At 37.0% G+C, this 115,343-nt stretch carries 102 protein-coding genes, 1 tRNA gene, 1 pseudogene and 1 CRISPR repeat array (2 of these 105 running past the window's edge); of the genes and pseudogenes, 38 read left to right on the plus strand and 66 right to left on the minus strand.

All coding sequences use genetic code 11. The features are described from left to right. The 5 genes from FHR28_RS11395 to FHR28_RS11415 all read right to left on the minus strand — a co-directional run. A protein-coding gene (locus FHR28_RS11395) for a dihydroorotase (protein ID WP_056510562.1) crosses the window boundary here: on the minus strand, positions 1-721 show its 5' portion. It extends 515 nt beyond the left edge of the window; 721 of the gene's 1,236 nt are visible here — the first part of the coding sequence; the start codon lies at positions 719-721; the stop codon falls past the left edge of the window. A 16-nt stretch (positions 722-737) separates the two neighbouring features. Next, a complete protein-coding gene (locus tag FHR28_RS11400) occupies positions 738-1,754 on the minus strand; it encodes an aspartate carbamoyltransferase catalytic subunit (protein WP_004721095.1) in 1,017 nt (338 codons plus the stop codon). Between the two features lie 94 nt (positions 1,755-1,848). Further along, the gene (locus tag FHR28_RS11405; RefSeq protein ID WP_166782611.1) at positions 1,849-2,442 is read right to left on the minus strand and encodes a hypothetical protein; all 594 of its coding nucleotides are present in this window, start codon (positions 2,440-2,442) and stop codon (positions 1,849-1,851) included. Positions 2,443-2,554: 112 nt separating this feature from the next. Then, positions 2,555-2,914, minus strand: a complete 360-nt coding sequence (locus tag FHR28_RS11410) for a hypothetical protein (protein ID WP_004721102.1) — start codon at positions 2,912-2,914, stop codon at positions 2,555-2,557. 787 nt (positions 2,915-3,701) lie between these two features. Further along, complete coding sequence (locus FHR28_RS11415; protein WP_166782612.1) at positions 3,702-4,313, minus strand: LysE family translocator; 612 nt, start codon at positions 4,311-4,313, stop codon at positions 3,702-3,704. Between the two features lie 189 nt (positions 4,314-4,502). Between FHR28_RS11415 and rlmKL the strand changes: the two genes are divergently transcribed. Next, the gene (gene rlmKL, locus FHR28_RS11420) at positions 4,503-6,707 is read left to right on the plus strand and encodes a bifunctional 23S rRNA (guanine(2069)-N(7))-methyltransferase RlmK/23S rRNA (guanine(2445)-N(2))-methyltransferase RlmL (protein ID WP_004721106.1); all 2,205 of its coding nucleotides are present in this window, start codon (positions 4,503-4,505) and stop codon (positions 6,705-6,707) included. Positions 6,708-6,725: 18 nt separating this feature from the next. On the opposite strand, the gene FHR28_RS11425 is transcribed toward rlmKL, so the two are convergent. After that, complete coding sequence (locus FHR28_RS11425) at positions 6,726-7,190, minus strand: hypothetical protein (RefSeq protein WP_004721109.1); 465 nt, start codon at positions 7,188-7,190, stop codon at positions 6,726-6,728. A 525-nt stretch (positions 7,191-7,715) separates the two neighbouring features. Next, positions 7,716-10,295: an ATP-dependent chaperone ClpB gene (gene clpB, locus FHR28_RS11430; protein ID WP_166782613.1), complete on the minus strand. Its 2,580-nt coding sequence runs from the start codon at positions 10,293-10,295 to the stop codon at positions 7,716-7,718. Positions 10,296-10,561: 266 nt separating this feature from the next. On the opposite strand from clpB, the gene FHR28_RS11435 reads away from it, so the two are divergent. Then, positions 10,562-11,707, plus strand: a complete 1,146-nt coding sequence (locus FHR28_RS11435) for a hypothetical protein (RefSeq protein WP_166782614.1) — start codon at positions 10,562-10,564, stop codon at positions 11,705-11,707. Positions 11,708-11,767: 60 nt separating this feature from the next. Here FHR28_RS11435 and epsC read toward each other — a convergent pair whose 3' ends face one another. Further along, positions 11,768-12,676: a serine O-acetyltransferase EpsC gene (epsC, locus tag FHR28_RS11440; protein ID WP_004820985.1), complete on the minus strand. Its 909-nt coding sequence runs from the start codon at positions 12,674-12,676 to the stop codon at positions 11,768-11,770. Positions 12,677-13,282: 606 nt separating this feature from the next. Between epsC and FHR28_RS11445 the strand changes: the two genes are divergently transcribed. The 3 genes from FHR28_RS11445 (at position 13,283) to FHR28_RS11455 (ending at position 16,857) form a co-directional block, all read left to right on the plus strand. Further along, the gene (locus FHR28_RS11445; protein ID WP_004721117.1) at positions 13,283-13,771 is read left to right on the plus strand and encodes a rhodanese-like domain-containing protein; all 489 of its coding nucleotides are present in this window, start codon (positions 13,283-13,285) and stop codon (positions 13,769-13,771) included. Positions 13,772-13,982: 211 nt separating this feature from the next. Further along, positions 13,983-14,915, plus strand: coding sequence for a family 2A encapsulin nanocompartment shell protein (locus FHR28_RS11450; RefSeq protein ID WP_004721119.1), 933 nt, complete (start codon positions 13,983-13,985; stop codon positions 14,913-14,915). Beyond that, the gene (locus tag FHR28_RS11455; protein WP_166782615.1) at positions 14,890-16,857 is read left to right on the plus strand and encodes a family 2A encapsulin nanocompartment cargo protein cysteine desulfurase; all 1,968 of its coding nucleotides are present in this window, start codon (positions 14,890-14,892) and stop codon (positions 16,855-16,857) included. Before FHR28_RS11450 ends, FHR28_RS11455 begins: the two co-directional genes overlap by 26 nt. Positions 16,858-17,183: 326 nt before the next feature. On the opposite strand, the gene FHR28_RS11460 is transcribed toward FHR28_RS11455, so the two are convergent. From FHR28_RS11460 to FHR28_RS11475, 4 genes are read right to left on the minus strand one after another with little or no spacing between them, the layout of a single operon-like run. Continuing rightward, complete coding sequence (locus FHR28_RS11460) at positions 17,184-17,651, minus strand: hypothetical protein (protein WP_166782616.1); 468 nt, start codon at positions 17,649-17,651, stop codon at positions 17,184-17,186. Between the two features lies 1 nt (position 17,652). Next, entirely contained in the window at positions 17,653-18,267 is a 615-nt protein-coding gene (locus tag FHR28_RS11465; RefSeq protein ID WP_166782617.1) for a hypothetical protein, read from the minus strand. A gap of 3 nt (positions 18,268-18,270) precedes the next feature. Beyond that, positions 18,271-18,822, minus strand: a complete 552-nt coding sequence (locus tag FHR28_RS11470) for a PAAR domain-containing protein (RefSeq protein WP_166782618.1) — start codon at positions 18,820-18,822, stop codon at positions 18,271-18,273. Next, positions 18,815-19,258: a PAAR domain-containing protein gene (locus FHR28_RS11475; protein WP_166782619.1), complete on the minus strand. Its 444-nt coding sequence runs from the start codon at positions 19,256-19,258 to the stop codon at positions 18,815-18,817. Before FHR28_RS11475 ends, FHR28_RS11470 begins: the two co-directional genes overlap by 8 nt. Before the next feature lie 297 nt (positions 19,259-19,555). Between FHR28_RS11475 and FHR28_RS11480 the strand changes: the two genes are divergently transcribed. After that, on the plus strand, positions 19,556-20,359 hold the full coding sequence (locus FHR28_RS11480) for a peptidoglycan DD-metalloendopeptidase family protein (protein WP_374759583.1): 804 nt from the start codon (positions 19,556-19,558) through the stop codon (positions 20,357-20,359). A gap of 184 nt (positions 20,360-20,543) precedes the next feature. Here the strand turns inward: FHR28_RS11480 and FHR28_RS11485 are convergent, their stop codons facing one another. Next, positions 20,544-20,966 carry an OsmC family protein gene (locus FHR28_RS11485; protein WP_004721138.1) on the minus strand — a complete coding sequence of 141 codons (423 nt, stop codon included), beginning with the start codon at positions 20,964-20,966 and terminating at the stop codon, positions 20,544-20,546. A gap of 151 nt (positions 20,967-21,117) precedes the next feature. Here FHR28_RS11485 and crp point away from each other — a divergent pair, with 151 nt between their 5' ends. Both crp and FHR28_RS11495 read left to right on the plus strand, forming a co-directional pair. Continuing rightward, a complete protein-coding gene (gene crp / locus FHR28_RS11490) occupies positions 21,118-21,828 on the plus strand; it encodes a cAMP-activated global transcriptional regulator CRP (protein ID WP_004721139.1) in 711 nt (236 codons plus the stop codon). Between the two features lie 329 nt (positions 21,829-22,157). Then, entirely contained in the window at positions 22,158-23,207 is a 1,050-nt protein-coding gene (locus FHR28_RS11495) for an NADP(H)-dependent aldo-keto reductase (protein ID WP_166782620.1), read from the plus strand. A 94-nt stretch (positions 23,208-23,301) separates the two neighbouring features. Here the strand turns inward: FHR28_RS11495 and FHR28_RS11500 are convergent, their stop codons facing one another. From FHR28_RS11500 to FHR28_RS11520, 5 genes are all read right to left on the minus strand, one after another. Next, positions 23,302-24,087 (minus strand): M48 family metallopeptidase, encoded by a 786-nt coding sequence (locus FHR28_RS11500; protein WP_004721143.1) that lies wholly within the window; start codon positions 24,085-24,087, stop codon positions 23,302-23,304. Positions 24,088-24,198: 111 nt separating this feature from the next. Beyond that, positions 24,199-24,504, minus strand: coding sequence for a hypothetical protein (locus FHR28_RS11505; RefSeq protein ID WP_056510530.1), 306 nt, complete (start codon positions 24,502-24,504; stop codon positions 24,199-24,201). A gap of 140 nt (positions 24,505-24,644) precedes the next feature. Next, positions 24,645-25,436: a M48 family metallopeptidase gene (locus FHR28_RS11510; protein ID WP_004820958.1), complete on the minus strand. Its 792-nt coding sequence runs from the start codon at positions 25,434-25,436 to the stop codon at positions 24,645-24,647. Between the two features lie 180 nt (positions 25,437-25,616). Then, positions 25,617-26,936, minus strand: coding sequence for an adenylosuccinate synthase (locus FHR28_RS11515; protein WP_004721148.1), 1,320 nt, complete (start codon positions 26,934-26,936; stop codon positions 25,617-25,619). 70 nt (positions 26,937-27,006) lie between these two features. Continuing rightward, on the minus strand, positions 27,007-28,173 hold the full coding sequence (locus tag FHR28_RS11520; protein WP_166782621.1) for an ATP phosphoribosyltransferase regulatory subunit: 1,167 nt from the start codon (positions 28,171-28,173) through the stop codon (positions 27,007-27,009). 316 nt (positions 28,174-28,489) lie between these two features. Between FHR28_RS11520 and FHR28_RS11525 the strand changes: the two genes are divergently transcribed. After that, positions 28,490-28,999, plus strand: a complete 510-nt coding sequence (locus FHR28_RS11525) for a hypothetical protein (protein ID WP_056510525.1) — start codon at positions 28,490-28,492, stop codon at positions 28,997-28,999. A gap of 71 nt (positions 29,000-29,070) precedes the next feature. Here the strand turns inward: FHR28_RS11525 and FHR28_RS11530 are convergent, their stop codons facing one another. After that, positions 29,071-29,613 carry a cysteine hydrolase family protein gene (locus tag FHR28_RS11530; RefSeq protein ID WP_004721153.1) on the minus strand — a complete coding sequence of 181 codons (543 nt, stop codon included), beginning with the start codon at positions 29,611-29,613 and terminating at the stop codon, positions 29,071-29,073. Between the two features lie 124 nt (positions 29,614-29,737). Between FHR28_RS11530 and FHR28_RS11535 the strand changes: the two genes are divergently transcribed. Both FHR28_RS11535 and FHR28_RS11540 read left to right on the plus strand, forming a co-directional pair. Continuing rightward, a complete protein-coding gene (locus tag FHR28_RS11535; RefSeq protein ID WP_056510521.1) occupies positions 29,738-30,148 on the plus strand; it encodes an Lrp/AsnC family transcriptional regulator in 411 nt (136 codons plus the stop codon). 36 nt (positions 30,149-30,184) lie between these two features. Then, positions 30,185-30,769: an RNA 2'-phosphotransferase gene (locus tag FHR28_RS11540; protein ID WP_105712858.1), complete on the plus strand. Its 585-nt coding sequence runs from the start codon at positions 30,185-30,187 to the stop codon at positions 30,767-30,769. On the opposite strand, the gene FHR28_RS11545 is transcribed toward FHR28_RS11540, so the two are convergent. Then, positions 30,755-31,216 (minus strand): Lrp/AsnC family transcriptional regulator, encoded by a 462-nt coding sequence (locus FHR28_RS11545; protein WP_016539073.1) that lies wholly within the window; start codon positions 31,214-31,216, stop codon positions 30,755-30,757. The genes FHR28_RS11540 and FHR28_RS11545 overlap by 15 nt on opposite strands. Before the next feature lie 151 nt (positions 31,217-31,367). On the opposite strand from FHR28_RS11545, the gene FHR28_RS11550 reads away from it, so the two are divergent. Next, positions 31,368-32,111: an AzlC family ABC transporter permease gene (locus FHR28_RS11550; protein ID WP_166782622.1), complete on the plus strand. Its 744-nt coding sequence runs from the start codon at positions 31,368-31,370 to the stop codon at positions 32,109-32,111. After that, positions 32,108-32,407 (plus strand): AzlD family protein, encoded by a 300-nt coding sequence (locus FHR28_RS11555; RefSeq protein ID WP_004721162.1) that lies wholly within the window; start codon positions 32,108-32,110, stop codon positions 32,405-32,407. The genes FHR28_RS11550 and FHR28_RS11555 overlap by 4 nt, the downstream gene beginning before the upstream one ends. A gap of 50 nt (positions 32,408-32,457) precedes the next feature. Here FHR28_RS11555 and FHR28_RS11560 read toward each other — a convergent pair whose 3' ends face one another. Continuing rightward, complete coding sequence (locus FHR28_RS11560; RefSeq protein WP_056510516.1) at positions 32,458-32,754, minus strand: hypothetical protein; 297 nt, start codon at positions 32,752-32,754, stop codon at positions 32,458-32,460. Between the two features lie 83 nt (positions 32,755-32,837). Further along, positions 32,838-33,860 (minus strand): type I glyceraldehyde-3-phosphate dehydrogenase, encoded by a 1,023-nt coding sequence (locus tag FHR28_RS11565; protein ID WP_056510515.1) that lies wholly within the window; start codon positions 33,858-33,860, stop codon positions 32,838-32,840. A gap of 193 nt (positions 33,861-34,053) precedes the next feature. Between FHR28_RS11565 and FHR28_RS11570 the strand changes: the two genes are divergently transcribed. From FHR28_RS11570 to csrA, 5 genes are all read left to right on the plus strand, one after another. Then, a complete protein-coding gene (locus FHR28_RS11570; RefSeq protein WP_228722058.1) occupies positions 34,054-34,800 on the plus strand; it encodes a hypothetical protein in 747 nt (248 codons plus the stop codon). A 29-nt stretch (positions 34,801-34,829) separates the two neighbouring features. After that, positions 34,830-35,606, plus strand: coding sequence for a hypothetical protein (locus tag FHR28_RS11575; RefSeq protein WP_166782624.1), 777 nt, complete (start codon positions 34,830-34,832; stop codon positions 35,604-35,606). Positions 35,607-35,849: 243 nt separating this feature from the next. Next, positions 35,850-38,543: an alanine--tRNA ligase gene (gene alaS, locus FHR28_RS11580; protein ID WP_259189940.1), complete on the plus strand. Its 2,694-nt coding sequence runs from the start codon at positions 35,850-35,852 to the stop codon at positions 38,541-38,543. A 63-nt stretch (positions 38,544-38,606) separates the two neighbouring features. After that, entirely contained in the window at positions 38,607-39,887 is a 1,281-nt protein-coding gene (locus FHR28_RS11585) for an aspartate kinase (RefSeq protein WP_004721171.1), read from the plus strand. A 243-nt stretch (positions 39,888-40,130) separates the two neighbouring features. Further along, entirely contained in the window at positions 40,131-40,382 is a 252-nt protein-coding gene (csrA, locus tag FHR28_RS11590) for a carbon storage regulator CsrA (RefSeq protein WP_004721174.1), read from the plus strand. Between the two features lie 79 nt (positions 40,383-40,461). Here the strand turns inward: csrA and rnhB are convergent, their stop codons facing one another. Both rnhB and FHR28_RS11600 read right to left on the minus strand, forming a co-directional pair. Beyond that, positions 40,462-41,031: a ribonuclease HII gene (gene rnhB, locus FHR28_RS11595; protein WP_166782625.1), complete on the minus strand. Its 570-nt coding sequence runs from the start codon at positions 41,029-41,031 to the stop codon at positions 40,462-40,464. 249 nt (positions 41,032-41,280) lie between these two features. Beyond that, positions 41,281-41,658 carry a hypothetical protein gene (locus FHR28_RS11600; RefSeq protein ID WP_166782626.1) on the minus strand — a complete coding sequence of 126 codons (378 nt, stop codon included), beginning with the start codon at positions 41,656-41,658 and terminating at the stop codon, positions 41,281-41,283. A 224-nt stretch (positions 41,659-41,882) separates the two neighbouring features. Here FHR28_RS11600 and FHR28_RS11605 point away from each other — a divergent pair, with 224 nt between their 5' ends. Further along, a complete protein-coding gene (locus tag FHR28_RS11605) occupies positions 41,883-42,434 on the plus strand; it encodes a cytochrome b (protein ID WP_004721181.1) in 552 nt (183 codons plus the stop codon). 103 nt (positions 42,435-42,537) lie between these two features. On the opposite strand, the gene FHR28_RS11610 is transcribed toward FHR28_RS11605, so the two are convergent. The 7 genes from FHR28_RS11610 to FHR28_RS11645 form a co-directional block, all read right to left on the minus strand. Further along, positions 42,538-42,894: a hypothetical protein gene (locus FHR28_RS11610; protein WP_151957887.1), complete on the minus strand. Its 357-nt coding sequence runs from the start codon at positions 42,892-42,894 to the stop codon at positions 42,538-42,540. Between the two features lie 70 nt (positions 42,895-42,964). After that, the gene (locus tag FHR28_RS11615; RefSeq protein WP_151957886.1) at positions 42,965-43,966 is read right to left on the minus strand and encodes an adenosine deaminase; all 1,002 of its coding nucleotides are present in this window, start codon (positions 43,964-43,966) and stop codon (positions 42,965-42,967) included. A gap of 121 nt (positions 43,967-44,087) precedes the next feature. Next, positions 44,088-45,407 carry an NCS2 family permease gene (locus FHR28_RS11620; RefSeq protein WP_004721188.1) on the minus strand — a complete coding sequence of 440 codons (1,320 nt, stop codon included), beginning with the start codon at positions 45,405-45,407 and terminating at the stop codon, positions 44,088-44,090. Between the two features lie 881 nt (positions 45,408-46,288). Continuing rightward, positions 46,289-47,686, minus strand: a complete 1,398-nt coding sequence (locus tag FHR28_RS11630) for an efflux transporter outer membrane subunit (protein ID WP_166782628.1) — start codon at positions 47,684-47,686, stop codon at positions 46,289-46,291. Between the two features lie 18 nt (positions 47,687-47,704). Next, on the minus strand, positions 47,705-50,800 hold the full coding sequence (locus FHR28_RS11635) for an efflux RND transporter permease subunit (RefSeq protein WP_166782629.1): 3,096 nt from the start codon (positions 50,798-50,800) through the stop codon (positions 47,705-47,707). Further along, complete coding sequence (locus FHR28_RS11640; protein WP_166782630.1) at positions 50,797-53,910, minus strand: multidrug efflux RND transporter permease subunit; 3,114 nt, start codon at positions 53,908-53,910, stop codon at positions 50,797-50,799. The genes FHR28_RS11635 and FHR28_RS11640 overlap by 4 nt, the downstream gene beginning before the upstream one ends. Positions 53,911-53,913: 3 nt before the next feature. Beyond that, on the minus strand, positions 53,914-55,122 hold the full coding sequence (locus tag FHR28_RS11645) for an efflux RND transporter periplasmic adaptor subunit (RefSeq protein WP_166782631.1): 1,209 nt from the start codon (positions 55,120-55,122) through the stop codon (positions 53,914-53,916). A 254-nt stretch (positions 55,123-55,376) separates the two neighbouring features. Here FHR28_RS11645 and FHR28_RS11650 point away from each other — a divergent pair, with 254 nt between their 5' ends. Both FHR28_RS11650 and FHR28_RS21915 read left to right on the plus strand, forming a co-directional pair. Further along, positions 55,377-55,898 carry an RNA polymerase sigma factor gene (locus FHR28_RS11650; protein WP_004721201.1) on the plus strand — a complete coding sequence of 174 codons (522 nt, stop codon included), beginning with the start codon at positions 55,377-55,379 and terminating at the stop codon, positions 55,896-55,898. A gap of 264 nt (positions 55,899-56,162) precedes the next feature. After that, complete coding sequence (locus FHR28_RS21915; protein ID WP_228722059.1) at positions 56,163-58,397, plus strand: TonB-dependent siderophore receptor; 2,235 nt, start codon at positions 56,163-56,165, stop codon at positions 58,395-58,397. A 178-nt stretch (positions 58,398-58,575) separates the two neighbouring features. Continuing rightward, a CRISPR array of direct repeats spans positions 58,576-59,564; the repeat unit is 28 nt; unit sequence TTTCTAAGCTGCCTATATGGCAGTGAAC. Between the two features lie 307 nt (positions 59,565-59,871). On the opposite strand, the gene FHR28_RS11660 is transcribed toward FHR28_RS21915, so the two are convergent. From FHR28_RS11660 to FHR28_RS11670, 3 genes are all read right to left on the minus strand, one after another. Then, complete coding sequence (locus tag FHR28_RS11660; protein WP_004721205.1) at positions 59,872-61,929, minus strand: TonB-dependent receptor domain-containing protein; 2,058 nt, start codon at positions 61,927-61,929, stop codon at positions 59,872-59,874. Between the two features lie 513 nt (positions 61,930-62,442). Beyond that, entirely contained in the window at positions 62,443-62,622 is a 180-nt protein-coding gene (locus tag FHR28_RS11665) for a ribbon-helix-helix protein, CopG family (protein WP_004721206.1), read from the minus strand. Between the two features lie 261 nt (positions 62,623-62,883). After that, complete coding sequence (locus FHR28_RS11670) at positions 62,884-63,240, minus strand: hypothetical protein (protein WP_004721210.1); 357 nt, start codon at positions 63,238-63,240, stop codon at positions 62,884-62,886. Positions 63,241-64,371: 1,131 nt separating this feature from the next. Between FHR28_RS11670 and FHR28_RS11675 the strand changes: the two genes are divergently transcribed. Next, positions 64,372-64,923, plus strand: a complete 552-nt coding sequence (locus FHR28_RS11675; protein WP_004721211.1) for a DUF2799 domain-containing protein — start codon at positions 64,372-64,374, stop codon at positions 64,921-64,923. A gap of 234 nt (positions 64,924-65,157) precedes the next feature. Here the strand turns inward: FHR28_RS11675 and FHR28_RS11680 are convergent, their stop codons facing one another. The 4 genes from FHR28_RS11680 to FHR28_RS11695 all read right to left on the minus strand — a co-directional run bounded on the left by FHR28_RS11680 (position 65,158) and on the right by FHR28_RS11695 (position 67,338). Beyond that, positions 65,158-65,565, minus strand: a complete 408-nt coding sequence (locus tag FHR28_RS11680; RefSeq protein WP_166782632.1) for a hypothetical protein — start codon at positions 65,563-65,565, stop codon at positions 65,158-65,160. A gap of 81 nt (positions 65,566-65,646) precedes the next feature. Next, positions 65,647-65,850 carry a hypothetical protein gene (locus FHR28_RS11685; RefSeq protein ID WP_166782633.1) on the minus strand — a complete coding sequence of 68 codons (204 nt, stop codon included), beginning with the start codon at positions 65,848-65,850 and terminating at the stop codon, positions 65,647-65,649. 357 nt (positions 65,851-66,207) lie between these two features. After that, positions 66,208-66,468 (minus strand): hypothetical protein, encoded by a 261-nt coding sequence (locus FHR28_RS11690; RefSeq protein WP_166782634.1) that lies wholly within the window; start codon positions 66,466-66,468, stop codon positions 66,208-66,210. 636 nt (positions 66,469-67,104) lie between these two features. Further along, on the minus strand, positions 67,105-67,338 hold the full coding sequence (locus FHR28_RS11695) for a hypothetical protein (RefSeq protein WP_166782635.1): 234 nt from the start codon (positions 67,336-67,338) through the stop codon (positions 67,105-67,107). Positions 67,339-68,211: 873 nt separating this feature from the next. Between FHR28_RS11695 and FHR28_RS11700 the strand changes: the two genes are divergently transcribed. Next, entirely contained in the window at positions 68,212-69,090 is an 879-nt protein-coding gene (locus tag FHR28_RS11700) for an ATP-grasp fold amidoligase family protein (RefSeq protein ID WP_166782636.1), read from the plus strand. 124 nt (positions 69,091-69,214) lie between these two features. Here FHR28_RS11700 and FHR28_RS11705 read toward each other — a convergent pair whose 3' ends face one another. From FHR28_RS11705 to FHR28_RS11730, 6 genes are all read right to left on the minus strand, one after another. Beyond that, positions 69,215-69,472, minus strand: a complete 258-nt coding sequence (locus FHR28_RS11705) for a hypothetical protein (RefSeq protein ID WP_166782637.1) — start codon at positions 69,470-69,472, stop codon at positions 69,215-69,217. Between the two features lie 1,261 nt (positions 69,473-70,733). Next, positions 70,734-71,345, minus strand: coding sequence for an NAD(P)-dependent oxidoreductase (locus FHR28_RS11710; RefSeq protein WP_166782638.1), 612 nt, complete (start codon positions 71,343-71,345; stop codon positions 70,734-70,736). Between the two features lie 590 nt (positions 71,346-71,935). Further along, entirely contained in the window at positions 71,936-72,136 is a 201-nt protein-coding gene (locus FHR28_RS11715) for a hypothetical protein (protein ID WP_166782639.1), read from the minus strand. 23 nt (positions 72,137-72,159) lie between these two features. After that, positions 72,160-72,429 carry a hypothetical protein gene (locus tag FHR28_RS11720; protein WP_004721225.1) on the minus strand — a complete coding sequence of 90 codons (270 nt, stop codon included), beginning with the start codon at positions 72,427-72,429 and terminating at the stop codon, positions 72,160-72,162. A 101-nt stretch (positions 72,430-72,530) separates the two neighbouring features. Further along, the gene (locus FHR28_RS11725) at positions 72,531-72,689 is read right to left on the minus strand and encodes a DUF1328 domain-containing protein (protein ID WP_166782640.1); all 159 of its coding nucleotides are present in this window, start codon (positions 72,687-72,689) and stop codon (positions 72,531-72,533) included. Positions 72,690-72,874: 185 nt separating this feature from the next. Then, positions 72,875-73,219, minus strand: a complete 345-nt coding sequence (locus FHR28_RS11730) for a hypothetical protein (RefSeq protein ID WP_166782641.1) — start codon at positions 73,217-73,219, stop codon at positions 72,875-72,877. A 567-nt stretch (positions 73,220-73,786) separates the two neighbouring features. On the opposite strand from FHR28_RS11730, the gene FHR28_RS11735 reads away from it, so the two are divergent. Continuing rightward, positions 73,787-74,236 carry a BLUF domain-containing protein gene (locus FHR28_RS11735; RefSeq protein WP_166782642.1) on the plus strand — a complete coding sequence of 150 codons (450 nt, stop codon included), beginning with the start codon at positions 73,787-73,789 and terminating at the stop codon, positions 74,234-74,236. A 39-nt stretch (positions 74,237-74,275) separates the two neighbouring features. Then, on the plus strand, positions 74,276-74,743 hold the full coding sequence (locus tag FHR28_RS11740) for a BLUF domain-containing protein (protein ID WP_166782643.1): 468 nt from the start codon (positions 74,276-74,278) through the stop codon (positions 74,741-74,743). Between the two features lie 1,131 nt (positions 74,744-75,874). Here FHR28_RS11740 and FHR28_RS11750 read toward each other — a convergent pair. From FHR28_RS11750 to efp, 12 genes and pseudogenes are all read right to left on the minus strand, one after another. Beyond that, complete coding sequence (locus tag FHR28_RS11750; RefSeq protein WP_216076332.1) at positions 75,875-77,971, minus strand: C39 family peptidase; 2,097 nt, start codon at positions 77,969-77,971, stop codon at positions 75,875-75,877. A 55-nt stretch (positions 77,972-78,026) separates the two neighbouring features. Further along, positions 78,027-78,185 (minus strand): hypothetical protein, encoded by a 159-nt coding sequence (locus tag FHR28_RS11755; protein ID WP_166782644.1) that lies wholly within the window; start codon positions 78,183-78,185, stop codon positions 78,027-78,029. Between the two features lie 69 nt (positions 78,186-78,254). After that, a pseudogene (locus FHR28_RS11760) lies at positions 78,255-79,384 on the minus strand (IS3 family transposase). A gap of 111 nt (positions 79,385-79,495) precedes the next feature. After that, on the minus strand, positions 79,496-80,011 hold the full coding sequence (locus FHR28_RS11770; RefSeq protein WP_228722060.1) for a hypothetical protein: 516 nt from the start codon (positions 80,009-80,011) through the stop codon (positions 79,496-79,498). A gap of 219 nt (positions 80,012-80,230) precedes the next feature. After that, positions 80,231-80,307, minus strand: a tRNA-Val gene (locus FHR28_RS11775). 44 nt (positions 80,308-80,351) lie between these two features. Then, positions 80,352-82,367, minus strand: coding sequence for a transglutaminaseTgpA domain-containing protein (locus FHR28_RS11780; RefSeq protein WP_166782646.1), 2,016 nt, complete (start codon positions 82,365-82,367; stop codon positions 80,352-80,354). A gap of 9 nt (positions 82,368-82,376) precedes the next feature. Further along, the gene (locus FHR28_RS11785) at positions 82,377-83,285 is read right to left on the minus strand and encodes a DUF58 domain-containing protein (RefSeq protein WP_166782647.1); all 909 of its coding nucleotides are present in this window, start codon (positions 83,283-83,285) and stop codon (positions 82,377-82,379) included. A 12-nt stretch (positions 83,286-83,297) separates the two neighbouring features. Next, complete coding sequence (locus tag FHR28_RS11790; protein ID WP_166782648.1) at positions 83,298-84,257, minus strand: AAA family ATPase; 960 nt, start codon at positions 84,255-84,257, stop codon at positions 83,298-83,300. A gap of 140 nt (positions 84,258-84,397) precedes the next feature. Further along, complete coding sequence (locus FHR28_RS11795) at positions 84,398-85,423, minus strand: 2-dehydropantoate 2-reductase (protein ID WP_166782649.1); 1,026 nt, start codon at positions 85,421-85,423, stop codon at positions 84,398-84,400. A 196-nt stretch (positions 85,424-85,619) separates the two neighbouring features. Next, a complete protein-coding gene (locus FHR28_RS11800) occupies positions 85,620-85,922 on the minus strand; it encodes a YbdD/YjiX family protein (RefSeq protein ID WP_004721243.1) in 303 nt (100 codons plus the stop codon). 32 nt (positions 85,923-85,954) lie between these two features. Beyond that, on the minus strand, positions 85,955-88,054 hold the full coding sequence (locus FHR28_RS11805; protein WP_216076333.1) for a carbon starvation CstA family protein: 2,100 nt from the start codon (positions 88,052-88,054) through the stop codon (positions 85,955-85,957). A gap of 399 nt (positions 88,055-88,453) precedes the next feature. Next, entirely contained in the window at positions 88,454-89,023 is a 570-nt protein-coding gene (efp, locus tag FHR28_RS11810) for an elongation factor P (protein WP_004721246.1), read from the minus strand. A gap of 340 nt (positions 89,024-89,363) precedes the next feature. Between efp and epmB the strand changes: the two genes are divergently transcribed. Genes epmB through FHR28_RS11825 form a run of 3 tightly spaced genes read left to right on the plus strand, consistent with a single transcriptional unit; the run spans position 89,364 to position 94,365 of the window. Then, positions 89,364-90,380, plus strand: a complete 1,017-nt coding sequence (epmB, locus tag FHR28_RS11815; protein WP_004721248.1) for an EF-P beta-lysylation protein EpmB — start codon at positions 89,364-89,366, stop codon at positions 90,378-90,380. Positions 90,381-90,394: 14 nt separating this feature from the next. Continuing rightward, on the plus strand, positions 90,395-92,146 hold the full coding sequence (locus FHR28_RS11820; RefSeq protein WP_034612070.1) for a hypothetical protein: 1,752 nt from the start codon (positions 90,395-90,397) through the stop codon (positions 92,144-92,146). Further along, a complete protein-coding gene (locus tag FHR28_RS11825) occupies positions 92,128-94,365 on the plus strand; it encodes an EAL domain-containing protein (RefSeq protein ID WP_166782650.1) in 2,238 nt (745 codons plus the stop codon). Before FHR28_RS11820 ends, FHR28_RS11825 begins: the two co-directional genes overlap by 19 nt. A gap of 146 nt (positions 94,366-94,511) precedes the next feature. Here the strand turns inward: FHR28_RS11825 and rpmE are convergent, their stop codons facing one another. From rpmE to FHR28_RS11845, 4 genes are all read right to left on the minus strand, one after another. Then, the gene (gene rpmE, locus FHR28_RS11830) at positions 94,512-94,736 is read right to left on the minus strand and encodes a 50S ribosomal protein L31 (protein ID WP_004721254.1); all 225 of its coding nucleotides are present in this window, start codon (positions 94,734-94,736) and stop codon (positions 94,512-94,514) included. Positions 94,737-94,963: 227 nt separating this feature from the next. Beyond that, a complete protein-coding gene (locus FHR28_RS11835; protein ID WP_166782651.1) occupies positions 94,964-95,944 on the minus strand; it encodes a bile acid:sodium symporter family protein in 981 nt (326 codons plus the stop codon). A 327-nt stretch (positions 95,945-96,271) separates the two neighbouring features. After that, positions 96,272-96,673 carry a lactoylglutathione lyase gene (gene gloA / locus FHR28_RS11840; RefSeq protein WP_056512413.1) on the minus strand — a complete coding sequence of 134 codons (402 nt, stop codon included), beginning with the start codon at positions 96,671-96,673 and terminating at the stop codon, positions 96,272-96,274. Positions 96,674-96,962: 289 nt separating this feature from the next. Further along, positions 96,963-99,158 (minus strand): AmpG family muropeptide MFS transporter, encoded by a 2,196-nt coding sequence (locus FHR28_RS11845; protein WP_166782652.1) that lies wholly within the window; start codon positions 99,156-99,158, stop codon positions 96,963-96,965. Positions 99,159-99,339: 181 nt separating this feature from the next. Here FHR28_RS11845 and FHR28_RS11850 point away from each other — a divergent pair, with 181 nt between their 5' ends. Continuing rightward, positions 99,340-101,979, plus strand: coding sequence for a Lon protease family protein (locus FHR28_RS11850; protein ID WP_166782653.1), 2,640 nt, complete (start codon positions 99,340-99,342; stop codon positions 101,977-101,979). Between the two features lie 227 nt (positions 101,980-102,206). On the opposite strand, the gene grxD is transcribed toward FHR28_RS11850, so the two are convergent. Continuing rightward, a complete protein-coding gene (gene grxD, locus FHR28_RS11855; protein WP_004721264.1) occupies positions 102,207-102,548 on the minus strand; it encodes a Grx4 family monothiol glutaredoxin in 342 nt (113 codons plus the stop codon). A 165-nt stretch (positions 102,549-102,713) separates the two neighbouring features. Here grxD and FHR28_RS11860 point away from each other — a divergent pair, with 165 nt between their 5' ends. Further along, positions 102,714-103,925 (plus strand): aspartate aminotransferase family protein, encoded by a 1,212-nt coding sequence (locus FHR28_RS11860; RefSeq protein WP_004721267.1) that lies wholly within the window; start codon positions 102,714-102,716, stop codon positions 103,923-103,925. Between the two features lie 137 nt (positions 103,926-104,062). On the opposite strand, the gene FHR28_RS11865 is transcribed toward FHR28_RS11860, so the two are convergent. The 3 genes from FHR28_RS11865 to surE form a co-directional block, all read right to left on the minus strand. Then, positions 104,063-104,995 carry a LysR family transcriptional regulator gene (locus FHR28_RS11865; RefSeq protein WP_004721269.1) on the minus strand — a complete coding sequence of 311 codons (933 nt, stop codon included), beginning with the start codon at positions 104,993-104,995 and terminating at the stop codon, positions 104,063-104,065. Between the two features lie 95 nt (positions 104,996-105,090). After that, entirely contained in the window at positions 105,091-105,927 is an 837-nt protein-coding gene (locus FHR28_RS11870; RefSeq protein ID WP_004820715.1) for a peptidoglycan DD-metalloendopeptidase family protein, read from the minus strand. Between the two features lie 106 nt (positions 105,928-106,033). Further along, a complete protein-coding gene (gene surE, locus FHR28_RS11875) occupies positions 106,034-106,819 on the minus strand; it encodes a 5'/3'-nucleotidase SurE (RefSeq protein ID WP_151957069.1) in 786 nt (261 codons plus the stop codon). Positions 106,820-106,935: 116 nt separating this feature from the next. Between surE and FHR28_RS11880 the strand changes: the two genes are divergently transcribed. The 4 genes from FHR28_RS11880 (at position 106,936) to FHR28_RS11895 (ending at position 109,824) form a co-directional block, all read left to right on the plus strand. Further along, complete coding sequence (locus tag FHR28_RS11880; RefSeq protein ID WP_004721272.1) at positions 106,936-107,301, plus strand: MCR_0457 family protein; 366 nt, start codon at positions 106,936-106,938, stop codon at positions 107,299-107,301. 182 nt (positions 107,302-107,483) lie between these two features. After that, complete coding sequence (locus FHR28_RS11885) at positions 107,484-107,858, plus strand: MCR_0457 family protein (RefSeq protein WP_004721274.1); 375 nt, start codon at positions 107,484-107,486, stop codon at positions 107,856-107,858. 141 nt (positions 107,859-107,999) lie between these two features. After that, a complete protein-coding gene (gene dacC / locus FHR28_RS11890; RefSeq protein WP_056512427.1) occupies positions 108,000-109,148 on the plus strand; it encodes a D-alanyl-D-alanine carboxypeptidase PBP5/6 in 1,149 nt (382 codons plus the stop codon). A 133-nt stretch (positions 109,149-109,281) separates the two neighbouring features. Next, positions 109,282-109,824: a gamma carbonic anhydrase family protein gene (locus FHR28_RS11895; RefSeq protein ID WP_004721277.1), complete on the plus strand. Its 543-nt coding sequence runs from the start codon at positions 109,282-109,284 to the stop codon at positions 109,822-109,824. A gap of 121 nt (positions 109,825-109,945) precedes the next feature. Here FHR28_RS11895 and FHR28_RS11900 read toward each other — a convergent pair whose 3' ends face one another. Both FHR28_RS11900 and FHR28_RS11905 read right to left on the minus strand, forming a co-directional pair. After that, entirely contained in the window at positions 109,946-110,428 is a 483-nt protein-coding gene (locus tag FHR28_RS11900; RefSeq protein ID WP_004721281.1) for a hypothetical protein, read from the minus strand. Positions 110,429-110,441: 13 nt separating this feature from the next. Further along, complete coding sequence (locus FHR28_RS11905; protein WP_004721283.1) at positions 110,442-111,488, minus strand: linear amide C-N hydrolase; 1,047 nt, start codon at positions 111,486-111,488, stop codon at positions 110,442-110,444. A 738-nt stretch (positions 111,489-112,226) separates the two neighbouring features. On the opposite strand from FHR28_RS11905, the gene FHR28_RS11910 reads away from it, so the two are divergent. The 4 genes in view from FHR28_RS11910 to purB are tightly spaced (at most 56 nt apart) and all read left to right on the plus strand, a layout consistent with a single transcriptional unit that may run on beyond the window. After that, on the plus strand, positions 112,227-112,712 hold the full coding sequence (locus FHR28_RS11910; protein WP_056512437.1) for an NUDIX hydrolase: 486 nt from the start codon (positions 112,227-112,229) through the stop codon (positions 112,710-112,712). 4 nt (positions 112,713-112,716) lie between these two features. Continuing rightward, the gene (gene mnmA, locus FHR28_RS11915) at positions 112,717-113,853 is read left to right on the plus strand and encodes a tRNA 2-thiouridine(34) synthase MnmA (RefSeq protein ID WP_034613669.1); all 1,137 of its coding nucleotides are present in this window, start codon (positions 112,717-112,719) and stop codon (positions 113,851-113,853) included. Between the two features lie 30 nt (positions 113,854-113,883). Next, the gene (gene hflD, locus FHR28_RS11920; RefSeq protein WP_166782654.1) at positions 113,884-114,615 is read left to right on the plus strand and encodes a high frequency lysogenization protein HflD; all 732 of its coding nucleotides are present in this window, start codon (positions 113,884-113,886) and stop codon (positions 114,613-114,615) included. Between the two features lie 56 nt (positions 114,616-114,671). Next, a protein-coding gene (gene purB, locus FHR28_RS11925; protein WP_166782655.1) for an adenylosuccinate lyase crosses the window boundary here: on the plus strand, positions 114,672-115,343 show its beginning. It continues 717 nt past the right edge of the window; the window shows 672 of its 1,389 coding nt (coding positions 1-672); the start codon lies at positions 114,672-114,674; the stop codon falls past the right edge of the window.

The raw sequence follows: 115,343 nt of genomic DNA on the forward strand, positions 1-115,343 counted from the left end.
TAATCAACTCTACAGATGCACCACTTGAAAGCAAACCAAAGTGCGCTTTGACGCTTGTCGCTTCAATCATCAATAGGTATTTCGCAATAGCAATTGTTTCAGCCAGTGCTGGAATCATCGGTAAACCTTGGCGTGAGGCAATAAACCCCTCATGTACACAACCGTCTTTTGCAATCTGGTGCTCTTCTGGATAAAACACCACGGTCATGTCTAAACCAGCCGCATATTCCAAGGTACGCAGAACCACATCATCATCTTTAAAAGTAGCATAGGCGTTTGAAACGGCAGTACAACCACCTTTTTTTAAACCTGCCATATTTGCGGGTTGTTTACCATTTAAACCTTGGGTTTGCGCACCAATCACTTGTAAATGAATACCACCATCTAACATGGCTTTTTCTACAAGTCCATGAATCAAAGCACCATTGTCTTGCACGATTGGCTTTGAATCAGGTGGGGTAAATACATGCAAAATACCATTTTCACGTGCCGCTTTACCTTCTGACTTCAAGGTACCATGCTGTTGCTGACCTGGCTCACGTAATCGTGCACACAAATCAACCATAGTCGGTATCAACCATTTTCCTTGTCCATCAATGGTATCCACGACATTGGCAGATGATTCGACTATTTTTCCATGTTCAACATAAACCGTTTGTACAGTGTCAATTTTTTTGATTGGGTCTAAGACACGTACATTTTCAATTTTTACACTACTCATGACTTTATCCTTAACCTTAAACTGCAATTGCTTCTAACAAACCTTTCTCTTGCAACTGACCTTGCATTGCCAAAGCCAAAACAGCCATTCGCACTGCAATACCATTGGTCACTTGATGCAAAATTACCGACTGCGCACCATCAGCAATACTAGAATCAATCTCTACACCGCGGTTCATAGGTCCCGGATGCATAACAATACAATCAGGTTTAGCCATGGCAAGCCGATCTTTATTTAAACCATACATTTTGTAAAATTCAGCTTGTGACGACAAAGCTGGTGAATCAATACGTTCATTTTGAATACGTAGAGTAATGATCACATCACAGTCTTTAATGCCTTCATCCATTTTATTGAACAAGCGAACGCCTTCACCATATTCATCAAAACCACACGGAAGCAAAGTATTTGGTGCAATTACACGGATATCTTTACAACCTAAAGTCTGTAACGCTGCGATATCTGAACGTGCCACACGCGAATGCTTAATATCACCAATAATCGCCAGACTAATGTCTTCAAAATTCTTTTTCGTTTCACGGCGAATGGTTAACATATCTAACATTGCTTGAGTTGGATGAGCATGACGCCCATCTCCAGCATTGATGATTGCAACATGCGGACAAACTGTTTCAGCAATAAAATGCGCTGCGCCTGATGAAGAGTGGCGCACAACAAAAATATCTGCTGCCATCGCTTCGAGGTTCCATAGCGTATCGCGCAATGTTTCCCCTTTTGAAGTACTTGATCGTGCAATATCAATATTCAATACATTTGCAGATAAGCGTTTTGCAGCCGCTTCAAAAGTAGTTCGTGTACGTGTCGAATTTTCAAAGAATAAGTTCATCACTGTACGACCTTCTAAAAGTGGTGTCGTTATCAGTTGATTTTGATCATTTATAAAGGAATGGGCTGTATCTAGAATTTTGGTGAGGGTTGCTTTAGAAAGACCTTCGATGGTCAGGAAATGCTTTAAGTTTCCGTCATTATTGAGTTGAATCTGACTCGGTGTATGCAATGCCGCCAAGTGCATGAGAGATTCCTTAGAGGTTAAGTTAACGTATTATACAGATTTTCTTTTTCTTTGGCAGTTGAAGTTTTGGACAAATAGTCATAAAAGTCAGCGATCAAATTTTAAATTTGATCTGCTTTAAGTCTGCAAGTTTGAGCGTTAAGTTCATCAATTTTTCTCGAAGTTGCTGAATCATATTGAGGTAGTCAATATCTGATTGATCTTTTAACAGCTCAATATAAGCATCTAGTCTCAGCAAGGCTTGATTACGCCATTTAAGTAATTCTGCTATGGGATGGTACTTTTGTGAATCAAAATCATGCAATAGATATTCCGATATTTGTATATTGGTTAATGTCACATCATATTCTTTTACACGTTTTAAGCACTTTAAGGTATCTTCTAAACGAAAGCGGATCTCGTGTTCACAAAGAAATTTTAAATGTGGAAAATCCTTTTGAGCAGCAAAATATTGTGCCAATGGCAGAGTAAAATCCTCATAAGGATACCAACGCCCATGTGCACAGGAGATTAATTCTTTATATTTTTTCTGTTCAACCCACAGTTTAAACACAACAGTCTTTGCTTGATGATAATGACTTAATCGCAGCTCAGTTTGTTGTGCCGACTCATCAGCCGTACCCACGTAAATCATTTGGTTGTTTTTTAAATATTTGCTAATTTCTGCATTGAATTTCGTATAACTCAAGTGATTGTCTCACAACTTATCCTCAGCTTAAAAATACTATAAATGAGTTTTAATTTTAATCACACTATATCAATTAAGCTCTAGCGCTGTAGCTAGAGCTTATTGCCCCCACTTATCTCAATGCACCAATATAGTGATGTGAAACTTGTGCTCGATAAATTTCTTCTTCTGTTGCACCAGAAACATATGCGTCCTCGCTTTGTTCAACTTGCGTTGTCGTTACTGTATTCACAGAGGAAGCTGGTTGTTCCTGTTCTAATAAATGCTGTAAGCGCAAGGCATGACGATTTAATTCTGGATCTTGAGTCGCCAATGACATATCAATCACATACTGTGCATAGCTTTTATTATCCACTAAATACATCACATCAATCACACGTCCTGTCACACGTCTTAATCGCGTTAAGATTAATGCCCCGATGGAAAACGCATCTGCATGTGCAATAAATCTGCTGTTGTTAATATCTTGCATAGAAATCCCCGTATTTATTAATTCATTAAAATTCAATTAAATTTCTGAGCCAATACGGTGGATAATCAAGCAAATTATGTACCAAAATCACACTATAAAATGAATTAATAATGTATACACATTATTCTCTATTTAAAAGTTTACCGACTAGAACTCGCCCCACACATTGAGGACCTTTAAATAGATCTAGAAATTACCCCGTATGCACTTTGCGCTCATCATGAACTATATTCAACCTGTCAAAAAACTCAGAAACAAGAATATAATTTCTCTTAATCAATATTTTAAATTAAATCAATTACATGAGAAAAATAAATTGTTTAATTCTAAAAATCTTGCAATGCCACACCTTATATTCAAAGTTTAAATAGCTTTGCGTAGGCGATGCCTCACTTTTCAGAGATGAAAAGTGACAAAAATCTTCCGTCGTGCGAGGGGTACGTCCTATACCCCCGCCCAACGGCGACATCCCTGTCGCCTCACGATAAGATCACCATCTATGATTCAAAAGTACAAAAATGAATTGATAACCAAGAGTTTCTAAAAGTTCATACAAAAACATAAGCTTCATTTATGATCAATGACTTGATGCAAATCAGTAATACTTCAAATATTTCAGAGCTTTGCTCAATGTTTCGATTTTTTTGCTTTTTAGTCATTTGACCTAGCCTATCAACTAAAGCATCATGATTATCAGCGACACTATTCTGTTCAATACATCAGTGCAATTGTAAAAATAAATCCATGTTTAAGCCTTACATTGAATGTAAGAAAGTTAAATCAAATTTTAATGATAAAAATAACGCCAACACATTTCCAATGAAATCAAAATTAATAACACACCCATCACGATATTAAAAAGACGTGCTCGATTTCCTGTATTTAAAAAGCTTGCTAACTTTTCACCAGCAATCCCCCACAGCAATAAAGATAGATAACAGACGACAAAATAAATCACTACAAAAACCAATAAAACAGCATGGATATGCCCCGTTGAAAATAGCCCTGTACCCGCCACTGCGGCAATCCATGCTTTGGGATTTAGCCATTGCATCAACGCACCCTGTATAAAGGTTGGTATTTTTGCTTCATTATGGGGTTGACTTGAGATCACGGTCCCTTTTGCACGTAGAATATTGAGCCCAATCCACAACAATAAAACTGTACCTAAAATCGTGATCACATCAAGAAGTACAGGATTGATCACAATCATTTGATACAAACCAAAACAGACTGATGCCAATAACAAGGTAAAACCAATGGTCGCCCCTGAAATAAATGCAAAAGTTGCTTTTACACCATAATTCATACTGCTGGTTAAAATGGTCAAATTCACAGGTCCTGGTGAAATCGACATAGACAGCGAAAAAATAAACATTGAAACAATAAGACTGAGCATTTTTTAAATTCGATATTTGATCTTATCTACATATTGATATTTGAATATATTTCAAGCAAAAAACCCAAATTTTTAACTGAATTTAGTACTTTTTATAAAATTTCGGACTTAAAAGGCCATTCTATAAGTTTTCGTCATTAAAATACGCTAAAATACGCGATTGCTTTTTTAATGTCTTTGGAAATATTCATGAATTCGAAACCACGTCTTTCTACATATTGGGTTACCTGTGCAGATGGACTAGAAACCTTACTGCAAGAAGAAATTCAAGGTTTAGGGATTCAAGATATTGAAAAATTTCCTGGACGTTTAATCTTTAAAGGCAAACTCGAAGATGCATACCGTGTTTGTATGTGGTCACGTTTGGCTTCTCGTGTACTGACACCGATTCATGTTCATGAACTTGAATTTACCCATGACGCACGTGACGTTGCAGAAGAACTTTATGAAGGTGCGATCAATTTTGATTGGTCACTTATTTTTGCACCACAAAGTACTTTCGCAATTCGTCTTCACGTAGAACGTGATATTAAAGTCAATACACAGTTTGCGACTTTACGTGTTAAAGATGGTGTGGTTGATTCTTTCATGGAAGCTGTCGGTAAACGTCCAAGTATCGACATTAAACAGCCTGAAATTACCCTGTATGTGCTTGCTGGAAAAACTGAACACACCTATTGTTTAGATTTATCTGGAGATTCTTTACATAAGCGTGGCTATCGTCGTTTTATGACAGATGCGCCGATTAAAGAAAACCTAGCCGCCGCTATCCTACAAAAAGCACAGCTTAAACAACGTAATCCAGAAATTATTCTTGACCCAATGTGTGGTTCAGGAACCTTTATTATTGAATCATTGATGATCCTAACTGATCGTGCACCTGGTTTAGTGCGCCGTTTCGGCTTTAATGGCTGGAATGGACATGATCATGAGTTATGGATGTCGATTAAAGCTGAAGCAGCTGAACGTCATAAAGTTGCCTTAGAACAACCTTTACCTAAATTCTATGCCTATGATGCAGATTGGGAAGCAGTAAAAGCAACCAAACAAAATATTATTGCTGCTGGATTTGAGCAACAACTGGATCAAATTCAAATTGAAGAGCGTACTTTAGCAGATTGGCCTGATTTCCAAGCAGAAGGCAAAACTTCATTTATAGTCACCAACCCACCCTATGGTGAGCGTTTAGGGGAAAAAGCCTCTAACCGAGCTTTATATCTGGGTCTGTCAGCACTTCTACAAAAGAATTTCCCGAATCAGCATGCTGCCGTTATCGCAGCGGCTGTTGAACAAGCTGATGTATTGGCATTTAACAATCCACAAATCTTACGTTTAATGAATGGTAAATTGCCAATTTATATTCGTTTTGGTGATATTAAGCCTGCAGCAGTGGTTAAACCTTTCCTTGCAGATTGGCAACCTCAACAATTTGAAAAAATCGAAGGTGCGGAAGACTTTACCAATCGTTTGCAAAAAAATATGCAAGCTTTAAAGAAATGGGCTGTAAAAGAAGATATTTATTGTTTACGTCTCTATGATGCAGATTTACCAGACTTTAATGTCGCTGTAGATTTGTATGGTGATCGTTTACATGTTCAAGAATATGCACCACCAAAAACCATTGACCCAGAAAAAGCCAAAAAACGTTTTAACCTCGCTTTGGCTTCAATCCGTGCCGTAACAGGTTTAGGTCGTGATGCGATCTTTATCAAAACCCGTGCCCGTCAAGAAGGTAAAACCCAGTACGCAAAACAAAGTACTGCATCTAAACGTTTTATCGTACAAGAAGGTAAAGCCAAAATTTTAATCAACTTGACTGATTATTTGGATACTGGATTATTCCTAGATCACCGTCAAATGCGTCTACGTATTGCAGCTGAAGCTAAAGGAAAACATTTCCTGAACCTGTATAGTTATACCTCTACAGCAAGTCTACACGCTGCTTTAGGGGGTGCTGCAAGTACGACAAGTGTTGACTTATCCAATACTTATCTAAATTGGTCTAAAGAAAACTTTGTCTTGAATGGCTTAACAGTTGATCATCCAGATGAACAGCATCAATTCTTCTCAAGTGATTGTTTTGAATGGTTAAAAGAAGGTCATGAACAATATGACATGATTTTTATTGACCCACCAACCTTCTCAAACTCAAAGAAATTCTACGGTACTTTTGACGTGCAACGTGACCATATTTCTTTACTTAAACGTGCAATGAATCGTCTAACCACAGAGGGAACGTTGTATTTCTCAAATAACTATCGTGGTTTTGAGATGGACGAAGAAATCGATGCAATGTTTGATGTACAAGAGATCACCAATGAAACAATTGGCTTAGATTTCAAACGTAATCAAAAAATCCATAGAGCATGGAAAATTAAACACTTCCCTGTTTAATCATACTAGACCTCGGGCTTATTTATAAGCCACGGGGTCAATTTCGTGTCCTATATAAAGTGTAACGCGATCTTGGGTTGTAATTCGGACATCATGGCGTTGATATGGATTATAACCAACCTCAATTATTCTATATTTTTCAAGTGGTTTTAAATATTTATCCCCAGGTTGATTTGGATCTGGATCTTTTTTCTGCCACTCGAAATCAGTTAATACAGTAGAATAAATTTCATCTTTTTTAGCATCGTCCGACCTTTCCTGAGCAACTTGTTTATGCAGGTTATTTTGCTCTTCGACAGGTTGTTGTGCATTTTCCTTTACAGCTTTAATAATAATGGGTGACAGTTTAACCACACCTACAGATTGCGCTGCAAGATCTTGATCATCTAATTTATCTGCCAATGCCTCTATCGAACTAAATGCCATCAAGAGAAAACCGAGTATTTTTAAATAATCAGATTTGTCCTTATCTTTGATCATCATGATCAACTTTTCCTTTCTTATTATTCCTCATTGAAAAAACTATCAATTTTTGACCGTTTTTTCAATAAATTCATGAAAAACCCGATAATAGGTAAAACCTAAATAAACACGCATAAATATCTGATGATTAAAATAATATGATGAAGAGCCAAGGCTATGCCGATTGCTTCTTCTAGATGGTTTATAGATCTATGCATCCCTATAGCTCTGGATGCTTGATTGGGGAATCAAACAGGCTTTAAACCTTTGCATCAATTCTGTGATGTGTAGTGTTTTCCCTATTATGCGGAAAGTCTTAATGTGGCATTCTGCTGTTCAATCAACCTCAATTACCCTTCACAAGTGCTATCCATCAATATTACTTCCCCCTTGCACCAATGCTTACACGTATGTAGAACGCTAAAAGTCCTCAAGCTTGCAATGCCATACCTTATATTCAAAATAACACGCAAAAATATAAATGCTTATCCAATAAAAAAGCCAACCACCTTGCGGTAGTTGGCTTCGGTTATACTGTTGGATAAATTAACTTAATTTTAATTTACCAAAATCAAGTTGACCATTTTCAGCACTGATTAAGATGGTATCACCTGCTGTAAATTGACCGGCAAGGATTTGCTGAGCCAATGGATTTTCAACCTGTTGTTGAATTGCACGTTTAAGTGGACGCGCACCATATACAGGATCAAAACCAGCATCAATCAGAATATCAAAGGCCTGATCATCGACTTTCAATCCAATGTCTCGTTCAGATAAACGTGAACGTAAACGATCCAATTGAATATCCGCAATGCCACGAATTTGTGATTTTTTCAACGAGTGGAACACCACCAATTCATCGATACGGTTAATAAACTCAGGACGGAAATGTTGTGATACGGCATTCATCACCGTTAAACGAACATCTTCATCACTCGCACCTTCACCGAGTTCACGTACATCACTTGAACCTAAGTTCGATGTCATCACAATCACGGTATTTTTAAAGTCAATCAAACGACCTTGTGAGTCAGTTAATCGACCATCATCCAACACTTGTAATAAGATGTTGAATACATCTGGATGGGCTTTTTCAACTTCATCAAATAACACCACACTATACGGTTTGCGGCGGACTGCTTCAGTTAAAACACCACCTTCTTCATAACCCACATAACCCGGAGGCGCACCCACCAAGCGGCTCACCGAATGCTTTTCCATAAACTCTGACATGTCGATACGAATAATCGCATCATCACTATCAAATAAGAAGTTACCTAAAGCCTTGGTTAACTCAGTTTTACCCACCCCTGTTGGTCCAAGGAATAAGAACGAACCACTTGGACGATTAGGATCAGATAAGCCCGCACGTGAACGACGAACTGCATTTGAGACAGCAACCACAGCTTCATCTTGCCCAACCACACGGTTATGTAAGAAATCTTCCATATGAAGCAATTTCTCACGCTCGCCTTGTAGCATTTTTGACACAGGAATACCGGTTGCAGCACTGACCACTTCTGCAATTTCATTTTCAGTCACTTTGGTACGAATCAGTTTCGGTTCTTCATTGACTTCCGCAACCTCTTCTTCATTCAAACGTTTTTGCAACTCTGGAATCACGCCATATTGCAAACGACTTGCTTCTGCCAAATCACCTTCACGTTGCGCTTTTTCAAATGCAGTACGTGCTTTATCAAGTTCGATTTGCGCCTGATTTGTACCATCGACTAGACGCTTTTCTGCAATCCAAATTTCTTCCAAATCACTATATTCTTTTTCAACATCTGCAATTTGTTTTTCCAAATGCTCAACTTCAGCTTTACTGACTGAATCTGCATCTTTTTTCACCGCTTCCAATTGCATTTTTAATTGGATTAAACGGCGGTCTAAACGGTCAAGTGGCTCAGGTTTTGAGTCAATTTCCATTTTGATACGTGACGCTGCTTCATCAATCAAATCAATCGCCTTATCTGGCAATTGACGGTCTGTAATATAGCGATGTGACATTTTCGCAGCAGCTATAATGGCAGAATCGAGAATTTGCACACCATGATGCGTTGCATATTTGTCTTTTAGACCACGTAAAATTGCAATGGTGTCTTCAACACTTGGTTCATCCACCAGAACTTTTTGGAAACGACGTTCCAAAGCTGCATCTTTTTCAATAAATTGACGATACTCATCCAGAGTTGTTGCACCCACACAACGTAATTCACCACGTGCCAATGCAGGTTTTAACATATTACCTGCATCCATCGCACCATCACCTTTACCCGCACCGACAAGCGTATGTAGCTCATCAATAAACAGGATGATCTCACCATCAAATTTAGCCAGATCTTTGAGTACTGCTTTTAAACGTTCTTCAAACTCACCACGGTATTTTGCACCAGCCAGCAACGAGCCTAAGTCTAACGATAAAACACGTTTGCCTTTTAAGCCTTCAGGCACCTCACCATTGATAATACGCTGTGCCAGACCTTCAACAATCGCTGTTTTACCTACACCTGGTTCACCAATCAATACTGGATTATTTTTAGTCCGACGTGACAGTACTTGAATGGTACGACGAATTTCTTCATCACGACCAATCACAGGATCGAGTTTGCCTTCCGCAGCACGTGCCGTTAAATCTACGGTATATTTATTGAGTGAATCTCGCTGATCTTCATGGTTATTTGCCATAACTTGTTCGCCACCTCGAATATTTTCAATTGCTTTGCGTAGTTTGTCGGTTGTTACACCTACACTGGTTAACAATGTTTTGGTTGCACCTGTTTCAGCAAGTGCCAAGATCACCCAGTCGGTAGATAAAAATTCATCTCCTGCTTTTTGAGCAAAACTATCTGCCAAATTAAGCGCACGTACAGCTTCTGGATTTAAATTGATATCCCCAGTCGGTGTTCCAATTTTTGGTGCATCAGTTAAAGCTTTTTGCAGTTTTGTTTTTAACTCAGGTAGATTGGCGCCTGACTGTTGCAACAGACTTAGATTGGATGGTTCTTCCAACAAAACGGAAAGAATATGAATACCCTCAATTGCGGTATTATCATTACCCATTGCCTGAGATTGTGCATCAGATAAGGCTTGCTGCAGGCGGTTCGTAAATTTTTCAAATCGCATTCTTGTTATTCCTCACAACAAATTTTGTACTTGAATAATAAATGGGAACGTTTTTTTCGATTTCAATAGCAATAATGAATTAATTTATATATTTTTCAAAAACTTACCAAAACACTTGAAATAGATTTCAGTATTAATATCTGTGCTGAAACGTTATTTTTCAAGTAAGCTGATGGAAAAATATAGAGGATTAGTTTTTTAAGCGTTTGTATTTTCAACGATATGCTTTAGAGTAAGGAGTATTGAGAGATTTTAGTATAAGAACAATGTTGACTTTCGGTAAATCATTAACTGTGTTAATTGCAGTATCTGCACTGTATGCCTGTGGCTACAAATCGCCAAATAGTGAAGAATTTCCGCACAAACATATCCAGCAATTAACACCGAATATATCAGGCATAGAATTAAAATGGTTTAAAACGTCTGATGATATAAATAGAAAAGCCATCAATGAAAATTTTATCATCTACAGTTGCCCTGAAAGTGATGTGAAACAAAAACCTGTAAAAAACTTTAAAATATGTACTTACGATTTAAATCACGATCAACAGATTCAGCCTCATTCCATTGCTGCACAAACAAATCAATTTATCGATCAAATGTTCGCGCTAAATCACAATCACTTTCTCATCACTATTAAAACCTTTCAATCTGGTGTGAATGATCCAATGCAAGCCTATTTGTTCAATGCACAGACACAAAATTTAACGGCCATGACTTCATTTTCTTATACTGCATTTTCTCAGACAATTTTAGAAAAAATGGTACAGGAAAAGACCTATCAAAAGAAAGTTTTAGAATATGGCACTACGGTTTATTTTGATCCTCAATATACTTCTGCTAAAGAAGCCGCAGAAGCTCAAGAAGAACTCAAGCAACAACAGCAATCTGTAATCGAAAATTTCAAAGATATTTTTAGAGACAGGCCTGAAGAGCCAAAGCGTGATTTTTCACCAGATGATTATCGTGTTCAACCTGCCGAACCTTTTAATTTAAAGCTTATTCAACAGTTAAAGCTTTATCTACAACAATACCAAGCAGAATGCTATTTAATGGTTGATCCCGAAACACAGCTCTTAAAAACACCACAAAGTTATATCTATAGTCGTGATTTTTCGCAATTTCTGCCACAGTTAGAAAATGAAATAGGGCTGCCTGAATGCAAAAAACCAGCGGAATCATCACCTGTAAATGCCAAATATCTAAAATATCAAAGTATTGATGATGTTAAGGGCTCAGGAAATCATTATGTATTTTGGTTTACGCCCATTGGTTATGATGTATTCGAAATCAAACAGCATGGGCAAAATAAACAATTTAAGCTGCCCATTGACTCTGCTTGGATATATCAAAGTAGAAATAAACTGATCATCTCCACTGATCAGACTTACTACATCATTCCACTTTATTAATGAAGAGCTTTAACCTAATAAAAACTCTAACCCACTTTATTCATTAAGTATTCAATAGCTTTACACTTCTGACTTTGTCGCAGAACTTTGAGAAACCGCACTATTCGCTGCGACACTTTGAGTAATCCATACATTCCCACCAATTACAGCGCCTTGACCAATGGTAATACGCCCAAGAATGGTTGCACCTGCATAGATCACCACATTGTCTTCAACGATTGGGTGACGTGCATATTCTTTCTGTAAGCGCCCAGAATCATCAATTTCAAAACGTTTGGCGCCAAGCGTTACGGCTTGGTAAATCCGCACATTTTTACCAATAATACAGGTTTCACCAATCACCACACCAGTACCATGATCAATAAAGAAACCTTGATCGACTTGTGCGCCGGGATGTATATCAATGCCAGTTTTTGAATGTGCAATCTCAGCAATTAAACGTGCCAACAGTGACAAGTCTTTTTTATAAAATTCATGTGCAATTCGATGGTAAATAATTGCCAAAATACCCGGATAACACAATAAAACCTCATCGACACTTCGCGCTGCTGGATCACCATCATAGGCCGCAATAACATCTGTATCTAAAATACGGCGTAGATCTGGTAATTTCTGCGCAAATTCACTGACGATACTTTGTGCCAATACCTCAATCACATCGGCATTTTCGTTGTGCTTTTTATATTTATAATCATAGGTTAGATTAAGTTTGACTTGCTCCAATAATGAATGCAGAGTTTTCTCAAGTGCATGTGCAATATAAAAATTTTCGCTTTGTTGGCGTAGGTCAGGTGGTCCAAGTCGCATTGGAAACAAAATGCCACACAGATCATTCATAATTTTCTTAATTTCATCTTTTGAAGGTAATTCCCTACCGCCAAAGTCTTTTAAGCTTTTACGTTGAGTACGCCATTCATTTCGAGCTTGTTGTAGCTCATCCACAATATTGGGGATATTCCATTGGGTCATATATTTACCTACTGAAACGACTTTCACAATCCATGCGCTTAACATGAAATTTTATTATTCACTTTGAATAAACAGGGTCTGTTGGCAATTCGTTTATGTTTGCGACGACGAGTGTTTTTTAGGCGATCCGAGGCACGAAATACGAAATTTAGTCATCTAAATGAGTAGTTCGTAACGAAGTAGCGGCAAAAAACACTCTAGTCCCTCAACTACGCTTTAGACTGCAAACAAAGCAGTGCTTTGTTCTTACTCTGGGTTATCGTTAAAATTATCTCAGCCTACATTATAAAACGCAGAAATAAGCTGGCTATTCTCCTTATCCCATGCGTTACGACATATACGCCTCATGCTCAATTTTAACTTACAACGCAAACTATAATATGAAATGCTAGCAGCCCCTTGATACTATTTTATTAGCAATCTTGTAGATAAACATTCTTCGTATAAAGATATCTTTAAAAATCATTTAAACCTTATTTCAAAATAAGAATAAGCAATTCAATTTTTATTAATTTATAGAATATAGAAAATCATTATAGTTGTTATCAATACATCTGATACATCAAGACTTAGATGTAATTCTAAGTTTGAAGAAAGGCAACTGAAATGACGAGTTTAAATCAACAACACTTTACCGAATTAACTACGGCTCAAATTGAAAACATCTTTGAACAAGCAAAACAACGTGTAGAAGATCATTATTTAGAATTTACAGGGACGATTTTACCTCATGAAGCATGGGCTTTGTTTAAAGCGGGTCATGTGGTGATTGTCGACGTACGTACCAACGAAGAACGTAAGTTTGTGGGCTATGTAGAAGATACCATTCATATTCCTTGGGCAACAGGAACTGCTCTAAACCGCAATCCACGCTTTGCCAAAGAACTTGAAACTAAAATTGGAAAAGACAAGATTATTCTACTGCTTTGTCGTAGTGGCAAACGTTCCGCAGCCGCTGCAAATGTGGCTTTTAATGCGGGTTTTGAAAATATTTACAATATCGAACAAGGCTTTGAAGGCGACCTTGATGAAAATGATCATCGGGGTTCTTTCAATGGATGGCGTTTCCACAACTTACCTTGGCGTCAGGAATAAAGCTTTTGCTTTATTCCCCTTATGAATTTTTATAAGCAGTTGAGAATGATTAAAGACGCTCTTAATTAGAATCAAATTAATGCAATAAATACCCGTCACAATTAAACACCAATAGCAAAATTCTTACTTTATTGGAGATGATAAAAAAACAGCATTTTTAAATCAAATCAGTAATCAATAATTAATTTCAAATACCACCAAGGATTAAAACATGGCTAAGAACCAAGAAGTCACACGCCAAGCGCTAAATGATCAAGCGGCCCGTCAACTTGCCAATGCGACAAAAACAGTACCTCAACTCTCAACTATTACACCTCGTTGGCTGACACATTTATTGCAATGGACCCCTGTTGAAGCAGGTATCTATCGGGTCAACAAAGTCAGCAATACCGATGACATTCAGGTGGCTTGTACACAACGTGATGAAGCAACACTTCCACAAACTTTTGTCGACTATGAAGTTAATCCACGTGAATATTTTTTAAATGGTGTTTCCACTGTACTGGATATTCATACCCGTGTTTCTGACTTATATAGTAGTCCACACGATCAAATCAAAGAACAGTTACGTTTAACCATTGAAACCATTAAAGAACGTCAAGAAAGTGAATTGATCAATAATCCTGAATACGGCTTATTGGCTAGTGTTGCAGATGAGCAACGTATTTCCACTTTGACGGGTGCACCCACACCAGATGATTTTGATGATTTACTGCGTAAAGTTTGGAAAGAACCAGGCTTCTTCTTAGCACATCCCGATGCGATTGCCGCTTTTGGACGTGAATGTACCCGTCGTGGTGTTCCACCACCAACTGTAAGCCTATTTGGTTCACAGTTCATCACTTGGCGCGGTATTCCACTGATTCCTTCAAATAAAATTCCAGTCGAAGACGGCAAAACCAAAATCATCTTGTTACGCGTTGGTGAAAAGCGTCAAGGTGTTGTTGGCTTATTCCAACCAGGTCTTGCTGGTGAACAGGCACCTGGCCTATCTGTACGCTTTATGGGCATCAATCGTAATGCAATCGCCTCTTACTTAATCTCCTTATATTGTTCTCTTGCTGTGTTAACAGATGATGCACTCGCTGTGCTCGAAGATGTGGAGGTAGACAAGTACCATGACTATCCAACAACTTACAAGTAATCAACCTACTCCAGATATTTCTTCTGATCATATTGCTGATGCGCCCATCAGTGAATCTGTCATTGCACAATTGGCTGCTGAATTTTTTTCGGCTTTACCCAAGCAAAACCCACAAGGTTTTAACTTTGATATACCCGATCAACGATCTCAAGGTATTAGTCACCAACCACAGCCTAAAGACCCGATTACTGCATTGTCTGGGCGCATACCTGCCATTGTACAACAGGCAAATTTAAACCCGGATTCTACACATCACTATGTAGAACCGACCGCCGACCATCCCGAGCGTAGAATTCTATCTTCTTCGCCCATTGTTGGTGGTGCAAATACTCCTGATCCATTTGCTGTCGGACAAAAGCTAGATTTGTCTTTGAACCCTACACAAATCACACAACAGACTGCACCATCAAACCTAACAACCACTGCGCCACATCAAGCTCAATCGAGTTATTACTTTTTGGATCTGCCTCACCCTGAAGTTACCAGCGCCCAAACAGTCAATACCAATGCGGCTCAAACTGATGTGCTTAAAAATCCATATGCTTTTGATCATTATCATGTGACAGATGATCAGCAATTAAAAAGTGTATTACAAGATCGTAATGACAAACCTGCAACAGCAGCGTCTGGTTATTATTTTCTTCAATCACCCACCATTGAAGCTTTTCGTCCGCATTCAGATGTGCAAATACCAGCGAATGCTCAGAACTATCAACCCATTGATATTTTGCAAATCCGTCGGGATTTTCCCATCCTACAAGAGCGTGTAAATGGTAAGCAATTAGTTTGGTTGGATAATGCAGCCACCACCCATAAACCTCAGGCGGTCATCGATCGAATTTCATATTTCTATCAACATGAAAATTCGAATATTCACCGTGCAGCACATGAACTTGCAGCACGTGCCAGTGATGCTTATGAGCATGCACGTGATGTTGTTGCTCGCTTTATTGGGGCCGCTTCAGCAAAAAATATCGTCTTTGTTCGAGGTACAACAGAAGGCATCAACTTAATCTCAAAATCGTGGGGTAAACAGAATATTCAAGCGGGAGACGAAATTATTGTGTCCCATCTTGAACATCATGCCAATATTGTGCCTTGGTACCAACTCAGTAAAGAAACTGGTGCAAAACTCCGTGTAATTCCTGTAGATGATACTGGTCAAATTCAGATTGAGGAATTTGTAAAATTGCTCAATCCTAGAACCAAACTGGTTTCGATTACACAGGTTTCAAATGCCTTGGGTACTGTAACGCCTACTCAAGAAATTATTGCATTGGCGCATGCAGCAGGTGTGCGAGTTTTGATTGATGGTGCTCAGTCTGTTTCGCACATGCCCACCAATGTTACTGCCTTAGATGCCGATTTCTTTGTGTTTTCTGGGCATAAAGTTTTTGGCCCAACGGGTATTGGCGCTGTTTATGCCAAGTCTGAATTACTTGATAGCATGCCTGTATGGGAAGGCGGCGGAAATATGATTCAGGATGTGACGTTTGAGAATGTGGTCTATCAACCTGCACCAAATAAATTTGAAGCAGGTACGGGGAATATTGCAGATGCTGTTGGCTTAGGCGCTGCTTTAGAATACGTAGAAAGTATTGGAATCCATAACATTGCACGTTATGAACATGACTTGCTTGAATATGGTCAACATGCACTACAAAGCGTTTCTGGACTACGCCTGATTGGTACTGCATTAAATAAAGCCAGTGTGATGTCTTTTACACTGGCAGGCTATGAAACGGAAGAGGTCGGGAAAGTACTCAATCAATATGGTATCGCCGTGCGTACTGGGCATCATTGTGCGCAACCGATCTTACGCCGTTTCAGTGTTGAACGTACGGTACGCCCTTCTCTTGCGTTTTATAATACCACTGAGGAAATAGATTTATTGGTTTCAGTATTGCATCAACTCCGCCGTGCTAAACCTTATAAATCCTAATTTTAAACTTTAGCTTTTAAAGCTTAGTTTTTAAGTTTTAGTTTTCAAAGACTTTATTGATCGATCATAATCACATGCTTAATTAATTAGGCATGTGATTTTCGAGGTGAAGATTATATGATCTATTTTTGAATAGGGTACATAATTTATCCAATGGCTAAAAAACACCCCCTAAATTCGATAAAACGCTACACTACAACAAAAAAATTAAGCCACCATTTAGTTTAAATCAGTTTGATCTACCACTATTTTCATCAACCTATTTTTGCATCATTTCTAAGGCGATGTTACTCTTAACTTTAAAGTAAATATATCAACTGTACCTGTTAGTAAGGACAGTAATCTTTCGAGCTAACAAATCGTGGGTCTGCATATTCCTTTTGAATAATAGCCTTCCATTTAATACGTTTGTCCTCAAGCCATTTCAGTGTATTTAAATCTTCTTGATTTGTAGTCGGTTTTACTTTGCTATAATCAGATACAAACTTACCAATCCAACAATAGTCGGAAATTAAGCTAGGCAATGCATCATTTTCTATTTTTCCATTGAAAAGACTTTGTTCTTCATAAGCTTTTAAAATAGACACTTTCATTAATGCTGAATCATAAATAGCATCAGATACTTCACTCTTGATTTTTTTATCTATTACCTTATAAATTGGTGTATCCAAAGAGAAATAAGCACTTGAAGATTCAAATGATTGCTTTAATTCCTTACTGTCTAATTCAGTAGCATTAGAACAAGCACTTAAACTAACAGAGATAAAGCAAATAAAAATTATTCTTTTTTTCATTTTAATACCTATTTGGTGGAAATGGGGTGAGAGGACCTTCCCCTCTATAGGTTCTGTCATCTGTTAATTGTTTGACCATTCCTGCATGATAGTCTTGTTTAAAAATTCTATTAAAAGTTTGTCTATTAATATATAAAGGGCAATAATTATTACGAGCCAACGCCCTTGTATCTAAGAGAACTTGCTTAATATCCATGGCATTTTTGATTCCCAAAATAAGCATAACATCTGTAGGTGAAAAGCCAGTTTTCACTTTTAGACTAAATGCTGTTTTTTCAAATTCATGAATAATCTGAAAAGCTTCTTTTTGAGCATGTTTTTTAACGTACTGGCTGAATTTTATATACATTTGAGTATTAAATGAGAGCTTGCTAAGCATGCCATCACCTAATTTATTAATATCATATTCTAGTCCAAAACGTACAGCTAACAAAACTTCAAGTTTATTAGTAAGTTCGGCCTGTGACCAATACCAACTATCAAAAAAGAAATTATATGGTGCTGCCTTGTAATAATTATCAACTTTTAAAATTGGGTTACAAGTTAAAGAATTATACTTACATAGCTCTACATCTTCAGGAAATTGACCATTCGGTAACCCTATACTATCGCTCATAGCTTACTCCCAGCTTTCCATAGGTTCAGATAAGACAGGGATAATGAATTGTATCTGTTCTTCTTCATTTCCTGAATTGATGGCTTGTGTTTTTCCTTCAGCATCCGTGATGCCTTCAATAACTTCACCTGAAGCTCTTATTATTCTATAAGGTAATTCTGTGATAGGCTCATTCGTGGTTTCATCTAATAATTGATACTGCAAACCAAAAGTTGTTGAGATTACTTTATCTATAAAGCTATTTTGTAAAGGCTCTTTTGAGCTTGAAGAACTTCTATAATTCTCACCTTGGCTTGTTCCAACAACATGATCTTGTTTAGGTAAAATTTTAGCTCCACAAGTCAATAAGTCATCAACATAAGCAACAGCTTTGCCATCCATAATAATATGATCATGGCTTTTAACAATTTCAGACCAACATTTGCACTTAGGGCAAAAGTGACCATCTCCAGCTCGTAGAAATAGATTTCCCATTTGAGAGGTTCGTTGTTGTGTTGCTTGAATGATGCCTCCATGATTTGTCATAGAGTTATGAATTGCAAAACCTTTAGCCATGATTAATACCTTCTTGGCACAAAAAGCCTTCAGGGGCCTTATCACCGATAAAGATATTTATAGCTACAGAGTTATTAGGGCTATCGACAATCTCATCACCATTCTCTAAGTTGCTTCCTACCAATGCAACGGACTGACCATTTATAAGGCACCCCTTGCCAGCACCTGAAATGATTTTAGAAATCTCCCCATCTGCATAAATGACATCATCACCGACTAAAGCAATAGGCATTCCACCAATTCGGCTTTCCAATGCACTCGCTTTCACTAACCCACCATTTTTGGTTTTAGCCCCATTTACCGCAAGGTAATAGATCTTTTTGGGCCTATGTCGAAAATAAAGCTGCTCTGCTTTTATTGTTTGCTTTATGTCTTCTTGAGACATTTGTTTTAACTGTTCAATTGGTAATTCATGTAAAAAATTAGGTTTTGTCATACATAGTCCAATTATTGTTATTGAATGAAGAACATAGCGATTAAAACATAAAATCAACTATTAAGACAAATTTAATTGAATTGTTAATTATATTTAATAATTTAAATTTATTTACTCAAATTAACGACAGTCTTTTATGGCGCTTCTGTTCTGATTATCTCGCTTATATAAGTTTATGACCAATCGCATAAAGTAAATCACATACATCTTTCTTGTCTTATAATTTAACAATCACATGCTTGAGCATCTGAATCAAAAAGCGAGATACTACAAAAAATTAAACCATGTATGTTATTTATGCCTTCAATCAAAAAACTTTTCCTACTATCTAGCTTAATTATAGCAACTCAATCCTTTGCCTTACCTCAAGACTCACGTCGTGCAGGTGGCATAGCGGTTATTCCTGTTCCTAAAACCGTGTTAAATGTCACTTACCAAGACAAACCTGTCTTGATCGTGGATGGTGAAAATTCAGTAAACCATATTGTTTTTGGTATTCCGCTTTCAGTACCACTGGGTACACTGCAATTACAAAGCTCTACAGGCCCAATTAATATTGAAGTGAAGCCATTTAAATATGCTGAGCAGCGCCTCAATGTAAAAAATCAGGATTATGTCAATCCAAATCAAGAACAACTTGATCGTTATAGCCAAGAAGCGAAAGAACAAAACAGTGTTTACAGCTCTTTTAGCCCTGCTCAATGGAAAGACTTTCCAAAATTCATCAGACCTACAGCAGGAAAATTTAGTAATTCATTTGGTCGTAAACGCTTTTTTAATGGTGAAGAGCGTGCTCCACATTCTGGTTTAGATATCCCTGCCCCCATCGGACAAAAAGTTGTTGCGCCAGCTGCGGGAAAAGTGGTTGCGACAGGTAATTATTTCTTTAATGGGAATACCGTCATGATCGATCACGGACAAGGTCTGATCAGTATGTTTTGCCACCTCAGTAAAATAAATGTAGAAAAAGGGCAAATCTTGAAACAAGGTGAATTATTGGGATTGGTGGGTAAAACAGGGCGAGTAACAGGTCCACATCTACACTGGGGAATGAGCTTAAATAATGCCAGAGTTGACCCACAATTATTTTTATCACCTTAATTTAGCAAGAAAAATGCTAAGAATCCGTTGAACGGTTGTTTCAAAAATGCTTATTTTTGAATAAATACACATTTTGTAATAATTTATTTTTTTTAATTTTGACCAGATAAGTCACCGACTTAAGTCGTCAAAACCCATTAAAAAAAAGCCAATCTTTTGATTGGCTTTTTTTTAATTAAGTCAGTTATTCTGCAGAAATAATTTCAAAATCATGGGTGATTTCGACACCACCATCGGACAGCATTTTACTTGCTGAGCAATACTTTTCGGCTGATAATTCAACAGCTTTAGCCACTTGCTTCTCTTTTACATCATGCCCTGTCACCACAAAATGTAAATGTATCTTAGTGAATACAGCTGGAATCGTGTCTGCTCGATCCGCTTTGAGCTGACAAACAACATTTGTTACATTTTGCCTAGATTTCTTTAAGATGGTCACAATATCGAATGAAGCACACCCACCAAGTCCCATTAATATGAGTTCCATAGGACGTGGTCCACGGTTTTCACCACCATATTCAGCAGAACCATCCATCACAATTTGATGACCACTTTCTGATTTTGCTTCGAAAGCAACATTCTCTAACCAATGAACGCTAGTTTGCATTGCAACTACCTAAAAAAAGCTATAAATTTACGGGGTACCTGTACACTAGCATAAAATGAGTTGATAAGGAATTTCATCTCTACTGCTTCTACGTGACGAGTTCAATTTAGATCAACAGATCTAGTTATTATCCAATTCGGAATTTTTAAGCATGTCTTCTAATTTTGCACAACTTAGTACAGATGCTTTGTCTCCTGGTCAACTACCTGAGTCAGTCAAAGCTTTGCTCAAAAGAGCCCACATCAATCGTTTTCCAAAACGCTCAACGATTATTGATGCAGGTTCAGAGTCAAAATCACTGTATTTAATTTTAAAAGGTTCAGTTTCAATTATTTTACGTGAAGATGATGAACGTGAAATTGTTGTTGCATATTTGAACCCTGGGGACTTTTTTGGGGAAATGGGATTATTTGAGCAGAATCCACAACGTACTGCGGAAGTAAGAACCCGTGACGTATGTGAAATTGCTGAAATTTCATATGACAATTTCCACGAAATTAGTAAACAATATCCTGACTTAAGTTATGCCGTATTTGCACAACTTGTTCGTCGTTTAAAAAATACAACACGCAAAGTAACTGACCTTGCATTTATTGATGTATCTGGTCGTATTGCACGTTGTTTAATAGATCTTTCAGCACAGCCTGAAGCGATGATCTTGCCAAACGGCCGCCAAATCCGCATTACTCGCCAAGAAATTGGTCGTATCGTGGGTTGTTCCCGTGAAATGGTTGGTCGTGTTCTAAAAACACTTGAAGAACAAGGCATGATCGAAACCGACGGTAAAGCCATCCTTATATTTGATGTATCTTTGGAAGAATCTAATTTTTCTGAAGACGAACTAAGCACAGATGATGAATAAAGCTTAAGAACAAATTTGAGAATTTAATTCCTTAAAGAATTATGTTGAATGGGATAAATATCAAATATTGTCAAAAAGTTAAAATATAGTTTAAAAGCAAACTCCCGAGTTTGCTTTTTTCATGTTGCGATAAATACACAGAGAATTACTGTGAGCTGGTCTCATGACCATGTTATAAAACAAGACCAAGCTAAAATGAGCATTTTATAAAAAAATCAGATAACTTTATCTTATTTTGATAATTAGAAACATTCTTTCACTTAGTTATCAAATTTAAATTACGTTATTATTCTCATAAGATACTGAATATTAATTTTGAAGGACATGAAATGAAGTCAAATCGTTTAGGGTATTCTGATCTTGTTGTACCTGAAATTTGTTTAGGTACCATGACGTTTGGTGAACAGAATAATCAAAATGAGGCATTTGAACAACTTGCTTATGCGCTCGATCAAAATATTCATTTCTGGGATACTGCTGAAATGTATCCGGTACCACCTAAACCAGAGACACAGGGATCGACTGAAAGCATCATAGGGAATTGGATTGCTCAAAACGGTCAACGTGACAAACTCATTATCGCCACCAAAATTGCAGGCCCCCAACAAGGCGGCAGTCAAATTCGTGACGGGCATACCAAGTTTATAGAAGCAGAGATCAGTAGTGCTATTGATAGCTCTCTCAAGCGCTTACAAACAGATTATATAGATCTTTATCAACTGCATTGGCCACAACGCCCTGTTAACTTCTTTGGCACGTTAGGCTACAGCAATCAGCTTGCGGCACGTACACAAGACATTACACCACTTGCTGAAACCTTAGAAGCACTCTCGAAAGAAGTGAAAAAAGGGCGTATTCGTCATATTGGCTTATCCAATGAGACACCTTGGGGTACCTTAAAATTTTTACATTTAGCTGAACAATTGGGCTTAGAAAAAATAGTGAGCGTACAAAATCCTTATAGTCTACTCAATCGTACTTATGAAATTGGGATGTCTGAGATCGCACAACACGAGGGCGTTGGCTTACTCGCTTACTCACCCTTGGCCTTTGGTTACTTAACTGGCAAGTATCGCCACGGCGCACGCCCTGAAAAAGGACGTATTACACTATTTTCTCGCTTTAGCCGCTATAGCAATCCACAGAGCGATTGGGCGACAGAACAATATGCACAGCTTGCAGAAAAACATGGTTTAAGCCTTACCCAATTGGCTTTGGCATTTATTAAACAACAATTTTTTGTGAGTAGTACCATTATTGGTGCGACTACGCTCGACCAACTGAAAGAGAATATTCAGGCCTTTGATACCCAATTGTCTGAAGAAATCTTATTGGAAATAGATGCGATTCATCTGCAGCAGCCAAACCCTGCACCTTAAACGCTATTTTTGAAACGCTCGTTGTTCTACGTTGTTTTCAATAAAAAAGGATGCATAAGCATCCTTTTCTATTCGATAGGTTTTATCAAAAAACTTATCTTCCGCCTCGCGCAGTATAAACTGCCATTGCAGCAGGTAAATTCTTTTTCATTGCATTGATACGATTGACATCAGATGGATGTGTTGACAGTAATGCAGAACCTTTTCCTCCACCCTGTTTCGCCATTTTTTCCCACAAGGTAATTGCCGCTTGAGGATTATAGCCAGCTTTCGCCATCATCATTAAGCCACCCTCATCCGCACGACTCTCTAAACTACGTGAGTATGGTAAGCCTACCCCGACTTGACTTCCCAAATCGAGCGCTGCATTGCCTAATTCACCAATTTGACTGCCTGCATAAGATTTACCAATACCAACTGCAAGATTGGTCAACGCTTGCGCACCTAATTTTTGTTTCGAGTGCTCTTCTAAAGCATGGGTCATTTCGTGGCCCATCACCGCAGCAACTTCAGCTTCAGATAGATTAAGTCGATTTACAATCCCTGTGTAGAAAACCACTTTACCACCGGGTGCAACATAAGCATTGATTTCGTCTGACTTAAGTACCGCCAATTGCCAATCAAATCTTTGACCCGTTTGGTTCATTTGATCAGCAAAAGGTTTTAATCGAATAAATGCTGCATTTACTTTTTTATAAGTTGCAGAAGTTGTATCTAAAGTCTTATTCAAACGTGCTTCTTGCACTGTTTTATTAAAGCCTTGTGTTGCATTTAAATTAAGCGTTGCAGAATCAGCACCTGCCATATCTGCGATAGTTGAGCACCCTGAAATTGAAATGGCAGTCGCCGCACAAAGACTAAGCATTAATTTATTGTTCATTATAATCAACTCCATGGAGAACAAATAAAAACATTGTGGATTATATGCAAATGTTACATAAGGATAAATCAATAAAATCCATTAATTCATATTAATTATGTAAGTGAAATATCACAAAAATTGAATCGCCAACCAATATATGAGACAAATTACATTCAGGGTCAAATATATGTTTTTCAATGGAATAATCTTTTGTTCTAAATGTTGATCATTTCTTTTGATAAACAAAAATGCATTCTGGATCAAAATAATAGGAACCAGTACACATGCAACCATCACACTCAAACCAAGCAATGCATTATTGATGATATTCAGATCATTGGTTTGTGCCTGAATAATCAGCATTGCGATCGTTGGAGCACCGCCCATTGCGAAAATCAGAGAATAAAATATCGTACTCGATATATTCTTTTGCATCCTACAAACTCAATGTGTGTCTAAAAATACATTTTAACAAGCTAAGCTTGAAAACCTAGTCTAATTGATATCGACTTTAGTCTTTTTTAGCTGTAAATAAAAAGCCCGATTTACATCGGGCTTAGCGTTCTGCGATCAAATTACTTTTTAATCACAGATTGATAGATTTGCTTTGCTTCAACCATGTTTTTGTTTAAATCTGAAATACGGTCGTTATTTGATGGGTGCGTTGAAGTGAACTTCTGTACCCCATTATTACTACCACCATCAATCTTGTTCATTTTTTGCCAAACGCTGATTGCTGCTTCAGGATTATAGCCAGCTTTCGCCATAAGCATTAATCCACCACGGTCAGCAGACGACTCTAAACTACGTGAATATGGCAAACCTACACCATATTTACTTCCGATATCTAAAGCTTGAGTTCCGACTGAGCCCAATTTATCGCCTGCATAAGTTTTGCCCATTTTCACAGCAAAATCTGTAATTGCAGTTGCGCCAGCACCACGTTTAGAATGCTCTTCTAAGGCATGGGTCATTTCATGTCCCATAATGGCAGCAATTTCAGCATCAGTCAGTTTCAATTGATTGACGATACCTGTAAAGAACACAACCTTACCGCCAGGCATGACAAATGCATTGAGTTCATTGGATTTAAGTACGCTCAATTGCCAGTCAAATTTTTGACCCGTTTGATTTGCTTGATCAGCAAAAGGTTTCATCTTTAAGAAAACAGCATTGACTCGTTTATATGTTGCAGATGTTGTATCAAGTGCTTTTTGTGCCTTTGCATCTTCAACAAGAAGTTTATAATCTGCTGCTGCATTGAGGTTTAAAGTCGCAGAATCATTACCCGTTAATTCAGCAACAGTCGTACACCCTGTTAAGCCTATAGCCAACCCTAAGCCAAGTAATAGTTTCTTGTTAATCATTATTTTCACCAAATTTCATAGATCTTATTGCAAGCTTCAAAACGAAGCTCAGCTCTTAGCGGCTGAATTATGTTGTATTTTACAAAAAAAATCAAAATATAATCACACTTTATTTAAAACACCTAAAAATAACAACAATAAAAAAGCTCCCGTAGGAGCTTTTTTTAAAGATTGAATCAATTAAGCATCAAATGGATGACGCATCACAATTGTTTCATCACGATCTGGACCTGTTGAAATGATGTCGATAGGACATTCAATCAACTGTTCAATACGTTTTACATAGTTAATTGCGTTTTGTGGCAATTGATCCAATGATTTCGCACCAAACGTAGACTCAGACCAACCAGGCATAGTTTCATAAATTGGTTTTAATGTTTCAAATGCAAGCGCATCTGTAGAACCTACACAGCCTGAATCTGCAGCTTCATAACCGATACAGATTTTTACTTCTTCCAAACCATCTAAAACATCAAGTTTAGTTAAGCAAATACCTGATAATGAGTTTACATCTACAGAACGACGTAAGATTTCAGCATCAAACCAACCACAACGACGCTGACGACCAGTCGACGCACCGAACTCTGAACCTACTGTACCCAAATGTTTACCAACTGCATCACCAACATCATTGGCAGCATCATAAACAAGCTCAGTTGGGAATGGACCTGCACCCACACGAGTTGTATAGGCTTTGGTGATTCCCAAAACATAGTCAAGATGCAATGGGCCAAGACCTGAACCAGAACTTACCCCACCAGCGGTAGTGTTCGATGAAGTTACATATGGATATGTACCATGATCGACATCAAGAAGTGAGCCTTGCGCACCTTCAAACATGATGTTTGCACCATCTTTACGATAGTCATGCAATGTTGTAATCACATCTAAAACTAATGGCTTAACCACTTCGCGCCATTGATCACAAAGTGCCAATACATCTTCAACTTTAACTGCTTCAACACCGAAGAATTGAGTCAATTGGAAGTTATGGTATTCAAGAAGCTCTTCAAGCTGTGCTTTAAGATGTTCACCACCACGTACTAAATCCGCAACACGGATCGCACGACGAGCAACTTTATCTTCATAAGCAGGACCAATACCACGACCCGTTGTACCGATTTTGGCATTACCACGTTTTTTCTCACGCGCTTGATCAAGTGCAATATGGTGAGGAAGAATCAACGGACAGTTTGGAGAAATACGCAGACGTTCACGAACGGGTACGCCTTCTTTCTCAAGAATATCCATCTCTTTGATCAATGCTTCAGGTGAAAGTACAACACCATTGCCAATTAAGCAAAGTACGTTTTCACGTAAAATACCTGATGGAATGAGGTGAAGAACTGTTTTCTTACCACCAACGACGAGCGTATGCCCTGCGTTATGTCCGCCTTGATAACGTACTACCGCAGCTGCTTGATCTGTGAGCAGGTCAACGATTTTACCTTTACCTTCGTCGCCCCATTGGGTACCGAGTACCACAACACTTTTGCCCATAATAGCCTCATTACATCATGCTGTTAAAATAGAAAACCAAATCGAATGACATGAACATTCAATCTGATACTTAAATTGTTTCGATTTTCCACTCACCTGCAACATTCACCATCTGGTGGGTTGCATTTGGAACTGAGTTTAAATCGTCATTACCTAATAACTGAATTACACTTAAACCTTGTTGACGTGCTACGGCAATCGCATCCAGCAAAGTGGATTCGGTACCTTTCGGTGCAACTACTTTTCCAATCTGTTGACGTTGACCCGCACTTAAGGAATACAAGTCACAAGAAAAGCCTGTTGCAGGACGCGCGCGTCCAAAGTGTTCACCAATACCATCATAACGACCACCTTGTGCCAACGGTGCAGCACGATTTGGTGCATACACGGCATACATTAACCCAGTGTGATAATGGTATGAACGAAGCTCTACAACATCGATACCGATATTGAGTTTTGGCCAACGTGCTTGAATTTCTGTATATGTTGTTTTAAGTACCTCAAAAGCATTTTTAAATGCTTCATCAGCAAAAATTTCTGCGCTAATATTCGCTTGCAATGCATCCAGATCACTTGCATAACGACCTAAAGCATAAAAATCAGAACCAAATTCTAAATCTTGAGTGAATTCAGCAAGTTCTGGTAGTGCTTTGCGCTGATACAAATCAGATAAATGGCTTTCTGTTGATTTGTTTAAACCCACATGTTTTACCAGACTTCTAAACAGTCCTACATGCCCTAAATCAAGATGGATACCATCAGCTAAACCTGCGGTATTAATCAGATTGAGCATCACGTCGATCATTTCAACGTCTGCGTCAATACTGTCTGAACCAAATAACTCTGCACCTAACTGAAGTGGTGCACGCGTGGTATTAAAACCTTGTGGTTTAGTATGAAGTACAGTCCCTGCATAGCAGTAACGCGCCACACCTTGTACTTGATGTACATGGGCATCAATACGAGCCACTTGTGGTGTCATATCGGCACGCACACCAAGTAAACGACCTGAAAGTTGGTCGATGACTTTAAAAGTGGCTAAGTCTAAATCTTGATTCGATTCGGAGAGAGAAGAAAGAGATTCGATGTATTCGATGAATGGCGTATACACCAGCTGATAACCTCGTGATGCGAGGAAATCTAAAGCTTCACGGCGCAATTTTTCAATTACTTGCGCTTGCTCTGGTAATACATCAGCTACACCATCAGGTAATAACCATGTCTCTGAAATGGGCATGTTGTAAACCTAAATCCTGTCAGCGCGGAAGTAATCCGCATAAAAAAATCGGGAACACACCCGATTTCTCTTATTTTAGCACGATCATCTGCGCCATGCATTAATAAAATAACTTTTGATGCCTAGATAATTTGACCACTTATGCATAATTTAGACAAAAAACCATCTATTACACATTATCCCACTTCAATTCTTTGTATTTATTTAACTTTTCACACCAGTGTTGATTGCTATTTGCGTTGTTGAAAATATAATTTATTCGTTTAGAAAAACAGCATCTATTTAAAGCAACTGAAATACTAAAAACTGGGGAAGTATGGAACTACATAGCAACTTATATTACACGCATCCAAATACGGAAATCATGCAAAAGATAGGCCGTTTATTTCAAGAGCATCGCGGTGAACAAGACAAATTTATTGCTGTTGCAGTTGAGCTCAATTCACAATTGGGGCAAGAACTTGCAGAAGATCTTTTAAATGCAGTTGACAATATTGAGTTTGATTTGGGTCCTGAATCATTACACGCTATTGCAGGCTATTCAGTTGCCCATTTTGTGCATGGTTCTTCAGGCGATGAGTTTATCGAAGCAATCTTACTTTTCTTAAAAGCATTACTCCCTGAAATTCACACACTGGCTTGGGGTTGTGGGGATGATGACCCGTGGGAATTCTGGTTTAAATTTGAAGACGATGAATTGATTCGCGAAGATGATGAACCTTTCAATGATCCTGAACAAGATGAAGAAATAAAATCCTCCATTTATACATGGTGGCATACAGGTTTACCTGAAAAAATCAAAGAAGGTTTCTTAAACCAAGAATAAATTTTCATTCAGATTTAAAGGGAAGTACAAAATCGAATCGCTGTACTTCCCTATTATTTTGACTCTTTCAGCTATTTTAAATAGTCCTCAATACTGACCACTTGTGAAAACATTTGAAAGGCTGACAAACAGGCTGTTTGTACATCTTCTGCTTCAACTGTTCTGTCTGAATAGCTCAATTGACGCGTCGCTGTAGCGTCTGAAATGATCGTCGGTTGATAAGCAAATTCTGCCGCTGCACGTGACGTCGCATCAACACACATATGCGTCATCATGCCACTAATCACTAATTTATCAACATTCAGTCGCTCTAATTCTGCTTTTAAAGTGGTTTGAAAAAAGCTATTGGGATAATGTTTTTCAATCACAATTGAATCGGTCTTAACACGTAAACCCGAATGTAGTGCTACACCCTGCGTTCCTGCTTCAAAAAATGTAGCATTGGGTTGATTGGCAATATGCTGAATATAAATAATCGGCTGCTCACGCTTTATAAACAGATCTTCTAATCGATTGATGTGTTTTAAAGCCTGTTCCGCACAGAACAACTCCATCTTCCCTTGAGGAAAATAATCGTTTTGGACATCTATTACTAATAATGCAGTTTGGCTCATGGTGTTTTCCTAACCCTTGTGTTGATGTTTTTATAAGATTAATCAAAACAACTGGCGATTTGCAGTCACTCATGAAAGAATAATAGATTAGAAACTTTCAAACTGAAAATTTGTTCAATTCACTATGTTGCCAAATGACCCAATTGACCTCAAAATTTTAAAAATACTAAAAACTGATTCTCGGTTAAGCAATAAAGAGATCGGAAAATTAGTACACCGTACAGGCCAAGCTGTAGGAAGTCGCATTGCTCGAATGCAAGATGAAGGCACAATTCAGAAATATACGATTACGCTACAGCACCAATCAACACAATTTATACGTGTGATGATGCAGACTAATGAATTTGAACAGTTTGAAGCATTTATCGCTCAATTTGAGTCAATTGAAAGTTGCTATAAAGTCTGTGGTTCCGCTTGCTATATGCTGGTTGCTCATTTTGATAGTCATGTAATCAATCTATTTATCGAGCAACTCTCTGAATGGGGACAATATTCAGTAGATAGTGTCGTAAGAGCAATTGAAACTCAGCCTTAATTTTATATCCAAATCCATATCATGTAAGAATAACAAATGAAATCTTCAGAAAAAACATTACGCGAACATAGTAAATTTCTAAGTTTAGTACTTCGACATCAACCAGAAACCATTGCAATCCAACTCGATTCTGAAGGCTGGACGGATGTACACATCCTTTTACAGCAAATGATCAAACACAGAAGACCACTTAAACTCGTAGAGTTGATTGAGGTCGTTGAAAGCAGTGATAAAAAACGCTTCCAACTTTCACCTGATCAAAACAAAATCCGCGCAGTACAAGGTCACTCTAGTGCTCAGGTTCAACGTGAGTATGTTGCTATTACGCCACCCGATACACTTTTTCATGGAACAGCAACTCGCTTTGTCGACAGTATTTTAGAAAAAGGCTTAATTTCAGGTGAACGTCATCACGTACATTTATCTGCTGATTTAGTCACAGCCCAGAAAGTGGGACAACGACATGGCAAAGTCATCATTTTCATCTTAGACACCAAACAGATGCATCAAGATGGTTTCCAATTTTATTGTGCTGAAAATGGGGTTTGGTTGACTGAACAAGTGCCGATAAAATATTTAAAGTTATTCGAAAGCGAATCAAAAAAACTAATCCAGCGGTAAGGCTGTGGTCTGTTTAATCTTCTGTAAAGGGATTTCAGTTTTGACATTCTGGATCCCTGGAATTTTATTTAAATGATTAATTTGAAATTTACGATATGCCTCTAAATCAGAAACCACAATACGTAAGAAAAAATCACAATCTCCTGCCATAAGTTGACATTCAACAATTTCAGAAATATTCATAATGCTTTCGATAAATCGATTGACCGCTTGTTCATCCTGACTCTTTAACCAAATTCGTGCAAAGACTGTCAAACTAAGATCTACTTTGTGTGGATTGACCAATGCAACATATTGGTCAATGATCCCCTCATCCTCCAGTTGCTTTACTCGTCTTAAACAAGGTGAAGCGGATAAACCTATCTGATCTGCCAATTCATTATTTTGTAGTTTTCCATTACGTTGTAATGCACACAAAATACGCCGATCTATCTGATCCAATTTCATAAAATTATTTCTAGTAGATAAAACCAAAAAATAACATATTCCAGCAATAATATTGCAAAAATTATTTTAAAGGCAGCAAGTTTAGCGAAATATAGCGAATCATTTGGCATAAAATAAAAATCACCTTGTTTTAGCGACCATTGAGCGACTCATGTTAAGTTTTAAGAACACTACGACTGAACTGACCTATTCAATTGAATTTAGAGAGTTTGTACGTGGGCTTAAAACCTCTATTCCAATGCTACTGGGTATTATCCCTTTTGCACTGGTTTTAGGAACACAAGCAGCACAAAAAGGATTTTCTGCCTTAGACGTTCCATTGTTAACAGGACTCAATTTTGCTGGTGGTTCTGAGTTCGCCATTATTGAAGTCTGGACGCAGCCACCTCAATTGTTGTTTTTAATTCTGATCACTTTTCTGGTCAACAGCCGCCATATTTTAATGGGTGCAAGTTTAGCACCCTATATTCGACATTTGCCCAATCGTAAAGCCCTTCCATTATTATTTTTTATGTGTGATGAGAGTTGGGCCCTTAGCATTACGGATTCACACAAACAAAACCCTCGCAATCCCTATGCAGGATTTAGTGTGTTTTTTTATATCGGCCTTTGTTTTGCGTTATATGTTATGTGGGTGGTTTTTACCACGATGGGAGTCGGCATTGGTTCTTTCCTTGGTGATGTCACAAAGTTTGGTTTTGACATGGCATTCCCCGCAGTTTTTCTAGTGCTTTTACGCGGAATGTGGAAAGGCTTTAAACCCGCACTGCCTTGGCTGATAAGTCTGATCGCGGCCGCACTGGCCTATTATTATCTACCTAAAGGCTGGTATGTATTGATTGGTTCTATTTCAGGAATTATCGCTGCTTTTTTACTGATTGGAGATGAAGAATGATTCATATGACGACATTCATCGCCATTGTTTGTGTGGGATTAACAACCTACTTAACTCGAATCTTAGGTTATTTACTGTTAAAAAATAAACACCTCAGCAAAAGAACCACGCGAATTTTACAGGTTATCCCCGGCTGTGTTTTGATATCAGTGATTGCACCCTACTTTGTTACGGATCAACCAGCCAACTTGATTGCAATTATCATCACACTGTTCGCAGCTTGTTATTTTTCATTATTACCCACTGTACTGATCAGCATCATTGCAACAGGGATTTTGAGATACTTTATGCTTTAAACGTTCTCAATAGCCTGTCACTCTTGACTTGATGCAATTCAAAACCTCAATTAAGGTTTTGAATTTTGCTGTAATATTTTAATTAATTCACCGTTTTGAAACTCAACTTGAGTCAAACGTGTTGAGGTATTGTCTAAAACTTCCTGCTGTACATGCATTTTTTTAGCCAAATCTTGCATAATTTGTAAGGTCTGTTTGAGATGTTGCTCTTGTGCATGGATCTGTTGCTCATGATTCTGCACATGCTTAAGCCATTCAAGGTTTTCTTTCTTTAACTTTCCCATTTGCCAAATCACAAACATCATGGCCAGATAAAGAATCACAATAACCAAATATATAAAAAACATCATTCACCCCCAACTAAACACGTCAATCTTCGTCTTGATTAAACTCAAGTCATTAAAGTTATTTTAAAGTGATAAATATTAGATTAATAAAATGATTCACACAAATCTAACAAGCGATTTGCATAGCCCCATTCGTTATCATACCAAGCAAACACTTTCGCCTGTTGCCCCACGACCATGGTTTGATTCAGATCAACAATCAGTGAATAAGGTGAATGATTAAAATCACTTGAAACCAATTGCTCATCTGTGACAGACATAATTTCAGCATAATCATATTTTGCTGCTTGAATTAAGGTTTGGTTAATTAAATGAGCTGTTACAGGCGCTTTAGCAATAAATGTTAAATCAATGGCGGCAACATTAATTGTGGGTACACGGATTGAAAAACCATCAATACGGTTTTCCATTTTGGGCATGACTTGTTTTAATGCACCCAAAGCAGAAGATGTTGTTGGAATAATATTTTGTCCTGAGGCACGTGCGCGGCGTAAATCTCGATGTGCATGATCCAGTACAGATTGATCTGCTGTGACCGCATGGATTTCAGTCATTAATGCGCTATCAATTCCAAATGCATCATCAATAATTTTGACCAAAGGGACTAAAGCCTGTGTGGTACATGACACACCTGAAATAATTTGATCACTGGGTTTAACATCATGATGATTTACCCCATAAACAATGGCAGCATCAACAGTATCAAAAGGTGCTGCACCGATAATGACGCGTTTAGCACCTGCTGTTATATGTTGTGTTGCAGCGGCTCTTGAACGAAACAACCCTGTACATTCTAAAACGACATCAATGTTAAGCGCTTCCCAAGGCAATAATTCAGGATTGGCTTGTCTTAAAATTTGAACTTTCTGTTTAATTTGCCGTGCGTCAATCGACATATAAAGCTGTCCATGTTCTTGTACGATATTCACCGCACCGTCAAAGCGACCATGTGTAGTATCGTATTTAAATAAATGAACCAGCGTTTCAACATCTGCAATATCATTAATGGCAACAATTTCAAAATGGAAGTTTTTCGGATTTTCAAACCAAGCGCGTAATACATTCCGTCCAATTCGCCCGAATCCGTTTATTGCCACACGTTGCATCAGATGTCCTTTTACAGCCAAACTACTTTATGCGCTATATGTTATAAGATTTAGCGTGACTACTGTTAGAATATGCTTTATTTAGTCATAAAAATTTCTCAAAAATAATTTTTTGATTCAGCTAGGATAAAAATAAATGTATCCATCCATTAAAAATATTTTTAAACTAAATCAATTATTTTATCTTTACTGCATGATTTTACTAGCCTTTCTATATACACAACCAACACATGCACAAAATGTCTATTCAAACTGCTCAGAAACACTAACTCAACAACTCATTCAAAAATTCAACTTAAACACACAACAAAATTTAGATGCACGTTATCCTGTATTCCAAACCTGCTTAACGATCAGTAAACACCAACAGATTATTGCAATCAGCAATCCTGTTGCTATGCAATCTGACTTTGCGGATTATGATTTGAATTTATATTTGATCGATACCGCATCTTCAAAAATTTTAAATCATTATACTTATCCAAAAACCATCTCTTTCGATGCCAGTCAGTTTGAAAATTTAAAATTTGATATCAATCCTTACTCTAAAACTCCCCATACTCATGTTATTGGATTGGCCTTAACCTATGGGCATTTAGGTAGAATTGACTATACAATACGTGAAATAAAGTTATTCAAAATCAGCAATCAACAAATGCAATTGGTTTTAGATAAATTTATGACGAATTACTCAGCTGGCGAAAGACCGTCTATATGTGAAAATAATGCACAAACCGAGACTCAAATTTTGCTTAATCCATTAAAACAGCAAAGTCATGGTTTAGCAGATATTCAATTAACTGAAAAATCCGAACGTATAACACTTGATGAGAAAAACTGTAAAACACACCGTATCGTCAAAAAACAAAGCCATATTATGAAATTCGATGGGAAAAAATATCGTTTTAAGCAGCTCAAATTTTTAGACTTTGGAATTTAATTAAATTTTGCAATTAAAAAGGTTAGATCATGAAAACATTACAAATTGTATTCAACACTGCACTTCTTTTGATTGCTGGAAATAGTTTTGCAGCACCTTATCAAACTTGCTCAGAACAATTACAAGACTCTTTAATTCAAAAATTTAAACTAACCAACCCACGTTTTGCCAATACTGAAGCCAAAACATATCAAAGCTGTATCCATTTAGACAATCAACAAAAAATTCAGTTGATTGCCATTAGCCAACCGATTGCTTATAAATCTTATGATGAAATGGAACATGATCTAAATTTATACTTAATTGACTCTTCTCAGCATAAAATTCTGCAAAAGTATAAAGCACTAGAAACTTTTTACTCAGATGCAGATCATTATGATGGAGCAAAACTCCATACGACCCGTTTTTCAACATTAACTGATATTGATGTCGTGGGTATTGAAACTTCATCGTCGCATCAAGGTGGTTTCACTTATAGTCACAGTAATTTAACTTTATTTAAAGTTAATCCTAGACAACCCATCAAAGAAATTGGCGGTATCAGTATGAATGATAGCGGCGATGAACGAATTGGAAACTGTCCAGAGAATAGTAATTCAGAGGTCAGAAGTATTCTCATTTTATCAAATAAAACGACACATGGCTTACAGGACATGATTTTAAAAGAAACCAAAAAACAGACCAAAACCAACTATAAAACCTGCACTTCTGTGAAAAAACAATATAAGCAACAACAAACGCTTAAATTTAATGGTCAAGTATATAAATTTCAGCATCATAACTTTTTAAGTATTGATCCTTTTTAAGCAAGCTTAAATCCGATAATGGCAATGTGGCTATGTTTTAAATTTATACAACCAAAATTTACCCCAGACGAAAGTTGAAAATGTATAGAAATACCAATAATTCACCTTAAAATCATTGGTGGACACTACATTTTCCGTTATACTTTGGCGTTTTTAAAAATAAGCCCGTGTGGTGACTGAGCGCCAAAATCAGACTCAGCAACACACTTTTAGCCAATACGAAAATTAAGGAGTGACTTGGTTGTGAGTACTCGTTTTATGACAACTGCTGAAATACGTGAAGCATTTTTGCGCTACTTTGAATCGCAAGGACATATACGTGTCGCGTCAAGTTCACTTGTACCTGCCAATGACCCTACTCTGCTTTTTACCAACGCAGGGATGAACCAGTTTAAAGACTGTTTCCTTGGATTAGAAAAACGTGACTATGTTCGTGCAACGACGTCGCAAAAATGTGTCCGTGCAGGCGGTAAGCACAACGACTTAGATAATGTCGGTTATACAGCACGTCACCATACATTCTTTGAAATGTTAGGTAACTTCTCTTTTGGTGATTATTTTAAGCGTGACGCGATTCGTTTTGCTTGGGATTTCCTTACTGGTGAAGAATGGTTAGCACTACCTAAAGATAAATTATATGCCACTGTTTATCATACAGATGATGAAGCGTTTGACATTTGGAACAAAGAAATTGGCTTAGCTGCAGATCGTATTATCCGTATTGGTGACAATAAAGGCGAAAAATACGCTTCTGATAACTTCTGGGCAATGGGTGATACTGGCCCATGTGGTCCTTGTTCTGAAATTTTCTTTGACCATGGCGATCATATTTGGGGTGGCTTACCGGGTACACCAGAAGAAGATGGCGACCGTTTTATTGAAATCTGGAACAACGTTTTCATGCAGTTTAACCGTACTGCTGATGGCGTACTGCATAATCTTCCTGCACCATCTGTAGATACAGGCATGGGCTTGGAACGTATTTCTGCTGTTTTACAACATGTCAATTCAAACTATGAAATTGACCTGTTCCAAGACCTATTAAAGTCTGCTGCTGAAATTATTGGTGTTGATACATCTGAAGCGGTTGCAACCGCACAAGCAAACAATAAACCTATTGAATACCCTGCTTCACTTAAAGTGGTCGCAGACCATGCACGCTCATGCTGCTTCCTGATCGCAGATGGCGTTAACCCTTCAAATGAAGGTCGTGGTTATGTATTGCGTCGTATTATTCGTCGCGCAGTACGTCATGGTAATAAAATGGGCGCAACGGGTACATTCTTCTACAAGATGTTGCAACCATTAATCGATGCTATGGGCACTGCTTATCCTGAGCTTGAACAACGTCGTAATGTGATTGAAGCAGCTTTGATTCGTGAAGAAGAATTGTTTGCCAAAACGCTTGAACAAGGTTTAAAACTGCTTGAAGGTGAATTAGCCAACCTCAAAGGTAAAACCATTCCAGGCGAAACCGTCTTTAAACTTTACGACACTTATGGCTTCCCTGCTGATTTAACCGCAGATATCGCACGTGAACGCGAACTGGAAATTGACGAAGCTGGTTTTGAAGTTGAAATGGCAGCACAACGTCAACGTGCACGCGATGCAGGCAAGTTTGCTGTTGACTATAACAGCATTGTGAAAGTAGATAGCGAAACTCAATTTGATGGCTATGAAGCAACTCAAGGTCAAGGTCAAATAATTGCGATCTATAAAGATAGCGTACAAGTTGATGAAGTCGTTGAAGGCGATGAAGCACTAATCGTATTGAACCAAACACCGTTCTATGCAGAAAGTGGTGGTCAGATTGGTGATACAGGTCTGTTCAAAAACGATACTGGTATTTTTGAAGTCCAAGATACTAAAAAATCTGGTGGCGCGTTTGTTCACCAAGGTATCGTGACAATGGGAAGCCTAAAAGCGACTCAAAATGTTGAAGCAATTGTAAAAGCAGATCTTCGTGAAGCAACTGCACGCAACCACTCTGCAACTCACCTTTTACATGCTGCTCTACGTCAAGTATTGGGCGAGCACGTACAACAAAAAGGTTCTTTGGTCGCTTCTGACATTTTACGTTTTGACTTTGCCAATGACCAACCGGTGACATTTGAACAAATTCAACAGGTTGAACGTATTGTAAACCGCGAAGTAATTGCAAACACCGCCGTTTCTACTGAACTTTTAGACATTGATGCTGCAAAAGAAAAAGGCGCAATGATGTTGTTCGGTGAAAAATATGGTGATGAAGTTCGTGTACTTTCTATGGGTTCAATCCAAGATGAGAAAAATTTCTCTATCGAACTTTGTGGTGGTATCCATGTAAAACGTACTGGCGATATTGGTCTGTTTAAAATCACCTCTGAAAGTGGTGTTGCAGCAGGTGTTCGTCGTATTGAAGCTGTTACGGGTACCAAAGCGCTTGAAATCGTTCAAAAATTTGATGCAGACATTTTGCATATCAACGATTTATTAAAAGCACAGAAAGATCAAACTGTTGAAAAAGTTCAATCAACGCTAGAAACAGCACATCAATTGCAAAAACAAATTGAGCAATTGAATCAAAAATTGGCGAATTTCCAAGCCTCTGATTTAATCAGTCAAGTGACGGAAATTGCGGGTCGCCAAACACTTATTGCCACAGTTCAAGGACAAGATGCGAAGTCTGTTCGTCATCTTCATGACAGTGTCAAATCAAAATTAGATAATGCAGTGATTGTGCTTGCGGCTGTAGAAGGTGACAAAGTTAGTCTTATCGCATCTGTAGCTAAAGATTTCACTGCAAATCTAAAAGCGGGTGACATCATCAAACACTTAGCAACTGAGCTTGGTGGTAAAGGTGGTGGTAAACCTGACTTAGCACAAGGTGGCGCGCCACTAAACGAGAAGTTTGAACAAGTGATGGCAGATTTAACTGCTTGGCTTGCTCAAAAATAATACTTCACCTTTTGTGTAACTGACCCTAATGCCGATTAGGGTCATGGCTTATATGGAACAACTATGGCATTAATCGTTCAAAAATATGGCGGTACTTCTATGGGTACTCCCGAGCGCATTTTAAATGTTGCTCGTCGTGTAAAGCGTTGGCATGACCACGGCCACAAGGTTGTAGTGGTTGTATCCGCAATGAGTGGTGAAACAAACCGCTTATTGGCTTTAGCGAAAGCCATTACCGAAACCCCTGATCCTCGTGAACTAGACCAAATGGTGTCTACGGGTGAACAGGTAACGATTTCAATGTTAGCAATGGCGCTCAATTCAATTGGTGTTGAAGCTAAGTCACTCACAGGTCGCCAAGTTGGTATCAAAACTGACAGCGCGTTTACCAAAGCCCGTATCGAATCTATTGATACAGATGTGATGACAAATCATTTGGATGCAGGTCGTGTCATTGTTGTTGCAGGCTTCCAAGGTTTCGACATTGATGGCAATACAACAACTTTAGGCCGTGGCGGTTCTGATACCTCTGGTGTTGCACTTGCTGCGGCATTAAAAGCAGATGAATGTCAGATTTACACAGATGTGGATGGGGTTTATACCACTGATCCTCGTGTTGCACCTAAAGCGAAAAAAGTTGATCGTATTTCATTTGAAGAAATGCTTGAAATGGCATCTCTCGGTTCTAAAGTATTGCAAATTCGTTCTGTTGAATTTGCAGGAAAATACCAAGTGCCTTTACGCGTATTATCAAGTTTTGATAATGACAATGATGGCGCATTCGACGAAGATTTCAAAAACAATGTCGGAACACTAATCACTACTGAAGCGGAAGACAATATGGAACAGCCAATTATTTCTGGTATCGCATTTAACCGTGACGAAGCTAAATTAACAATTTTAGGTGTACCTGATGAACCAGGTATTGCGTCTAAAATCTTATCGCCTATTGGTGCTGCAAACGTTGAAGTGGATATGATCATCCAAAACGTTGAAGAAGATGGCACAACTGACTTCACTTTTACCGTGAATCGTGGTGAACTTAAAAAAGCCAAAGCAATCCTAGAAGAAACGGCTACAGCGATTGGTGCGCGTGAAGTTGCTACGCGTGATGACATTGTTAAAGTGTCGATTGTTGGCGTTGGCATGCGTTCTCATGCAGGTGTTGCAAGTAAAATGTTTACTGCACTTGCAGATGAAGGGATCAATATCTTGATGATCTCGACTTCTGAAATCAAAATTTCCGTGATTATTGAAGAAAATTACTTAGAACTTGCAGTTCGTTCACTCCATACAGCCTTCGGTTTAGACCGTGAACATGGCGAATCGAGTGCGCGTGCATAATTTTTGATCAAATATAGCAACTTATTCGCTGTTTTGACCAAGAAAAAATCAGAGCCACTATAGTGTTTTCTATAGTGGCTCTGTTATATTAGTTTTTGAGGTTTTAGAGAAATTTCAATAGAGCAATGTGAAAATGAAAAATTTGTCACATTATTCTGTTAAAATTATCGGTGCTATTTAAAGTTGTGTTTTCTAGTTTTTAGAAATTCATCGCAGGTTTAGCGTTTAAGCAAGGAGATAAACATGCTGATTCTGACCCGCCGTGTCGGAGAAACTTTGATGATTGGGGATCAAGTCAGTGTTACTGTGCTTGGTGTTAAAGGCAACCAAGTTCGTATTGGTGTAAATGCCCCAAAAGAAGTTTCTGTACATCGCGAAGAAATTTATCAACGTATTCAACATGAGCGTGCTATGCACGAGCATTTGCAACATATTGATCAAGATTATCAACCTTCTTTTGAAGATGATAATTCGCAAAACACCTATAATCGTTAAGATTATAGTGGTTTTGGAAACTAAAGCGGCTTTTAAGCCGCTTTAAATTTTTATTGATCAGTAAAAAACATCATCCGTTTTATTCAAGACCCAGTGCTTTTTTGACTGGCGAATAGCTACGGCGATGTTGATCAATCACCCCATGTTCAGCGATGGCGTCAAAGTGTGCTTTGGTTGGATAACCTTTATGTTTAGCAAAACCAAATTGCGGATACAACTTGTCTAACTCAACCATTTCATGATCACGCGTTACTTTGGCTAAAATACTTGCCGCACTGATCTCAGCATGTAAAGCATCCCCGCCTACGACCGCATCACAGCTCATACTTAAGCCTTTAGGAACTTTATTGCCATCTACAAGCACATGTTCTGGTCGCGTTTTAAGTGCCTCTATAGCACGTCGCATCGCCAATAATGAAGCTTGCAAGATATTCAGCTCATCAATTTCTTGATGTGTTGCTTCAGCAATTGCCCAAGCAATCGCTTTTTCCTGAATCTCAATGAATAACTTTTCACGTTTTTTTTCAGTTAATTTTTTAGAATCATTTAACCCTTGAATTGGGTTGTTTGGATCTAAAATAACTGCAGCTGCAACCACAGAGCCAACCAATGGACCTCGTCCTGCTTCATCTACACCAGCAACTAACATTTTCTTTCCTATCCTAAAAGAAGCTCAACAGGTTTTATCTGAGTTCATAGATCATCATCTTGAGATGATGACAGATCGAAAGCCCTTTTCTTTCTACATAACTTCAATCGAGTGATCAAAATTTAGAATATTTTGCTTAGCGTGAAAGACGCCATTTAAAGAAAAGAGCATCAGTCCTAAGACCATGAATTTATCAATATACAAAAAACTGTATCAATAAATTCATATGTCTTTGATGCTTTAATGCAATTATCTCATCGCTTCGGCGACACATGCATTAATTGTTTTTGTCACCACATTTGAAACAATCGTAGCACGCGCTTGAGGATCTAAAGCAGCTGTTGCTAAATCTACAGTGCTAACACTTTGGGGTGCCTTTTCACTGACACAACCACAAATTTCACTTTGTACATTGTTTTTCTGGTCTGCAGTCATGACTTTTGTTGCAGTCTTCCAAGCAGGTAAATTATTCAGTTCAGTTGTACATTTCGCATTTATCGCGATTTTAAGCGCAGCACCACCTAACTGCTGAGTTGTTGACGCTGCTGCAGCACCTGTTGGGTCATTGGTCGCGCAAGCCGATAGAGCTAAAGCGATTGAAGCAAGAAAGACAACACGTTTTTTCACAATTTTTTCCTTTTTATGAGATAAAGCTAGGCTATTTTGCCTAAACTAACACTTGGATTAAACTAAAAATTTGAATAATCACCTCATTAGACGCTAAATGGATAAATATTTCACAATTATTGCTTTAAGCGTTGCAAATTTAAAACAATACGTTGAGTTTTTAGAACTGATTTCTTTTAATAAAATCCATATTATAAGCACTAAATTAAATTGGAATCTGTGTCATGCAACAAAAATCACAATACTATACAAGGACAGCACAATGGTTGCATTGGATTATGGCAATCATCTTTATTACCGCTTGGGTCATTGGTTTTTATAGTGGCAATTTTTTAAGCTATGATGTCGATGGACCGTTTAAAGGCGATGTCATTACCCTACATAAGAATATTGCATCGGTGATTATCTTTTTGGTCATTATCCGTATCTTTTGGCGTTACACCCACCCTGCGCCTGAACTACCTGAAACCATGTCACCATTGATGAAAACTTTGGCTCATTTAGGTCATTTGGGTTTATATTTCATGCTATTGGCATTGCCAATCACAGGATGTTTGTTTAGCTGGAGTGCTGGCCATCCCGTGCCTGTATTGTACTTATTTGAGATTCCAAGACTTGTACAAGATAACCCCGATTTAACAGCGATTGTTAAACCTTTACATATTTATATTTCATGGGCTGCTGGCCTACTTCTTGTTGGACATGTTCTCGCTGCGCTCAAACATCATTTTATTGATAAAGACAATGTATTGAAAAGTATGACACGACAAGGTTAGTCATATACAGATTAAAAAATCTTATTAAAAGCACATCAAAACGGTGTGCTTTTTTTATATTTTTATTGTGGTTTAAATTTATGGCGCTTTAAATTCTAGATCTTTACTTTAATGCTTCTTTTGCACAACCTTTTAAACTATTCATCACTGCTTGTTGAATCAGCTTATTTTTTGCAGCTTCATTAAAAGTTGCCATAACCAGCTGTTTAGCTGGTACATCGTTCAAAGCATTCTCACTGACACAGCCACAGATTTTTTGCTGTGCATGTTGCTGTTGTGCAGCTGTCCATAAAAATGAGGATGCTTGCCAAATCTTTGACGCTTTTAACTCACTGGCACACTGCTGTTCGATTAAAGGCTTTAGCATTTTCTGCGTAATCGTTTCTGTGCTTGAGTCTGCACATGCAACAGTCACAGGTAAAATAATGAATAAGGTTAAACTTGTTGTTAAAAATTTCATTCTATTTCCCTCATGAAAAAAAAGCAGTGTTCACACACTGCTTTTATATGCTTAAAGAATATAGCTTGATTTAAGCCAATTGATCAATTTGATTGTTCCATTTTTGCTTTTCTTCATTTGAAATAAATGACGCTTCAAATGAATTTTTTGCCAATTGCTTTAACTCTGTATTTGATAGATCTAGCGCTTCAGCAATCGAAATAAAATTATCATTCATATAGCCACCAAAATAAGATGGGTCATCTGAATTGACAGTCACATGCACACCTTTTTGCAATAAACGATGAATATTATGTTGTGCCATATCATCCACCACACACAATTTTAAATTGCTCAGTGGGCAAACAGTCAAAGGCATCTTTTCTGCAATTAAACGTTGCATCAGTGCTGGGTCTTCTTCTGAACGTACACCGTGGTCAATACGGTTTACTTTTAATAAATCTAAAGCTTCCCAAACATATTCAGCAGGCCCTTCTTCTCCCGCATGCGCAACCACCAAGAAACCTTCTTTGCGTGCTTGAGCAAAAACCCGTTCAAACTTAGCTGGTGGATGCCCAACTTCGCTTGAATCTAAACCTACAGCAATAATTTGATCTTTATACGGCAAAGCTTGCTTTAACGTTTCAAATGCTGCTTCTTCACTTAAGTGACGCAGGAAGCACATGATCAAATGAGAGCTTATAGCCAACTTTGTTTGAGCATCATCACATGCACGTTGTAGACCATTGATCACCGTTTCAAAGGCAACTCCTCGGTCAGTATGTGTTTGTGGATCAAAGAACATTTCAGTATGTACAACTTTATCTTCTGCACATTTTTCAAAATATGCCCAAGCTAAATCATAAAAGTCTTGTTCATTGACCAGTACATTTGCACCTGCATAATAAATATCAAGGAAAGACTGTAGATTATGAAAGTTATATGCTTGTTTGACTTCTTCTACAGATTTATACGGGATATCAATTTGATTACGCTGAGCTATTGCAAACATCAACTCAGGCTCAAACGTGCCTTCGATATGTACATGGAGTTCTGCCTTAGGTAAGGCACGAATAAGTTCTAATCTATTCACGTTTTTCCTCAAACTTATTAAATTAAATTTCAATCATCCAAATCGCTTGGATTCATTTCAATCTGATTAAAACAAAAAAGGGTGCAAACTTGAGTTTACACCCTTTCCTTATTTAAATTTATTAACCACCAAATGCAACGAATTTAATCACCCAGAGTACAGCAATGATCCAAACCATATATGGAACTGTTTTCGCTTTACCTGTAAATAATTTAACCAATGCATAGCTGATAAAGCCCATTGCAATACCGTCTGCAATAGAATAAGCAAATGGCATAAATACAATGGTTAAAAATGCTGGAACTGCTTCGGTAATATCATCCCATTCAATATTGATGATACCTTGAATCATCAACACACCAACAAATAATAATGCTGGAGCAGTCGCAAATCCAGGAACAGATTGAGCCAGTGGTGCTAAAAATAAACACGCTAAAAATAAAATACCGACAACAACTGCAGTTAAACCTGTACGACCGCCTGCAGCAACACCCGCAGATGACTCAATATAAGGCGTTGTTGATGATGTACCTAAAGCAGCACCGGCAACAATTGCAGTTGAATCGGCAAATAGCGCTTTTTTCAAACGTGGTAATTTACCATCTTTCAATAAACCAGCACGATGTGAAACCCCGACCAATGTTCCGGTTGAGTCAAATAAATCAACCAAGAAAAATACGAAAATCACGCCGACTAAACTTACCGTAAATAAGTTTTCAAAATTCATTTGCATGAATGTCGGTGCAATAGAAGGAATCGAACCAACAACCCCTTTAAATTCATTTAAACCTAAAGCTGTTGCAATACCAGTGATTGCTAAAATACTGATAATAATTGCGCCACGAATTTTATAGTGGTGCATAATCACGATCAGGAAAAAACCCAATAAAGTCAGTAAGACTGTAGGTTGTTTTAAATCACCCAAACCCACCAAAGTTGCTTGATTTGCAACAATAATGCCTGAGTTTTTCAATGCAACCAGTGCAAGGAATAATCCAATACCACCACCGATTGCAAATTTCAATGACATTGGAATCGCATTGACAATGGCTTCACGGATTTTAAACATGCTAATTGCGATGAAGACAAGTCCGGAAACAAATACAGCAGCCAAAGCGGTTTGCCATTCAACGCCCATGCCTAAACAAACGGAATAGGTAAAATAAGCATTCAGCCCCATACCTGGTGCAAGTGCAATCGGATAGTTTGCAACAACCCCCATGACCAAACAACCAATCGCAGCGGCTAAACACGTTGCCACAAATACGGCGCCATGATCCATACCTGTTTCTGAAAGAATCAATGGGTTAACAATGATGATGTAGCACATTGTTAAAAATGTCGTTAAACCTGCCAGTATTTCGGTTCTAAACGTTGTTTTGTTTTCGCTCAGTTTAAATAAGCGTTCAAGCAAACCCGCTGAAGGATTTGGATTCGTCATTGTTGAGCCCCTGTTAAGTTTGAGCTATTCGTTGATAAAATCGAGTTCATTTAAAAAAATGCTAAATGCCGTCAATTAAGGCCATAATTCAGCATTCAATAAACATACCAAAATGACATTTCCGATAAAAAACTTGAATTAAAAAAGCTGCAGATTAGCAGCTTTCATTTTCTAGAAGGTTTAACGGTCGTTATCGATTACATATTACAAATTATAACATACAGTTTAAATAATTTTATCAATCTGACGCTTTTAGTCATCCAATTCATGTGAACTCAGAAGTTTAATGCTTTAAGGATATACAGTGCCTAAATCAAATCACCGTATTACTTACTTTGAGATGATTGTGATTATTAGGATTAGACTCAATTTTCCGAATGGTTAAATTCGCATCTTTGATAATATCTTGCATTTCTTGTTGTTTTTTTTGTTGCGAATCGACATAAGAAAAATAGCCTAGAAATATCACACTACTAAACACGAAAAAAGTTACAAGCTTTACCATTTCAAAATCAAATCAAGGTATAAATTTCGCTGATTATACACATAAACGTGACACAAATAACACTTTAACAATAAAATTGTCCGACAAATCACAAGTATTAACTTGCGCTTTCATAGTGCATACCAAATTTTAGAACCTACTATATATCTAAAATGGTGCTATTTGTTTTAAATGATGATTAAAAACGACATTAAGCTTGATCAATCAAAGACAGTTTTTAAACACACAAAGTTTTCAATAACAAGAGTTTAGACAGCTTAGCTTACACACTTAAAAACGCATGTAAGCTTTTTAAAGTGTAAGCTTTTAAATCAGTAATGTTTAAATACGCTATTCAAAGATTTAAGCCAACTCACTTAAGTTTTACATAGGGCCTTCAACTGATATTTCCACCTAAGGCTGCAATCAGTTGGGCTGTATTTTTTAACTGCAACTGCTTGAGCTGTAAAGTTGCCTGTTCAGCCTGTAAGGTTAAATTCTGTGCAGTGACCACTTCTAAGTAACTGACTAAGCCAGCATTAAAGCGTCGAGTTACAACTTGTTCATTTTCTAAAGCAAGTTTAAATAGTTGAGCTTGTTCAGATTGTTGTTGTTTAAAACTGGATGACTGTAAAAGCGCGTCTTCCACCTCTTTCCAACCCGTTAAAACAGCCTGTCTATACGCTGCTGCTTTTTCAGCATAACTCGCTTGTGCTTGTGCAATCTCAGCCTTACGTTTTCCACCGTCAAATATCAATGCCGTTGTTTGTAATCCAGTCGACCACAAATACTGTGGTGCTTGAAACAATTGACTCAACACGCGACTATTTACTTCACCCGTTAAGCCAATACTGAGATCGGGTAACCATGCTGTTTGAGCCAAACCCAATTGGGCATGTGTTGCAGCCAATTCACGTTCAGCACGGATTACATCAGGGCGCTGGATAAGCATCCGACTTGGTAGCTGAGTTGGTAATGTTGGAACTTGAAAGTGCTGTTTCTGTTTGACCAATTGAAATTGAGCAACCGTTTTACCTTGTACCACAGCTAAAATATTTTCTTGTAAATCACGTTCTCGCTGGGTTTCTATCTGCTGGATTTGCACTTGCTTGAGTTGTGTTTCAGCCTGTATCACATCCGCTCTCGCGATCATCCCTGCAATATATTGGTTATTTAAAATTTTGACGGAACGCTGATAACTGTGTTGGGTTTGTCGTAAAACATCCAACTGCGCATCCAGTACTCGGATATTCCAATAGCTTTCTGTGCCCAATAATTGTTGATTGAGTTTAACTGCTGCTAAGTCAGCCTGTGAAGCCTCTAAATTTGCCTGTTGCCCTTCAACTGCTTTGGCGACCCTGCCCCATAAATCAGGAATCCAACTGACCTGAACACCCGTTGTAAATTGGTTATTTGGCGTACTGTCCTTTGTTCCACTACGTTGTGCAGAACCATTTAACTTTAAACTTGGCAAACGGTTAGCGCGTTGCTGCTCAAGTAAGGCATTGGCTTGTTGATATCGTGCTTCTGCTTGTTTCAGACTCAAATTTTCTTGATTCAATTGTTGCATCAATTGACTAAGAATAGGATCTTGAAAAATTTCCCACCAAGTGTTGGCATTGACTTCTAAGCTTGCGGTTTTTTTCCAATTTAAAACAGCATATTTATAATGATCATCCGTTTGAAGGACTGGCACTTTATATTCAGGCGGATGCAACACAACAGTAGAATTGCATGCAGTCAATATCAAGAACACACTAAGGCACATGACATTTTTAACGATTAAACTCTGCATTATATTTTCCTATTTACCTCAATGAAGTGCATATTTATTTTTCAATCTCAAACAAGATTCAGCACATTTTTCCAACACCAAATACAAGACAGGCGTTGTATACAACGTCAATAATTGACCCAAGGCTAAACCACCCACAATGACAACACCCAAAGGCTGACGTAGCTCTGCCCCTTCTCCCCAGCTAAGTGCCAGTGGAATTGCACCCAGCAACGCTGCGGTATTGGTCATCAGAATTGGACGAAAACGGAGAGCTGCGGCAGACAAAATAGCCTGATATGCAGTCTTGCCTGCTCTTCTTTCTAATAAAGTAAAATCAATTAAAAGAATGGCATTTTTTACAACAATTCCGATCAATAAAAACATGCCCAAAAGTGCAATTAAGGTGAATTGGAAATTAAATAACCATAAGGTCAACAAAGCCCCCAAAGCCACTGCGGGTACTGTCGATAAAATCGTCAATGGATGAACCAGACTTTCATAGGTAACCCCAAGAACGATATAAATAAGTAAGATCACCACACAGACAAGTAACGGCGTCGATAAACCAGCCTGCAAACTTTCTGCCTCGACATCTTTATCTGTCATGATAAAAATTTCATTGGGTAACATCACTTCGGGTAAAACACTACGAATAGCCGCATCCGCTTGTTCATAGCTATAGCCTTGTTTAACCACATAACCAATCCCCATTGCGGCATATTGGTTGCGTCGATAAACCCGATCATTGGTAATACCATAAGACCATGTGGCAAAATTACTGAGTGGTACAGCAATCCCTTGTTGGTTTGGAATGCGTACATTTGCCAGCGCTTCAGGATGTTCAGTAAAGTGTTTATCGACTTCCATCACCACATAAAACTGTTGGGTTTGATCATAAATAGTCGAAATTTGGCGCTGCGAAAATGAGTTATTGAGTACACTTGAAATATTTTCTATGTCCACACCCAAACGACGTGCTGCTTCACGGTCAATGTCTAAAGTCACATGCTGAGCCCCTTCATCACCCATGGTTTCAACTTCTTCTAACTCTGGAAGCTTCTGCATTGCCTGAGCAACTTTAGGCGTCCACTGACGTAATAACGCAACATCATCAGATTGCAGTAACAACAAATAATCTTGCCCACTTCCACTTGAAAATGGATCATCCAATTCTAGTTCCTGTTTGACTTGTGCAGAAAAAATCGCACCTGCCAGCCATGGGGCATTTTTTTTAATTCTATCTACAATTTCATGTGAAGATTTGCCATCTCGCTCTGCTTTGGGTTTTAAACTCACCATTAAAAAAGAATTGGTGATTCCGCCAGCACCACCAGACGTACCAATCACATCTTTGACTGCGGGATCCTTTAATACACTTTCACTAAAGGTGGCGATTTTGGGTTGCATAATTTGAAAGGAGAAGCCATCATCCCCTCGAATAAAAGCTTCAACCCGTCCGGTATCTTGCTCAGGTAATACCCGTTTGGGTAATGTTTGATAGACATATACAGAAGCAGCAATTGCACCGCCCCATAGCAAAATGACCAAATAACCGTGTTTGATCATCCATTTCAGTGAATGCAAATAGAGCTGACTCAAACCCTGCATCAAGCGATGGCTATAGCGATACAAAACCTGATGTTGATAACGCTCTAATGGTTTTAAACAGCGTGCAGATAAGCTTGGCGTAAGGACTAGGGAGACAAATACAGATAAAATAATAATAAAAATCAGTGTTAAAGAAAACTCTCTAAACAATCGTTCGATTACACCTCCCATAAATAGCACGGAAATAAAGATCACCACCAAAGCCAAATTCATTGCCAGCAAGGTCAGACCGACTTCTCGAATACCATTTAAGGCAGCCTGTATAGGCTGTTCACCCTGTTCTATATGACGTTCAATATTTTCTAAAACCACAATTGCATCATCAACCACGAGCCCAATCGCAACAATCACCGCCATAATCGACAAGTTATTCAATGAAAATCCAGCGAGATAAACCAGGCTGCATGCGCCAATCAAAGTCACCAGTAAAGCAATACTTGGAACAAGAGCACTTTGCAGACGACCTAACATCAGTGCGACCACAATAATCACCAAAAGCATGGAAAATAATAAAGTATCCCTTGCCTCATTTAAGCCCGCCCGAATAATTTCCGATCCATCCATCACTGTGGTCAGTTGTGAATCTGCTGGAATTAATCTGCTTAACTCTGGTAGTTTTTCTTTGATCTTTTCAATTGTGGCAACGGTATTTGCATTGGGTTGACGGCTGATTTTAATAATAACCGCTGGTTTGCCATTGTGAAAACCACTTACATAACGGTTTTCGACCGAATCCTGTACCTCAGCCACATCTTTTAAACGGACAACTGTCTGACCATTTTGATGTATGATCAAATTGGCAAAATCATCCGCTTTTTTTAAACGACTTGGAAGCTCAACTTGCCAACGTAACTGTTCAGTTTCAATTACCCCTAAGGCTTGTACTGTATTACTTTTTACAATCGCTTCACGAACTTGCTCCAAAGACACCCCTTGTGAAATCAAGGCATTTGGATTGAGTTGAATTCGCACAGCTGGCATAGATGCCCCGTCAATGACAACTTCCCCAACCCCATTAATTTGCGCAAGATTTGGCTGCAGCTGATTACTGGCAATTTCATAGAGTTTGCCCGCAGAAAGATGTTCTGAACTCAGTGCCAAATAAAAAATTGGACTCTGGCTTGGATTGATCTTGAAATATTCAGGAGGGCTTGGCATTCCAGAAGGCAGCTGTGACATCGCAGCATTGATTGCAGCTTGGACCTCTCTGGCGGCTTCATTGATGTCAGTCTTTAAATCAAAATGCAAAACCACTTGGGTTGCGCTTTGATTACTTGAAGAATTAATCGCTTTTACCCCTGAAACGCCCATCATGGCGCGCTCTAATGGCGTCGCCACGGTGGCAGACATACTTTCAGGACTTGCACCAGGTAAACTTGCTCGCACCACAATCGTTGGAATATCTGCCTGTGGTAAAGCGGCTACAGGTAAGCGAAAATAGGCCAATATACCCAATAATACAATTGCGATTCCCAGTAAAATACTGGCAACTGGTCGGTGAATAAAGGTCGAGAGAAAAGTCAAAACTCTCTCCTTGTCGTATCATGATCTGTGGGTAAATCATCTACAGATAAATCTGAATTGGTATGTTGCAATGAATATTGCAGACGATCAAAAAATAAATAAACCACTGGTGTAGTAAATAACGTGAGGACTTGACTTAAAATCAAACCACCCACCATGACGATCCCAAGAGGCTGACGTAATTCAGCCCCTGAACCCGACGCAAGCATCAATGGAATTGCCCCAACCAGTGCCGCAAGTGTGGTCATTAAAATTGGGCGAAAACGCATCAGTGCGGCTTGATAAATCGCTTGCTGTGGTGACAATCCGTCATTACGTTGTGCAGCCAAAGCAAAATCCACCATCATGATGCCATTTTTCTTGACCAGACCAATCAATAAAATGATCCCAATCAAGGCAATCATGTCCAACGGCCGATTAACCATAAACAATGCCAACAAGGCACCAATTGCAGCAGATGGCAAGGTAGAAAGAATGGTTATCGGGTGAATAAAACTTTCATACAGAATGCCTAACACAATGTACATGGTCACTATTGCTGCAATCACCAACCAGAACGTATGTTGTTGCGAGTTCTCATAAGCAGCAGCTGCACCTTGCAGTTTGACTTTCACTTCTGTTGGTAGATTTAGACGCTGTTGTACACGATCAATCGCTTTGATCGCATCCCCGAGCGCGATCCCTGATGCAAGATTAAAAGATACCCCATTGGCCGGAAATTGTGATTGCTGTTGCAGAATAATAGGCACACGTTTTTGCACAATATTGGCAACGGAACTGAGTAATATCGGCTCTCCACTTTTATTATGAATATAGGTTTGCCCTAAAGCATCTATACCTTGAGTGAATGTTGGGTCAAGTTCTAAAACAATACGATATTGATTAGATTGCGTGTATAAAGTTGCAATCTGGCGCTGCGCAAATAAATTTTGTAAAGCTAAACTGATATCTTCAATGTTTAAACCCAAACGTGCTGCGGCATCTCGATTGACATCAATAAATGCTTGTAAGCCCTGCCCCCCCTCTTCACTAGTTACTTGTGCAAATTCAGATTGTTGTCGTAAAGCATCAACAAATATAGGGGTCCATTCGGCTAAATCTGTCGTTTTAGCAGCGCTTATACTCAGTTGATATTGAGTACGACTAATTTTATCTTCAATACTCAGCTCTTGTACTGGTTGCATCCAGCCTTGAATCCCTTCAACTTGAGCGAACTGTCCTCTAAGTCGTGCCATAATTTGATCTACAGGATCTCTTTCAGCATGCGGCTTTAGATTAATTAAAATACGTCCATTACTTAGTTTTGGATTATTGGCATCTATACCAATAAATGAAGACAAACTTTCCACAGCAGGATCTTTTAAGATCTGCCCCGCGAGTGTTTGTTGACGCTCACTCATCGCTTGGAATGAAATATCATCAGGCGCTTCAGTCACCACCTGTATGACACCACTGTCCTGTACAGGGAAAAAGCCTTTGGGAATCATCCAATACAGCAGACCCGCTAAAATGACGGTACTCAACATCACCGCAAGTGTCATTACTTGATGCCGAAAAACCCACTGTAACGCTTTACCGTATTGTTGGATAATTCGGTCTAGACTCCAGCGACTGTGAGAAGTTGAATGTTTGGCATTTTTTAATAAATATGCGCACATCATTGGCGTCAATGTAAGCGACACCACCAATGAAATTGCGATTGCTGCTGCTAAAGTGACAGCAAATTCATGGAACAGTCGCCCAACCACATCCCCCATAAACAGTAATGGGATTAATACTGCAATCAGTGAAATCGTCAGGGAAATTAAGGTAAAGCCGATTTCTTTAGATCCTTTAAGTGCGGCTTGTAATAAGCTTTCTCCTGCCTCACGATGTCGTGCAATATTTTCCAACATCACAATTGCATCATCGACTACAAAGCCTGTCGCAATGGTGAGTGCCATTAAAGTCAGGTTATTGACAGAGAATCCTAAAAAATACATGATGACAAAAGTACCAATAATCGACAGTGGTACGGCAATACTAGGAATAATCGTAGCGGATAAATTTCTTAAAAATAAAAAAGTCACCATCACCACCAAGCACACGGCAAAAACCAATTCTTTTTGCACATCATCAATGGAGCTACGAATACTCTCAGTTCGATCGGTTAACACTCGAATTTTGACATTTTCAGGCAGATTTTTTTGTAGCTCAGGCAATATTTGCTTAATCTGATCTGCAACTTGAATCACATTGGCATTCGGTTGGCGCTGTACATTGACCAAGATTGCAGCTTGACTGTCTGCCCAAGCCGCCATATAGCGATCTTCGCTCCCTTCTATGACTTTTGCCACATCTCTAAGACGTATCGGTGCGCCATTGTTCCAACGTAAAATTAGATTTTCATAATCTGCAATCGAGCGAATCTGATCATTGGCATCCAACATGGTGGTGCGATATGGTCCATCAAAGCTGCCTTTGGGTTGATTTGCATTGGCAGAATTAATTGCAGAACGCACATCCTCAGCACTCATTTTATAGGCAGCAAGTGCCGTAGCATTCATTTGCACGCGTATTGCTGGACGTTGCCCCCCCGCAAGGCTGACCATCCCGACACCTGAAAGCTGAGAAAGCTTTTGTGCAACTCGGGTATCCACCATGTCGTAGACTGTTGTTAAAGGTAAAGTTTCTGAGCTGATCGCAAGGGTAATCACAGGAACATCAGCAGGATTTACTTTACGGTAAACCGGTGGTGCTGGTAGATCATTGGGTAATTTACTGCTGGCTGTACTGAGTGCTGACTGTACTTCTTGTTCAACGACACCAAGTTCTGCGCTCAGTTCAAACTGCAAGGTAATAACGGATGCCCCCACTGAACTACTAGAAGACATTTGCTTTAAACCAGCAATTTTACCCATTTCTCGTTCGAGTGGTGCGGTGATTGTGCGTTGTACTGTATCGGGATTGGCGCCAGGTTGAAAAGTATAGACTTGAATAATTGGATAATCGACCTGTGGCAAAGCAGAGACAGGCAACAACCGCCAAACCAAGAAGCCACTCAACAGCAGTGCTAACATCAATAATGTGGTTGCGACTGGACGTAAAATAAAGAACCGTGAAATATTCATGATTTATCCAGCAGTTGGCTTGGCCGTAGAAATTGGCTGTTGATTCTCTACAACAATTTGAACTTCTTTGCCTTCCGAAAGACGATCAATTCCTTCAAGTACTACTTTTTCGCTACCCTTTAATCCGTCTAAAACTTCAATTTGACCATTCGAGGTCATCCCCAGTTTTAACATGCGAATTTCGGCTTTGTTTTGCGGATTGATAATATAAACATAGCTGCCTTTTGCACCATGTTGTACAGCATCACTCGGGATACTGATTGCATTTTGAATGGTTTGAGTATTTAAACGCACATTGACAAACTGATTTGGGAATAAGGCATCATCATAATTATCAAAAATTGCTTTTATTTTTAAAGTCCCTGTACTGATATCAATCTGATTATCTATTGCTTGTACATGCCCCAGCGCAAGTTGTTTTTGCTCTGTTTTATCCCAAGCAGTTACCAACACTTTATCGCCATTTTTTAATGATTGACGCAGATTTGCTAAATAGTTTTCTGCCACTGAAAATTGCACAAAAATTGGATGAACTTGAGTGATACTGACTAAACCAGCACTTTCATTGGCTTGAATAAGGTTACCAGCATCTTTCTGTCTAAATCCAACCCGCCCCTCAATAGGCGCATAAATTTTAGTATAAGACAGCTGTAGTTTTGCAGCATCTACTTGCGCCTTGTTCGCCTGTATTTGACCTTTAAGCTGGTTGACCAGCGCCAATTGCTGTTCTACTTGTTGTTTTGCAATTGAATCTTGTTTAAACAGCAATTGATAACGCTGCAACTCTGTTTCAGCATTTTGCAATTGTGCTAAATTCTGCTGCCGTGTTCCTTCAGCCTGTGCAAGTGAGACCTGAAACGGCGCTGGATCAATTTGTGCAAGGAGCTGACCTTTTTTTACGGTTTGCCCTTCTTTAAAATAAATCTGCTGTAGAACCCCGGAAACCTGACTTTGTACATTCACAATATGCGTAGGAATGACTGTACCAATTGCTTTAATTTCAACCTGTAAATCTTGTCGTTGTACTGGCACAGTTCGCACGGGTACAGGTTTACTCCATTGGCTATATTCCTCTGCGGGTTTGGATGAGGTTTTTTTCCAATAGAAGCCTGCTAGTCCGAAAATAATCAGCAGCATAAATCCAATTAAATATTTAAATTTACGGCCAATAAAACTTTTTTTGGGATTTACATTTACAGATGGCTTACTCATAAAAACTCTTATTCATAAAGTCGCAGAACGATCAAAATTTACAATTGCGAAATAATTAAAGTGAAATTTCACAGATACCCATTGTTCATCTCATTAATAATCAAGAATAAATAAAGGTTAGCTTCGCTAATTATCATGTTGCATTTTGTAATCTTTATTATTGCATTTAATAATCATTATCACTATCATTATTTTCAACACTTTCTTCCTCCAGCAAAACTCCATGTAGTTCGCTTTTTAAACAGGCAACTCTTATGCATTTGAACGTACAAAAGCAGCAATGGTTTGATCATATTTATCAAGACCATCAAAATACTTTACTTTTGTGGTTCAAACATAAACTTCACAACCATCATCACTCTGAAGATCTTAGTCAGGAGGTTTTTTATCGTGCATTAAAAAGTAATTACTGTTTTGAAAATATTAAAGAACCCAAAGCATGGTTATTGGGAATTGCGAAACATGTAATTATTGATCATTGGCGCCACCAACAAGTTGAACACTTATATTTAGATGCGTTAATACATACACCACAGGATGGCTATCCATCTGTAGAACATGAAATATGTATTCGAGAAAGTTTGTATCAAGTTCATCAAACACTAGAAAGACTACCCGAACGCGTAGCACAGGTCTTTTTATTATCACAAATGGAAGGTATGACCTACCGCGCAATCGGTGAAAAACTTAATATTTCTGAAGCCACGGTAAAACGAGATATGAAACAAGCTTTTTTAGCCTGCTCCAGCATTTATAACACAACATTTAATTCATAATAATTTTACCTATAAAACAATAGATTAAATAAAAACCAGTATATAAATCCAATTAAACATATTTTAAAATTTATCTCAAACTTATTTAACATCCATTTACTGATTAAAAAAGTTGTTTTAAGCCCTCTCTATCTCTCACTATTCACTCTTGTGATCGACTGTTTTCGCATCCAAGTACATACACACTATTTAAATAATAAAAAAATGAGCTTTTTTTAAAACAAAAACGACTAAGTACATGAATATGACTCATACGAGAATCTAATGAAGGAACATCAAAGCAAACATGCATTAGCAATTGCAATTCGGACTGCACTTTGGGGCGGATCTATTTTTTTAATAAATGGATCTATATTCGCAGCACCGAACCCATCTGATGGTCAAGAACAAAATTCTACTCAGCTTCCTACCATCACTGTATCTGCCAATAATACCAATAGCCTTACAACCGAAGGCTCTGGTTTATATACCGCTAAAGCTACTACCGCATCAACAGGCTTGGCACTCAGCCTAAAAGAAACACCGCAATTGGTCAGTGTAATCACACGTCAGCAAATGGAGGATCAAAACTTAACACAATTAACTGATGTCGTAACACAAGCTGCTGGATTAACAATTAATCAAGGTGGAAATATTGGCTCAGATAACTCACCAATTTATGCACGAGGTCAAACTGTAGACAACTATTTATTAGATGGTGTGAAATTACTGAACTCATATTCTAGTATTTTTCAAAGTCAAGACACTGCACTCTTTGACAGAATAGAGATTGTGCGTGGTGCAAATGGTTTAATGACTGGTGCTGGTTCTGCAAGTGCTAGTATTAATATGGTTCGAAAAAAACCATTACAAGACTTTAAAGCTTCTGTAAGTGCTAGTGCTGGTTCTTGGGATGCCTATAGAACAGATATCGATGTTTCATCACCATTGAATCAATCTGGTAATCTCCGTGGTCGTGCTGTATTGGCTTATCAAGATGGTGACTCTTATATCGATCGTTATTCAGAAGAACGCAAAGTTGCCTATGGTGTACTTGAAGCAGATTTAACAGATCGAACCAAAGCAAGTCTTGGAATTAGCTATCAACAAATTGATATTTCAGGCATCGCCCGTGGGGGATTACCTTCATATTATACTGATGGATCTTTAATTGAATGGTCGCGCTCTGATTCGGCTGCTGCAGACTGGACGTATTCAGATCGATCAACTACTGCATTTTTTGCAGATATTGAACACAAGTTCAATGACAATTGGAAACTTAAAGGTATTCTTTCTCGAACAAAAACCTCTTCAGATGAAGTTGTTGGTTATGCTTATAGCTCAGGGATAGATAAACAAACTGGAAAAGGTGCTTTAATTTACGCAACACGTTGGGATTATGAACCTACTCAAGATTTATTTAATTTAACGCTGAATGGCTCATTTAATTTGTTCAACCAAACCCATGAATTAGTTTTGGGAACAACTTTTACTAAAAGTGAGAATCAACGTCCAACCTACTCAGGCTGGAATAATGGCATGTCTTGGAATGGAAAATTAGACAATATTTTCAGTTGGAATGGCAATACACCAACTCGACCTGAGACGATGATTGACGGCTGGTATAGTGGCGATGACAGTAGTTATTCAATATTCGGTGCTGTCCGGTTAAAACCATCAGATAAGGCAGCAATTATTTTAGGAACACGTGTAGAAGACTGGAAACGTGTCTCTATAAATCATGACAATGCTAAAAATACAACAGATATCAAAACCCATAAAGAAAGTGGTGAAGTAATCCCCTATGTAGGACTTACCTATGATTTAACTGACCATTGGACAACATATGCCAGTTATACCAATATTTTTTCACCACAAGATAAAAAGACAGTTAAGGGGGACTATTTAGACCCTCTTGTCGGCAATAGTACTGAACTAGGGATTAAAGGTGAATTTTTTGATAATCAGTTGAATATAGGTGCTGCTGTTTATCAAACTAAAGAAGATAATTTTGCAGTCGCTGTTCCTGAACAACCCGATAATTCACACATTGCTCCCGATGGATCTCAAGCATATACAGCGGAATCTGGAACCAAAAGCCGCGGTATTGAATTAGAAGCCACGGGAAAACTCTCTGAGTTATGGCAAATTTCAGGAAGTTTTACTCGAAATTTATCACAAAATAGTCAAGGTAATAGTATAAACACCAACATTCCAAATAATACTGCTAAATTATTTAGTACCTATACTCTACCTTACTTTGATCAAGCTCTAACAATAGGTGGTGGCCTACGTTGGCAAAGTGATATTTATTCTGATATAACGCTCCCTGTAAAGACTCGTTTTACCCAAGACAGCTATACTTTGGTTGATTTAATGGCACGTTATAAAATCAATAAAAATTTATTGCTGAATTTAAATATCAATAACTTGTTTAATGAAAAATATCATTTAGCCACAACGAATAGTTACTACGGTGCACCAACTAATTTTAGAGTGGGGTTAAAATACGATTGGTAATTCTGAAACCTATTTATAATTAGCTAAACATTGATTTAGCTTAAAATAAACCAATGAGTTAGATGTAGAGAAAGTTACCGTTAAGGTAGCTTTCTCTACAAATTCAAATATTATCAAGATAACTAAAATAAACGCCTCTGCTGGTCTAGCAGTAAATCTCATCTAGTTCTTCCGTTGATTTTTAAGCTGCCTATATGGCAGTGAACTTCGTCAACGCGACTTACTTACTTATGAATCATTTCTAAGCTGCCTATATGGCAGTGAACAATGGGTTACGTTGACGGGTGATCAAGCATTTTTTCTAAGCTGCCTATATGGCAGTGAGGCGGACCTGGGTGTCTTCGCTCTTCATGATCTTTTTCTAAGCTGCCTATATGGCAGTGAACTCATCTTTGGTCAAGCCTTTATCAGTGTTCGGTTTCTAAGCTGCCTATATGGCAGTGAACAGCAACGTTACCAGAACCAGCCCGTAAATAATTTTCTAAGCTGCCTATATGGCAGTGAACCTGCTGATCCGCTATTGCCTGCTCAATCAAAATTTCTAAGCTGCCTATATGGCAGTGAACATATCCTCATTTACCAAGACTTCTGACGCTTCTTTCTAAGCTGCCTATATGGCAGTGAACAATGTATATATAAATGAAAATTTTATTGGAGAGTTTCTAAGCTGCCTATATGGCAGTGAACCTGCATCTTGAATTTGTTGCTGAATCTGTTCATTTCTAAGCTGCCTATATGGCAGTGAACAGCAAGCTATAGCTAAGATTAACCGATATGCATTTCTAAGCTGCCTATATGGCAGTGAACATAGAAATGTAATCCTTAAGGCTCGTCAGCTTTTTCTAAGCTGCCTATATGGCAGTGAACATAAAATCTGATATTCTCTCCTTATTAAAAAATTTCTAAGCTGCCTATATGGCAGTGAACGCTCTAAAGCAATGCGTTTCTTTTCTTCGTGTTTTCTAAGCTGCCTATATGGCAGTGAACCAAACGCCATTGTCAACAATAATGGCATGAAATTTCTAAGCTGCCTATATGGCAGTGAACCAAAGCGAAAACGATCCTCACCACCACAATTATTTCTAAGCTGCCTATATGGCAGTGAACGAAATTTGCTTGCAGGAGTGTCATTTACAAATTTTCTAAGCTGCCTATATGGCAGTGAACTATAATTTTAAATCAAAAAACACCCTGATAACAGCAAGTTAAATATAAAAACCATAAAATACCCAAAGTTTTTTAAAACATATATAACCAACTGATTTTATTAACCTATAAAATGATCAAAAAATATTGGGGGAAATTTTGGTACGAATAGAAGAATACCTAAACCCTAAAAAATCATTGTTTTCACTATTTCATACACAGCATTCCATCCATCCAAATAAAAAATACATAGCAAAAAACCATCCGCAGATGGTTTTCATAACGCATGATTTATTACTGAAGTGAGTTTTCACTTCAGTATGATTGATTAAAATTTAAAGGTTGCGCCTACAAATACTTTTTGACGCTCAACGAAGTATGCGTCTGCACCATTTGACAATTTTTTATCAAGTAAATTAGTAAAGCCACCACGTACAGTGAGCTTATCATTCACTTGATAATTGCTTGCTAGATTTACAATCGTATGTGGTTTTTGCATCGTAGGAGTAGCGCTTTTATCAGTTAAATATTGCTTACCTAAATATTGCGCAGACAATTCTACATTGAGTGGATCTATCGGTTGCCAATTTAGGGCTGAATTTACCGTTAATTTTGAAGTGGTCAGTAAGGTTGCACCAGTATCTTCATTTTTTGCTTTTAAGAAATACGTTGCATTATTATTCCATTTTAGATTGTCTAAAACTGGGAAATTTACAACCATTTCTAGACCACGCGTTACTGCATTTTGAATATTTTCATTTCGAGTAAACCAAATACCACCTTCGTGACCTAACGGCGAATAAGTGATTTTATTTTTAAAATCTGTATGGAAGAATGTCAAACCTAGGTCTGTACCAAAACCAGTATAATTTACACCAATTTCATAGTTTGTGCTTTCCTCAGGCTTAAGGTTTGGATTACCTGTCATAAAGCAGCTACCACCCGTATAGGTATCTGGCTTTTGCTTACTGTCATACCAAATTTTACCTCTTAACCCATTGCAACCATTCCCACCAGATTCAGTTGCCCCACCAGGAGATGATTCTTTCACAGTTGGTGCACGGAAACCTTTTGCGATCCCCCCTTTAATCACAAGATCATCCATTGGACTATAAACTAAATAACCTCTTGGACTATGATGCTCACCATATTTATCATCATGATCTAAACGATTCCCTACTGTTAATGTCAAATTATCGAGCAGTGAAATATTGTCTTCAAGAAATAATGCCCAATTTTTATTATCCACCTTAGGGTCGGTATAGCTTTTCCCATCCCAACTGCCACCAGGTAGAGTACCAATCGTATCAGTATTGGTTAATTCTTGTTTTTTCCATTGACCGCCAACAGTTAAGACTTGCTTAAACATTAGCTCAAATGGCATGGTTAAGCTACCCTCAACAATCAATTCATTTGATTTACTCGTAACCTTATTAATACTTGAATCATAATCATTGTAGTATGCGCTTAACTTAGATTTACCAATTGCCCACTCACCATCATGCGATACGCTAAATGAATTATGTTCTAATTTTTTAGCTCCCCAACTAGTCTCTTGTTCTGCACCTGTTTTGGCGTTAATTTGAGAACCTTTTTCATTCTTTTGGATACTGTGCCCTGCTTCAAAACTGAATGACTGTTTATCTGTTGGCTGATAGTGCAACATCGCATTGTAGTTTTGATCTTGAGAACCTGTGGTTCCGTTACCTGCTGAATATTTCTTATCTGCCTCTCGTTCAGTCATCCCTGCCGTCAAGCGTAAACCTAAGGTATCAGTTAATGGACCAGCAGCCATGACACCTGTTTGTAAAGAAGTGCCTAAATCAGACGAAGTTGTTGGCTGAGTATAATTTAAAGTGACATTACCGCCCCAAGCATTGGGAATCTTCTTAGTAATAATATTAATTACACCTCCCATCGCATCTGAACCATATAAGGAAGACATTGGACCACGAACGACTTCAATTCTTTCAATCATATCGGGTGTAATCCAGTTTAAATCCTGACGACCTAAATCTGGACGATAACTTACATCTCTTGAAGACCCGATGCGTTTACCATCAACTAAAATCAGTGTGTAATTGTCTGGTAAACCACGCAATTTAATCTTAGAACCTTCCTTCGAAGGACTAATTCCACCTGTTACCCCAGGGACTTTACTTAATAACTCTCCAAGACTACCCACAGGTTGTTTTTCAATATCTTCGCTTGTAATAACACTAATACTTGCTGGTGCTTCTTTAACATCTACTGCCTGACTACTCGCAGTCACCACAATTGTTTTTAACTTTGTCGCATCTTCAGAAGTATCTTTTGCATATGCTGAAATTGACATTGCTGTGAGTATAGAGATTGACAGCGTTTGAAATCTTAATTGTTTATTCATGTTAATACGCAACTTAAATTACGGAGGAATTGTGAAAGAATTGTTGCGTATTGTATTTGAGCAAAATCTCAAATGCAATTACTAATAATAATAATTATCATTTATATATTTTTAACTTGAGGTAAATTTATGCAAATACACTTAATCTCAAATACATGAAAAGTATTGTTTTTAAAGACCAAATTCAAGGAATAGTTTTATCAAAGTTGAATTCAAAAATTTATTTTTGGGTGCACTTTTTATAGCTTTCTTTTTCTACAAAAAAGAAAGCTTACAAGCCATCAAACTGCTTGTAAGCTTTCCTTTGCTTATTTTACTCACTATCATCAAGATCAAATTGGTCAGTTTTAAAGAATCAAATACATTAAAAATTTATAAATATCAAAATCTTCAATAATTAGTACAATGTTTTTGATCAATCTTACTCAATTTTTTCTGATTCAATAGAAATAAAACCCGCTTTTCCCCCTAAAAGCATAGTCCTATTTCTTGATAAAATAGTTAAATGAAATGTTACTTTTTCGGTAAAGTGGGTTTAGTCGCATAATCTACACCATGCTTTTCTAAATACTCACGAATCAGTTGGCGAACCACTTGTGAAGGCTTTAGATCCTGACGATTGCACAATTCCTCAAAAGCTTCCTTTTTGTTCGGGTCTATCAAAATAGTTAATCTTGCTGTTTTATTTTCCATATCCCCAATCTCTTAATTTATTTAGAAATAGAATTCTAATAACATTTATGAGTTTTTCAATGATATTTTTTTATTTTATAGTATTCATATTTATAACTTTACATTCATAGACTTAAGTCGACTATTTCACTCAAGTTTCAATATCTTTAGATAACCTATATTCGGGCTGTATTTATATGCTAAATATACTTTCTATTTTTGAGTATTGATGATTTAAAATGGCTATTACACCTTATCCAATATAATAGCCAATCGATGTTTTTAGGAAAAATCTAACTCTTTTTCAAAAATTCGAAGTTCATGTCTTGCCATCGCTAAGTTCGATTTTTGGCGATCCAATACCAGATATAAAAATAAATCGCTATTCTTTTCAAGTGGACGTAATAAATGATACTGCTTCCCGAGTGTGATCAAAACATCATCAATCGTATCTTTCAAATCTAGTGCTTTTGCTGTTTTAATTTTTGCTCTTAAAACTTCCGTATTTCCAGCAGCAGCTAGTTCTAAATCGATCCCCGTTCCTTGAGCGGCAAGTGATAATCCACTTGTATAGTCTACAAGTGCTGCTGCTGTGAAGCCATCAATTTCAGCCAATGGATTTAAGTCAATTTTAGCCATTATTTTTTACCCCTTTTATTCAATATAAGATGATTTATATAGATTTATAACACTATATAACAACATAAAAATATCATAAAATGATAATAAAATATTATCTTATTATAATAATATGTGATTTTTTTAATGTTTTTCAGCACCTTGACACACAAAAGCCCTCCAATGAGGGCTCTATCAAGCTTTTGAACTTTTTAGCTCAGTGCTTACATCACTATAGTAAAATTAGATCTTCTTCTTTTAGCAACTTTTATAATTTTTGTTTGTTTTGTTTTTCATAGGCAAATAGTAGATAAGAAATCTGTAAAAATAATTACAGTTCAAAAATATCCAATTAATTTTTAAATCCAACACCATGATTGCATAGCATTTTTTGACAATAAAAATTAGCCAAAAGTACTCTTGGTTAAAACCACAAAATTAGTCGTCATTCTGCTTGAATGATATTTTCATTTGTTTAAAAATCAAGCCCGATGCGATAAAACCAAGGCATCCAATAACGATAAACTCAACAATAGCTTCCGTTAAACCTAGAACAAAAAAAACTATGGATAAGACTACCGATACAGTAAAAACGATCTTCGCAAACATTAGAATTAAGCCACTTTAAAGATCAATGTAAATTTAACTATAAAATCATAGTATATAAGTTTTATGAAATTAAATAAGTAACGATAAATTTCTGTGTAATCGTGACTGCACTAAGCTCAATGATTATCTATGTTTTGGATTTGTAGTCTTGTTTTAATCCACTTTATTTTTATAGCGTTAGATGAAAAATCCTATTTTTAGAAAAATCTGAACAAATTATCAATCTATTAAATTTAGTTGTCCATCCGTTATTTTTAAATTAAATGAAGTTAAGAATTTAGCAGTTCTGTTCTTTTGGAGATAGAATTCCTAGGTTTATATTTATCAACTGCGATACAAACATTATGCTCAAGCTGAAGATATGCCAAAGTTAAAATACGATATCGGCAATAGCTGCAGAATCAAGATAAAAACCCTATTGTATTTTTAATAATTTAGATTCACTTTTCATGTGAATCAATATTAATGATCAGGGAATTGTTGATCTTGTCATGATAAAATCATTTTTTAAAGTAATTCAAAAATCGTTTGGAAGAATTTTTCATGAAACTTATAGTAATTTTATCTACCTTTACGGTTTTACTTTCCGGCTGTGCTGCAATGAGTGTTGAACAATGTAAAACTGCAAATTGGTTTAACGTTGGCGAAAAAGATGGCGCTGCTGGAAATAAATCCCACTTAGATAAATACTATTCCTCCTGTAAAAAAGCCAATATTATTCCTAGTCAAAATCTTTATGAAATGGGTTATCTAAAAGGGTTAGGGGCTTACTGTCAACCTGAAAATATTTTTTATGAAGCTTTAGAAGGTCGCGGTAATTTTCGAGTTTGTCCTGCAGAGAAACGTGAATCCTTACGTCATTATTATCAAGTCGCCAATAACTTTTATCATGCGAATTCAGAGTTTAATACCTCACAAAACAACCTAGATTACTATCTTGGAAAGTTAGATAGTAAAGACCTCTCTACCAAAGATCGTGATGACTATAAAAAGAAATTATCTGACCTCCGAAGCAATAGCAGTCAAGTACGCTCACGTTATCAAGATGCACTTCGGAATCTAGAACGTTTTAAAGCTGAGCATGATCTTTATTAGTTTTAAACAAAGTCACAGAGATCTACTCAGTAATGATTTCGAACGCCGCTTGGAATAAATCATTCGAATAAAAAAGCCTCACATCACTGTGAGGCTTCCCCTTAATTTTGCGCTGATTAAGGATTATTGTATGTTTATTCACTATAATGAATTAACAATCACAGTTTTACTAAATAACGTGAAATGTGTCAATTTTAAATCATAAAATAAGCATACTTCTTCAACTATTCACCATCATTCAATGATACAGACTTGTTTTCTTAATGGGCTATCATCTGCAAGATCGTCATTAGATGAACCAATACCATGTGTAATGCCATTTTCATCATAAAATGACAAAAATGTATAGGTTTTATTTTTATCACAGTCTACATAATTGATCATTTTCATATATTTAAAAGAATTATCCTGCCTATCCTTAGCGACTCTTAGCATAACTGCTTTATATCTAGGCTGGTCCAATTTCGGCTCTCTTTTTACAAGAAAAAGCGACTTTTTTATTTTAGATGTATGTTTATCATCTAGCTCTTTTTTAAACTTTTTAATATCTAATTTTTCTTCAAGAAAAGTTGGTTTTATTGGATCAGCAAAGCTAAATTTCGAATTCAATAAAAGAAATGCCAAGGAGATTTTTTTCATCATTGATTTGAATGTCATATACAAAAAAGTTCAATCATATAAATTAAAGCCCCAACTTTTGATGGGTGCATTTGCGAATTGATTTTAAAAACTTATATCTATATCAATGTTGTCAGCAATATCAGAAACAATATCTTTACTCGTATTCACAATCAAGCGACCTGTTTCCACGATCAAATCAACGGCATCCAATGGATTGATCGAATTCACGATATCATTCATTACGCTAGAGTCTTTTTGCTCTTGTTGAGATTGCTGTTCTAAATCTTCATTTTCTAAATTATTCACTTTGCTCTCCCATAAGCCTCATATAAAAATCTCCCAATGATCAGGAGCTATTCAGTTGACTACATCTCGATAGCAGAACTATGCCATATTCCCTCTACAGGACCAATAGCTGACTTCTATTCATAGTCTCGATCCAGCAAATGCAGAGTCTTATAGTGGATCTTGTGAATGTGTATCTTTTTTTGACATGTGGTTCATCCCAACAATAAAACGAGACAGACTTTTGAAGTAATTTTCATCGTTGAGGCTATCTTGATTGAAAAATTAAACCCTATCAAAAAGTAAAATTAGGTTCGTTTAGGTGGTGGAATCAAGTTGTGGTTATTTCTTTCTGGAGATATTAAAACTTACAGTGCTTTAATTCCAAAAAATAGAAAATATTTTTTCTTTACCAGCATTTTTGATCCTCACCTTGTAGCCTGCTTTCTTAAATTCTTCACCCAGATTAACTATTTCGTGTTGTGCAAAATCTGTAGTGATGTATTCGCTTACAAATAGCTCTCCTTGATCAGCTCTTAACCTAATTTGTGTTTTCAAAAATCTTTTAAGCTGTTCAATTGAAAAATATGCTGCTTGATTAGAATCAATGTTAGTTTCACTCATTTTAGGTATTGGCATTTAAAAACTCACAATCGCAAAGTAAAAAAATATTATGAACAGCTTAACTTTGAATTGAGTATAAAAATTGAAATATCATGTATTCTTTGTCATTTCATTTATATGATTATTTTTTAACAACTTTTAAGCAATGATGACAAACCTCCAACTCGCCATCTTTACAATAATGTGTCTCAATCACACGATGAAAGCCAAACATACATTTTAATAGTTGGATCAAAATCAATCCCTCCATAAAATAAAAAGCCCATCTCAAGATGAGCTTTACCATTGAACAGTTCTACTTTGGAAACCATATTCCAGTTGGCACATTTCCCAACAGGTGCACAAGTAAAGTTAAAGCAATAAATACGGAAAAGAAAAAAACGATGTTTATTGATTTGTCTATCATAATTTCACCCTCATTTTATTGTTGTTTCTTTTTTATACAATAAATTATGTAAAATATCAAACAATTTAAATAACTTAAGATATATTTTTTACCATTTGTTAAAATAAATCATCAAACAATTAAAATAAAAAATTCATGAATGATCCTAAATGATCACCATTTCACTCTAACCCAAATGCAGCAAGGCAGAACGGAAAGATTAAAAAAAAAGACGCCTTAGCGTCTTTCATTTATATGAAGTTTATTTAAACAACAATATTTAATTTTTTAAGTAAAAAATTTTTAATAATTTCATTCTCATCTAATAACATCAGTTCATCAGATACCCAAAAAATATAAAAAACGTTTTTAAATTGAATTTTTCTTTTGAAGTAGTTTGTCGTTGAATCTGCTAATTTGCCTTTTACTTTAAAAGACTTTTTATTATCATTTCCAAGCAACTTACTTCCATGCCAGGGACCGCCTATGCAAATATTCATAAGAATTAATTTTAAAGATGTTGTTTTGAATTTACATCAAATCTATAAATAAACAACCCATACCTTCATATAAATTTTAAACAAAAAAATAATAGACCACATTATTGGACCAAAGAGCACATTATTTGAACTTTATTAGGTCAAGCTAGTAAGCAGAATATCAATTTACCGTAGCTATTCGGAATATGAATTCATTCATCTTTATTAAAAAACGTGCTGAAATTCACATTAAACCCTCAATATTCTTCAAATAAAACTTAACTATTCAGTTGTCTACAGATACTAATATTCATTTTTTAAATCTTTTTTATGATTTTAGATAGAAGCCAGGCCAGACACCTAGCATTTATTGATTAGGCTAAAATTAATAAACCCACCTAAAAAATAGGTGGGTTTATTAAAGACTTAAATAGTAAGTCAAAGTGAAAAGCACAACCTTCTTCACTGATTAAATTTTACACAATTCATATTAAGATTCAAGAAAATATTTTACCTTTTGGTAAAGCTTCATATATGTATCGTAAATTTTATGTAACAGACTGCTTAAATCCTTAGCAAAATCATCCAAGGATTGTACTTCTAAGCGATCTAAAGCTTAAATTTGCATGAATTACAATAACCACGTGCTTAATAACAATATGCCGTATCACACATATAAAGAACTGATTTAACCTATTGATTAAATATAATTTATAATTCAAAAAACGTAGTCTAATAAACTTTTCCAATCACCCCGTAAGTGAAAGTAAACATGAAATATTCAGAGTAATAAGCCTCTTACTATAATACTCATACATAAAGTCATTCGCTTTTTAAAATTTTTTTAAGTATTGCTTATTTATACTTAGACGATCATTAATTGGGTTTTGACAAATGATTGACAATCTCACCTATTTTGCAAAAGTTATAAGAGCATATTTTGTCTCTGATAAGGAATATTTAACCAAACGTTTTATTAATAAACTTGGTTATATTCCCAATTTTGATCAACCTAAAAGTTTTAATGAAAAAGTCACAGCAAGAATGATTTTCGAAAGAGATCCATTACATACCTTATTAGCTGATAAATTGGCTGTAAGAGAAGTGATCAGCAATAAAATTTGTTCTTCCCATCTGGTCCCATTGATCGGCGTATATAAATCTTTCAATGAAATTGACTTTAGTCGAATGCCCGACAGATTCGTTTTGAAATGCAATCATGATAGTGGCAGTGCAATCGTATGCAATGATAAGCGTCAATTTGATCAAAGAAATGCTGAAAATAAGTTAACGCATCACTTAAAACAAAATATGTATTTCAGAAAAAGAGAATGGCATTACAAAAATATTAAGCCATCAATTTTAGCTGAGCAATATGTTGAGTTATTGATAGACCAAGAGACTAAATTAACCATTACCACATGTAGAGTTCATTGCTTTGAAGGTCAACCCAAATTTATTGAAGTCGATGTACAAGATTGCCTCAAAAATGAATATTCAAATATTTACGATACATCGTGGACTCTCCAACCATTTACAGTTGATTTAAAAAACAATAGCCCTGCATATTTAAAGAAACCAGCTCGGTTAGATATCTTAATTGAGCTATCTCAAGCGCTCTGCCTTAAATACGGTTATAGCCGAATAGATTTTCTAATATCAAAAAATAATATCTATTTCAGCGAAATAACCCTAACACCTAATGCTGGAAGAATGGTCATTGAACCTAAAGAATGGGATATGAAACTTGGTACTTATTGGCATTTATTTTAAAAATGATACAAGAAATACCCACAAAGAGCTGGACTTGTGGGTATATAAATCATAAAAGCGGATAAAAAATCCACGAAGTTTACTTCAATGAAAATATGACATATTACATGTAACCGATCAGTCACTACACAATAAATTTAAACTCAAATTTTCCTTTATAATCAATAGTATCTAAGTAATCTTTAATATCATGTGCTATATTCTTAAAGGTTTCTAAAACATCACTTGGTGGATCAATAACGACTTCAATTTTATAATTTTCATCTTCTGTTTTTGTCGTCTGTGTATATACGCCATCACAACTCATTTTTAATTTTAGATAATCCTCTAGCGCTTTAGTTAAATGATTTGTTACCAGCTCAATTTTTGAAAATTTGTGCATATACCCTCTTTCCTAAATCGCTTGTCATAACCAGATAAAGAATTTCGTACCTCCCCCCCAAATACTCTTTAACTTATCAGAAAGATCAGTTATCCGGGCATTAGTTCTTAAGTTACGATTCACTATATCGTATTTTGTAGATATACTAATTCAATCTTAGGTTGAAAATCAACTACTATTATTTTGAATTTCTATCATTTTGAGATTTCATGCCAATAAAAATTAATTTTTTAGTTATTTTCTTCTTCTATTCTTATATTTCCTAATATATTTATACCAACACAGTTCTAAAAAAGATCTTGCATAAATCAAAAATGATCATGTGGAGTGAATCATATTGGTATTGAAAGTTCCTCCTCCCTTTGAAAGAAAGCGAGGATGAGGGGCTTTTATGTTGATCTGTGGTTTTTAAAGGACTTATGAAGAAGTCTAAAATGTAAAAATTAAAGTCTTATCTACAATGGTTGTAACTGTTCAGATCATTTTACTCAGCACTAATCCAAGTATGCCCCAATCCAAATGTGATCCAATATAGGTTTAATGAATAAAGCACGGAAAATAATTCATCTTCAAATGACAACAAAATCAAAAATATCATTGATTTAAATGAATTAATATTTACACAACTAGGGATGATGATTTTAAAACCAATGGCAATAGATCATTTATCTTTACGCGCTAATCTGTTTTTTATACAAGACTCATTTAGAGACTACCATAGCAATATCTTAAAATTCTCATAACTAATCGACATATAAATAAAAAATTACTGATTGAACTAAGAAACTAATAGATTTTTTAAAAGAGTACTTTTTGTTTCATAACATTTCCAACATATAAGTCTATACATAAAAGTGTTATACTATAACAATTCAAAAAAGAGCTTTTCATGACAAATCCATATATCAATAGCAAGTTCTATATTTTAATTTTGGTCTTATTTTTATCAATTATGACCACTAATGTAATTCATAATGATTTTTCAGACACCTTATTAACCATAATTAACTGTTTTATCATCATAAAAATATTACATGTATTGTCTATTCAACTTTTAAACACAATCTTTAAAATTTGCAATCCTTAATTCAATTAAACTATACAGTTATATTTATTCAATATAAATAAAATGTTCTTCAGCAACGATTAAAAAACATTTAAAATAAAACACTTATGAGTACAAATAAGTCTAGAAAACGCTAAAATCATCAATTTAATTTTTATAGAAAAAAGCCCTCAAACGAGGGCCTTTATACATTTCTTAGTATCCAATAGTAAAACGTTGATTAATATGGTTGTTATTTTCAATTTCATCAGATAATGCTATTGCAAAATCTTCAGCTGAAATTTTACTGCCATCTTTACCAATTATAAGTTCATCTTTTCCTAAACGAAATTCTCCTGTACGTTTACCTGGAGCAAACTCAGCCGAAGGTGATATGAAAGTCCATTCAATATCATCAACGTGTTTAAGTTTTTCAAGAAAATTTACAGCAGCTTCTGCTTCAGGTTTATATGCGGCAGGAAAATCATCCGTATCCAATAAGCGTACATTTTTGTTGGGAATAGTCAGTCCACCAGCACCACCAACAACCAAATAACGCTTAACTTTAGAATCCCGAATTGTGTTAATCAATGCATTCGCATCTAACCCATGAAAAGGAACAGCACTTATCACGGCATCTTGCCCTTTTAGAGCTTCTACAAGCGCTTCATGATCATTTAAGTCCACATCTACGGATAAGACACGCTCTGTATCTGGTACTTTATGTGTATTACGTGCGATGGCTTTAACGTAATGGCCACGTGAAACAAGCTCTTCTAAAATACGTGAACCCGCCATACCTGTTGCGCCAATTAAAGCAATCTTCATAATAGTTCCTCACTTATTTTAAGATAATTCAAAAATCTTAATCAAATAGTTTTATAAACCATTAAATATAAAACTTATAATATTTAAAATTTTATAAATAATCTATACATGAAATAATTAACAATTTATCGATTAAAATTGATAACCCATTATCACCTACATAACTCCATTTTGAATTATTAGTTAAGTTTATTTTCTGTCAAAATCATGTAAACAATGTCACTTTTTAATAGCTCTCATGTATAGGTATTTATTTTAAGTATAATGATTTTAGTAACTGACTTTCACTTGAATAAATTTTATGCATTATTTTAAAATATACCTACTAAGATGGCTGATTTGCCTTAGCTGACCCTATTAAAGGTGGCCAAGAAACAGAAATTCGTTATGATTATTCACTTCGAGTAGCTAAACACACAGCCCTAAATTTTTGCATCTTTTAAAAACTACCTACCAAGAGTGTAGCATCTTATATTCAGGATGTAGTTTTGATTAGTTAAGATATTCTATGAGGTAACTCTTAGTCACTTTAGACCGATTAAATTAAGGCTAAAATTATAAAAATGAATTGAGAAGCTAGAATATTTGATTCAACTGCTTCTCATCATTTGTCGTTGCTGGCGAACTAATCCTAACTGCATCTTTCTCTCAAGTATTTCTTCTTCAGAGAATGATAATGAATCTTTTAACATTTCAATAGGTAATGAACTATTTTCAATCAAATAGCAGTCTTGATCAGTTGACCATTCTGAAATCAATGTTGCTTTTTTGCGCTTATGTCTATGATGCATATAGATACCCTTAATCAAAAACCTTATAGATTTATTTGCCGATCAACCCATTCCAAAAATTTATTTTTATTATTTATTTCGGGTGCGTTGACTATTACTATATTTTTTTTACTGCCAAATTTACCCGAGATTTTGTTTGGTTTCTCAAAATTAAACTCATCATCTGTGCCCTCATTTAAAGCTCTGAAATATTCAGCGATCTTCTCAAAATTTGTTTTGCTATTAAAATCAGGTCTTAAAAGTAAAAAATTATAAATTTGTTCTAAAACAAAATCATAGTTAATATTTTTCATAATATGCTCAGTTCAAATTTATTAAGTAATTTAAGTATTTTCAAATTCATTATATCCAACGATAGAATGACTAAATTCTACCGTTAGATGGTTTATAATGACTATACCTTTCCACGAGAAATAAAACCAATCACAGTAAGGATAACAGCTACGATTAATAGAATAACTGCAAAATCTTTTGAAAGACCTGCTACACCACCAAATCCTAAAAGACTCGCTATAAGTGCTATTACAGCAAAGATAATCGCCCAACGAAACATAATATAGTACTCCCTAAAATATATTTTGATTTAAAATAACACTATAAATTAATAATTTAATTCGAGTGTTATTTTATGTGATTAAAATGTTCTAGTTTAGAATATATTTTCACTTAAAATAACACTAAAATTTAAGCATAACAATTAAGATCAACTTACTATTTTAAAAAAGTAATTGCTAAAATTTACTTTTTATACAATTTATTAAGAATAAAATATCGATCGACGCGTGTATCCTTTAATTTCGGCATAATCATTTTTATAATCAATAATACAGAACAAGAAATAAAAAGCATGACGATGACTTCAACAGAGTAACTTATCATGAATAAAAGGCTATAAAACCCTAAAAAGAAAGATAGGCTTAGGAATACCTTTTGTAAATAAATTGTGATCAATACCCCATACAGCAAAGCTGATAAAAACAAGTTGAATTTCTTATTCATCCCCAATTTATCAAAAATAATAATGAGCAATGAAATACTTAAAACAGAGACAATAAAAATAACAATATTTTTTAAAATTTGCATTTCATCCCCTCTCATTTCATATTTATAAAAATGCTCCCCCCTTAGTAGTCCGACTAAGGGGGAAGACTCCCCCAATACACAACACTTTTTATTTAGCACATCAATTTTATAACGAATTATTTTAATTTAAGCGTTAGCGACAATCACCTTAAATTAAGATTCAGATTTATAATAATGATGAGCACTTGTGGTGTATCTAGGCAGTATAAATAATATGAAATTTAGCGATATAATCCATGGCTTACATGATTGTGAGAAATTTCGCACATATGTATATTTTTTAACCACATAAAATTCAATAAAAATAAATAAAATATATTATTTTCAAATATTTAATTTTAACCATACACTCGTTTTGTTTTATGAAGTAACAAAACACTCAAACAGTGTTAAAAAACTTTACATTTCATGTTTCGACCCATTGGTACGATTTGTTAGCTTTTGATTAATTATCAATGTATTGTAGTCATCGTTACTAATCTTTCTATGTGAATACATAAAGCTTATTAATAAAATTAAAGCGTTAGCACTTAGTTCGAAGTAATTATTTATCGTGGAAGCCTTCTAATGGAATTTGTAAGAGTTTTATATGCAAGTAAAGCTACGAGTACTCATCCAAATCTTAAGAATGATTTGATAGAAATTCTTAACACAGCTGTTGATTTCAACTCTCGCAATGAAATCACAGGCGTTCTTTACTATGGACATGGATATTTTGTTCAATGTCTTGAAGGACATAAAAGTAAAGTTGATGATCTGTTCTATAATCAAATTTTAAAAGATCAACGTCATCAAAACTGTGAGATTTTATATTACGAAAAATGCGACATAGGTTTGTTTAAGCATTGGAATATGAAATTTGCCCCTGTCAATAAAAGACTTGGTGACTTTTTCCTAGAAAATCATCGTGATGATTTCAATCCATTTCTTCTTTCTAGTGAGACGATCCCTTCTTTTATCGACCTTTTAGCGGGTGAATACGCTATTGAGCCATATAATTTTGATATCAATGAATAAGATTTTTTATACGAATCTACGTAACTTGAGGAAAGATGTATGCTAATTCGATTGTGCTATGCGAGTACTCGAAATGAATTAGCCAATGACCTTATTGAAGATTTAAATGCTATCTTAAATACTGCGCGTGATTTTAATGGAAAAAATAAAATTTTTGGCGTTCTATATTATGCCAATAATCATTTTTTTCAATGTCTTGAAGGTGAAAAGTCTATAGTTCAAGCGTTATTTCAAAGTATAAAAAATGACGCTAGGCACAATAGCATTTTTGAATTTGAAATCATGGATATTGACAAAATTAGTTTTAAAAACTGGTCAATGAAATACGTGCAAAAGTGCTCAAAAGTTGATTTATTTTTTAATCAGCTTGGCTATGACTCATTTACGCCAGCAGCCCTCAATAATGCTCATTTAAATAGCTTATTAAATGAGCTTTTGAAAGAAAAGCAAACTCGAGTGCGTAAAAAGGTCGGTTTAAATCAACGAGGAATCTCCTCTTTTCTTTAAATATCAAAAGAGAGGGTTATGGACCCTCTCTTTTAAAGAATTTTAAAGTTTGACCGATTGACTCGAACCCAGTTGCTCTGATTCACCAGATATAGATGCTTTCACTAATTTAAAAAAGTAACAAGCTTCCCAGCGCCATTACAAACTGAGTCTAGTTAATGAATGGATTAATCTCTTGTTGGCCGCTTGTTAAGTTTTCACTTTTAATTTTCTATACCTATAGAAATGTATTGTTACCATCCCTAAATAGATAAAGTTAAATCGTTTTTACCTTAGGTACATGTTTTAAATTATTATGAAAATTATTTATCTTTAATATAATTAAGTTTTATGAGTAATTCATTTTATTGTTATTATTAATACTAACTACTTTAAAGTTACAATTTTTATAATTAATATTTTCGTTTATTCTTGCATGATCAAGTTCATCCCATAATTCAAAGTAAAAAAATTCAGATGTGTCTGAGTAAATCCAAAACCACAAAGTAGATTCATCTTTTTTGACTGGATCATAAATACTATCTTTAACTTTGACAAGTTTATGTAAATGAAATTTATCATCTTGAAGTACTATTTCATGAATACTCAATAGTGTGATTCCTGCAATTTAAAATCATTTAGACTATAACTCATTTTTATTTATTTTTTTATTATGATTTTTTTAAAAATGTAATTTAATGATTAAATGTACATATATCTTTATATATGTAAGTTAAATTTAAGGTAGGTTTGAAGCACCTTAGTACTTAACTTAAATACGCCAAGTATTGCTACATTTTCTAGGTATTTTTATTTTGTTGCTAACTTATTGCAAACATGTTGAATATACCGCCAGTTTCTGCAATTTTTCTGAATTCACGTATAATAGAGATGCAATAAAAGCACAAAAAAAAAGACCTATAAGCTTTTGAATCACTTATAAGTCTTTAAAAATCTTGGTAGGTATATCCAGACTCGAACTGGAGACCTCCACGATGTCAATGGGGTTAACATTTATTAGATATCAATAGCTTATAAGCAATTAACACATACGTTTTTAGTAATCTAACATTAAAGTAAGTCCTTGACACATCTATTTTTATTCAAAATAGAATACTTGATTATAATATTTCGAGATTATACAGCATGTTATCAGAATCTACTCCTTAGAATTAAATAAAACTTAGGACTAACAACACTCACTTTTTTAGGTTTGTAAAAATCTGCACTTATTGCGTCTCTTGAGTTAGGAAAAATATCTTTGAACTTTTCAAGTGCATTAGCCAGAAGTTCATGGGTATTGCTGTAATCTGTGCTATACCGCCCAGATTTTGCATTAATTACCCATCCATTACGAGTCTGTTTTAATTCTCCAGCGATTCTTGAAGGTTTGAAGCCAGTAAGAGTTGGGTGCCCTTTTCCATATTCTTCATGTCCGATTAGTAACACCCCTTCACTTGAAATTGTCCAAATTAAGAAAGATTCTGGATTATCTACTTCCATATTTGGATACTTATCTTCCAAGCGATTTTTAATCGAACTATAATATTTATCTACTTTTGAATTTAGTATATCACCACGATCCATTTCACTCGTTTTAATATACTTTGGCGCTCGCAATTCACCGAAGGTTTTATCAAGATATGAACTTAAACTCTCAGCCTTAGGTTTAAGATACTTGAGAAATGAGCCATAAAAGCTTTTAGCATCTATTTCAGGCAAAGTTTTATCTTTGGCAGAGATCTGCTTATGACTTACCAGAACAATGTCGGTCAGTTCTTTATCTTCTATAAATAGGGCTGACACAGCATTTCCTTGCGGAATATCAGTTGCATCGAATAGTATCTTGAAAATTGGTTTTGAATCAAATTTGAAACTAGCCACCCATTGAAAACGTGCATAACTACTAGTAAGAAATTTTACTTTTTCTTTCTTCAATAATTCAGAGTTTTCACCTGTATATTCCTGATTGAATAATTCTTGTCGAATATCTGAAATCTCCGACAATGTTACATCAAACGTCAGTTTATTTCTGAACTTTTCAACAGCATGTTTGCCAACAGTTGGAGCAACCCTAGTAAGCATGTCCTCATAACCGTTCAGTATACGTACACAAGTCTTACGAGCAAAGCTTGATGGTAAGCGCACCTTACGCGGGGCTGGTATTATTAAACTATTCAGAACAAGTACTTCATGAGGGAGAGCCCAGCCTCCATCATCATTTTTTTCTTGAAGCGCAAGTCCCCACTTTACATCAGCACTTACTTGTTTCTCATCTAGTTTTACAAATGTAGCTCTTGCAAATGGCCCCAATCGATCATCATGAACATATATAGCCCGCTTTTCCTCCTTATCAGCCCACTTATAGCCAATAATTGTTATAGCGTGTCCATCCAATCTGCTTAGCTTTTGATCTCTTTTGCGATACACATCAACACCAAGAATAAGCGGTATCCTACTATCAATGTACGTTTTCACTGTAGTAAAGAAATCATGATCAGTATAGGCAGTAATATCAGCTGTGTGATGTTTTAACTTTTCAAAGTCTAATGCTCGAAGAATTTGTTTATTTGATAAATCGTGATTGGGAAAACTATTGCTTGATCCGCTAATGTGGTTGAGGGCATTTGTTGTTATTTCACTACATGCAGGTATTTCTCGCACACTCTTCCAGTGCATCGCATGTAATGATGACCAAATAGCGGTCGTTGCACATGCCGAAACTACCTTATCTTGTTCCTGAAAGGCTACAGACATTACTTTTAGTGGAATGCCGAATAAATCAACAGAATACTCTCTCATTAAACATCGTTTCAAATTATCAGGTTGATTAAAAGTTGAGTAGGGCTTCAGACATGTTTTACCAATAAAAGTTTTCGCTAATGGCTTAATTACTACAAATCCGAGGTAAGATTCTTGTAAGACTTGAACTTTTTTTTGATCTCCATGTGCTAAGCATTCAGTCATTTTTTTATGATCTAATTCTTGGGAAAAAAAGTGGAGTCTAGCTGTTCTGAACCCATTATTTCCAAAACACTTTACATAATAATGATTGAAGTCCTCAAGATAATCTTTGTCTACATATTCTGGTTCAAGTAATACTGATTGAGCATCCAAGTCTTTGAGATAACGGTATATATAATCGACTTGCGATTTTCTGAATATGTCTGGAAAGTCTGTGCCAAAACACTCTTTAACAAGATTGCTCAGCTCACCTTTCGCAAAGTTAGAGACAAGATAAGAGATCATAGGGTTTCCGCAAAAAAATAGCAGCCATTGGCTGCTAGGTGAATTTCGTTCTAAATTAAAGGCTATATGTTCTTGCTAGGAACTGCTGAGATGTAGATGAAGGCATTAGAGTTTGCTCATCACTTTGCTCCTCTAGGCTAAGACGAAGAGCATTAATTTCTTCAGACGTAACTGGCGTATTATTCGCCGCTTCGAGCAGTTCTTTAATACTCATAAATTCACCCATACCTTTAAACAAGTTTTTTATTCTACACCAACCGAATCAATTTAGACAAGCTGGAATTCAAAGCAACACCTCCTCAAATGCTTCTGGACTCATCCCATCGAGATGCGAATGACGCCTGATTCGATTGTAAAACATCTCAATGTAATCAAACACGTCTGCACATGCCATTTCTCATATTTTATAAATCCTTTTTTTAATTCTTTCCTTCTTTAAGCTGCTAAAAAAGGATTCTACAACAGCGTTGTCCCAACAATTTCCACGACGACTAATACTTGGAACCAAATTATGCTTTTGACATAATTTCTGCCAGCCTCCGCTACTGTATTGTGAGCCTTAGTCTGAGTGTATGATCACAGGTTCATTGGATCTGCGTCGCCACACTGCCATTAAAAGTGCATCCAACACGATATCCTGGGCAAGCGTAGGTTTCATTGACCAACCGATGACTTTTCTCGAAAATAAATCAAGAACCACAGCCAGATATAACCAGCCTTGCCATGTGCGAATGTAAGTTATATCAGTCATCCATAAGCTATCAGGTGTGTTTACAACAAACTCTCGATTTAAATGGTTTGGTGAAACAAACTGAGGACGACCGTGACCATAGCTTTTACGCTTCTTATATCCTCGAACAGCGGTAATACCATTGTTCTTCAGCACACGATTACGTCCACAGGTTTCATCTAACTCTTTAAGGTCTAGAGTGATGCAACTATAACCGTAGATGCCATAACTAGCATCATATGAAGAAAGGATAAGCTGTAATAACCGCTTATCTTCAATAGTTCTGCCTGGTTCGGGTTCATACAACCACGCTTAATAGCCAGCACGAGTAATCGTAAGAACCCGACACATCGTTTTAATCTTAAATCGATGACTGTATTCAATGATAAACTGATACTTTACTCGGGCAGGCATGCAAAGTACCTTGCGGCCTTTTTTAAGATATCCCGTTCCTCTTCAGTTTGTTTAAGCTGACTTTTAAGGCGAAGGATTTCTTCTTTGCCTCGAGCAGTTCATATTCATCAGGGTTGTTACGTAAAGGCTGTACCGCCTTTAGCCAATTTATAAATGCTGTACTGCGATATCCCTAAACGTTCTGCGACATCTGTGACAGAATATCCACATTCAGTAATCAATTTAACAGCTTCATCTTTAAATTCTGGAGTATATCGTTGCCTACTCATAATGTTCTCTCCTATGCAAAAAGAATAGACGATATTTGTCCAGGAAAGTGGTGGCAGTCCAAAAGATGATTATATGTGTCTAGAATTTTGGAGGCTATTCATAGGACTCTATCAACTGAGCTTGATTAATACGATTCTGTCTTGATTGTGGCTTAGTAGGCTTCTTAACCAAGTTAATGGATTTGATTGAATCAGGAACACTTCACAAACAACAAAGGTAAAGACTGACGACCCTAAACTCATTACTTTGTGCAAAGTACCTGGCTTAACAAACTTCAGGCGCCTTTCACAATTTTCTGTTATTAATTTAGGTGTAAGATCGTGGATTGAAAAATGGGTTAAATCGCCATAATAACGATCAACCCATTTGATATGGTTTTTGATATATGTCTTGGACTTAGTGAATTGACCAACTTTTTCATAGTAAAGCTCAAAAAGTTGTTTTAATGTTATTTGAGGTTTTTCTAGATTCTTGAGTTGTTTTTCATACTCAAGTTGCAATTCCATTAGACGCTTATGAGCCCATTGGGTGCATTCTTCAGAAGTATCACAAGTTGCTGCATCACGGAGATGTTTGTACTTGACTTGAATACGCCAAGCATTGCCACGTTTGACAGATTTTTGCATATTAATAACTCTCAATATTTGGGGCCGTAATTCAGGCGCCAATTCATAGTGAGATGCATACGCAAGTCAAAAATGGCGCCCGCAAGCGAAATATAAAGCAGTTTTTAATGCAAATTTTGAGTATTTTGATTACTCAAAGCTGACCTATTTGACATAAAAAACAGGGTGAAATCATTACAATTTCACCCATAATTCATTGATTAATATCAATAAAAATCTTGGTAGGTATATCCAGACTCGAACTGGAGACCTCTACGATGTCAACGTAGCGCTCTAACCAACTGAGCTATACACCTGAAGTGCTGAGAATATTATTCATTTTTTAATAAGATGACAAGCCTTATTTCTTTACTTTTAATGCATTCGCACACTCTTTAAGCAATTTCTTGATATTTTGAATATCCTGTTGATTTTCATTACCTAAATAGACAATTTTTTGAAAAATCTGATTCACTTGCTCAAACAGATGTTTTTGTCCAGTCCGCAAGGCTAAACGCTGCATCCATTGTTGAAAGGTTTCTGAATCTGCTTTTTGATCAACCTCAGATAATTGATGATTAAATTGAGCAATGATTCGCTCAAGCGCTGACATTTGACGAATGCGCCAAAATTGCGTCACACCCCAATAGATCAACAGTAATCCAAGAATTCCAAAAATTAAAACTAAACCATAACTATAAGCCGATGTTAAGCCAAGCTTCTTCATCCAGCCACTTTGCTTCTCTGCATCGTAACCAACAACCTTACTCTGCCATTGAAAACTAGCATAGTCACTCCAAACACGCAGCGTTCTAAGCAGCGATGAATGCTGAAAACGTAAATTTGAATAGCCCGCATCACCAAAAATCGAACGATCGTCATTCATCACATTTTGCATACCACGATCAATGCGCATCGGCGCAATGATGGCTGTTGGATCAATACGTTGCCATTGCCCATGTTGGTAAACCTCAGCCCAAGCATGTGCATCTAACTGGCGTACTTCCCAACTTTGACCATCAGGAGACAACTCACCGCCTTGGTAGCCTGTGACTACACGCGCTGGAATTCCAACATAACGCATCAGCAAGACAAAGCTTGAGGCATAATGTTCACAAAACCCCTGCCGTGATTGAAATAGGAACTCATCAACGCGGTGATTCCCCAACCTTCCTGGGGCAAGTGTATAAACAAAATTTTCTTTCTTGTACCAGTTCAATACATTCTGAATATAAGCTTCAGGATTGGACTGGCTCTGCTGATACAGATTTAAAGCAAACTTCTGGGCTTGTAGATCACTTTTTTTCGGATAACTGAGATTATTTTTCAGCATCATCTGTTCAAAATGTGAATCCTGAATATCTCTAACCTGACTCCCCACCCACTGCAATTCAATTGGCTGGGTACGCTGTACCAGCCGTTTTGGTGTAATCGACCAGTCTTGGTGTAACTCAAAACGTTGTTCTATTGGAATCGACTTTTCCAAACCGGTAATCCATTGCTGACTTGGATCACTGGCAAGATATTGATAATGAAATCCATCAATCTGCCCCGCGATCTTGGAATAAGCTTTTACCTGTTTATTGGCAAACTCACTTGTCCACGTTGTACCATCATAACGATCAAGCACCATCGCTCGCCAATACAGCTCATTACGATTTGGCAATTGCTTCATATTGCCAATAACTCGAAATGCCAATGCACTTGACTGTGAAAGCTCAGCAATATCACCCGGTGACATACGATCACTTAATCCCGTTACCGCTTTATTATTGGGAATGGGGATTTGCCAAAGTGGTGGCAAACGCGGGAAAAACATAAACAGTAAAACAAAGAATGGCAACGCCAAAGCAATAAATTTAAGGATATGCAATGAATCACTTTTAAGAGACTGAAAAATCGGTTGCTCTATTTCAAAATTGGCAATTTGTACACGATACAGTCCAACCAAACAACTGACTAAACAACATAAAACTAACAGTGCCATCCAAAAGGCTTGGCTGTGTAAAAACAAACTGGCACTAACGAACAAAGCAAAGTTAAACAGAATAATAAAGTCACGCTTTGATTTGGTTTCCAGTGCTTTCGCAAATAAAAATGTGGAGAGAACCGCTGTACCTGCTTCTACGCCTAAAAATGTGCGTGAATCAAAGTAAATGATGAGTAAGGCTAAAAGTGCAAAAACTAATTTTGGGGTTTGTGTAAATAATCGAGGCAGATTATAGACTTGATGTTTATTGGTTTTGTCATAATACAGCGCCAAAGCCACTATATTAATGAGGAATAAAATAGACAATGCCACAGGCATATAAGCCAGCTGTGCCAGCCAAATCAAAATCAGCACAACTAAAATTGAAATTTGTATCGATTTATTCATTGTTCATCCTCATGCTTGCGCCAATAAGGTTTTGATATGAATATAGTGCTGTTCTCCAATCCCGTTTTCAGTTTGTGCATGCGGTAAAATGATGCTGTACGGCGTTTCAGTCTGATGACAACGATCGACCAACTCCATCATAAAACTCAGCTTCTCTTCATGGTCTGCGCTTGGCATTTTGCTATATTCAATTTGCATCGCATGGGTATCGACCAAATCATCGAATTGCTTTACAAATAATCCTTGTCCACGCGCGGCTTGTTTCCAAGAAATGCTTTGCAATGAATCACCTGATTTAAAAGTCCTTAACTCTTTAAATTCATCTAAATCAGGTTCACCCGTATTGGAATAATTCTGTGATTGATGCGTTAAAGACTTCGCTTCAGGGGCAATCCAGTAACTTTCAGTTAAATAGATATAGGTCCATGCCCGCACTAAACCAAGCGGATATGTGGAGTAAATTTGAATTGGGGGAACTGAAAATTCACCTCGTTGTTGTGGGATAAAATTCAATTCAAAACTTTGTTGTTTTTCTTCAAATAGAAAAGATTGTAATTGTTCATCAATTTTAAAGTTTAAAAACTTAGGCGTAGCACGGTCTTGTTGTAGGTTAACTCTCACTTTAAAAGCTTCATTGACCTTACCCACCTCATCGACAACCACATCTAATGTAATCGCATGTAATTGTTTAAAACTGAGATAGAAACTAATACATAAAATCGCACTGATTAAAAAACAAAAACCAAGGATTAAATTGTTGGCATAATTAATCCCAGCGATAAAAGTAATCAGAATAAGGACCAGATACAAAAAACCTTGTTGGTACATAAACACCAACACTTGGTTTTGTTTCAGTGTACGGATTCCTGTATAGCGAAACCGAAGATGCAGCCATTTAACAAATCGTTGACCTAACATAAGCGTTTCCAATTAGCCCTTAACAGGAACTTTTTGCATAAGTGCTCGTGTCTCAGATTCACCTAATCCTATACGATGCGACACCACAGCAACAAACACTGCTTGTACATCATCTGCAATTACAAATTGTCTTTTTTCAATCAAGGCATAGGCTTGTGCTGATTTTTTTAACGCCAGTAATCCACGTGGAGATAAGCCATGACGACCTTTACGTGTTTCTTCTGCTAGATCAAGCATATATTCAAAAACAACATCACTCAATGTAATTTGATTTACCACACATTGTAATTGCAAAATTTCCTGATGTTGGAAAATCGCTTGCAACTTTTCGATCAAATCATGTCGCGAGTTTTGTTGTAATAATAATTTTTCTGCTGCGCGTGATGGATAGCCTAAAGACAGTCGCATCAAAAAACGATCAAGTTGTGACTCTGGCAAACTATAGGTTCCACTTTGAAAAAGTGGGTTCTGTGTTGCAATCACCCAAAATGGTTGTGGTAAAGGGTAACGTGTACCATCTATAGTGACATTGCCCTCCTCCATTGCTTCAAGCAAAGCACTTTGGGTTTTAGGGCTACAGCGGTTAATTTCATCTGCAAGCAGAATTTGGGTAAAGATTGGACCATGTTTAAACTCAAATTGATGTTCTTTTTGATTAAACATATTGATCCCAATCACATCACTTGCCAGCATATCATTGGTAAACTGAATCCGTTGAAAATCGAGACCTGCTAAACGTGACAAGCTGCTGGCTAAGGTGGTTTTTCCAAGTCCGGGGAAGTCTTCAAAAAGTAAATGTCCACCAGCCAATAGACTACAGAGTGCCAGTTTAGTCTGATGACTTTTATCTAAAATAATTTGGTTGATTTGACTTAAAAAGTCATCAATTTTTGGGTAAAACTGAGCGAGGTCTAAATTTGATACAGTACCATGTTGTTCTGATGCTTTTACTTGTGTTGTTCCCCAAATCACCTTTTATTTCCCCAATAAAATTATTGTAACTTCCTTAACATACACGGTTTTAAGGAATACTCAATCTTGACTGCGATAAATCCTTATTTTCATTTGCTGAATACACTTCAACATTTATAGCTTCCCCTATCAGCCAAAATTTACACTTTTAATTTTGCGGCATGTTCTAACTTTGTTTTTAAATCATCTGCACCAATTGAAAATTCACTTCCTGAAATTTCAGCCTGCTTAATCAATTCGATTAAGGTTTTATTGATAGGTGCTTGTTTACCTAACTGTTGGGCGAGCTGAACAACTTCGCCATTGATCCAGTCCACTTCTGTGGTTCGCCCTGCCATCAAATCATCTTGCATAGATGAACGCGCCAAGGGATCGATTGCCAACATTTTACGGCTTAATATTTTAAAAATGAAATTTGGCAAACTGATTATTTTAGGCAATAGATGTGCCGAAATTGCTGTGAGTTTTGCTGGCTGGATTTGTGCTAAATCTAAGAGATGTAAAGTTTCTTGTTGCGCCATAGCAAGGCATTGTCGATATTGATGATTAGACAATTGTTGTTTTAACGGTAACTTTGACAAAGCATTAATCGAATTATTTAAATTCAGCAAAATTTTTGCCCATTGCACCGCAAGCATATCCTGATCAAAAACAATTTCTAATTCAGCTTGTTTAAAAAGCTTGGCTAAATCCTGTTGCTGTGTATACGCTTTCACATGCAACGCACCAGATGTCCCTTGATGAAAATGCCCAACTGCTTGAACTGCAACATTAAAAGGCACCATGCCTTCTAAAATCCTATGATGTTTTAAAATCCGCTTTAAAATCGGAACATTACTCAATCCGTTTTGAAAACTAACAATATAGGGTCTGTGTGCGCCCAAGTTGTCATAAAGTTCTTTGGCAACTTGCTCAGTCGCAGCCGATTTTACACATACAAAAATTATATCGGCATTTGTGACTATTTTAGGATCAACACTGAGCTGTAAATCATTTGCCGCGATTTTTATCGTTTTACCAGTATAATCTGTCAGTTTTAAACCAGACCTCCTCAATTCTTCATATACGCGAGGACGTGTAATAAAGCTCACATCAGCACCTACCGCTGCTAATCGACCGCCAATATAACATCCAATACTACCCGCACCATAAATACAGATTTTCATAGCAGTCTCCTTTCATTTATATCTATTGCATGATTCTAGCGGAGTTAGACTTTGCCAACTGTCAGTTATACGACAAGTCTCATCATGAAGTGTGCTGTTATTGCGTTAAACCGATAAATCACTTCGCTCATATTCAATAAAAAACGGCACCCAAGTGCCGTTTCTATTTAAGCTTTAAATCAACTTATACCTTCCATCAACACGGACACTTCTTCATTGTTCCACCAGCCGTTGGATAGCGGGCATCTACACAATAGCGATGAAAAGTCTTTTCATCCATTGCATCCATATCGGGATGATGCTTTTTCATATGTTCCAGATAATTTTGATAATCTGGAACACCCACCATCAAACGGAAACTTTGTTGTAAGCGTGTCCATAATGTTGCAATTCTAGACCAATTTTTAGGATTAAAAATTAGCTCCTTTTGCGACATGATGGTCATCTTGATGATTTTATAAATCACCGTTTTACCACCTTGAGCAAATTTAAGCTTCATCACTCACCTCTCACTCTATCTGCAATATCAACTTAGTGTGATTTAGAAACAGACACTTCTTCAGGATCTGCATATACCGCTGGAGCTTCATTTACTGTTGGGGTAGGACTTGCCAATGCACGACGAATTGCGCCAATAGCAGCAAACAACATCACAATCGCAACAATCATAAAGAATGCACACAGTGCAGCATTGATTTGATTGGACAATACAATGGTTTGCATTTCTTCAAGTGTTTTGGCTGGTTTTAAAATTTCACCATTGGCAATTGCTGTTGAGAATTTATCCGCTTGAGCCAAGAATCCAATCTTAGGATTGGTATGGAAGATTTTTTGCCAACCCGCAGTCATACAGGTAATGAATAAGAAAATTGTTGGGATAATGGTGACCCATACATATTTCTCTTTCTTCATTTTAAATAAAATCACTGTACCTAAGATCAAAGCCATTGCCGCAAGCATTTGGTTACCGATACCAAACAAAGGCCATAAGCTGTTAATACCACCAAGTGGGTCGACTACACCTTGATAAACAAAGAAACCCCATCCAGCGACAGCAACCGCTGTACCGATCATATTCCCCACAAAGTTGTGTGAGTTTTTAAGTGCTGGAACAACGATACCCACCGTATCCTGTACCATAAAACGGCATGCGCGTGTTCCTGCATCGACAGCAGTTAAGATAAACAGCGCTTCAAATAAGATCGCAAAATGATACCAGAACGCCATCATTGAACGATTATTAAAAATATCCGTGATGATATGAGCCATACCAATTGCAAATGTTGGCGCACCACCAGTACGCGAAAGAATCGTACTTTCACCCACTTCTTTTGCCAGCAAGCTCAATGTCTCAGGTGTAACCACAAAACCAAGTGTACGTACTGCTTCTGCTGCGCTCTCTACTGTAGTACCCAATACTGCTGCTGGCGCATTAATCGCAAAATAAACACCCGGTTCAAGCACTGTTGCACAAATCATTGCCATGATTGCAACAAATGATTCCATCAACATACCACCATAACCAATGACACGAATATTGACTTCGTTATCAATCAGTTTAGGTGTAGTTCCAGACGAAACTAAGGCATGGAAACCAGAAATCGCACCACAAGCAATGGTAATAAATAAGAATGGGAACATAGATCCAGCAAATACAGGACCAGTACCATCAACAAAATGCGTAACAGCCGGCATTTTTAACATTGGCATTGCAACAATAATACCCACTGCTAAACCCGCAATTACACCAATTTTCAAGAATGTTGATAAATAATCACGTGGTGCTAACAACAGCCAAACTGGGAGAACTGAAGCCACGAATCCATAAATGATGAGTGCCCAAGTGAGTTGTGTTCCAGTTAATGTGAAAAATGGTCCCCAATAAGGATCAGCAGCAACATTTCCACCATAAACAATGGCAGCCATCATCAACACAAAACCAATGATAGAAACTTCTGCAATCTTGCCCGGACGGATATAACGCATATAGATGCCCATAAATAAGGCAATCGGTATCGTCGCTGCAATACTAAACACACCCCATGGACTATGTGCCAGTGCTTTCACCACCACCAGTGCCAATACAGCAAGGATGATAATCATCACACCTAATGCACCAAGCATCACCACCACACCAGCAAATGAACCCAGCTCTTGCTTTGCCATTTCACCAAGTGAGCGCCCATCTCGTCGTGTAGAGATAAATAAAACCAAGAAATCCTGAACTGCACCAGCAAGAACAACCCCGACTAGAAGCCAAATTGTTCCTGGTAAATAACCCATTTGGGCAGCAAGAATAGGCCCAACCAATGGCCCCGCTCCTGCAATAGCAGCAAAATGGTGACCAAAAAGTACATATTTATTGGTCGGGACATAATCCAAGCCATCTGCTAAACGATGTGCTGGTGTTAATCGCCGAGAATTCAGTTCAAAAACTTTGGTCGCAATAAATAAACTATAAAAACGATATGCGATGCTATAAACACATATCGCTGCAAGCACTAGCCAAACCGCATTGACATGCTCACCCTTGCTGACTGCAAGTATTCCAAAAGATACTGCACCAATTATGGCGACAATCACCCAGATCAATTTTGATAAGGGTGATGATTTTGTTTGAATATTTTCCATTAAAACCTCACATCTTGATTACAAAAAGCAGTTCCATTGTTTTTATAAAGCGTAATGCATTTCCGTGACTCATTCCTTGGTGACTCTACTCCTCATTTTTTTGTTTTCATCTAAGACTTTGGCATTAAAACTGGTCTGAATATGTACTATTAGCATGACATCACAGTGACTTAAATCGCGACTTTGTTATTTTTATCATCAATGTAATTATCCGACTCTCTGACTCTACTATTAATTATAGGCTGTCGATCTACGACTTTAGTCGAAAATTTAGCCGATGCTCGCTATTTTTATAAAGGCTTGTACTTTTAAAAAAGCCGTATACCAACTCAATTTATGCACAATAAAAAAGGGATGATTTTCATCATCCCTCAGCGTCATCATTTTTCAATAAAATGATTAAGCACGCTCTAAGTAATCACCAGTACGGGTGTCTACACGAACGCTTTCTTCTTGCTGTACAAATAATGGAACACGTACAACTGCACCCGTTTCAAGTTTAGCTGGTTTACCACCACCACCTGAAGTATCACCACGTACACCTGGATCAGTTTCAACGATTTTCAATACAACGAAGTTTGGCGCACTAACGTTTAATGGAATACCATTAAATAGCATAATTGTGCATTTTTCGTTTGAATCGTCTTTTAACCATTTTGCAGCATCGCCCATTGCAACTTTATCAGCAGCAATTTGTTCGAAAGATACTGGATCCATGAAGTTCCATAATTCGCCATCGTTGTAGAGATAATCCATTTCTACTTCTACAATATCAGCTGCTTCTAAAGATTCACCTGATTTAAAAGTTTTTTCTAATACTTTGCCAGATCTTAGGTTACGTAGTTTTACACGGTTAAACGCTTGACCTTTACCTGGTTTTACATATTCGTTTTCCATGATTGAACATGGGTTACCATCAAGCATAACCTTTAGGCCAGCTTTGAAATCATTTGTAGAATAATAGGCCATGAAAGGCACACTCCGAACTTACTAATTTAAATCTCTACTGCGATGCTATCAGCAAATCACCCGATTTGTGACAGTGATCATTCCAAACAGCAAAGAATGTATTTTACATTTTTCGTATTCTAAATGAGCAATACATCGTGAAGCAATGAAAAATTACCCATGTTCGGTCAGATTGAGGGTAAAATCTTCGATTCATTGGTGATTCACAGCTGTTCAATACAAATCAGCTGTACTGAAAGCATTTTTCCAGTGAAACATTTCAGATTGAACCTGACAGATTCAATCTGAACAAGCAATACCACCCGCTTTCCCCTATCTTCAACTATTTATTGCACGTGGCATGTTAAATTACTTATATCAAGAGCAAAATTGGCAATCTCAACTCAGTGATTTAATTACTGATCCATTAGAACTGTTAGAAATACTCGAACTTTCTAAAGCACAGTTATTGTCTGGTGCAATCCTTGCGTCTGGACAATTTAAACTACGTGTGCCCCGTGCATTTGTCAGAAAGATGGAAGTTGGCAATCCCCTAGATCCGCTTTTACTGCAAGTTTTACCACATCATCTGGAAATGGAAGAACACGAAGGCTTTGTCACAGATCCACTTGATGAAGAACAAGCCAATCAAATTGCTGGGGTCTTACATAAATATAAATCACGTTTTTTACTGACCCTCACTGGTGCATGTGCCGTGCATTGCCGTTATTGCTTCCGTCGTCATTTTCCATACCAAGAAAATTTACCTAAAAATGAAGATTGGTTGAACATTAAAGGCTATTTAGAAGCTCATCCTGAAATCAATGAAGTGATTTTAAGTGGTGGCGATCCATTAACTTTATCTAACCGAAAATTAGCCACTTGGATAGAACGTCTAGAATCTCTCAGTCAGATTAAGATCTTGAGAATTCATTCACGCGTTCCAATTGTAATTCCAGAAAGAATCGATGAAGAGCTGGTTTCTTTATTGAAAAACAGTAGGCTACGTGTAATTCTAGTGGTACACTCGAACCATCCTGCAGAATTAGATAATTTGACCTGTGCAAAGTTATCTCATTTAGCAAAACAAAATATTCTTGTGTTGAATCAAGCGGTTTTACTTAAAGGTGTGAATGATTCTGCACAAACTCTCGTTAATTTGAGTCAACGACTTTTTGAAGCACAAATTTTACCGTATTATCTTCATGTTTTAGATAAAGTAAAAGGTGCGCATCATTTCGATTTAGGGGCGGAAAAAATTGATCAGATTTATAAGGATGTATTGGCCAGTTTACCGGGTTATCTAGTTCCTAAATTGGTTCGAGAAGTCGCGGGAGAAAATAATAAAACACCGCTGTTTGGAGTCACAACCTTTTAAGAGTTGAAATGCTCATGATAAATAAAGAAATTTCAGAAATTTTTCAAAATATCACGGTTCTACAACGAGAAAGTCTAAGTTTTGCAGAAAATTCGGTGGCATCTGTCAATGCATGGGTGGCCACACTATCTATTATGCAACTTGGCGATACCTCAGAGTCGGTCTTAAAAGCCATTTGTGAAATCAGCGAACTCGATTGTAGCGAAATGCTGCGCTTTGATTTAATTCAAGTTTTACACCCAATTACCGAAAGCATTTTATCAAGCCTTGAAAAAAACATCTTAAATCAAGGTCTTTCTCAAAATGCGCGTATTGAACATATTATTGATTTATCCTCTAGAATTCGTACCTATTTTGCCAACGTCTATATCAATATTGTGCGAAGAAGTCATCAGACACTGGTTTCAAATAAATTCTCATTTTTTAATTTCAAACAAAAACGAAATTTACAAACAGCCCGTACACTTGCAACCTTTTATGCTTTAGAACAACTTGGTTTATTGTTGGTTCAACAGCAAATGCTCTACAGTGGTCCATTGACCCATCAATGGCTCACTACACATCATCTTTATGAGCTTGCGGTTAAAAACCAAGAATTTAATATCAATATCAACCAATTACAAGGCACACACTTTACCATTCAAAATATCCAGCAAGCCTATGCGCAAGTGCTGCTTTTGGATATTTTTAATACGCACCAGATTCGCCCTTCAGAAACACAAGCACTTTATCAATGTACTTTTGATTGGGTCAAACTGATCCAAATTTTACCAAGAGAAACCAGCTTATCGCGTTATGTGATTGATGGCTCTAAAGACGTTCCACCAATTTATAATCGCAAACAACATGCGAATTTCCGTACTTCTTTGTATATTTCTACACAGAATCTGCTCGAACATATTAATTCAACGATTCATAAAGACGAATATCTGTCTAAAAATGAACAAATCTATTTATCTGCTGCCTTAAAATTTCATGTGCAAAATGTCTTGGGTACAACAACTGAACGTCAACATGAGCGTTATGAATACTCTGCACAACTTCAAATTTGTTTTAGCTTACAAACCGCACACTTCTATTTATCCAAAGCTAAAAATTTCTATGAAACACTTAATTTAAATAATAATTATGCATTTCAGTCTGAGTCCAATATTCATTCATCAATTTCAACAGGTTCAAGCACAGCATCGAACTTAGGACAAATCAAAACTTTAGACCGTGAAGCAAAACAGATCTATCAAACCCAAGTACTGGATATTAGTGTAAACGGTTATCGTATTCGCTGGTCAGATGAAACCCCACGAAATTTACGCACGGGTGAATTTATCTTGGTCAATGAAAGCCTCAATGACAAATGGAAAGGTGCGATCATTCGTTGGATCAAACAATCTGTTAAAAAAACCTATGAAGTGGGTTTAGAGGTTTTAGCTCAAGACATCTACCCATGTGCAGTAAAAGTTCCAGCTGATCGTTCGACGATTAACTACCACCCTTGCCTTATGGTTCAAGTGCAAAATTTAAATGAATCCAATGTTTCTATTATTTTGCCAAATTTACCGTTCTTCAAAGAACAACAAGCAATTTATCTACGTTTAGACACTGAAGAAATTAAGGTGTATTTAACAAAAACATTGTTAATTACCCAGAGCTTTATTCAGTACGAATTTGAATTGATCAATGATGAAGAAAATGACCGCATTGATCAGTTCATTCAACACCAATCTGCCAATTTGAATAATCAAGATGTATGGGAAGCTTTAAAGTGAGAAATTTATTATTATCGAAAAAATTAAAACTCTCTGAAACTAGATTACTCATTATTGATGATAACCAGATTCGTTATAATCAAATTATTGATCTTTTTCAAAGTAAGAATCATCAAGTACAAGCGCTTTTATTGGATGATTTAAAAAGTTTTGAAAAACAACTCAATACCTCATGGGACTTGATTATTTTTGGTCGTGCTTATGACATCAAGATTGAGCAAGCCATTACCTTGATTCAAGCCTCTGCTGATATTGATCTGCCTGTTTTGTTCTTAGAACCTGAAGATTATCAAACCAACCAATATCAGTCCTATATTCAAAAAGGCATCTATGATGTTGTTAATTTAGAATATACCGATCGTTTTTATATTAGCTTAATCCGTGCGTTGTCATATAGCCGTACCTTACAAGCGAAAAAGCACCTTTTAAACGATCTTGAAAGTGCAAAGAATCAAGCCCAAGCCTTGGTTGAAGAACAACATAAAGCGATTGCCTTAATTCAGGAAGGTATCCATACCCAAGCCAATGCTGAATATTTAAAATTGTTTGGTCTAAAAGATGAAGCAGAAATTATCGGATTGCCTGTATTAGATATTTTAAAACCGAAGAATATCAATGATTTTAAACAACGTTTTAAAAAAATTTCTCAAGGTAATTTTGATTTAGCACGTTTTGAAATTGATACACTGAATAGCAATGCTAAATCAGAAAATCCATTAAAAATTGAATTTTTGCCTTCAGATGAAGAAGACTGTATCCAAATCACCATTGAAATCAATTCTGCAAGTCAAAAACCGCAAACACAATCCTCCGAATCGAATAAGAAAAACATCAGTGCTGTTGCAAGTAGTTTGCAAAAAATTCAGTACGCTTTAATTAACCAACCTGCCAAATCGAATGCATTGGTACTGTTTAGCTTTGCCGCTTGTCCTGAGAATATTTTAACTTCTCCTTGGAAAACAGCCGTTCAATACTTAGATGGCTTTAAAAACTTTATTCAAGAACAAACCAATACCACGGTATATCAAATTGATATGTTGTTGTACGCAGTGATCTTACAAGCTGAGTCTGATACCATTTTAGAATCGCGTATTCATGGGCTGCATGCTTTAGAAAAACCTCAATTATTAGAAATTGATGGTCATACCTACCCACTGAATATTAAGATTGGCTATTCAAACATACAGCAAAACAGCTTTACAGAAGCAAGTTTTAACGACGTTTTAGAACAAGCTTATAATCATCGTCTGGCAAAAAAAGACTCTGTATCTGACCAACAATTAACGGCGACTTTACAAGACACTAAAATTGAATTGTCATTGCTTGAACCCAAATTAGATCAAGCAGAACCGCTGCAAATACAAAGTAACTCCATTGAATTCGCCCCGAAACCTCAAGTTGAAAATACAGCTGTAGAGAAACAAGTTCAAATTCAAGAAACACCAGCGCCACATATCTTTAAAACCTCCGCGATTCTTGGTCAAATTGCCCAATCACTTGAAAAAGGTGAGATTCAGCTAAAATATCAGCAGCTTTATGACAAACAAGATAGCAATTTAAATACCTATGAAGTCAGTAGCGGTTTTATTTTTGAAAATCAGTGGAAAAAAGTAAGTAATTTAATTGATTTAGATGATGATATTGAGCTTTCAATTAAATTAGATCGCTGGATTTTAGTCGAAGCATGTAAGCAATTACATAACTTTATCACTCAATATCCAGAAGCAAAATTAATCGTCAATTTAAATCGTCATGTGCTGTTCCATGATAAACAGTTCCCTGAGCTTATTTCTAAACTATTGACCATTGTTGGAAGCCGCCAATCTCATCCACTGATTTTACAATTTGATGAAGAAGATATTGCAAAAAATATCTTAGAAACTCAAAAGCAAATTGGCGTTTTACGTGATCATGGTGCCGAAATTTCAATTCGACGTTTTGGTTCGAGCATTTCAAGTGAAGCCATCTTAAAACAATTGGATGTGAGCTTAGTAACGCTGGATGAGAAGTTTACAAAGCAGCTTAATAGTGATGCGACTATGACGCAATTCCAGCATACCCTTGAAAAATATCATGCAATCAAGCCAATTGAATTGCTACTGAAAAATCTAAATGATATGAACTCTTTTGCAAATGCTTGGAATGTAGATGTCAGATTCTTGCAAGGTGAATATTTCCAAAAGAAATTGGATCACTTGACTGATGTTCAAGATCAATAGAGTCTAATACTAAAAAAGGTTGAGTGTTTTAAATGCTCAACCTTTTTTTAAATCTATCACTTTGTCTGATCCTGAAATAGATCAACACGAGATAAAAATCAGCAACAAAAAAACGGGCTAAAGCCCGTTTTTTATGTTTTGTCGTATTAACGCTTAACAGAACGTGACATACCAGCAAAACGTTGTTTGAATTTATCGATACGGCCGCCAGTATCAACATTCTTCTGTTTACCAGTATAGAATGGGTGGCAAGCTGAACATACGTCTAGATAAAGTGTTTCTTTACCTAAAGCTGAACGAGTTTCGATAACGTTACCACATGAACAAGTAGCAACTAATTTTTCGTATTTTGGGTGAATATCGGCACGCATGGTCGATTCTCCTAAGTTAAGAAAGGTTTAGCTGTCATCGCAATTAACCACTCTCAAAGTCTAATAAAACTTTGAGGAAAGCAGATTTAAATTAAAAACCAGCAGGTTAACACCACAACAGACCATTTCTTTTGGCCCACCGAGACTATAAGCGTCAGAGCTAAGCACAACAAGTGGGCAAGATTATACTCGAAATATTTATAAATTGCGAGCCAATCGATACTAATTTATTCGTCAGGATGCTTTTGCTTAGACCAGTAGTTTGCAATCACCCCACAAACCATTAACTGGATTTGATGGAAAATCATAATCGGTAACACAATCATACCTAAAGGTTGCCCAATAAATAAAATCTGCGCCATAGGCACACCACTGGCAAGGGTTTTCTTCGATCCACAGAAGAAGATTGAAATCTGATCTGCTTTGCTAAATCCAAGCCATTTTGGAACATACAACGCCAACAGCATAATCACCGTGAGTAGAATCGAACATGCCAAGGTGAGGTAAATCAATGTAGATAAGCTGACCTGATGCCATAAACCTGCCACCACTGCCCCACTAAATGCACCATAAACCACCATCAAAATCGAGCCTTGATCAAAAACTTTGACGATCTTTGGCATTTTCTGCATCAATGGAAATACATAGGGGCGTAATAGTTGCCCTAAAACAAATGGAACCAATAACAACAAGGTGATTTCGATAATAGAAGAAGTTGGATCGTAATTATGCTTAGATTGACCGAAAATAAATATGCTCACCAAAATCGGAGTAATAAACATACCGATCAGGTTTGAAAATGAGGCACTGCATACAGCCGCTGCCACGTTCCCTTTTGCAACAGAGGTAAATGCAATTGACGATTGTACTGTCGACGGCAAAAAGCACATAAACAGAAAACCCCAATACAACTGTTGCCCCAGCAAAGGTTCAAGCACAGGTTTAGCCATTAGTCCCAAGAAAGGAAAAACTAAAAAAGTAAAAGCAAAAACCAATCCATGCAATTTCCAATGCAAAATCCCCTCAATCACGGCTTCACGTGATAATTTTGCGCCATGTAGGAAAAATAAAATTGCAATCGCAATTGTGGTGATTTTTCCAAAGATAAGCGCTGCCTGACCTGAAATCGGTAAAATAGAAGCTAAAACCACCATCGCGATTAAAAGTATCGTAAAGCGATCCAATGCTAATAATTTCAACATTTTCATAAGCAACGTCCTGTATTTTAAACATGAAAAAGCCCAGTAGTTAAATTTTACTATCGGGTAAAATTCAATCTTACTGAGCGAAATAAATAAAGCTACTCATTTGGCTAAATGTTCACTATTTATTTACGACACATATCAAGTTAATTTAGTGCTTTTTAAAACCATAAATCAACATAAAAGCACCCTCATCCTAACCTTCTCCCATAGGGAGAAGGAACTTTCAATACCAATATAATTCACTCCACATGATCATTTTTTGACTTATGAAAGATCTTTATTGATATGTCTTTGCCAAATAAACAATAGCCCCGCATCATTTTTAAATGATCAATTATTTCGTGCATCTTGATCTTGTTGGATCAATTCAATTTTATAGCCATCTGGATCTTCAACAAAAGCAATGACTGTGACACCACCTTTCATAGGTCCAGCTTCACGTACCACATTACCACCACGTGCTTTGATCTCTTCACAGGCTTTATAGGCATCATCGACACCAATGGCAATATGTCCATAAGCATTGCCTAATTCATAACTTGCAGTATCCCAATTATGGGTAAGTTCTAATACAGTATGATGCTCTTCATCACCATAACCCACAAATGCTAAAGTAAACCGCCCTTCTTCATAATCACGTTTACGAAGTAATGTCATACCGAGAACTTCAGTATAGAACGCTAAAGATTGTTCTAAATTGCCTACTCGTAACATGGTATGCAACATGCGCATGATTTATTTTCCTGTTTGATCAGATATCATCTGCCAATATAGGCAATACAGTTCAATATTTCAATTTATCTATATTTCAGCTGATCAATGATGTCGTCTTCTGGATTATTTTTAAGCAATAACCGCTTATTTTAGATGAACACTACAGCTTTATCTTTCGAATAAGCTGTTTGAATGTGTTAGCAATCCAATGATTCAAATTCTCATCCTGTTAAAAAAGCCTACTTTATCTATAAGATAAAATAGGCTCTTGCGATCATCATAAATCTATCTTGAGTAATTCAGTCGCTTACTCGATGGATTGATTCACCTTTTGCGCTTGATGTTCTCGCAATAATTTTCCAACCCATAGCACAAGCAATAGAATCGGAATACCAATTAAGGTGGTCATTAAAAAGAATTTAGGATAACCAATGTGGGTGACAATTGTTCCAGAATACCCGCCTAAAATCTTAGGTGTAAGCGTCATCAATGAACTAAAGATCGCATATTGAACTGCTGTAAATGACACACTGGTCAAACTAGACAAGAACGCAATAAATGCTGCACCTGCTAAACCAGAAGCTAAATTATCGACAACAATGGCAAAATACAGCCAACCAGAACTATATTTCTCAATCACTTTACCCTTAATCTCAACGGCTGCAGATGAATCCGCTTTGATCACTGGAATTGGTTGAACATCTACATCGATATCACTTTTTATCATTGTTAATTGATAGCTTTGTTGGGTACTTAATGCTGCTTGTGCGTGTTGATAATTGACCACGGCGATCACGTTTTTTGAGCCAGAAGCATATAAGGCTTTACCGTCAATCGCACCACTAAACAAACCATCTTTATCTAATTTTGCAGGATATGTTTTGCCATCGAGTTTAAGGGTAATCGGCTGATCTGGATTAAGCTCAGATACAGATATTCCTGCAATCTGCCCCTTAACCACAATACTTTGCTTTGCTTCTGTTTCAGACAATTGATTGTCACTGGTAATAGGCAACAATTGAATTTGGGGCTTGGCATTTTCTTTTAAATAGGGCACCGTATATTCATTCGCGACAGCCTGATCAACCAATGCTGCTTTGATATGAATGGTATTTTCCCCTAACAAGTCCTGACCAGGCACAGAAACTTTCCAATAGCCCACCTCATCAGGTTGAGCTTGAAATTTCTTATCGCCAATTTGTACAGATACAGCTTCCATTGGTGCACCAGATTTTACCAATCCAATAAAGATCAAATTGGTTGAACTTGCTAAAACAGCACCAACAAACATCAATTTCATAATGTTCATACGTTGCGCAAGTAAGCCACCTAAAAAACCACCCAATAGGCTAAAAATAACCCCGTAAATTTTAACGGCTTCTGCAATTTGCTCTTTGGTAAAATTTAAATCTTGATAGAAAACATTCGAAATAACACCCGCAATAATGTCTGAAATTCGATAAAAACCGATCAATAACAGTAAAACCAATGCTAGCTTTACCCCATAACGCTTAAAAAAATCAGCAATCGGGTTAACCCAAGTCTCATAGGCCATCTTTTTATTGACTACACCAAAACGAATCAACGATGTTGCAACAAGAATTGCACCGAGACCTGAGCCTAAAAAGCGTACCGCTTCCATTAAAAACTTCAGCAAGTTGTCTTCGACTTTCCAAGTCGCTTGCAGATATTGAACCATGTCATCGGAGTAAATATATAAACAAACAAAACTCGCCACAGCCAAGATAAAGACCAAAACTAAACGATAGTAATCAATATTTTTATAGTGTTTATCAACTCGATTAACCAAGGGTTCTCGGATTACTAAAGTGGTGATAATGCCCACTAGCATCACCAGCGCCATGGTTAAATAAGTATATTTCCACGCTTCATAAATATAGTTCCCTTTTGCAGTCCCCAAAGAAGCAGCAAGAAATAAAGCGCCCGCTCCGGCTAGAATCATCCCTAAACGATAGCCTGCGTTATAGGTCGATGCCAACACCGTTTGCATCTCGGTTTCAGCCAGCTCGATTCGATAGGCATCAATCACAATATCTTGTGTTGCTGCGGAAAAACCCAGTAATACTGCCCCCACAGCCATTTGGTAAATATAACTTTGGCCCAAAGCGGGATCAGAAAACGCCATAATACAGATCGCACAGATAATCAGTACTTGTGCAATCAACAACCAAGCACGGCGCCGACCCAGTTTTTTGGTGAGTATCGGGACGGGTAATTCATCAATCAGCGGTGCCCATACAAATTTAAAAGAATAGCCCAGCGCGGCCCAACTAAAAAAAGTCACTGCACTTTTTTCAATTCCAGCCTCACCCAACCATAAAGATAAACTTGAGAAAATGAGCAGAATTGGAATACCTGCTGAAAACCCAAGAAAGAGCATAATTGCAGCACGCCGATCGATAAAAGCGGCAAAAGCAGATTTCCACCCATTTTTTGCTGTGGAATTCTGCTCAGCTGATTGCTGAGATAATTGCGTTGTCATTGCGTTGTTATTTTCTGAAAAATGAAATAGTGCTATTCAACCGCTTAATGCTTAGAGTTTCAATCACTTTTATGCAACTGATGAGCGCTTTTACAGATATTTCCGCTTTTGGCGCTTGATCTTTACCCCCAATCCTGTATACCTTTAACTTTTCAACCCATATAAGTTTTGGATTTCACCTGTGACCCAAAGACACGATCAATTAAGCTCTACTACTGTTTCAATTACGACGACTGCAACCCCAATACAAAAAACTGAAACGATTTTTCCATCTGCTTTTGATCAAACGGAAATTCAAAACACGTTGACACAAACCGCATTAAAATCAGAACAACTGACGCATATCCCCAATCTGAGCAAGATTCCTACGTCAACCAAGCGAATCAAGCCTTTAAATAATTTCTTAGGGCAAGATCGTGCCAGAGCCTCTGTAGAAGCAGGGATTGCATTACCTTATTCAGGCTACAACATTTTTGCTGTGGGTACGGCAGGTCTTGGCAAAAGAACCATGATCAAGCGCTTGCTGCAACAACATGCCAAAACCATGCAAACGCCTGATGATTGGGTCTATGTTTATAATTTTAAAAATGCACGACAACCGATTGCACTGCGTTTTCAAGCAGGCCAAGGCAGTAAGTTTCAAGCTTTAATCCACCAAGCATGGCAAACCATTCTCAAGCAACTTGAACGTCGCTTTAGTGCAGAAACGTATCACAATCGTATTGAACGCATTCGTCAAATTACTGGGAATGAGCAACAACTCGCTTTAGTTGAACTGACCAAAGAAGGCGAAGACCTCGACCTAAAACTGATTAATCGTAACGATGAACATATTTTTGTGCCGATCCATGTCAAAGATGACAAAGTATTGGAAATGTCACAGGAAGATATTAATGCGCTTGACAGTAAACAGCGCGCAGAAATTAATTCCAATATGCGTTATATGGATAAAAAGCTTGAGCGCCTTGGTCTACAACTCGGCGATTTGGAAGATGATGCACGTGATCAAGTTTCTGAACTGAATCGTGATATTGCCAAACAAGTGGTGATTCCTCGTATTGATTTAATTTTAAGTAAATTTAAAACCGTTCATGGACTCGATCAATACTTAAAACATTTTGCAGCAGATATCATTGAAAATGTTGAAACGATTTTAGACCAAGAAGGTGAAGAGTTCTCTCCTGCTTTATTTAATCGGGTTCCTTCACGTTACCAAGCCAATGTTGTGGTCAGCAATAAACCGAATTCCGGTGCACCAGTTATTTTTGAAGACTTCCCAACACATTACAATTTACTGGGACATGTTGAACAGCTGACGCAAAATGGCACCATCACCACGGACTTTACTCTGATTCGCCCAGGCTCATTGCACCAAGCCAATGGTGGTTTTTTAATTTTAGAAGCAGAACAGCTGTTAGAACAGCCTTATGCATGGCAAGGGCTAAAACGTGCATTAAAATCAGGACAATTAAAGCTATCCTCTCTTGAGCACATGCTGACTTTAACCGGCAGTATTTCAATTGAGCCAGCATCTGTGCCACTCAACTTAAAAGTGGTTTTATTGGCAGAACCTGAAATTTATTATGAAATTTTAGAACTAGAGCCAGAATTAGGCAGTGTTTTTAAAATTCGTGCTGATTTTACTGATACCCTGCAACGTAATGATGATAATGAACAAGCTTATATGCAACTGATTGCAGACTATGTTCAACAAGACAAATTACTGCCCTTTGATCGCTCGGCATTGGCTGCATTACTAACAGATTCAAGTCGCCAAGCTGAAGACCAGAGTTCATTGTCTTTACATGCTTTAACTCTGGGTGATTTAATCCGTGAGTCACATCATCATGCAGCACAGTCGGATGAAAAGTTAGTCACCTCTCATCATATCAACACTGCCCTTAAACATCGTCAATATCGCTTAGGCTATTTAAGAGAGCTTTATTGGCAAGACTTGTCACGTGGTACGCAACTGATTGAGACACGCGGCCATCGTTTAGGTCAGATCAATGCTTTATCCGTGATCCACTATGCCGATGTTGAATTTGGTTTACCATCACGCTTAACCGCTTCGGTATATCAAGGTGGCGGTGACATTTTAGATATTGAGCGCAGTGTAGAACTTGGTGGTTCATTACATGCCAAAGGTGTCTTGTTGATGTCGAGTTTCTTAAAAGCTCATTTTGGTCGTGAACAGATTTTGCATTTCTCTGCTGCCCTCGCCTTTGAACAAAGTTATGGTCAAGTAGATGGTGACAGTGCCACGGTTGCAGAATTATCTGCGTTAATTTCTGCAATTTGCCAATTGCCTATTGATCAATCGTGGGCGATCACAGGTTCGATGAACCAATTGGGTCAAGTTCAGCCTATTGGTGGGGTCAATGCAAAAATTGAAGGATTCTTCGATGCATGCAAACTCCAAGGATTAACAGGCAAACAAGGGGTGATTATTCCACGTCAGAATATGCAGCATTTAATGCTTCGCCATGATGTGATTGAGGCTGTCAATGAGGGGCAATTCCATATACATGCAATTGACACCATTGATCAAGCTTTAGAAATCCTAATGGCACGTCCTGTTGGAACATTAGACAAGAAAGGTCGTTATACCAAAGGTTCAATCTATGCAGCAGTGATGGCACAGCTTGAATATTGGCAAGCCTTGGAAGATGGCGTTGAAATAGAGCAAAAGCCAAAGAAAAAGAAAAAAAAGAACAAAGGAAAAAAACAGAAAAAGGCAGAAGCTGAATCAGCAAGCATCATTACTGACGAAAACCAAACTGAAGTTGCGGCAAAACAAAATAAGCACAAGTCAGCTTAAGTTGCTTCTTGGCTAAACTTCAGATAGACAAAGCTTTGAATATTCAAAGCTTTGTCTAATTTATTCTGATAATTTGTTAAATATTCAAAACAAACAAAGATTGAAACAGTGCATCAGTCACGACATAATCTCGTCTAGGCAACTGATCAGTTCAGTCAAGTGAAAACAACATAAAGCTTAGCCAATAAAAAAGCACCTTCTGGTGCTTTTTCTACATCATCTACTTATTAAGCATCTGCTGCTGGGCTATATTGCTCAATCAATGGTTTTAATTCACCATTTTGGAACATTTCTAGCATAATGTCGCTACCGCCAATCAATTCGCCATTAATCCACAATTGCGGGAATGTAGGCCAATTTGCAATTTGTGGCAAAGTTGCACGAATATCTGGATTTTCCAAGATATTTACATAAGCAAATGGACGACCAATTTGGCTAAGTGCTTCAACTGCACGTGCAGAAAAACCACATTGTGGGAATTGCGGAGTACCTTTCATATAAAGAAGTACTGCATGTTTAGCTATTTGATCGCGAATTAACGCTTCTGTATCACGCGCTTGTTCAGTCATTGATTAAATCCTCAACTCATCTGCCTGCATTATACCTAAATCCACAATAAAGAATATGTCTAGACGATTATTTCCAATTTTATTTATATTAAAGCTTTAAATCTTGCGCATATTTTGGTTAGATAATCCTTTACCCTTTCCACTCCTAACAGATAAGAGTTAGTTATGAATAACATCACCCTCGCTCCGGTACAAACTGATCAACCTTCACATTTGATGCCTGTATTCAGCCGTCAACCGATCAGCTTTGTACGAGGACGAGGTTCTTATCTTTATACTGAAAATGGTACAGAGTATTTAGATGCATTGACAGGTATTGCCGTGTGTGGCTTAGGACATGCTCATCCTGTGCTGGCAGAGGCTATTGCAGAACAAGCGGCTACATTAATCCATACCAGCAATATTTACGAAGTCGCTTGGCAAACTGCAGCAGCGCAAAAGCTGGCTGAAGTTTCGGGTATGGAAGAAATCTTTTTCTCAAACAGTGGTGCAGAATCAAATGAAGGTGCAATTAAAATTGCACGTAAATTTGGTCACTTACAGGGTGTTTCTAATCCCAAAATCATTGTTGCGGATCAATCATTCCATGGTCGTACCCTTGCAACGCTTTCAGCTACGGGCAATAAAAAGGTTCAAGAAGGTTTTGCACCATTAGTTGAAGGCTTTATTCGTGTGCCTTTTGGCGATGTAGAAGCCATTGAAGAAGCCGCTATTCAGCATCCTGACATTGTGGCAATTCTGGTCGAACCGATCCAAGGTGAAGGCGGTGTCAATACCGCACCTCAAGGCTTTAGCTACCTTGAAGATATTCGTCGTATTTGTAATCAACATAATTGGTTGATGATGCTAGATGAAGTCCAAACAGGTAATGGTCGTACCGGTAAATACTTTGCTTATCAACATACCAATATTATTCCAGATGTTTTAACCACAGCAAAAGGCCTAGGAAATGGTTTCCCAATTGGTGCTGTGATGACACAAGGTCGTGGTGTTGGGGTACTTGCTGCGGGAAATCACGGCTCTACTTATAGTGGTACGCATTTAGGCTCACGCGTTGTCTACACAGTGATTGACTTGATTCAAAAAGAAAACATCGTTGCAAATGCTGCTGAAATTGGAGCATATCTGGTCGATCAGTTCCGTGCTCAACTTGTAGAGCAAAATGTGATTGTGCGTGGTTTCGGCATGATGATTGGTATCGAATTACCTAAAGACTGTGCCGAATTAGTAAACATTGCACGTGATAAGCATCATTTAATTATTAACGTTACTTCAGGCAATGTGGTGCGTTTACTGCCGGCTTTGAATATGAATCATCAACAAGCAGATGATTTATTAAAACGCTTAGTGCCTGCAATTAAAGAGTTCCTTGCCTAAGTGTGTATAAACGCTTTAAGAGATTAACCTGTTAATCTCTTTTGGTTTCATCATCATTGCGTATAAAATTGCAGATATAGAAAAGCCGCTTTAAAGCGGCTTTTTTATTAGAACTTATTAGAATTAGAACTTTGACTCTATGAAGCTTCTTGGAAAATTCTACCACCAGGTAACTGGCTAAAATATTGTTTCAAAGCATCCAAACAACGATGAATTTTCATCGGCTGCTGTTCACGCTTTAAGGTCACAGCACTTAAAGTGAAAGTTGGTAATTTCCACTCTGGAAGCACTTCAACCAATGTTCCGTTCATTAATTCTTTTTGCACATCTAAATAAAGGATCCGCGCAATACCATGCCCATGTTGGCACAATGATTTTGCAACAAATACGTTATTTGTCTGAAGACGATGCTTCATTTCTAAATTAACAACTTCACCAGTTGCGCCATGCTGAAATGAAAAATGTTGAGAATTTTTCATGATATTTATCGGAATCAAATCATGATTCTGTAAATCTTCAGGACGTGAAATAGGTGCTGTTTGATTTAAATAACTTGGCGATGCAACTAAGATCTGATCGACTCGTGCAAGTGGCATACAACTCAAGTTATTCGCATCTTCGATTTTTGAAGACATGCGAATAGCAATATCTATACGCTCTTGAATCAAGTCAATATATTGGTTATCTGCTTCAAAATGAACCATCAAACCTCTATGTGCAGACATCCAATGCGATAAAGCAGGAACAACATGTGTTGCTCCTATTTCTGGGGTTGTCGCAATACGCAAATCCCCAACTAAATCATCGCGCAACTCATTAATGCGGATTTTTCCACGCTCTGCGGCAGCGAGCATTTCTTGACAACTGTGGAAAAAAGCTTGACCAGCCTCAGTTAAACTCAGCTTTCGCGTAGAACGATGTAGAAGCGTAACTTCCATTTCATGTTCTAGAGATCTAATTTGCTGACTAACCGCACTAGTCGTAATGCCAAGGTCACGCGCGGCACCACTAAAAGAGCTTTTTTCAACAACACAAGCAAATACACCCATTGCCCGAAGTTGATCTAACATAAATTTCCCTCTGAAATTATGAGCTGTTTCACACTTTTTTGTTCAAAACAACTCATTGTATTATACGAAGAAAATTACACTTTGCATTAAAATATTTAATTTATTGGTAAAATATTTGCTGGGTTTATCGGTTTGCCATCTAAACGTACCTGAAACTCCAACATGGTACTGCTAGCACCTGAAGATCCCATCTCTGCAATCTTCTGTCCTGCTGTCACAGTTTGACCACTTTTCACCAACATTTTGCTGTTATGAGCATATGCAGTAATGTAACCATCAATATGTTTTACTAAGACAAGATTACCATATTCTTTTAATCCATCTGCAGCATAAACCACCTGTCCATCTGCTGCGGCAAAAATTGGATCACCTTGATTCCCTCCAAAACGTATTCCTTTAATATTATTCGCAATATTATAATTTGCAATAACAGATCCATTTGATGGTTTTACCCATCTCAATTGAGTTGATTGTACTGTCGTCGTCGTTTGTACAGGCGGTGGCGTTACTGGCTGAGCCGTCGTTGTGCCAGTTGGCGACGTCGGCTGCTGCGTTGGTAACTTAATCGTTTGGCGTTGAATTTGTGGTTCATTGCTCGTCAACGGTTTCGTTGTAGATCGGGTGACATTACCCCCACCTTTTTTCAAACGTAATGACTGCCCTACATAAATTCGATAAGGCGCAGCAATATCATTCATTTCAGCAACACTGAGATAACTCAAACCATAACGCATAGAGATTGCACTTAGGGTATCACCAGAACGAACTGTGTAATAGTCAGGTGCAACAGCATAACGTGTAGGGTTATTAATTTGAGGCTTCGATGCACACCCAGTCACCACTATGGTAGAGGTGATTGCTATTGTGGACAAAATGATTTTCATCCATCGCTTAGGCATTTGAATTGGAAGTGTTGATCGAGCCAAAAGCATTGATTTCCCTCTCTACAATCTTAAAATTTAAAAATATTTGCTTAAGATTAGCAAAATACACACGTATTTCACTGTTTAACAGTGCTTTTTCACAAAGTTATAACACTCATACATCAAAATGACTATGTGAGAGTTGTGATTGTAGTGTTTCAAGAATTGTGTAATTGGTTGCATCCATCTGAATTGGCGTAATACTGACGTAACCATTGGCAATGGCAAAAAAGTCAGATTGCAGGTTTTGTGCGTTTTTTTGGGGATCTGTCACCGCTTCACCCGCCAAACCAATCCAATAGACTTGACGACCACGCGGGTCAACCTGACTGGTCATTGGTTTTGATTGTATACGACGACCCTGATACGTAATTTGAGCCCCTAAAATTTCTGCGACATCTGGAATATTGATATTTAAGATATGTCGTGGAGGCAGCTCGGGTAAGCCCTTAGCAATAAAGTTGTAAACCCAGTTTGCGGCTTGCGCATAATCTTCAGGGTGGTCATAGGAACGTACATTACTGCCTGCCAATGAAACTGCGATTGCAGGCTGTTTCATCAACCGTCCTTCAAATGCCGCCCCTACGGTTCCAGAATAAAGGACATCGTCACCTAAATTTGCACCACTATTGATTCCACTGACAACTAAATCAAACTCAAAATCAAATAAACCATTCATTGACAAATAAACACAATCAGCAGGTGTGCCGTTTACTGCCCACATATCTGGTGCAACTTGAATCGGTCGAAGTGGTCGATCTAGGGTTAATGCACTTGAAAAACCACTGCGCTCACTTTCTGGCGCAACAATAACAACTCGACCTAATGGTCGTAATGCTTTTGCTAAAGCTTGAATACCTGGTGCAAAAACACCATCATCATTGGCAACTAAAATATTCACTAAAAAGTTCTCTGACTAAAAATTATTAAATGACTACCGAGTAATTTAATTCAAATTTATTGAACAATTATATATAGTTACTTACTCAATTTTAAATCTAATTTGTGACTATAAAGATGATTACACGTTCTCTTACTCGTACTATTTCTATCGCACTCATCACACTTTGCGCACAATCTGCATTTTCAGAAACATTAACTTCACAAGAATCTGATCGAATTGTGAAAGAGGATATTGCCGCAACACAGGTGCTTGCCGAAGTTTGCCCAGCGTTAATTGGAAACAACCCTGCATTTCAAACTAAAATCGGAAGTTTAACCCAAACCTTATTAAAGGATTTGTCTAAACCTACAACATTGACTCAGCTTCAACAAGATCCAGAATACCAAACCGTACTCAAAGAAGCACAAACCAGTGCCAAAGAAGTTGATCAAGCTGAACACAAAGCAGTATGTGCAGATGTGCTTGAACTTCCACACTAACATAAGATAAAAAACCTCCCCCCAATGCGATGTTAAAAAACCCTTTTTTGACATCTTTTGCATTGTTCAGTTTGCGAAAATTTCAAATAAATCTACAACATCGATACACTTTATCTATATTTTTCACAGTTTTTACGTTTAATCTATGCAGGTTCTCAAATTAAAAATTGATTAGGTTATTTATGCGTATGACTTTAAAAATGCTTACATTAAGCCTTGTTTCAGCAAGTGGTTTGTTTATGACCCATGCTTTTGCCGCATCTGACAAAATCGAAGTCACACAGCAACAAGTATCTAAAGAAGAATTGGCTGCAATTTATGTATTGTCGGATATCTGCCCGAGTCTAATTAAAACAGACGCTGCGTTTAATAAAGGTTTTGATCACTTACTTAAAGACTATATGCCTAATGACAAAGATCCTAAAGCAACCTTAAAATCACTTGCCAAGCAAAAAGATTTCCAAAGAGCATTAAAAGAAGCAAAAAGTGATGCTAAAAAAGCCGGTGATACTGAAAACACAGCAATTTGTAATGACATTAGTAACTATCAGTCATAACGATTTCTGCAATTTATTCAACAAATATTGAATTAGTTACAATAAGTAAGAAATAAGCCGACTTTCCTTATAGAAGTCGGCTTTGCTTTACCCTAAAATGCTAGCCTGTTTGTGCTCATATAACGATTGGAACGACCTAGAATGACTCGAAAAAGCGCCATTGCTGCATTATTACTTTTACCTTCATTTTCTTATGCAGCAACCGTCTTAACCACTCCGCCAGAATTAAATAATAAATCGTATGTCTTAATGGACTATGAGACAGGTCAAATTCTTGCATCGAAGAATGAAAATGAAAAATTAGCTCCTGCTTCGATGACGAAAATGATGACGAGTTACATCATTGAGCAAAAACTTCTTAAAGGCGAACTGACCGAAAGTGAAAAAGTTCGCATGAATGAGTCTGCATGGTGTCGTGGTAGCAGTACTGAATCTTGTATGTATGTGCCGTTAAATGGTACTGCAACAGTTTTAGAAATGTTACGAGGCATTATTATCCAGTCGGGTAATGATGCATCTAAAGCAATGGCTGAACATATTTCAGGTAATGAAGGTTCATTTGCCTATGCAATGAACCAAGAAGCCAAACGTGTGGGCATGGTCAATACACACTTTATCAATGCAACAGGTATGCCTGCTGAAGGTCATTACTCCACTGCAAAAGATATGGCGGTACTTGCTAAACATATCATTCATGACAGTTCAAAATATTATCCTATTTATTCTGAAAAAGAATTTACCTTCAACGGGATTAAACAAGGTAACCGTAATGCCTTGCTTTATACTGACCCAAGTGTTGATGGCTTAAAAACAGGTCATACAGAGGAAGCTGGTTATTGCTTAACCACATCTTCAAAACGCGGTCCAATGCGTTTGATTTCAGTGATTTTTGGTGCACCGTCTATGAATGAACGTGCGAGCCAAACACGTTCATTGTTATCTTGGGGTTATTCAAACTTTGAAACGGTCAGCGTTCAACCTGCAAATCAAGTGCTTGCTAAAGCAAAAGTTTATTTTGGTAAAGAAAATGATGTACAAATTGGTTTAGCTGAAAACTTCAATGTGACCATGCCTAAAGGTCAAGCCAATGCAATCAAAACACAAGTCACTGTTCAACCCAACTTAAATGCACCATTAAAACAAGGTCAAGTCGTTGGTAAATTAACAGCAACCTTAGATGGTAAAGTGATTGCTGAAAAACCATTAGTGGCTTTAAAAGCTGTAGAAGAAGCAGGCTTCTTCTCTCGCTTAATCGACCATATCAAAATGTTCTTTAGCAACTTGTTCTAAGTTATTCGCTTAAACCTAATATTGAATCTATTAGACTAAAGCACAGGCATCCTGATCACAGATTTGGATGCCTTTTTAATTTATACTCGGTAAAAATACACTGGTTAAATTTGCTTTTGACATGGAAGCCAACATGAAAAAAAATATTCGTTCGTATTTAAGTCATCATCCTAAAATTGATTCAACTTGTTATATTGACGATCTCTCCGTTGTGATCGGTGAAGTAACTTTGGCGGAGAATGTATCTGTTTGGCCTTTTGCAGTGATTCGTGCTGATGTCAATCACATCAAAATTGGTCGTTATTCTAATGTACAAGACCATTGCATGTTACATGTCAGTCATAAAAATGATGCTAAACCCAATGGCTCACCTTTAGTGATTGGGGAAGATGTGACCATTGGACATCATGTCACCTTACATGGTTGTACCATTGGCAACCGTGTTTTAGTGGGAATTAATACCATTGTTCTAGATGATGTAGTGATTGAAGATGATGTCATGATTGGTGCAGGCTCACTGGTTCCACCGCGTAAGCGCTTAGAAAGTGGTTACCTCTATGTGGGAAGCCCAGTACAAAAGGTTCGACCTTTAACTGATAAAGAAAAGGAATTTTTGCCTTATTCCGCAAGACACTATGTCAAAGTAGCAAATCAATATTTAGAAGCGAATGATTAGGGATATAACAAACATATAAACATCTTTTAAAGCATATTGATTATTTGAATTAAGTGGTTCAAGTCGACTTCGTTCCACTGAAGCACAGTGGAATGAAGCCTATATTTTTTAGATCAAATTTCTATTTTGAAACATTGTAGTATTTGGTTAATTCTTCAAATACTGGTGCTTTGACATTATCTTTTAAGATATATCGAGTAATCACACCTTGATCTGTATGTATTTCCATAAAGATATTTTGAGAACTTTTAAAGTCCCCCATAAGATTGACTGGAATAAGCACACTGTTGCGAGAGCGATTTGCCTTAAAAGCAAAATCAATTTCAGTTGGTCCAATCACATTAAATGAGTGACTTTTTGCGCCATCACTAAATACAACTTTTTCAATATTATATTTTGTATAGGCACTATTTAAGCTAAGTTTCACTTTTAAAAAATCTTTATGTGTCTCATTCCACACTACGGTGACGATTGGACAAAGCTCATTTGGCTGACAAATTAATAATCCCTGCGTACCTAAATTTGAAGTAGCGTCATTAGGATTTGAAGCACACCCAGTAATTAGTAATACACTGAAAGGTATACATAATAATTTCTTTATCATACTTTTTTAAATCCTATTGTATGCCCAAAAATTGAAATGGTGGAGCGACCTTAAAAGAAGAATTAGCCTTACCTGCATAAACTTTTGCTTGATCAGCACCCAACTCAAGCTTTCTGGTTTGACCATCTTTAAAATCAATCTCTTTTAAGTCTACCCAAAAAACATTTGGTGATACAGCAGATTCAAAAAAATAAAGTCCTCGCTTATGATCTACCACTGTACGCCAACGTGTAGAGGAGATATTTGGCTCTTCTTCTGTATTGAGCCCAAACGGAACAGATGTGTTACGTATCACGCTAAATACACTTGCTAAAGAATATTCAGGAGTCGCATCTTTAGGAATCGCATTTATATAAAAAGATGCTCTTGCAAACCGATCTGCAGCTCGATTGGTTCCAGGTAACATCGTTGTTCCGCCAATTTGTTTCCAATATGTATTTAACGCCAATTGCTGATCAAAGGTTGGAGAGTTTGTCATCACTTGATATTGTCGATTATGATGGATGACCTGCTTACCACCAATGTATTCAATAATAGCACTGTCACCCGTTGCATCTGAAATTGATAAATGCAGAGTCGCTAGTCTTTTTTCACCTGGCACTTGATCTGTTACTATCATAAACGGCTCTTGTGCTAAAGCCTGAATTGCTTCATCTACTGTTGCATAGTTATCTAAAACATACTGCGCCCAAAGTGAGATACTTAATGGCGGTTTTTTATTGTTTTTAACATTTGGATATTCAGACTCAACCAGCCAAAGTAAATTTGCAGCCAAACCCTTTTCATTTACACCATCTGTTGTTGAAATATCATAACCTGTTGCGACAACACTGCCATATTTAGATGTCCATTGAATCGATTTTGGCCCAGCCATACCACTGCGTTTTACATTATTGGGCAATATCCACAAGTTTGTTCCAACATCACTTTTCCAATCCATAGAACGTGCTGTCATCACATCATTATTGCCTAAATAAACAACCCGCGTACATGCCGTCGCCAGCTCAGCCGCAACCAAAAGCCCTGCTGCAAACAATACCTTTTTTATTGCCTTTTTCATGATTATACTCACTTATAAAATTACTAAAGTTAGACTTATTTTTGACTCAATATAAGCATATATTTCCAATAAAATATGCTTAAACTATATTTATCAAAAAAGTTTATTTCCACTCTATTTGTGATTACACATCTTTAAACGATAGATCCATGAACTAATTAATTTTGGATAACCATACCTATTCAACGAAGCATCCAATAAAACCAAATTGAATAAACACACTATTAACAGGAAAAATAAATAATTGTTAAGTTTAATAAAATTTTATATATACGTATTTTTTATCATATGTTTCAATCATAGTAAATGCCTTATTCGGGTATTTATTGTACAAAAATAAATTAAATGCCATTCACCATAAAACCAATAACTTTGAAATATTTACTTATGAGTTGCTACCTCTATCTATTGGTCATTACTGATAAGAATTAAAATAATAAAAAAAATTACTTCATAAATTGATGTCACATTTAATTGCATTTAGATATCAAGATATAAGAATATTTTTATTAAACTTTTTACATGAAGTATCACCAAAAAAAACCATGAGATAAATCTTTCCTTTATAAAATAAGCAAATAAAAATTTTAAAAAAAATAAACAAAACTCGACCATGAGGTATTTTTAAACAGCCTATAGATATAAATCCTTTTAGGGTGATCAAAGAAAACCCTTATGAACATAGCCACCACGCGCTAAATTTTGTAGAATAATACTTTATCTCCCTTGGTGCTGGTCATGACCGCTTGGACACCCCACGTTACTGTTGCGACAGTTGTAGAAAAAGATGGAAAATTTCTTTTTGTAGAAGAATATACTGAAGGTGTAAGCCATACTGTGTTCAATCAACCCGCTGGGCATGTTGAATCTGATGAAACCATTATTCAAGCTGCGTTACGTGAAACCATGGAAGAGACAGGATATGCAGTAGAAATCAATTCATTACTGGGGATCTATACCTATACCCCACCCATGTTTCCAGACCGTACCTATTTTAGATTTTGCTTTTTAGCCCATGTAACTGAATACTTTCCAGACGCGCAACTTGATACAGATATCATTGGTCCGCAATGGATGACGCTTGAAGAACTGCTTGAATCTGCTCGCGCAAGAAGCCCTTTGGTCATTAAAGCTGTACAAGACGCACTTTCTGGGCAAAAATACCCGCTTTCGCTCATCTATGAGCACCAAAACTCTCCTTTAATTTCAAATTTGGATGCCTAATCCTATGCAACAACGTGTCATCGTCGGTATGTCGGGTGGTGTAGATTCATCTGTTTCTGCTGCACTTTTACTTCAACAAGGATATCAAGTTGAAGGGCTTTTCATGAAAAACTGGGAAGAAGATGATGGCACGGAATATTGTACCGCAATGGATGACCTTGCTGACGCACAAGCTGTGTGTGACAAAATTGGGATCAAACTCCATACTGCAAATTTTGCAATGGAATATTGGGATCGCGTTTTTGAACATTTCTTAGCAGAATATGCCGCTGGGCGTACGCCAAACCCAGATATTCTATGTAATAAAGAAATTAAATTCCGTGCATTCTTAGATCATGCTGTCAATTTAGGCGCTGATTTTATTGCAACTGGACATTATTGTCGTCGTGGTGAAACAACCACCAATTCAAAAGGCGATCAATATGCGCCTTTATTACGTGGTGTAGACAACAACAAAGATCAAACTTATTTTCTTCACGCGGTTCATGGTCGTGAAATCAATAAGACCTTGTTCCCTGTTGGTGAGATTGAAAAACCACAAGTACGTAAAATTGCTGAAGAACTTGGTTTAGCTACTGCCAAGAAAAAAGATTCAACGGGGATTTGCTTTATTGGTGAACGCCGTTTTAATGACTTCTTAAAACAATATTTACCGGCTCAACCTGGGAAAATTGTCTTAGATACAGGAAAAGAGGTTGGTGATCATCACGGCTTAATGTACTATACGCTCGGTCAGCGTGGTGGTATTGGTTTAGGTGGACTCAAAGGTGCAGAAGAAGGTGCTTGGTTTGTTCTACATAAAGACATCGAAGGTAATCGTCTTGTGGTTGGACAAGGCCATGAACATCCACTGATGCAGAGTACCATTTTATGGTCTGAAACAATTGACTGGGTTGCAGGTGAACAAGCGATTCCAGACACAGGTTTCCGATGCACGGCAAAAACTCGTTACCGTCAGCCTGATCAAGCATGTACAATTTATAAAGATGCAAACACGCCAAATGGTGTTCGTGTCGAATTTGATGAAGCACAGCGTGCCGTTACGCCGGGACAAAGTGTTGTTTTCTATGTCGATGAAGTCTGTTTAGGTGGAGGTGTGATTCATCATACCAATGCACCAAAACCAGATTTTATTGAGTAATGATTAAAAATTATTTAAAGGAATTTAGGCATGGTTGAGTTGCCCTTTCAACAGCCTCAAACTTTGAATCAACGCCAAAACCGAGCTTTGGCGTTAGCAGCTGTGTTTCAAGCAACACAGCTGACGCATATGACTGCAATGTCAGGACGTCAAAGCATTGGTGAAAGCGGTAATTTCTATTTTGAACAGCTCATCAAAGCCAGCCTCAATATCCGTGCCACTGCCAATTCATCAGGTCAAACTTTAGACTTCTTCAATCAATTGGCAGACATCTCCTTAGGTTTAAAAGCTTTAGAAAGTAGTATTACGCAACCTTTCTCGACATCACCGAAATCTAGAATTCCTAAAATTGCCAATGCAAAACTGCCAATGACTTATGCCATGTCATTATTAGCCTTGGAAAAAAAAGTTTATAGCAATCCAAAGTTTGTTGAAATTATTGAACAATCTCAACAAAAAATATTAAAACAGCTGTCTTTTTTTGATAATAACTATTTACATCCAAGTGTCATTGCCAATTTAGCACAAACCTATGTCGACACTGCTGGTCAAATTAACCCTCGAATTCTAGTCCGTGGTAATGCAGAAGCCTTTAAAGACTCTGCACATACCAATCGTATCCGTGCCAGTTTATTCACAGGCTTACAAATGGCTCACCTATGGCGTCAATTAGGTGGTAGTTCATGGAATATGATCTTTAGCAAACGTAAACTTCTTCAAGATATTCAAGATCTTGCTCGATTACAATATCAGGTTGTTTAATTTGATACTGTTCGAGTTACGCCATTCGCTCTAATTCCAAAATTTAAGGAATCTTTATGAACGCTTTAACCGCACTTTCTCCACTAGACGGACGCTATGCAAGCAAATGCGATGCATTACGCCCTTACCTCTCTGAGTTTGGTTTAATCCATGCTCGTGTGACTGTTGAAGTGCGTTGGTTACAAGCGCTTGCGAATCGTCCTGAAATCACAGAAGTTCCAGCTTTTTCTGCTGCAACCAATACAGCTTTAGATGCCATTGTTACTCAATTTTCGGAAGATGATGCTAACCGTATTAAAGAAATTGAACGTACCACTAACCATGATGTAAAAGCGGTTGAATATTTCTTAAAAGAAAAAATTGCACATATTGATGAGCTTAAAAATGCAGGCGAATTTATTCACTTTGCTTGTACTTCAGAAGACATCAACAACCTTTCTCACGCTTTGATGTTGAAAAATGGTCGTGAAGTGTTAGTTGTTGCTATGCAACAAATTGTTGATTCTATTGTGGCTTTAGCTGAAACACATGCAGAACAACCAATGCTATCACGCACCCATGGTCAAACTGCGAGCCCAACCACTTTGGGTAAAGAAATGGCCAACGTTGCATATCGTTTAGCGCGTCAAATCAAACAATTTAAACAAGTTGAATTATTGGGCAAAATTAATGGTGCGGTAGGTAACTACAACGCGCACTACTCTGCTTATCCAGAAATCAACTGGCCT

Source organism: Acinetobacter sp. BIGb0196, assembly GCF_011759595.1.
Classification (GTDB): Bacteria; Pseudomonadota; Gammaproteobacteria; order Pseudomonadales; family Moraxellaceae; genus Acinetobacter; species Acinetobacter guillouiae.

Excerpts from the sequence above, each read along its gene's own strand:
- rnhB (WP_166782625.1), bottom strand. The coding sequence starts at position 41,031 with ATGTTAGTTGCTGGTGTAGATGAAGCAGGACGAGGTCCATTGGTTGGC.
- FHR28_RS11800 (WP_004721243.1), bottom strand. The coding sequence starts at position 85,922 with ATGAAGCTTAAATTTGCTCAAGGTGGTAAAACGGTGATTTATAAAATC.
- FHR28_RS11665 (WP_004721206.1), bottom strand. The coding sequence starts at position 62,622 with ATGGAAAATAAAACAGCAAGATTAACTATTTTGATAGACCCGAACAAA.
- FHR28_RS11885 (WP_004721274.1), top strand. The coding sequence starts at position 107,484 with ATGCGTATGACTTTAAAAATGCTTACATTAAGCCTTGTTTCAGCAAGT.
- FHR28_RS11485 (WP_004721138.1), bottom strand. The coding sequence starts at position 20,966 with ATGCAAACTAGCGTTCATTGGTTAGAGAATGTTGCTTTCGAAGCAAAA.
- FHR28_RS11660 (WP_004721205.1), bottom strand. The coding sequence starts at position 61,929 with ATGAATAAACAATTAAGATTTCAAACGCTGTCAATCTCTATACTCACA.
- FHR28_RS11435 (WP_166782614.1), top strand. The coding sequence starts at position 10,562 with ATGTTGACTTTCGGTAAATCATTAACTGTGTTAATTGCAGTATCTGCA.
- rlmKL (WP_004721106.1), top strand. The coding sequence starts at position 4,503 with ATGAATTCGAAACCACGTCTTTCTACATATTGGGTTACCTGTGCAGAT.
- FHR28_RS11550 (WP_166782622.1), top strand. The coding sequence starts at position 31,368 with ATGTTAAGTTTTAAGAACACTACGACTGAACTGACCTATTCAATTGAA.
- epmB (WP_004721248.1), top strand. The coding sequence starts at position 89,364 with ATGTTAAATTACTTATATCAAGAGCAAAATTGGCAATCTCAACTCAGT.
- FHR28_RS11400 (WP_004721095.1), bottom strand. The coding sequence starts at position 1,754 with ATGCACTTGGCGGCATTGCATACACCGAGTCAGATTCAACTCAATAAT.
- FHR28_RS11845 (WP_166782652.1), bottom strand. The coding sequence starts at position 99,158 with ATGACAACGCAATTATCTCAGCAATCAGCTGAGCAGAATTCCACAGCA.
- FHR28_RS11455 (WP_166782615.1), top strand. The coding sequence starts at position 14,890 with ATGACTATCCAACAACTTACAAGTAATCAACCTACTCCAGATATTTCT.
- FHR28_RS11870 (WP_004820715.1), bottom strand. The coding sequence starts at position 105,927 with ATGCTTTTGGCTCGATCAACACTTCCAATTCAAATGCCTAAGCGATGG.
- FHR28_RS11645 (WP_166782631.1), bottom strand. The coding sequence starts at position 55,122 with ATGAGTAAGCCATCTGTAAATGTAAATCCCAAAAAAAGTTTTATTGGC.
- FHR28_RS11720 (WP_004721225.1), bottom strand. The coding sequence starts at position 72,429 with ATGAAAAATATTAACTATGATTTTGTTTTAGAACAAATTTATAATTTT.
- FHR28_RS11650 (WP_004721201.1), top strand. The coding sequence starts at position 55,377 with ATGCATTTGAACGTACAAAAGCAGCAATGGTTTGATCATATTTATCAA.
- FHR28_RS11705 (WP_166782637.1), bottom strand. The coding sequence starts at position 69,472 with ATGCACAAATTTTCAAAAATTGAGCTGGTAACAAATCATTTAACTAAA.
- FHR28_RS11495 (WP_166782620.1), top strand. The coding sequence starts at position 22,158 with ATGAAGTCAAATCGTTTAGGGTATTCTGATCTTGTTGTACCTGAAATT.
- FHR28_RS11620 (WP_004721188.1), bottom strand. The coding sequence starts at position 45,407 with ATGACGAATCCAAATCCTTCAGCGGGTTTGCTTGAACGCTTATTTAAA.
- FHR28_RS11710 (WP_166782638.1), bottom strand. The coding sequence starts at position 71,345 with ATGAAGATTGCTTTAATTGGCGCAACAGGTATGGCGGGTTCACGTATT.
- csrA (WP_004721174.1), top strand. The coding sequence starts at position 40,131 with ATGCTGATTCTGACCCGCCGTGTCGGAGAAACTTTGATGATTGGGGAT.
- gloA (WP_056512413.1), bottom strand. The coding sequence starts at position 96,673 with ATGCGCATGTTGCATACCATGTTACGAGTAGGCAATTTAGAACAATCT.
- FHR28_RS11715 (WP_166782639.1), bottom strand. The coding sequence starts at position 72,136 with ATGCATCATAGACATAAGCGCAAAAAAGCAACATTGATTTCAGAATGG.
- FHR28_RS11535 (WP_056510521.1), top strand. The coding sequence starts at position 29,738 with ATGTTGCCAAATGACCCAATTGACCTCAAAATTTTAAAAATACTAAAA.
- FHR28_RS11445 (WP_004721117.1), top strand. The coding sequence starts at position 13,283 with ATGACGAGTTTAAATCAACAACACTTTACCGAATTAACTACGGCTCAA.
- FHR28_RS11555 (WP_004721162.1), top strand. The coding sequence starts at position 32,108 with ATGATTCATATGACGACATTCATCGCCATTGTTTGTGTGGGATTAACA.
- FHR28_RS11520 (WP_166782621.1), bottom strand. The coding sequence starts at position 28,173 with ATGCCCATTTCAGAGACATGGTTATTACCTGATGGTGTAGCTGATGTA.
- FHR28_RS11725 (WP_166782640.1), bottom strand. The coding sequence starts at position 72,689 with ATGTTTCGTTGGGCGATTATCTTTGCTGTAATAGCACTTATAGCGAGT.
- FHR28_RS11895 (WP_004721277.1), top strand. The coding sequence starts at position 109,282 with ATGAAAAAAAATATTCGTTCGTATTTAAGTCATCATCCTAAAATTGAT.
- FHR28_RS11545 (WP_016539073.1), bottom strand. The coding sequence starts at position 31,216 with ATGAAATTGGATCAGATAGATCGGCGTATTTTGTGTGCATTACAACGT.
- FHR28_RS11470 (WP_166782618.1), bottom strand. The coding sequence starts at position 18,822 with ATGGCTAAAGGTTTTGCAATTCATAACTCTATGACAAATCATGGAGGC.
- FHR28_RS11465 (WP_166782617.1), bottom strand. The coding sequence starts at position 18,267 with ATGAGCGATAGTATAGGGTTACCGAATGGTCAATTTCCTGAAGATGTA.
- FHR28_RS11770 (WP_228722060.1), bottom strand. The coding sequence starts at position 80,011 with ATGCAAAAATCTGTCAAACGTGGCAATGCTTGGCGTATTCAAGTCAAG.
- FHR28_RS11905 (WP_004721283.1), bottom strand. The coding sequence starts at position 111,488 with ATGAAAAAGGCAATAAAAAAGGTATTGTTTGCAGCAGGGCTTTTGGTT.
- crp (WP_004721139.1), top strand. The coding sequence starts at position 21,118 with ATGTCTTCTAATTTTGCACAACTTAGTACAGATGCTTTGTCTCCTGGT.
- FHR28_RS11755 (WP_166782644.1), bottom strand. The coding sequence starts at position 78,185 with ATGAGTATTAAAGAACTGCTCGAAGCGGCGAATAATACGCCAGTTACG.
- grxD (WP_004721264.1), bottom strand. The coding sequence starts at position 102,548 with ATGACTGAACAAGCGCGTGATACAGAAGCGTTAATTCGCGATCAAATA.
- FHR28_RS11460 (WP_166782616.1), bottom strand. The coding sequence starts at position 17,651 with ATGAAAAAAAGAATAATTTTTATTTGCTTTATCTCTGTTAGTTTAAGT.
- FHR28_RS11410 (WP_004721102.1), bottom strand. The coding sequence starts at position 2,914 with ATGCAAGATATTAACAACAGCAGATTTATTGCACATGCAGATGCGTTT.
- FHR28_RS11475 (WP_166782619.1), bottom strand. The coding sequence starts at position 19,258 with ATGACAAAACCTAATTTTTTACATGAATTACCAATTGAACAGTTAAAA.
- FHR28_RS11425 (WP_004721109.1), bottom strand. The coding sequence starts at position 7,190 with ATGATGATCAAAGATAAGGACAAATCTGATTATTTAAAAATACTCGGT.
- FHR28_RS11530 (WP_004721153.1), bottom strand. The coding sequence starts at position 29,613 with ATGAGCCAAACTGCATTATTAGTAATAGATGTCCAAAACGATTATTTT.
- FHR28_RS11515 (WP_004721148.1), bottom strand. The coding sequence starts at position 26,936 with ATGGGCAAAAGTGTTGTGGTACTCGGTACCCAATGGGGCGACGAAGGT.
- FHR28_RS11795 (WP_166782649.1), bottom strand. The coding sequence starts at position 85,423 with ATGAAAATCTGTATTTATGGTGCGGGTAGTATTGGATGTTATATTGGC.
- mnmA (WP_034613669.1), top strand. The coding sequence starts at position 112,717 with ATGCAACAACGTGTCATCGTCGGTATGTCGGGTGGTGTAGATTCATCT.
- FHR28_RS11735 (WP_166782642.1), top strand. The coding sequence starts at position 73,787 with ATGGAATTTGTAAGAGTTTTATATGCAAGTAAAGCTACGAGTACTCAT.
- FHR28_RS11525 (WP_056510525.1), top strand. The coding sequence starts at position 28,490 with ATGGAACTACATAGCAACTTATATTACACGCATCCAAATACGGAAATC.
- FHR28_RS11785 (WP_166782647.1), bottom strand. The coding sequence starts at position 83,285 with ATGTTAGGTCAACGATTTGTTAAATGGCTGCATCTTCGGTTTCGCTAT.
- dacC (WP_056512427.1), top strand. The coding sequence starts at position 108,000 with ATGACTCGAAAAAGCGCCATTGCTGCATTATTACTTTTACCTTCATTT.
- FHR28_RS11510 (WP_004820958.1), bottom strand. The coding sequence starts at position 25,436 with ATGATTAACAAGAAACTATTACTTGGCTTAGGGTTGGCTATAGGCTTA.
- FHR28_RS11680 (WP_166782632.1), bottom strand. The coding sequence starts at position 65,565 with ATGATGAAAAAAATCTCCTTGGCATTTCTTTTATTGAATTCGAAATTT.
- FHR28_RS11910 (WP_056512437.1), top strand. The coding sequence starts at position 112,227 with ATGACCGCTTGGACACCCCACGTTACTGTTGCGACAGTTGTAGAAAAA.
- FHR28_RS11670 (WP_004721210.1), bottom strand. The coding sequence starts at position 63,240 with ATGGCTAAAATTGACTTAAATCCATTGGCTGAAATTGATGGCTTCACA.
- rpmE (WP_004721254.1), bottom strand. The coding sequence starts at position 94,736 with ATGCGTGCCGATATTCACCCAAAATACGAAAAATTAGTTGCTACTTGT.
- FHR28_RS11740 (WP_166782643.1), top strand. The coding sequence starts at position 74,276 with ATGCTAATTCGATTGTGCTATGCGAGTACTCGAAATGAATTAGCCAAT.
- hflD (WP_166782654.1), top strand. The coding sequence starts at position 113,884 with ATGGTTGAGTTGCCCTTTCAACAGCCTCAAACTTTGAATCAACGCCAA.
- FHR28_RS11610 (WP_151957887.1), bottom strand. The coding sequence starts at position 42,894 with ATGAAATTTTTAACAACAAGTTTAACCTTATTCATTATTTTACCTGTG.
- FHR28_RS11700 (WP_166782636.1), top strand. The coding sequence starts at position 68,212 with ATGATTGACAATCTCACCTATTTTGCAAAAGTTATAAGAGCATATTTT.
- FHR28_RS11825 (WP_166782650.1), top strand. The coding sequence starts at position 92,128 with ATGGGAAGCTTTAAAGTGAGAAATTTATTATTATCGAAAAAATTAAAA.
- FHR28_RS11570 (WP_228722058.1), top strand. The coding sequence starts at position 34,054 with ATGATTTTACTAGCCTTTCTATATACACAACCAACACATGCACAAAAT.
- FHR28_RS11835 (WP_166782651.1), bottom strand. The coding sequence starts at position 95,944 with ATGAAAATGTTGAAATTATTAGCATTGGATCGCTTTACGATACTTTTA.
- FHR28_RS11750 (WP_216076332.1), bottom strand. The coding sequence starts at position 77,971 with ATGATCTCTTATCTTGTCTCTAACTTTGCGAAAGGTGAGCTGAGCAAT.
- FHR28_RS11695 (WP_166782635.1), bottom strand. The coding sequence starts at position 67,338 with ATGAATATTTGCATAGGCGGTCCCTGGCATGGAAGTAAGTTGCTTGGA.
- FHR28_RS11880 (WP_004721272.1), top strand. The coding sequence starts at position 106,936 with ATGATTACACGTTCTCTTACTCGTACTATTTCTATCGCACTCATCACA.
- FHR28_RS11585 (WP_004721171.1), top strand. The coding sequence starts at position 38,607 with ATGGCATTAATCGTTCAAAAATATGGCGGTACTTCTATGGGTACTCCC.
- FHR28_RS11575 (WP_166782624.1), top strand. The coding sequence starts at position 34,830 with ATGAAAACATTACAAATTGTATTCAACACTGCACTTCTTTTGATTGCT.
- FHR28_RS11450 (WP_004721119.1), top strand. The coding sequence starts at position 13,983 with ATGGCTAAGAACCAAGAAGTCACACGCCAAGCGCTAAATGATCAAGCG.
- FHR28_RS11780 (WP_166782646.1), bottom strand. The coding sequence starts at position 82,367 with ATGAATAAATCGATACAAATTTCAATTTTAGTTGTGCTGATTTTGATT.
- clpB (WP_166782613.1), bottom strand. The coding sequence starts at position 10,295 with ATGCGATTTGAAAAATTTACGAACCGCCTGCAGCAAGCCTTATCTGAT.
- epsC (WP_004820985.1), bottom strand. The coding sequence starts at position 12,676 with ATGACCCAATGGAATATCCCCAATATTGTGGATGAGCTACAACAAGCT.
- FHR28_RS21915 (WP_228722059.1), top strand. The coding sequence starts at position 56,163 with ATGAAGGAACATCAAAGCAAACATGCATTAGCAATTGCAATTCGGACT.
- FHR28_RS11480 (WP_374759583.1), top strand. The coding sequence starts at position 19,556 with ATGCCTTCAATCAAAAAACTTTTCCTACTATCTAGCTTAATTATAGCA.
- FHR28_RS11675 (WP_004721211.1), top strand. The coding sequence starts at position 64,372 with ATGAAACTTATAGTAATTTTATCTACCTTTACGGTTTTACTTTCCGGC.
- FHR28_RS11900 (WP_004721281.1), bottom strand. The coding sequence starts at position 110,428 with ATGATAAAGAAATTATTATGTATACCTTTCAGTGTATTACTAATTACT.
- FHR28_RS11540 (WP_105712858.1), top strand. The coding sequence starts at position 30,185 with ATGAAATCTTCAGAAAAAACATTACGCGAACATAGTAAATTTCTAAGT.
- FHR28_RS11500 (WP_004721143.1), bottom strand. The coding sequence starts at position 24,087 with ATGAACAATAAATTAATGCTTAGTCTTTGTGCGGCGACTGCCATTTCA.
- FHR28_RS11730 (WP_166782641.1), bottom strand. The coding sequence starts at position 73,219 with ATGCAAATTTTAAAAAATATTGTTATTTTTATTGTCTCTGTTTTAAGT.
- efp (WP_004721246.1), bottom strand. The coding sequence starts at position 89,023 with ATGGCCTATTATTCTACAAATGATTTCAAAGCTGGCCTAAAGGTTATG.
- FHR28_RS11820 (WP_034612070.1), top strand. The coding sequence starts at position 90,395 with ATGATAAATAAAGAAATTTCAGAAATTTTTCAAAATATCACGGTTCTA.
- FHR28_RS11630 (WP_166782628.1), bottom strand. The coding sequence starts at position 47,686 with ATGCAGAGTTTAATCGTTAAAAATGTCATGTGCCTTAGTGTGTTCTTG.
- FHR28_RS11565 (WP_056510515.1), bottom strand. The coding sequence starts at position 33,860 with ATGCAACGTGTGGCAATAAACGGATTCGGGCGAATTGGACGGAATGTA.
- FHR28_RS11605 (WP_004721181.1), top strand. The coding sequence starts at position 41,883 with ATGCAACAAAAATCACAATACTATACAAGGACAGCACAATGGTTGCAT.
- FHR28_RS11805 (WP_216076333.1), bottom strand. The coding sequence starts at position 88,054 with ATGGAAAATATTCAAACAAAATCATCACCCTTATCAAAATTGATCTGG.
- FHR28_RS11560 (WP_056510516.1), bottom strand. The coding sequence starts at position 32,754 with ATGTTTTTTATATATTTGGTTATTGTGATTCTTTATCTGGCCATGATG.
- FHR28_RS11415 (WP_166782612.1), bottom strand. The coding sequence starts at position 4,313 with ATGCTCAGTCTTATTGTTTCAATGTTTATTTTTTCGCTGTCTATGTCG.
- FHR28_RS11860 (WP_004721267.1), top strand. The coding sequence starts at position 102,714 with ATGAATAACATCACCCTCGCTCCGGTACAAACTGATCAACCTTCACAT.
- FHR28_RS11690 (WP_166782634.1), bottom strand. The coding sequence starts at position 66,468 with ATGCCAATACCTAAAATGAGTGAAACTAACATTGATTCTAATCAAGCA.
- FHR28_RS11640 (WP_166782630.1), bottom strand. The coding sequence starts at position 53,910 with ATGAATATTTCACGGTTCTTTATTTTACGTCCAGTCGCAACCACATTA.
- FHR28_RS11505 (WP_056510530.1), bottom strand. The coding sequence starts at position 24,504 with ATGCAAAAGAATATATCGAGTACGATATTTTATTCTCTGATTTTCGCA.
- FHR28_RS11865 (WP_004721269.1), bottom strand. The coding sequence starts at position 104,995 with ATGTTAGATCAACTTCGGGCAATGGGTGTATTTGCTTGTGTTGTTGAA.